Genomic DNA, 99,584 nt, shown 5'->3' on the forward strand with positions numbered 1-99,584 from the left:
CCCGGCCGTCGACGCCGCCCCCGCCGCTCCCGCCGTCCTCGCAGCCGCCCTCGCGGCCGTTCTGCGCCGCGTACAGCAGGGCGGCCCACATCCGCTGCTCGGGCGAGGGCCCGCCGTTCTGCAGCAGGTAGACCCGGGGCAGCAGCCGCTGCCAGGGGCCGCCGCGGCGGCAGTGCTCGCTGATGACCCTGGCCGGCACGCCCCGGGCGCGCAGCTGGCCGGCGGTGACGACGTTCTGCTGACGGCGCGCCAATTCCTCCAGGGACGGCGGCGGCGTGGGAATCCGGTAGCTCATGCCGACACCATCCCCAACGGCCCGGACCCAGGCGCGGCCGCCTGACGCACTGTTACCCAACCGTCGCGAAACCGGGATCAGCCCGCACTAAAGTCTTCATACCCTCACCCATTCGGAGGAATGGGTGATCAGATGCTTGTCGGACTCGATCATCATCGATCAGCGACCAGGTTGCCTGACCCTGCGTGACCAAGCACATACGGCGAAGACACCTCCGAACGTCACTCCAGCCCGCCGGATTGCCTACCCTTAGTGCATGTCACGTGACGAGACCGCCGGCCTCCGCGCGGCCCAGCTCCGCCTCGGACGCCTGCCCGGATACGTCCGCCGGCCGGACCCGGCCCGCCGCAGCGGCGAACAGGGCCATACCTACAAGAAGGGCTGGGAGGTCCGCTTCACCGCCCGCAGCGAGGCGGAGATAGCGGAGATCCGGGACCTCGTGGTCGCCGCCGGATTCGCCCCGGCCAGACCCTTCTTCAAGGGCCACCAGCTGATCCAGCCCGTCTACGGCATGGCCGCCGTGCAGGCCTACCTGGCGGCTAGACAGGCGGCCGAGGAACACGCCGCCCGCGCCGCCCACGGACGCGCCCGCCGGGGCTCCTCGGCGGCCCGGATCCGGGCCGCGGGCAAGGCCGCGCACGAGGCCGTCCGCGAGGTCGCCGAGGCGGCGGCCCGGTGCGAGACGGCGGCCCGCGAACCCGTCGGCTGCGACGCGACGACCCACGAGGCCGCCGCCGACACGGCCACCGGAGCCGGCACCGTCCTGGGCACCGGCTGCGGCGCCGGAGCCGGTACCGGCACCGGCTGTGGAGCCGACGCCGAGACCGCCCGGGAGCGGGACCGGCTCGCCGCCGCCGAGGAAGCGGCGGAGGCCGCCGGCACCGCCGCCGCGGCGGTCGCCCGGATCGCCCGCCGACGGGCCGCCGAGACCTTCCCCGCCCAACTCTCGCGAGGCTCCGCGCCGGACGACCGGATCACCCCCGCGGAGGCCCGGAAAAACACCTGACCGTTCGTCAACCCTCCGCTCGTACACGGCGATCCGCCGACGAAGGGCCGGGCACGCGGGACGCGTGCGACGGGGCCGGCCCACCGATCCACCCCCCACCCGGAGCGCCTTCCCCGGCCTCTCCCGCGCCATCGTCCCAGCCCGGACCGGTCCATCGAGCGCGCGCCCGGTGGTGCGCCCGGTGGTGCGGCCCCGGCTTCACGCCGCAGGCGTGGACGGGAACCGTCGAACCGCTTACGGTGGCACATCACACCGCCTGCGGTGGCGCGCCGACCGGTCCGCCACCCCCGCCGTGCCACCCCGCTGACCGGCCACGACGCCCCGCACCCACGCTTCTGACACGCCTCTGACACCACTGCGCAGCACTCCCCGCCCGTCCGCCACCGCCGCACCGCCCGCCGACCCCCTCCCGGCCACCGCCGGAACCGGCCGCACGGCGACGCCTTCCGGGCATTCCATCCGATTGGTCACCCAGCGCACCGAGCGCCTACCGTAGAGTGAGCACAGATGATCGACCGTCAGATGCCCATCTCACTTGCCGAGAAGCCGAGATGACCAAACGTCACGACAGCACCGCCGAGCCTCCCCCGGGGCCCGGCGAACCATCCGCCGTACCGCTGGAGTTCGCGGCGTTCTGCGAGCTGCACCGCCCGCGGTACCTCAGCTACGCCCGGGTCTGGCTGCCCGACCACGGCCAGGCGGCGGGCGCGGTCCAGCAGGCCTTCGCCGAAATCGCCGTCCACTGGCGCGAGTTGCTGGGCAGCTCCAACCCCACCGCGCTCGCCTGGCAGATCCTGCGCAGCACCGTCGGCGAGCACACCCGGAACAGCGGGCCGCCGGCCGGCCACCCCGCCGACGACGACCTCGCCATCCTGCACTACGTCGTCGGCCTCGCCGCACCCGAGATCGCCGACGTCATCGGCACCGACACCGCCAGCGTGGCCGGCCGGCTCCGCCGCACCATGCTCCGCGAGGCCTCCGGCTGGTGAACCGGCCGGCCCGCTCGGACCGGCCGGACCCGCTCAGCCCCGCTCAGACCCGCTCGCCCGTCACGTCGTACAGGTGGTGGACCGGATCGTGGATCAGGTAGCGGGAGAACGACTCCACCGTGAAGCGCGCCCCGTCGCTGCGGTCGCCGGTCCGCGCCCACTGCGCGCCCGCCACCCCCTCGAACGCCCCCGCGAGCACCTCCGCGGCCCGGGCCAGCTCCGCCGCGACCACCGCCGGGTCCTGCTCCCCGTACCGCTCGGCGACCGCCGTCTCGTCCTGGTCCCAGTTCGCGAACAGCGGGCCGTCCTCGTCCAGCATCAGGTTCAGCCGCACGTGGAACAGCCGGAAGACGTCGCGCACATGGCACGCGTACTCGAGGTCCGACCAGATCTCCGGACGCGGCCGCCGGCGCAGCTCCCCCGGCTCCCCGGCCAGCACCGCCAGCCAGCCCTCCGCGTTGGCCCGGATCATCCCCGCGACGTCCTCGCGCACCACCGCCCCCGTGTCCAGCCCGCAGTCGGCGCACGGGCGCTCCAGCACCCAGGTCCAGTCCTTGGTGTCCGGGACGATCGCGTCGTCGGCGGCGGGGGCGGCGGCGGTGTTGTGCTCAGAAGTGGTCATGCGCCCAGAATGGCCGCCCCCACCCCGCCCCACCAGCGCCGTCAACGCCAGCACTCGCCGAAATCCTGCCAGCCCCCGCCTGCCCCACCACCGCTTCTACCGCTCGGCGCTCTCGAAGGCCTCGCGCGCCGCGAGCAGCTCCGCCAGGTTGGCGCGGCTCCAGTCGCACACCGCGTCCATCGGCCCCAGCAGCGTCCGCCCGAGCGGCGTCAGCGCGTACTCGACCCGCGGCGGGTTCTCCGGGTACTCGGTCCGGCTCACCGCCCCGTCCTGCTCCATCGCCCGCAGCGACTCCGCCAGCACCTTCGCCGTGATGCCCGTCAACGGCACCCGCAGCTCCGAGAACCGGCGCGGACCGCCCTCCAGACAGCGCATGATCCGCCACGTCCACTTCCGGCCGCCCAGCACCGGGACCGACTGCACCGGGCAGTCCGGGTCGAAGAGGTCCGGCGGCAGCGGCGCGGGAGCGGTCTCGGTCATGCCCCCGACGGTAACCGAACGGGTGTCCCCGCCGGTACCGTTGAAGTAACCGGCACCCCCCGGTCTACCGTCACGGCGTCAGCGGGCGACGACACCCCGTCCCCCGCACCGCGCCACGAACGGAGACCGCCATGACCGGCACCCCCAGCATCGACCTCATCGTCTTCGGCGCAGGCGGCCAGGTCGGCCGCGCCGTGATCGCCGAGGCCCGCCGACGCGGCCTCACCGTCACCGCCGCCGTCCGCGCCCCCGAACGCCACGCCGACCTGGCCGGCCCCGGCGTCACCCTCGCCCGCTGCGACGTCACCGACCCGGCCGCCGTCGCCGCCACCGCCCGCGGCCACGCCGCCGCCGTCAGCACCGTCTACACCCCCGACGTCCCGGCCGCCGACTTCTACCCCGCCGCCACCCGCGCCCTCGTCACCGGCCTCGCCGAGGCCGACGTCCCCCGGCTCGTCCACGTCGGCATCGCCACCACCCTGGAGACCGCCCCCGGGGTCGCCGTCCACGACGACCCCGCCTTCCCCGAGGCCCACCGCGCCTTCTCGCTCGGCCACGCCGCCGCCCTCGACCTGCTCCGCACCTCCCCCGCCGGCCTCGACTGGGTCGTCGTCACCCCGCCCCTCGACCTCGACCGCACCGCCCCCGGCACCGGCCGCTACCGGGTCGGCGGCCCCCAGGTCCTCGGCACCCGCATCGCCCAGGCCGACCTCGCCCTCGCCGTCACCGACCAGCTCACCGGCCCGGCCACCCGCCACCGCGAACAGATCGCCGTCGCCGAATAGCCCCGCCACTCACCCCTCGCCACTCACCCCTGGTACGGCGGCCACTGCGGCGGCGCCGCGACCCTGCGCCGCCGCCCCCGCACCACCAGCGCCAGCACCACCGACACCACCACCACGCCCCCGATCCCCGCCGCCCCCACCAACACCCACGCCACCCCACGGTTCCCGCCGGCCCCCACCGGCGCCGCCGCCGGCGGCGACTCCCACACCTCCTCCGAGGGCGGAGCACTCACCCCACCTGTGGGCACCCCCTGCGCCTCCACCCGCCCGGCCAGCGGATTCTCCCGCGGTCCGCTGTCCGTCGCCGGGTCAAGGGCCTTGGCAGGATCCACGATTCCGTAGCCGTAGTGAGAATCGGGCACAGTCACGCCACCGGGCGGAGGGGTGGCGCTCTTGATGATCCGGTTGATGACCTGTCCTGCCGAGAGCTCCGGGTACTTCGCCCGGATGAGCGCGGCGGTGGCGGACACGTAGGCCGTGGCGTCCGAGGTCCCATTGCCGATGGCGTAACCGGCCGTGGACTTCGCCGTCGCGCGCCCGACCTTCACTCCTGGCGCCGTCACCGTGGTCTCGGGTCCGAAGCTGGACTTCTCCCAGATCCTGCCCTGCTCGTCCACCGCACCCACCGCGACCACACCCGGGTAGGCCGCCGGGTAGTCGACGGGCTGCCCGCTGTCGCCGCTGTTCCCCGTGGATGCGACGAGCACGACGTCCTTGGACACCGCGTACTTCACCGCCGCCCGCGCCTCGGCGTCGAGCCGGCCGGGGCCGCCCACGGACATGTTGACGACCGATGCCCCGTGGTCCACCGCGAACCTGATCGCCGAGGCGATGTCGGACTGCGGGCTCAGGAGGTCCCCGGACTCCCCGCCACTCCTGATCTTCACCGGGAGGATCTTCGCCTTGGGTGCCAGGCCGCTGATCCCGGCCTTGTTGCCGTGTCCGACCCCGGCGATGAGGCTCGCCATCCCGGTGCCGTGACCGTCGGCGTCGACCCGGCCGTCCGATTTCCCACCCGAGAAGTCGGCGCCCGGAAGAACCTGTCCGGCCAGGTCCTGGTGGTTCCCGTCGACCCCGCCGTCGATGACCGCGACGACGACGCCGTCACCCTGGCTCAGCGGCCAGATCCTGGTGTCGGCCTGGTACTGCTTCAACGGCCACTGCATGTCGCGGATCTGGTCCGCCGACGCGGGCGGGACCGCGGTCCCCCACGCGAAAGCCCCAGCGGAGAGCACGGCAGCGCATCGCCACACCCGGCCACTCATCAAGCCTGTCACCCCACTTGAGGAAGAGTCCCACCGACCATCTGCCGTGGCGGACTCATTCCACCACGTTCGGGTTGGCAGGCTTGTCCGACGCCCAGGTCTCCTCGTCCTCGACGAGGTAGTCGGGCCGCTTCCCCCTCCCGTCTTTCTCCCTTCCACGCTGCTGGGCACCGCCGAACGGCATCCCCATTCCCACCCCGTTGGCCGAGGTTGCGGCCTGCTCCGGCCTGCCCCGCCCCCTGCCGCCGAGCCCGGAGCCGCCTTCGGTGAAGACCTGCCGAGGGCCTCCGCCGGCCTTCGCGCCCTCCCCGCCGACGTGGCCCGGCCCGTTCGACGTGCCCTTCCCAGGCCGCGCCGCACCGCCTCGACCACCCACACCGGCCTCACCGGGGAACGCCGCCCCGGCGCCGAACTGTCCACCACCGCGAGCCGCTCCGGCACCCGGTGCTTCCCCGGCGCCACGGACCGCCCGCCCACCCCACGCTTCGCCGCCGCCGCCGGGCGGCACCTTTCCCGGAATCCCGCTGCCCGTTGCCGTCGCCCTCCCCGGCAGGAGGCCGGGCTCGCCGAACGCGCGCGAGGCCGAGGGTCCTTCGCCGACCTGCGGCGCACCGCCGGAGCCGGCCGGCGCGGGACCCCCGAGCGGCCCGAACCCGTTCGGCGAGGTTCCGGGGTTCGGACCTTGCTGCCCGCTCCCCGGCGCGACGGGAGGCGTCGGGCTCATACCGTCGATCCCGGCGCTCACACCGTGCGGAGCGACGCCCGGACCGTAGTTCGCGACCTTCGGGGACTTGGGCGCCGCCTGCGCCACACCTCCCTTGATACCGGGATCGGAGGCCACGGGCGGCGCGGCCACGGTGGCCACCTTCGGAGCCGCTCCCCCGCCCGTCCCACCTGCCCGCGATGTCGGTGCACCGGTACCACTCGGGGCCGATCCGCCGCCGACGTAACCGGAACCCGCCATCATGGCGCTCACGAGTGGCGCGGCGGCACCGCTGTCGGCGGCACCACTGACATCCGTCGCCTCGTCCTTCCCCTTGTACGGCGGTTGGCCCGGGGGTGGTGGGGGTGGTGGGGGTTTGAGCATGGGGGCGGCGGTGCGGTAGTGCATGGCGAGGGTTTGCATGACGGTGGCGGCTTCGAGCTTCTTCTGGTTGGCGAGGTCGGTGCGGGCGTCCTCGTCGTCGGCGCCGAAGAGGGAGGAGAAGGTGTCGCCGACGCCGTCCTTGAGCTGTTCCCAGCCGCTGGGTTCCTCGGGCATGTCGCGTTTGGCCTTGGCGATGGCCTCGGAGACCGCCTTGAGGGTGTTGGCCGCGTCGTTGGCGTAGGAGGCGGTGGTGTTGATGGTGGTGGCGAGGTGGAGCATGCGGGTGTGGAAGGCGTCGCTGGTGGTGCCCTCCCAGGAGGTGGCGGCCTCGGTGCTGGCGCGGGTGAGGGTGGCGCGGATGGCCTTCAGGGTGTCGGCGGCGCGGCGCCAGGGGTCGGCGGCGGCCATCACCTCGCCGGGGTTGAGGGCCTGGGCCATGCCGCGGAGTTCGGCGTGGCTGTAGTTCCGGAAGTCGGTGTACTTCATCGGACGCCCTTCCCGTCGTCGTGCCGGGCCGGGGCCGTGGTTTGGGCGTAGGCGGCCGCGCTGGTGGCGGAGGGGTCGGCGACGGACCAGCCGTCGTCGCCGAGTTTGAGCTTGGCCTTGGTGCGGTGTTCCTGTTCCTCGTAGTTGGTGGCGGTGAGCTCAGCCTTCTTCTGGGCCTCGTCGACCGCGTTCTGGAGCTGGTTGAGGACGTCGCGCAGGCCGTCGCGCATGGTCTGGTAGCGGCCGTGCAGGTCGGTGGCCTCGGCGAAGGTGCCGAGGGCGCTGGGGCCGATGCCGCTGCGGCCGTGGGTCGCGGTGCCGTCCGCGTGGTGCTGGAACTCGGCCAGCAGGAGGCGTACCTGGGCGGCGAAGGCGCGTAGTTGGTCGACCTCCACGCGGTAGCCGCGGCCTGTTCCGCCGGTCGATCCGGTTCCGTTCCCCGTTGCCACGTGCGGCGCCTCCCCCGTGCGTCCTTACGTACCTGCGTCCATGCGGTGTGTCGTTCGCGTGCTGGTGGCCCGAGTCTCATGTCTAACACATGGCCGGGGCGAGCAGAACGGCCCGCGGGCGAACGGTCGGTACTCGGCGACGCGGCGTCAGTTCCCCTGCCGGAGCCGGAGCTGCTGCCGGGCGAGCGCCCGGCGGCAGAGCGAGTCGGCATGCCGGGTGGTCTCGGGGAGGCGGTAGCGCGGGGTGAGGGCGAGGGTGGCGTCGACGGCCTCGGTGAGGCCGATGCGGTGGCCGACGGAGACGAAGACGGGCTTGACGCCGGGCCGGGTGCGGACGGCGCGGCCGACCTCCTCGCCGGTGACCGGGTCGGTGAGCGGGGTCCGGTCGCCGCGGGCGGGGCCGGGGGCGTGGTGGTCGAAGGTGAACGGGGTCTTGGCGACGCCGAAGGTCCGCAGGCCGGTGAGGACGCCGAGGTGGCTGGCGAGGCCGAGGCGGCGGGGGTGGGCGAGGCCGTAGCCGTCGCAGACGACGGTGCCGGGGCGGTGGGTGAGGGCGGCGAGGGCGTCCAGGACGGCGGGGAGTTCGCGGAAGGCGAGCAGGCCGGGGAGGTAGGGGAAGGCGACCCGGCCGGTGGCGGTGGCCTCCTCGACGACGGCGAGGGTGGTGCGGTCGAGGACGACGGCGGCGGCGACCACGAGGTCGCGCTCGTCGTCGTAGGCGACGTCCACGCCGGCGATCAGCCGGTCGTCGGGGGCGGTGCCGATCGTGCCGTGCGGCTCGACGAGGGGGCGCAGGCGTTGCTGTTCGGCGAGCGCCTCGGCCTCGGTGGTGGGCCAGTCGGCGGGGATGGGCACGGCGGTTCCCCCTGCGGGTCGGGGCGGTTCGGTCGGGCCCACGGTACCGAGCGGGGCCGACGGGGCCGGGCGCGAGGCGTGAGTCCGTGCGCCCCCCGTGCCCCGGGCGGGCCGGGTTAGCCTGGACGGAATGCCACGGACGCTCGCCGGACGGCCGCCGGATGTTCCCGAACTCCCCTGCCCGGACCGGTTCCTGAGCGTGCGCCCGGGCAGTGGTCCGCCCGTTCAGCAGTGGTCCGCCCGTTCCCCCCGACGTGCGAAGGACTCCGCCATGCCGTACCGCCCGACCGCCGCGCAGTTCGCGCTCGGTGTCTTCACCGTGGTCGCCGCCACGGTCGCGCTGCTGGCCGCCACCGGGGCCTCGGGGGTCCTGGAGGTGGCCGTGGTGGTGCTCTTCGCGCTCGCCCTGGGCACCCTGGTGACGGTGCTCGCGGTGCTGGCGCCGTACGCGGCGGACCGGCGCGCGGAGCACCGCGCGCCGGCCGGCGGGCACGAGTAGCTCAGGCCGTGGAGACCACGACCGTCTTGGCGGACTTGTCGTGGACGCACTGCCGGTACGGCTTGTCGAAGACGCCGAACAGGCCGTCGATGAGCCACCAGAGCCCGGCGCAGCAGAGCACCGCGGGCAGGATGTAGACCGCGGCGCGGGTCCAGGCGGCGGACTGGGTCGGCGAGTTGCCGTCGATCAGCATGGCGACCCGGATCTTCATGGCCTTCTTGCCGAGGGTCTGGCCGTCGCGGCCGAGCATCAGGCCCTCGTAGACGAGGTAGAAGGCGCAGGCGAGCCAGAACGCGCCGGCCGAGCCGGAGCGGTCGCTGAGGCTGGCGAACGGCAGGACCACGAGGACGGCGACGATCTGCACCAGCAGGTAGTCGATGAGGCGGGCGAGGATCCGGTTGGGCCAGCTGCCGAGCGGGGGCATCCCGGGGACCGGGCCGGCGGCGGGCGCGCCGTAACCGGCGGGGCCGGGGCCGGGTGGGGGCTGGTCGTAGGGCGACTGGCCGTACGGCGAGGACCGGTCGTAGGGCGACTGGCCGTAGGTGCCGCCGTACGCGCCGGGGCGGTCGTACGGGCCGCCGGCCGGCGGGGTGCCGTACGGATCCGACGGCGCACCTTCCGGCGTGCCGCCGCCCTGGGGCGGGGGCTGCTTGTCGAAGGAGGGCTTGCCGCCCCCCTCCGGCTCGGGGCCTGAGGGGTCGTGGGTGCTCATGCCCCGAGTAGAACATCACACATTCTTGGAGCTTGGGATATTTAGTCCGTTTTGTCCGGAGCCGACCCCCGGGTCGATCCCCGGGGTCGGGTTCAGAGCCGGACGACCCGGGTGCGGGCCGCCCGGTCGTGCCAGCCGCGCCGGTCGGGGCGGTCGAACAGCGGCCGGAGCAGGCCCACCAGCAGCACCGTCGACACGTGCCGGACCAGCCAGCGGAGCAGCGAACGGCCGAATCCCAGCCGGGCGGACGGCGCCCCGGACGGGACGGTGGACGGGCCGGCGGGCGGCGCGGCGGGGACCACCCGGATCCGGGCGAGCCGCTTGCCGAAGGTCTGGCCGGTGCGGGCGGTCGGCAGGACCTCGTAGAGCACGCCGACGAAGAGCAGGATGCCGATCAGGACGGCGACCTTGCCGAGCACCATGCCGTCCACCAGCCAGACGTCGACCTGGCGGCGGGTGAGCTTGCTGGCCATCCGGGCCTGGTCGAGCTTCTGCTGGAGGTGGGCGGCGACCGAGTTGCCGAGCGGCAGACCGGCGGCGACGGCGACCACGGTCAGGACGGCGGTGTCCACCAGCCGGGCGGCCAGCCGTCGGCCGAGCCCGGCGGGCCGCACCCGCGCGGCCTCGGCACGCCGCCGCCCGACGGCGGCCGGACGGACAGTGGCGGCCGGACGAACGGCGGCGGGGGCGGGGGCGGACGGGCCGACGACCTCGCGGGTGGCGACCGCGCGGGTGGCAGTAGGACGGGCGGCGGTGGTGCGCGTCGGGACGGAGACGGCCCGGGCCGGTTCGACGGCCGCCCGCGGCTCGGGCACCGGGGACGCGGACCGGGACGGCGACGGCTCGACCGGAACAGCCTCCGGTTCCACCACCCGCTCCGGCTCCGGCTCCGGTTCCGGCGCCGCCACCCCCGCGGCCGGCCCCTCCGCCCCGGGCAGCACCCCCCAGGACACCCAGGGCGCCGGACCTCCCGCCGCCACCACCGGCCCGCCCTCGTCCGCGGGCAGCACCCCCGGCCGGAACACCGGCCCGCTCTCCGCCACCGCAAAGGTGAACGACGCCCCGCCCGAGGTCTGGTCCAGGTACACCGGCCCGGTGTCCCCGCCGGAGGTCACCACCGGCCCCGCCCCCGACGCCCCGACCCCCGGCTCCCCCTCCTCCGCCGGTCCGGCCACCGCCGGCGGCGGCACGTACCGCGCCCCCACCCCGCCGCCCGCCGCGCCCGGCCGGCGGGTCGCGTACCGGGGCGGCTCCAGCACCTCGCCCTCGGCCGGGGCGGGCCGGCTGGTGCCGGGCACCCAGGCCGAGCCGCCCCAGTAGCGGACGAAGCCGGGGATGGACGGGTCGGGGTAGTAGCCCGGCGCGGGGCCGGCGGCCGTCTCCGTACTGCCGCCGGCGAAGGGCCGGTCCGTCATGGGGGTCTCTTTCCTGGCAGGGCCGATGCGGCTCGCCCGGCGAGGGGGGTGCGCGACGGTGGCGCGGGGGACCCGGGTGGACCCGGGCGGCTCCGCCGTCGGCGCGTGCGAGGGGGCGCCACCGGGGTGGGCGGACAGTCGCCGGGCAGTCACAAAGGGTAGTACCTCGGCGGGGCCGCCGGGCGAAGTTGGCCATTCGGCGGACAGTTCGGGGCCGTCCACGGTAGGGAGGACGGCGCGTGTGCCCGAGCGCGCGCCCGCTCCCCCGCCTTCACCACGCCGCACACCACCGTCGACGCAGTTCCGCCGAGAAATCTCGGAAACCCGTGTAAGAGCGCCGCCCGACCGCGCTCTTCAAGGTCACAGGGCCCGGAACCGGGCACGAACCGCAGGCAGAGAGGAACCGATCATGGAGCGCCCGACGAGCGTGGTCGAGCACGAGCTGGAGCTCAACCTGGTGCTCTCCCCCGAGCACAGCGTCCCCGTCCCGGCCCGGCTGTCGTACGGCAGCCACGACCCCTACGCCGTCCACATGACCTTCCACCTGGACACCGGCTCGCCGGTCACCTGGGTGTTCGCCCGCGAGCTGCTGGTGGAGGGCACCTTCCGGCCGTGCGGCCAGGGGGACGTGCGGATCTGGCCGACCCGGTCGGGCCGGCGGAGCGTGCTCTGCCTGGCGCTGAGCTCGCCGGCCGGGGACGCGCTGCTGGAGGCGCCGCTGCCGGCGGTGGCCGCCTGGCTGGAGCGGGCGCACCGGCTGGTGCCGCCGGGCAGCGAGATGGCCGCGCTGGACATGGACGGCTCGCTGGCCGAGCTGCTCGCGTGAGGTCCGTACAGCCCGGACGGCCCGTACGGTCCCTGCGACCGGTACGACCGGGACGACCGGCGCGCGCCGAACGGCCCGAACAGCCCCGACGGCCCGGACGGCCCTCGGCCCGGACCCGCCGCGCCCCCGGCGACTCAGCGGGCCGCGGGGGCCTGCTGACGCTCGCGCGCGGGCTCGTCCGGCCGGTCGCCGTCGCGCCCGCCGCCGGCCCGCCGGTCGCCGTCCCGCTGGCCGGGCAGCGCGACCAGGGGCGCGCCGGCGGCGAGCCGCCGTGCCCTTATCCGTAGCGCGGCGGCGAGCAGGAAGCAGATCCCGACGAGCGGGTAGACCGAGGTCGGGATCTGGTACAGCGGCGACAGCTCCAGCACCAGCGCGCCCTTCGGCTTGGCGAGCCACATGGCGAAGGAGAGGAAGGCGAGCAGCGTGGCCCCGAAGGCGGCCCGCCAGCGGACCTTCCGGACGGCGGCCGGACGGGCCCGCTCGACCGCCGCCTCGCAGGCGAGCAGGGTGAGCACCGGCACGCACCAGACCCAGTGGTGGGTCCAGCTGATCGGCGAGATCAGCACGGCGGTGACGGCGGCGCAGCAGACACCCCAGGCCTCGGCGCGCGGCAGCCAGCGGGAGCTGCGGGCGGCCCAGGCGGCGACTCCGAGGCCGGCCGCCGCGATCAGGACGGCGGCCAGGGTGGCGGCGGTGCCGGGGGTGGCGGTGTGCAGCAGCCGGGCGACGGCGCCGCTGATCGCCTGGTTGTCGACGATCTCGGTCTTGCCGACCCGCGAGGAGTCGTAGAGGTACTTGGTCCAGAAGCCCCAGGTGGCGTCGGGCAGCACGAGGGCGCCGAGCAGGAAGGTGCCGAGGAAGGTGAAGCCGGCCACGAACGCGGCCCGGATCCGGCCGGTGAGCAGCAGGTAGACCGCGAACAGGCCGGGGGTGAGCTTGATGCCGGCGGCGATACCGATCGCGATGCCCTTGCCGCGCCGCCCGTCGGGCCGGGTGAGGTCCCAGAGGATCAGGCAGCCGAGGACGAGGTTGATCTGGCCGTAGCGCAGCGTGGTGTAGACGGGTTCGAGCCAGACGCCGAGGCCGGTGACCAGGATCACGGCGATCGCGCGCAGGTCCTTGCGCGGCCAGCCGACCAGCTTGAACGACAGGTGGGCGAACAGCGCGAGCAGTCCGAGGTTGCCGAGCGTGATCGCGACCCGCAGGAACGGCACCGGGAACCAGGTCGTCGGCACGAACAGCATCGCGGCGAACGGCGGGTAGGTGGCGGGCAGGTTCCACTGGGTGACGCGGATCCCGTAGAGGTCCTGGCCGTTGGCGACGGCGGCGCCCTCGGCCCGGTAGACGATCATGTCGACCATCGAGGTGTGCGCGAAGTGCCGGACCACCGCGTAGGCGAGCAGGGAGAACAACGCCACGGCGGAGACGATCAGCAGCGGTCGGCGGGGGGCCTCGCGCAGGGCCCGCACGGGTGCGCCGAGGGCGGTCCGCAGGCGGTCCGACAGGGGGGCGGGCGCCTGGTCCGGTGCGGTTCGCACCGCGCTGCGCTCGTCTTGCACCGCTGTCACTGTTCGCTCCGTCCACGGTTCGGCCAACCAGCGACGATACCCGATGCCCGGCGGCCGGGCCCGGCGTGCAGTGGTCACCGAGAGTGACCAGCGGACGTGGAACCGGCCGGCCGTGCCCCGTTGCGGTCGGGGCACGGACGGCCGGAGTCGGGGGGTGGGCCGGGTCAGCCGGTGTAGGCGCCCAGGGCCCGGGTGAAGTCCAGCGGCTGCTGGACGATCGAACTGCAGCTGGCGTCCGCGTACGCCTTGGCGCCGCCCTCGCAGGCCTTGTCGCGGGTGCCGGACCACATCGCCAGCCAGGCCAGGTGCTTGGTCTTGGCGAAGTCCGCGAGCTGCTTGGCGTCGGCGACGGTGAAGACCTCGCTGGCCACGTCGTTGACGCCGATCATCGGGGTGACCGCGACCTTGCGCCAGGCGGCCGCGTCGTCGAGCCCGAGCACGCTCTTGACCTGGGCCTGGGTGGCGGTGGCGGCGGCGATGGCGTACTTGCCCATCTGGCCCTGCGGGTTCGGGGCGACGCCGTCGCCGAAGTCCATCGCCATGATGTTGACCGCGCCGATCGCCACGCCGTTGTTCTTGGCGTCGGCGACCAGGTTGACGCCCTCCTGGGTCAGGCCGGAGGGGAGCGCGGGGAGGGTGAAGGAGACGTCCAGGGCCTTGCCCTTGGCGGCGGCGCTCTTCTGGAGCTGGGCGATGGCCTGGGCGCGGCGGGTGTTGGCGGCGGTGTTGGCGATCGCGCCGCCCTCGACGTCGAAGTCGACCTTGGTGAGGCCGTAGGCGTCGACGGTCTTCTGGTAGACGGCGGTGAGGTCGGCGACCGAGGAGCAGGCGAGGGCGAGCTCGCTGCCGTTGGCGCCGCCGAAGGAGACCCGGACGTCGCCGCCGATCGCGCGCAGGGCGCCGATCTGGGCGGCCACCGCGTCGGCGGCGAGGTCGCTCACGCCGCCCCACTTCGGGGTGCAGCCGCCGCCGGAGACCACGAAGGCCAGGTTGAAGTCCTTGACGCCGGTGGCCTTGGCGGTGGCGACCAGGTCGTAGGGCGGGTAGAGGGAGGTGTCGACGTACGGGGCGAAGCCGGCGCCGCCGGCCGGGGCGGGGGTGCCGGTCGCGGTGGCGGTGGGCGCGGGGGTGGTGGGCGTCGGGACGGCCGTGGTGGTGGCGGTCGCGGTGGCCGTCGGGGCCGGGGTGGAGGGCTTGGCGGTGGCCGTGGCGGTCGGGCTCGGCGCGACGGTGCTCGGCTTGGCGGTGGCGGTGGCCGTCGCGGTCGGCGTCGCCGGAACCGAAGCCGAAGCCGAAGCCGAGGCGCTGGCGGACGGCGAGGCCGTCGCCGTGCTGGTCGGGCGGCCGGACGGGGTGGGCGCGGTGCCGTCCCCGGCCTTGCAGGAGGTGTTGTTGATCAGACAGTTGCCCGGCTCGGCCTGCGCGGCGCCCGCGCCCTGGGCGACGAAGCCGACCACGACGCTCTTGCCCGGCTCCAGCCGCTTGCTCCACGCCTCCGGCTTGACCGTGACGTGCTGCCCCTCGACCGTGAAGGTGGCGTTCCAGAGCGAGTCGATCTTCGCGCCGGCCGGCAGGTCGAAGCTGAGCGTCCAGTCCTCGATGGCGCTGCCGTCCGGGTTGGTGACCAGGTACTGGCCGGTGTAGCCGGCCTCCCAGCTGCTGGTGCGGCTGTAGACGGCGCCGAGCGAGGCGGCGCTGGCCGAGGAGGCGAGCAGGACGACTCCTCCGGCGACCAGCGCGGCGGCGACCGCCGAGGCGCCGAGCACGACGCCCTTGCGGCTGCGCCGGCGGCGGCCTCCGGTACGGCGGTTGGGCTGCTGGGTCGTCATGGGGGCTTACCTCCGGGGCTGGCAGGTGCGGACTACGCCCGGGTCGACCCGGCGGCGGTCGGGGGGCGACCGACGCGGTCGGGTGACCGGCGCGGACGACGCTAGCGGCGCCGGATGGCCGGAAACCGCCTGCTGAGCCAGGGGTAGAGCTCCCTTACGGTGCGCTTAAGAATGAGGGGTGAACCGGGCCCGGGGGCGGCCCCGGTGAGGTGCTGAAACCTTTCGCCTGCTCACCGTGACGGGCCGCTCAACGCGGGAACAGCGGTCCCCGGCCCCGACGCCGGCTGGCCCGCGCCGGAGCGGCGCCGTCCGGCCGGGTCCGCAGCCGCAGCCGGATCTCGGCGCCGCCGAGCACCGCCGAACGCCCGAGCGCGAGATCCCCGCCGGTGGCCTCGGCGAGCTTGCGGACGATGTCCAGCCCCAGGCCGGTCGAACCGTCACCGCCCTGGCCCTCGCCGCGCTTCAGCGCCGCCGCCGGATCGGTGAAGCCCGGGCCCGCGTCGCCGACCAGCACGATCACCGAGCTCTCGGTGGCCAGCACGTCCACCGCGAAGGCGGTGCCGACGGCGGTGTGCCGGAAGACGTTGCCGAGCAGCGCGTCCACGGTGGCGGCCAGGTCGCCGCGCTGGACCGGGACCGGGGTCTCGCGGTCCGCGCCGGCCAGCTGCCAGCGGCGGCCCTCGTCCTCGGCGAGCGCGGACCAGAAGCCGACCCGCTCCCGGATCACCTCGGCGGCGTCGCAGCCGACCGTGACAGCGGGCGTGTCCTCGGGCGCCCGGCGGGCCGAGCGGATGATCTGGTCGACCTCCCGCTCCAGTTGGGAGACGGCGTGCCGGGTGGCGTCGGCCGCGTCGCCCTCGCCGAGCGAGGCGGCGTTGAGCCGCAGCACGGTCAGCGGGGTGCGCAGCCGGTGCGACAGGTCGGCGGCCAGCTCGCGCTCGGCGGCGAGCAGCTGGACCACCCGGTCGGCCATCGCGTTGAACGCCTGGCCGGCCTCGCGCAGCTCCTCGGGGCTGCCGGCGGTCTGTTTGCCGTCCACCGGCACCCGGACGGCGAGGTCGCCCGCGCCCAGCGCGCGGGCCGCGGCGGCGAGCCGGCGGGCGGAGCCGACGATCCGGGCACCCATCCGGTCGGCGACCAGCACCGCGATGGCGACCAGGCCGAGCGCGACGCCGGAGAGCACCTGCCAGGCGGTCGAGACGCCCCGGGTGAGGTCGCCGTCGGCCACGAAGACCTCGACCACGGCGGTCCGGACGTTGTCCACGGCGACCGGCTGGAGCAGCGCGTAGCCGCCCGGGACCTCGACCGTGAAGGAGCGGCCCTGCCCGCCGGCGCTGTCCACGTCCGCGGCCAGCGCCCGGACCTCGCCGATGGTCGCCCCGGCGGCCGCCCCCGCGCCCGTCGCCGCGACGCCCGCCGTCCCCGGAGCACCGGGTGCGCCCGCCGTCCCCGGAGTGCCCGCCGTGCCCGGAGTACCGGGTGCGCCCGCCGCACCCGGTACCGCGGCCGGCGGCGGCAGGTGCACCGCCATCCGGCCCTGCGCGCCCGCGTCCGTCGAGGCCACCGCCCGGGCGATGGCGTCCTGGTCGGTGGTGATGGCCAGCGCCGGACCGAGCGCCGCGGCCTGCCGTTCGGCCGCCGTGAAGGCCCGGTCCCGGGCGGTCTGCTGGACCATCAGGCCGAGCGGGATGAGGAAGGCCAGCGCGACCATGGTGGTCCCGGCCACGGCGGCCTTGATCAGCGCCCAGCGCAGCGAGTGCCGCAACCGCCTCATGTCCGCCGCTCCACCGGGACGGCACCGGGCCCGGCGGGGTGCCCGGCCGCCTCCAGCCGGACGCCGACGCCGCGCACGGTGTGCAGGTAGCGCGGGTTGGACGCGGTCTCGCCGAGCTTGCGGCGCAGCCAGGACAGGTGCACGTCGATGGTCTGGTCGCCGCCGTAGGTCTGCCGCCAGACCTCGGCCAGGATCTCCTTGCGCGGCACGACCACGCCGGGCCGGGCGGCGAGGAAGGCCAGCAGGTCGAACTCGCGGCGGGTCAGGTCGAGCGCCCGCCCGTCCAGCGCGGCCTCCCGGCGCTGGAGGTCGATGGCCAGCCCGCCGACCCGGAGCACCTGGCTGACCGGGGCGGTCCCGCCGCCGAGCCGGCGCAGGACGGCGGCCATCCGGGCGCTCAGGTGCTCCCCGGAGAACGGTTTCACCAGGTAGTCGTCGGCGCCGTCGTTGAGCAGCCGGACGATCTCGGCCTCGTCGTCGCGGGCGGTCGAGATGATGACCGGGACGTTGGTCAGGCCGCGGATCATCTTGAGCGCCTCGCTGCCGTCCAGGTCGGGCAGGCCGAGGTCGAGGATCACCAGGTCGCAGCCGACCTGGGCGACCTCGCGCAGCGCCTCAAGTGCCGTGCCCACGCTGCGAACCGCGTGGCCGGTGTCGGTCAGGTGGCGGATGAGGGCGGATCGCACGAAGGGGTCGTCCTCGACCACGAGCACTGTTGCCATGGGGCTGCACGGTACGCCATCGGCCCCGGGTGGTCTGTACCTCGGGGTAGCGAGGGGGCACTCGTCGGCTTTGTGCAAGTTCCCTGTGGAAGTACCGGGGTGACCACCTGCCCGTCCCCGCCATGCGGCAGGATGTGCGCACGATGCGGAACGGACTGGTACAACTCGGCGCCTGGGCGGCGGCCACCGGGGCGGCGGTGGCGCTGTCCTGGTTCGGCGTGCACGCGGTGCTGACCGGCGCCGCGTTCGAGCAGCCCACCGCGCTGCCGCTGCCCTCGCCCGCCGCGGCGGGCACGGCGCGGGCGACGCCGACGGTGACGCAGCCGCAGTCGGCGGCCCAGCCGGAGCCGCCCGCCCCGTCCGCCACCCCGGCGGCGGCCGCCCCGTCGAGGACCACCGCCCCGGTGGCCCCGGCCACCCCGTCGGCCGCCGCGCCGACCTCGCACCGGCCGACGCCGGCCGCCACCACCTCCGCGGTGCGCAGCTACCTCGTCCCGGGCGGCAAGGTGGCCCTGGACCTCCAGCCGGACAAGGCCTCGCTGGTCTCGGCCGCGCCGGACCCGGGCTGGAAGATGCAGGTCTGGAACGGTCCGCAGTGGATGCGGGTGGACTTCACCAAGGACGACCAGGCCAACTCGGTGTTCGTCTACTGGAACGGGCACCCGCCGGTGGTCGAGACAGTGACGCGCTGAGTCCCCCCGGCCCCCCGGACCTCACCACCGCTCACAGGCGACGTAGCCCGGCAGGTAGGGGCCGGTGTAGCGGGAGCGGTCGACCAGGGTGTGCCTGGTCCCGCCGGGCACCCCGATCGCGGCGAGCACCACCGTGCCGTACGCGTCCCGCATCTCGTACGGCTCGGCGAGCGAGGCCGCGCCCCGGTCGACGGCGTAGTCGTAGGCGTAACAGACGTCCGGCACGGCGACCGCGAGGTCGATCACCCCGTCGCCGTGCCGGGCCAGGTGCCCGGCCAGTTCGCGGCCGCGCGGACCGATCACCTGGACCAGGGAGGTCAGCACGAATCTGGTGCCGGGTGCCTTCAGGACGTAGGAGACGGTCTCCGGTTCGCCGGTCTCGGGCCCGGCGTAGGCGGTACAGCGCAGTCCGAGGGCGACCGCGTACCGGCGGGCGGCCCGCTCGGCGTCGCCGACCGCGAAGACCACCGCGTCGGCGTGGCCCATCGGGATCAGGCCGGGCTCCTCCAGGCCGGCCGTGAGTAGCACGGGTTCGGTGGCGGTTTCGGTCATGGCAGCCCTCCCGGTAGGCGTGACGGGGACCTCGGGTTCCGCTTCCCGGGCGCCGGGGTGGGGACCGGCGCACGGGGTTGTGGCTGGAGGGTTGCGCCGGGACGACCTCCGCGCAACTGTTCCGTTTCCTCCTGGTCAAGGTGTGCTCCGGGGCGGGAGAATCGGCCACGCCGCTGTACAGAATGCCCACCGGAGGACGGAGCCCGCGATGCCCCCCGCCCACTCCCCCAGCTCCCCGGGCGCCCCCGGATCGTCCAACTCGCCGCTCGCACAAGGACATTCCGGCCCGACCGGAGCCGCCCCGGCCACCCCTGCGGGGGGCACGCCGGGCAGCACCAACGACGCGATCGACGCGCTGGACGGCCGGCTGATCCGGCTGCTCGCCGAGGAGCCCCGGATCGGCGTGCTGGAGTGCTCGCGCCGGCTCCAGGTGGCGCGCGGCACGGTGCAGGCGCGGCTGGACCGGCTCCAGGCACGGGGCGTGATCGGCGGCTTCGGCCCGGAGGTGGACCCGGCGGCGCTGGGCTACCCGGTGACGGCCTTCGCGACGCTGGAGATCTCCCAGGGCCAGGGCGCGGACGTCCGCCGGCACCTCGCGGCGGTGCCGGAGGTGCTGGAGCTGCACACCATCACCGGGCACGGCGACATGATGGTGCGGATCGTGGCCCGGTCCAACGCGGACCTCCAGCGGGTGATCGACCGGGTGGTGGGGTTCGACGGGATCGTCCGCTCCTCGACGGCGATCGCGCTGGAGAACCCGGTGCCGTACCGGATCCTGCCGCTGGTCGACCAGGCCGCCGCCGAGTAGCCGCGGGCCCCGGTCAGCAACTGGGGACGGCGCCGCCGGTCCGGACCGCGTCGAGGGCGGCGACCGCCTCCGCGAGGGTGCCGACCGGCACCAGCCGCAGCCCGGCCGGCGTGTTCACCTGGGCGTCCTTGCACTCGTCCCGGGGCAGCAGGAAGACCGTGGCCCCGTCCCGCGCGGCCGCCTGGGTCTTCAGCGGTACCCCGCCGACCGGGCCGATCACGCCCTGGGCGTCGATGGTCCCGGTGCCGGCGACGGTCAGCCCGCCGGTGAGGTCGCCGCCCTTGCCGTCGCCGGCCAGCTTGTCGACGATGCCCAGCGCCAGCATCTGGCCGGCGCTCGGGCCGCCGATGTCACCGAGGTCGACCTTGACCTTCACCTGGGCGGGCGACAGCTTGAGATAGGAGAGCGCGGCCGCGGTGGCGCTGTCCTGGGACTCCGCCATCTGCTGGGCGGTGACCTCCTCGGCCTTGGCCGGGTCGCCCTGCGGGTAGACGGTGTCGGTCGGCCGGACCGCCTCACCCTCGTCGAACCAGGCCTGGAGCGAGCGCCAGACGGTGGTCCGCTCGCCCGGGTTGGTGGCCGAGATGGTGACCATCCGCAGCTGCCCCCGGGTGCTGCGGACCGGGGCGCCGGTGATGGTCAGCACCGGCCGGTCCTGGTAGCTGCCGAGGGTGTCCGCGGTCACGCCGGGCCAGGTCAGCGTGTACGGCAGCGGGACGAAGGCGGCCACCCCGAACAGCGCCGCGACCAGCGCACCGCAGAGCGCGAGGGCCCGGGTCCGGGGGGCGGTCAGGGCCTTGGGCAGCTTGCTGGGCAGCTTGGTGTCGGACACAGGGGAAATCCAAACACACCCGGGCCGCCCCCGGTGCGGCGCTCCGGCGGCCGGTCCGACGCGCCGGTGCCTACCGCAGCGCGTCGGCGACCTCGGTGGCCGCCTCCACCACCCGGGGGCCGACCCGCTCGGGGACGAGCCCGTTCAGCATCACCACGCCGACGCTGCCCTCGATCCCGCTCAGTCCGAGCAGCGCGGCGGCCGCGCCGGACGCCCCGGACTGCTCCTCCGCGCGGGTGATGACGAACCCCTGTTCGGGCCGGCGCTGGCTGGGGAAGGCCCGGGCCTCCAGGATCGCCCGGCCGGCCGCGCTCTCCCCCAGCGGGTGACGCAGTCCGGTCCGGTAGGCGACGTGGAAGTCGGTCCAGCTGGGTTCGACCACGGCCACCGCGAGCGCCTCGTTGCCGTCGACCAGGGTGAGGTGGGCGGTGGCGCCGAGGTCCTCGGCGAGGCTGCGCAGGGCGGGCAGGGCCGCCTCGCGCAGCAGCGGGTGGACCCGGTGGGCCAGCCGGAGCACGCCCAGGCCGACCCGGGCCCGGCCGCCGATGTCCCGGCGGACCAGCCCGTGCTGTTCCAGGGTGGCCAGCAGCCGGTACACGACGGTCCGGTTGACGGCCAGCCGGGCCGCCAGCTCGGTGACGGTGAGCCCGCGTTCCGAGTCGGCGAGCAGTTTGAGGACCCGGACGCCACGGTCCAGGGTCTGGGAGGTCTCTGCAGTCACGACGCGCAATTCCTTTCCGCGGCGGGTCGCGGATCGGCAAGCCGTCCGGGACTCGGGTGTCGCGCGCAGGGTGGGTGGCCGCGCTCGGGCCGCGGTGTGTCGTCCTTGACGTCCTGGGGCCCTGCGGCGCCCGTCTCGCGGGGGGTTGCCCGGCGGGAGAGCGTGTGGGAAAGGTAGTGAAGGAATTGCGGCGGCGGAAGTGTTTGTCCAAAATTCGGTCAAGATCAATTCCAACCGGCCCGACGAATCAGGGCATTCCACCGCAATACGCCCCGTTGCTCTGGGCGCAAGTTCGAATACAGTCCGAAGTTCGGACAGATCGGCGCAGACGAACCCCGAACGGGCCGACTCAGAGCAGATTGCGCAGGACGGTCCAAGCCGCCGCCACGCCGAGCACCGCGGCCGTCCCGCGGCGGCCGAGGGGGGGCTGCCAGCGCCGGCCGGCCAGACCGTGCCGCAGCCAGACCAGGTAGACCGCGGCCACCAGCGGGAGCGCGAGCAGCAGCGCCGCGTTGTCGTGCCAGGCGGCGGCGAGGTCGCCGTGCAGCAGGTCGTAGACCATCCGGGTGCCGCCGCAGCCGGGGCACTGCAGGCCGGTGACCTTGCGCCAGGGGCAGAACGGCAGCGCCTGCCCGGGCAGGTGCGGGTTGCGCGACCACAGGTAGGCGGACCCGGCGAGCCCGCCGGCCAGCACCGCCACCGGCGGCCAGGCCGCGCGCAGCCGCGCCGCGGCCGTACCGGTTCCGGGAACGGCGAAGCCGCCCCGGCCGTCGTGGCCGGGGCGGCGTGCCGCACGCGATGGGCGCAAGGGTCAGCCGCGCAGCCGACGACCCTGGGCGTCCGTACGGTCGTTGCTGACGAGGAAGATGATGCCGTCGATCAGCGACCAGAAGCCGAGACCACCGCAGGTCAGCAGCTGGGCGATGCCCATGCCGACGTGGCCGGTGTAGAAACGGCCGATGCCCAGGTAGCCGAAGAAGAGCTGCAGAATGCCCGCAACGACCTTCGACTTCTCGGAGAACTCGGGCTGCTGAGCGTAGGGCTGCTGGTACGACACGTTCGGTGTACTCCTTGAAGACAGGCAGGCCCAGGCGCACGACGCAGCGGTCGCGTTCCCGGGTCGGTGAGGTGTGCCGGCCGGAGTCTCCGGAGGCCGCGGGCGTACGCCCCGGACGGGGGGGCTCAAGACGTCGGCGGCCCGGAGGGCGGCTCAGCACGCGGAACACTATCCGATCATCACACCGACTGTCTCCACAAAACCTTTCCGTATACCTGACCGTCACATGACCTTGATAAAACCGGCTGCCCACCCATGCCGACGAACCGTTACTTCGCCCATTCCCTGATCTTCGCGATCCGGGCCTTCAGCTGGTTCGCGGTCGCCTGCGCGGTCAGCGGGCCGCCGCACTGGCGCCGCAGCTCGTTGTGCACGGTCCCGTGCGGCTGGTTGGTGCGGTGGTGCCAGGCGGCCACCAGCGCGTTCAACTCCTTGCGCAGCTCCCGGAGTTCCTGGTGCGTCACGACCGGCCGCTGCTCGGCCGGCAGCTCCAGCAGGTCGGCCTCCTCGGCGGGCTTGCCCTTGCTCCGCTGGATCTGCCGGTGCTGACGCTTCTGCAGCAGCATCTGCACCTGGTCCGGCTCCAGCAGGCCCGGGATGCCGAGGTACTCCTCCTCCTCCTCGCTGCCCGGGTGCGCCTGCATGCCGAACTCCATGGCGTTGTAGAGCACCCGGTCGAAGACCGCCTCGGAGCCCAGCGCCTCGTAGGAGAACTCCTCGCCGCCCGCGCCGTCCGGGCCGTCGTTGGCCCGCTCGGCCTCGGCGAGCAGCCGGTCCTCCTCGTCGAAGAGGCCCTCGCCCTCCTTCTTCGGCCGGTCCAGCACGTGGTCACGCTGGAGCTCCATCTCGTTGGCGAAGCCCAGCAGCATCGGGATGGTCGGCAGGAAGACCGACGCCGTCTCGCCGCGCTTGCGGGCGCGCACGAAGCGGCCGACCGCCTGCGCGAAGAACAGCGGAGTGGAGATCGAGGTGGCGTACACGCCGACGGACAGCCGCGGCACGTCGACGCCCTCGGACACCATCCGGACCGCGACCATCCAGCGCGAGGTCCCGGCCGAGAAGTCGGAGATCCGCTTGGACGCCTCGGTCTCGTCGGAGAGCACCAGCGTGACCTTCTCGCCGCTGATCTCGCGCAGCATCTTGGCGTAGGCGCGCGCCACGTTCTGGTCGGTGGCGATCACCAGCCCGCCGGCGTCCGGGATCGCCTTGCGGACCTCGGTGAGCCGGCGGTCGGCGGCCTGCAGCACGGACGGGATCCACTCGCCCTGCGGGGACAGCGCGGTGCGCCAGGCCTGGGCGATCAGGTCCTTGGTCATCGGCTCGCCGAGCCTGGCCTCCAGCTCGTCGCCGGACTTGGTGCGCCAGCGCATGTTGCCGCTGTACGACAGGAAGATCACCGGGCGGACGACGTGGTCGGCGAGCGCGTGCCCGTAGCCGTAGGTGTAGTCGGCGACCGACTTGCGGATGCCGTCGCCGCCGGCCTCGTACTGGACGAAGGGGATCGGGTTGGTGTCCGAGCGGAACGGCGTCCCGGTCAGCGCCAGTCGGCGGGCGGCCGGCTCGAAGGCCTCGAAGCAGGCCTCGCCCCAGGACTTCGAGTCACCGGCGTGGTGGATCTCGTCCATGATGACCAGCGTCTTGCGGGCCTCGGTCCGGTTGCGGTGCAGCATCGGGTTCACGCCGACGCCCGCGTAGGTGACCACGATGCCGTGGTACTCCCGGGAGAGCGGCCCGGAGGAGTACGCCGGGTCCAGCTTGATGCCTATCCGGGCGGCGGCCTCGGCCCACTGCTTCTTCAGGTGCTCGGTCGGGGCGACGACGGTGATCTGCTGCACCAGGTGGTTGTGCAGCAGGTACGAGGCCAGGGTCAGCGCGAAGGTGGTCTTTCCGGCGCCCGGGGTCGCGACGGCGAGGAAGTCGCGCGGCTGGTTCTCGATGTACTTGTCCAGCGCCCCCTGCTGCCAGGCCCGGAGCTTGCCGGCGGTGCCCCAGGGGGCACGGCCGGGGAAGGCCGGCGACAGGTGGTGCGAGGCGGCCGGCGCGGCTTGGCCGACGGCCCGGACGGGCGCGTCAGCCTCCTGCGCGTCGGAGAAGAGCGGCATCGAAGCGGCGGCGGTACTCACGGTCTCCGAGGGGGGATCATCGCAGGTCAGAGGCGGTCTTGCGGCCTCGCCCCGCGGTCGGGCGGCGATCGGGCAACCCGCCCAGCGTACCGGTCCCGGCGCGATTCGGGCGGCCCCGCCGGGATGAGCCGCGACACCCGCGGCCGGAAACCGATGTGACGTGGATCACAGGAAAAACTCGTGGAAACCGGGTAAGCGGAACCCCCTCGACCGCCTCTCTACCGGGTGAGGCCGCCCCACCCTCCACAGCCGTCACCGGCCTCACGCCAGCCGAAGGGAACCCGCCGTGCGCACCACCGCCGAAGAGACCGTCCAGGCCCGTCTGATCCTCTCCCCCCACCGCTCGGTGCGGCTGCGGGTCACCCTGACCTACCTCCCGGAGGACCCGCTGGCCGTCCGGATGGCCTTCCCCGCCGAGTTCTCGCTGGACGAGCCGGCCGACGGGCCGGGCCCGGACGGCGCCGACATCGTCTGGGTCTTCGCCCGCCGGCTGCTCGCCGCCGGCCTGGAGCTGCCCGCCGGCATCGGCGACGTGCACGTCCGGCCCACCCTCGGCCGGCGCACCATGGTCGAGCTGCGGGCACCCGAGGGCACCGCGCTGGTCCGGTTCGACACCGCCGACCTGCGGCGCTTCCTGTGGCGCAGCCGCCTGCTCGTCCCCGAGGGCGAGGAGCACCTGCACCTGGACGCCGACCGCGCCCTCGCCGAGCTGCTCGGCTGAGCGGCTCGGCGAGGGCCGGGCAGGGCTACGAGGACAGCTTGCGCATCAGCCGGACCCCCTGCGCCGGGGTCAGGTGCGGCAGGTACGCCTTGCCGATCGCCCGGGTGATGCTCGGCAGCGCCGCCGGGTCGGGGTACGCCATGTACATCGGCCGGTACTCGGGCTGGAACTTCGCCTTGAACGCGAGCAGGGAGCGGAAGCCGTACACCGGCTCCAGCACCCGGCCCAGCCAGTCCAGGGTCTTCTGCAGCCCGGTGGGCGGCTCCTTCTCCGAGCGGGCCAGCGGCGCGCCGGAGAGCGAGAGGAAGCGCGCGCCCTCCTGCTTGAAGCCCAGCGCCGCGGAGGCGATCAGGAACTCGGTGACGCCGCGGAAGCCGTCCGAGCGCCGGCGCATGAAGTCCAGCGTCCAGCCGACCGCCTCGCCGTTCTCGTAGACCGGCATCCAGCTGGTCAGGCCGTGCACGCTGCGGTCCTCGTCGACGGCGATCAGCAGCCGCACCGCCGGGTCGTCCAGCTCCTCCAGGCCGCCGAGGGTGAAGCCCATCTCGGGCAGCCCCTTCTCCGAGACCCACTCCTCGGAGATGGCCCGGATCTGCTCCTTCAGGGCGAGCGGCGCCTCGTGGTACGACCACCACTCGGCGGTGATGCCCTGCTTGCCGGCCTTGTTCAGGGCGGTCCGGATGTCCTGCCACTTGCGGCCGGTGAAGGCGAGGTCGGGCAGCGCGACGACGGTGTCCTCGGCGACCTGCAGCGAGCGCCAGCCGAGCTCGCCGGCGGCGGCCCGGGTCTCCGGGGTGACGCTGTAGAAGCAGGGCGTCCAGCCGCGCGAGTCGCAGTACCGGGCGAAGCCGGCCACCGCGCGGGCGCGCGCCGCCGGGTCGCCGAACGGGTCGCCGGTGGTGAGCGCGACGGTGTTCAGCACCCGGTAGGCGACGGCGGCGCGGCCGTCCTCGTCGAACCAGTAGTGGTTGCCGTCCCAGGTGGTGAGGAAGGAGAGGGTGCCGCCGCCGTGCTCGGTGAGCAGCGCGCGGGCCCGCGCGGCGTCCTCGGCGTCGGCGTGCACCACCGGCCGGCGGAAGGCCAGCAGCAGCGCGCCCACCGCGACCACCCAGAAGGCCAGCCCGCAGTAGGTCTCCAGCAGCCGCGCGAACGGTCCGACCGCGATTGGGTAGTCCGGCAGCAGGTCGTTGTAGGCGGGCGGCAGGAACTGCGCCGGCAGCCCGTGGACCAGGCCGCGGAAGGTCGCGCCGGGCTCGAACTGGCCCGCCGCCAGCACCCCCAGCCCGGTGTAGGCGGCGCAGGCGACGACCAGCGCGCCGCCGAGCACGGCGGCCAGCCGGCCGAGCACCGCGCGCGGCAGCCGCAGCGGGAACCGGTGCCGGGTGGCGACCAGCATGCCGACGGTGACCAGCGGCAGCAGCAGCGCCTCGACGAAGTACTGGACGACGTCGCCGGAGCCGGTGCCGGTCTCGGTGAACAGCCAGACCAGCATGGCGGTCCACAGCAGCTCGGTGGCGATGGTGATCCGCCAGGCCAGCCGCAGGCCGCGGCGCAGACCCTCGGCCAGCACCAGCAGCAGCGCCGGGAAGAGGGTGGCCATCAGCCGGGCCGGGGTGTCGAAGATCCGCTCGACGGCGTGCGCGCGGGCGCAGTCGTGGGCCGAGAGGGCGCAGAAGTCGGCGACCTCGTCCGGGGTGAGCCGGTGCGAGAGGTAGATCTCGGAGAAGGTGTTGAACGGGCCGGCCGCGTTGTCGTACAGCGAGGCGATCATCGGCCCGAGCGCGGCGGCGACCAGGCAGAGCGCGACCAGCACCCGGGTCTCGGTGTGCGAGGAGCGGTGGGTGCGCAGGTGCGGCCGGCCGCGGCTGAGCAGCGCGCCGACGGCCAGGCCGATCAGCGCGCCGGAGACCCGCTGGACGCTCTGCAGGTGGCCGACGTAGAGCGTCATCACCAGCGGCACCAGCACCACCAGCAGGTGCAGTCGGCGGCGCCAGAGCACGGTGAGCCGGTAGCCGAGCACGCCGGCCAGGGCGAACAGGCCGACGCCGGGGCCGACCGAGGTCTGGTCGACGACCGACACCGTCCACTGCTCGCCGGACCACGCGCCGGCCGCGACCACGCCGGTGCCGGCCAGGGTGCCCGCCAGCTGCCCGGCGACCAGCACCCCGAGGGTGCGCAGCGGGCCGAGCCGGCGCTCGGCGGCCGGGCCGACCAGGAGCAGCAGCAGGCTGGTGAAGACGTACGCGCCGATGCCGGAGCACCAGAACAGCGAGGTGAACGGGGTCCACCAGTGGCCCTCGGCGAGGGTCGGCGAGCCGACCCCGATCCGCTCCAGCAGGGCGTCGGACGGCCCGCGGGAGAGGCTGCCGGTGGCGGCGCCGACGGTCCAGAGGCCGACCAGCAGCACCAGGGTGAGCGGGGCCTCGCGCAGCCGGGCGGTCAGCTTGGTGCCGAGGCCGACGGCGGCCCGGACGACGCGCTGCGGCGGGCGCGGCGCGGGGGCGCCCGGTCCGGGGGCGCGGTCGCCGCGGGACTGCTCGGGCACCCGCGGGCACGGCTGGGCGCCGTCCCTCGGCGCGTCCTCGGCCGGGCCCTTGCCCTTGTCCTTGGGCGCGTCCTTCCGGGTGTCCTTGAGCGCGTCCTCCGGGGCGTCCTTCGACGCGTCCGGACGGGGCTCCGGCCGGGCGTCCTGCCGGTGGTCCGGACGGGGATCGCGCCGGCGGCCGCGCTCGCGCTCCCGCTCGCCCAACAGGGCGGGGGCGGCGCCGAGCCGGATCACCGGATCATCCCGGTCTGCTGGGCCAGCCAGGGCAGGTTCCGGTCGAGTGCCTCGCGGAACACCGTCCAGCTGTGGCCGCCCGGGATCGGTTGGAAGTCCACCTTCATCCCTGCCTTCTGCGCGGCGGCGAACATCTTCTCCTGCTGCGGGCGGAAGTCGCCGTCGCCGGCGCCCACGGCGAAGACGCCGGCCGTGTCGGGGTACTGGCGGGTGGTCATCAGGTGCAGCGGATCGACGGCGGCGAAGGCCTTCTCGTCGCCGTCGAAGGCCTTGTCGACGGTCTCCTCGTGGGTGCCCAGGGTGGGCTCGTCCTGGCCGGAGATGTCGATGAAGGAGCCGTAGACCTTGGGGGCGTTGAGGGCCAGCTGGAGCGCGCAGGTGCCGCCCAGCGAGGCGCCGCCGATGGAGAGGTTGGAACGGCCGGTGGCGGTCTGCAGGTGGCCGTGGATCCAGTCCGGGACGTCCTCGGCCAGGTAGGTCTGGGCCCGGGCGACGTTGGAGTCCATGCAGAGGCTGTTGCCCCACATGGTGGCGATCTGGTCGACCATGACCACGATCGGGGCGAGGCCCTGGTGGTCGGCGGCGAAGGCGTCCAGGCGGTCCTGCATGCCGCCGGAGTTGACCCAGTCGGACGGGTTGCCGGGCTGGCCGGCCATCAGCACCAGCACCGGCAGCAGCGGCCGGGGGCTGGCCTGGTAGGCGGGCGGCAGGTAGACGTACGCGTCGCGGGCCTCGAAGCCGGACTTGGTCCCGGGTATCTCGGCGGTCGAGACGGTGCCCTTCTCGGGCAGGTCGGCCGGGGCCTGCCAGACCTCGGCGAGCACCTTGCCGGCCGGCGCGGTGACCACGGCGGGGGTCTTGCCGGTGGTCAGCGCCTGGGTCTTCGGCGCGAGCATCACCCGGGCGGTCGGGTACTGGTCGAAGCCCCGGTTGACCTGGGAGGCCGACATCAGCACCACCAGGGCGGCGCCGCCGGCGGCGAACAGCCGGCGGCGGCCGGGCAGCAGCGGGGCGCGGAAGCCGGCCAGGCAGAGTGCGAACACGGCGAGCGCGACCCAGCCGAGCACGTAGTCGGGCGTGCCCTCGGGGAAGGGGTGCCACCAGCCGTCGACGACGATCTTGATCGCGGCGGTCACGGCGGCGGTGAGCAGGGCGGCGCCGGCCGGGCGCAGCCCGAGCCAGCGGCGGTCGCGGGAGAGCGCGAGCAGCGCCAGGGCTGCCCAGCCGGCGGCGAGCACCGCGTAGGGTATCGGGCCGTGCGTGAGCGGCCAGTCGAGCGGGTTCCAGCGGACGGCGAGCTCGGTGGGGGTGGCGAGGGTGGTCATACGGGTTTCCCCGGGCGGGTGGTGTCGGCCAGGAAGCCGTAGGCGACGACGTTGCCCTCGTAGCCGTGGGCTTCGTCGTATCCGCCGCCGCAGGTGATCACCCGCAGCTGGGCGTCGGCGGCCTGGCGGTACACCCGGTCGTCCGGGAAGTCCTTTCGGTCGTGCACTTCGATGGCGTACAGCTGATAGACGGCGGTCCGGCCGTCCTCGCGGAGGATCTCCACCCGGTCGCCGCGGTGCAGCGAGCCCAGGTGGTAGAAGACGGCGGGACCGGTGTGGTTGTCGACGTGTCCGGCGATGATCGCGGTACCGAGCTGGCCGGGTGCGGCGCCGCCGCGGTACCAGCCGGCGAGGTTGCGGTCGGCCTCCGGTGGGGTCTGGAGGTGGCCGTCCCGGTCGAGGCCGAGGCCGGTGACCGGGGCGTCCAGCCGGACGGCGGGGATCCGGATCCGGGTCGGTGCGGACGGTCCGAGCGGCGGCGCCACGGACACCGGGGCGAAGCCGCTGAGGGCCTGCCCGGAGCCGGGTGCCGGGGGGAGCGCGGCGTGGCCGCCGTCGTGCAGCAGCCACGCGCCCAGCACGAGCGCGGCGGCGACCGCCAGGGTGCCCGGCCACGGGCTCCTGCTCTGCTGGGCGCCCACCGGCGCTCCCCTCTGGTGTCGTCGAACCGGTTGCCGGTTTCTGGAAGTTTTCTGAGAACAATGCAACCGGATCGGACCTTATGCCACATCCCTACGATGGTCGTACTTGCTCCCCCCGATTGGCAGGGGCCGGGCGGCCCGACCTGCTCCGAGCGGGTGAGACGTCACCGTGCCGCCACGCTCCCGTCACCTGGCGGACGTCGGGAACCGTGACGATCTCTTCATCGGACACTCAGGAACGCCGTCCCGGTTGCACCGTTCGGGCGATCAGTTCCGACCGTCCGTGGTGAAGCATCGACCGATCCTGCTCGCATGCCATGCTGACCCCGTTCACAGGCCTATCACCGCACTTGTCCGACCGGGCCCCCGCCCGCTCCGGACCGTTGCGCGCGCCTGCGTGCCCCGCCCCCCGCGCACGCCCCACGAACGGAGTGACCATGGACGCTCTCTCCCGTCGCACCCTGCTGGCCGCGGGTGCGGCAGGCGCCGCCGGCCTCGCCGCCGGCTGCGGCCACCGGACCGACCAGGGCGGCGGGCAGGCGGCCACCCCCGTCCCGGTCCCGGCCACCCCGGCCGAGGACCACGCGGCCACGCCGACCGAGGCCGCGAAGCCCCCGGTCACTCTGATCGGCGACGGCTCCACCTCCGACACCGGCCCGCAGCCGAACCAGCCGACCCTCGAACCGCTCCGGCTCGGCCAGCGCCCGCCGCAGTTCGTGGTCTTCTCCTGGGACGGCGCCGGCGAGCTCGACAACGGCCTGTTCGCCCGCTTCCGCCGGCTCGCCCGGGAGCACAACGCCTCGATGACCTTCTTCCTCAGCGGCCTCTACCTGCTGCCGGAGTCCAAGAAGGACCTCTACCGCCCGCCGCAGCACCGGGTCGGCGCCTCCGACATCGGCTACCTCAGCGACCAGCACATCCACGACACCCTGGAGAACCTGCACGCCGCCTGGCTGGAGGGCCACGAGATCGGCACCCACTTCAACGGCCACTTCTGCGGCGCCACCGGCGTCGGCAAGTGGTCCCCGGAGGAGTGGGACAGCGAGATCCAGCAGGCCATGGACTTCGTGATGAACTGGCGCAGCAACACCGGCTTCACCGACCTGCCCGCGCTGCCCTTCGACTACCGCAAGGAGCTGATCGGCAGCCGCACCCCCTGCCTGGAGGGCCAGCGCAACCTGCTGCCCACCGCCGCCAAGCGCGGCTGGCGCTACGACAGCAGCGGCAACGGCACCCAGGTCTGGCCGCAGAAGATCCAGGGCGGCGCGCTCTGGGACCTCCCGCTGCAGTCCATCCCCTTCCCCGGGCACACCTTCCAGGTGCTGTCGATGGACTACAACATCATGTTCAACCAGTGCGGCAGCAACACCAAGGCCGACCCCGCGCTCCACCCCGGCTACCAGACCCAGGCGCGGGACGCCTACCTGATGGGCTTCGAGCGGGCCTACACCACCAACCGGGCCCCGTTCGTCATCGGCAACCACTTCGAGGAGTGGAACGGCGGCATCTACATGAACGCCGTCGAGGACGTGCTCAAGGCGATCGCCGGGCGCCCCGAGGTCCGGCTGGTGTCGTTCCGGCAGCTGGTCGACTGGCTGGACGCCCAGGACCCGGCGCTGCTGCGCAAGCTCCAGGGCCTCGCCCCCGGCCAGGCCCCGGCCGGCGGCTGGGAGACCTTCTGATACTCGCCCGCTCGCCTCCGGGGCGGGAGCCGGCTGAGTCCTAGCCCGTCTTCCGGACCCGGCCGGAGACCAGGGCGCCGAGCAACGCCACCCCGGTCATGGTCAGGAAGATCACCGCGAACGCGCCGGCCGAACCGGTGCCCGCGGTGCCCGCGTCGCCCCCGTGGGCGGCGGCGAGCGAGCCGCCGCCCAGCGCCGCGAACAGCACCCCGGACAGGCCCACCAGCAGCACGTTGCCGAGCGCGTCGCTCATCTGCAGCGAGGCCGAGTTGGCCCCGGCGTCCTCCGGCGCCGACAGCTTCATCATCAGCACGCTGACGCTCGCCACCGTCAGCCCCATCCCGATCCCGCCGACGCCCCAGGCGACCGCAGCCACCCAGGCCGGCACCGCCGGGACCAGCACCAGCGCGGCCCCCGCGATCGCCACCGCGGTCAGCACGAACCCGCCGCGGATCATCGCCCCGCGGTACTTCTCGGCCCCCGGCCGGCCCTGGATCCAGGAGCCGAGCGCCCAGGACAGGCCGCCGCTGGTCAGCGTCAGCCCGGCCAGCGTCGGGGACAGGCCCCGCTGGGTCACCATCATCAGCGGGATGAACGCCTCGGCCGCGAAGAACGCCCCGGCCGCCACCCCGCGCAGCAGGATCACCGTCGGCAGCCCGCGCCCGGCCCGCAGCGTCCCGGCCGGCAGCAGCCCCCGCACCGCCGGGACCAGCAGCGCCGCCCCGGCCGCGGCCGGCAGCAGACCGAGCAGGTCCAGCCGCTGGCCCGCGTACTGCAGCAGACCGGCGCCGAGCGCGGCCATCGCGGCCAGCCCGGTGCGCCGGCGGTCCGGCTCCGCGCCCTTCAGCACCGGCTGCTCCCGCTCGGAGCGGCTCAGCGCCGGGCCCATCACCGCCAGCGGGAGCAGGATCAGGGCCGGCACGGCGAGGAAGACCCAGCGCCAGCCGAGGTGCTGGGTGACCGCCCCGGAGACCACCGGGCCGACGATCGAGGGCAGCACCCAGGCCGAGGAGAAGGCCGCGAACACCGACGGCCGCAGCCGCTCGGGATAGGCGCGGCCGACCACCACGTAGAGCGCGACGATCACCAGGCCGCCGCCCAGCCCCTGGATCGCCCGGCCGCCCACGAAGATCCACATCCCGGGCGCCGCGCCGGCCACCACCAGGCCGACGCCGAACACCGCGATCCCGGTGAACAGCGGCTGCAGCGGTCCGCGCCGGTCGCACCACTGGCCGGAGACGACCAGGGCGAACAGCGTGGTGGTGAAGTAGCCGGAGAAGGCGAAGGCGTACAGCCCGACCCCGTCCAGCTCGCGGGCGGCCACCGGCATCGCGGTGTTCACCGCGGTCGCCTCGAAGGCCAGCAGCAGCACCACCGAGACGATGCCCAGGGTGAGCGCCCGGTAGCGGCCGCTCATGACCCCGCCCCCGGGGTCGGCCGGTATCGGGACGGAGGCGGGATCGGCCGAGGTGGGGGAGGCAGTGGTCATACGTATGATCGTAAGGCGCGTCTGGCCCGATCGCCCCTGACTTACGTCGCTCCCGACTCCTCCGCTGGTCCTAGGACGGGCGCTCCAGGGGTCAGTGCAGCACCTTGAGGCCCACCACACCGGAGACGATCAGCAGCAGGCAGCCGATCCGGGCCATGGTCACCGCGTCGCCCAGCACCGCCATCCCGTACAGCGCGGTGCCCACCGCGCCGATGCCGACCCACACCGCGTAGCCGGTACCGATCGGGATCGAGCGCATCGCGTAGGCCAGGCCGCCCATCGAGAGCGCCAGCGCCACCCCGAACACCACGGTCGGGACCAGCCGGGAGAAGCCCTTGGACGATTCGAGGGCCACCGCCCACACGGTCTCCAGGACACCGGAAACGATCAGAACGAGCCAAGCCATGACGGTCGTACCTCCGCAGTCAGCAGCGGCCGGGTTGCCGCTGTGCTGCGCCGTCTTGTCGTCACCGGGTACGACGCGCTCGTCCGGGGCGGCCGGGAAGGGCCACCTGTCTCCGACCGTAGCACACCCCGCCACACAGAATTTACAAAGGGATATTGACGTTCCGCCGGGCATTCCGCCAAACTGAATTCACCAACACGGCGAACGACGACAGGAGTCGGACATGGACAGGAAGACGGCGGCCCCCGCGCCCCGCACCTGTGCCGCCGCTCCCCGGTGTTGTCGCGCCTGTCGCTGCGCCTGAGCGCAGCTTTCCCACGGCCGTGTGCCCGAGTGGTTTAGGGAACCGCCTGCAAAGCGGTTTACACGGGTTCGATTCCCGTCATGGCCTCCGCGAAAAGAATTGCCGACCGGCTTCCGACAGCCGATCGGCAATTCTTCGTGCTATTTTCCGGAGAATTCCGCGGGGCGGCGGACGGAATTCCCGCCGCCCCGTACGGGTCAGTCGGTGACGGCGTCCTCGGGCCGGATCGGCAGCCGGCCGACCGGCAGCCCGGTGGCGGCCCGGACGGCCGCGGCCACCGCGGCCGGGGCGGCCACCGCCGGCACCGCGCTGACCGCCTTGGCACCGAAGGCGGCGACCACGTCCCGCTCCTCCAGCAGCGCGGCGATCCGCACCTCCGGGGTGTCCAGCGCGGTCGGCAGCCGGTAGCCGGTGAGCGAGGGGTTGAGCAGCAGGCCGCCCTCGGTGCGCAGGTCCTCCAGCAGCGCCAGACCGACGCCCTGGGCGACCCCCGCCTCGATCCGGTCCTCGATCTGGCGCGGGTTCAGCGCCCGGCCGACGTCCTGGGCCACCGTCATCTCGACCACCCGGACGGCGCCCAGCTCGATGTCCACGTCCACCACCGCGCGCATCGCGCAGAACGCGATGGAGACGAACGCGTCGCCCTGCCCGGACTCGTCCAGCGGCTCGGTCGGGTGCGGGCGGCACTGCGCGGTCGCCCACAGCTCCTTGCCCTCCAGCGCCTCCGCGACCGGCATGCCGAGCACCCCGTCGTACGAGGTGATCTTGCCGTCGGCGATCTGCAGCAGCTCCACCGACATCCCGAAGTTGGCCGCGATCGGCTGGAGCAGCTGGTGGCGGACCATCAGCGCGGCCCGCTCGACCGCCCCGCCGGAGACCCAGGTGTGCCGGCCCCGGGCGGACGGCCCGGCCACCGACTGGTCGCTGTCGGCCGGCGCGATGTACACCTCGCTGACGCCCAGCACGGTCTGCACGATCTGCCGGGCCAGCGTGGCGAAGCCCTGGCCGGCGTCGACCGCCGCGCAGATCACCGTGGCGTGGTCGCCGCTGACCCGCACCGTCGCGGTGGAGACCTCGTCCTCGCCCTCGGCGCCCAGCATGTGCACCATGCCCAGCGCGTAGCCGATGCCGCGGCGCACCGCCGCCGGGTCGCCGGCGCCGCCGGGCCCGCCCGGCAGCAGCCACTCGGCGTCCGGGTCGTCCACCGGCAGCGCCGGCAGCGGCTCCTTGGCGACCGCCTCCAGCAGCGCGCTCACCGGCGCCGGGCAGGTGACGGCCTGTCCGGTGGGCAGCGGGTCGCCGGTCGCCATCACGTTGCGGCGGCGGATCTCCACCGGGTCGACGCCGACCCGGGCGGCCAGCTGGTCCAGCTGCGACTCGTAGGCGAAGCAGGCCTGCAGCGCGCCCTCGCCGCGCATCCGGCCGGCCGGCGGGTTGTTGGTGCGCACCGCCCAGGCGTCCACGAACACGTTGGGGCAGTTGTACGGGCCGACCGAGAAGGCGGTGGCGGCGGCCAGCGCCTCGGCCGAGACGTCCGCGTAGGCGCCGCCGTCCAGCAGGATCTGCGCCTCCACCTTGACCAGCCGGCCCTCGGCGTCGGCGTGGTGGCGGTAGCGCAGCAGCGCCGGGTGCCGCGAGGTGTGGGTGTGGAAGGACTCCTCGCGGGTGAGCGTCATCTTCACCGGCCGGCCGGTGCGCAGCGCCAGCAGCGCCAGGGTGACCTGGAAGGAGAGGTCCTCGCGGTCGGTGGTGGCGCCGGGCACGCCGGTGACCACCAGCCGGACCCGGTCGGGCTCCAGTCCCAGGCAGGCGGCGGTGCGGTCGCGGTCGCCGTGCGGGTCGGTGGAGGACAGGTGCAGCTCGACCCCGCCGTCCGGGCGCGGCACGGCCAGTCCGGCCTCGGCGCCGAGCGGGGCCGGGTCCTGCCGGCCGACCTGGTACAGGCCCTCGACGACGATCTCGCCGGCCGCGTCCGGGTCGCCGGTGCGCAGCGGCAGGTGGCGGAACAGGTTGCCGTCCGGGTGCAGCGGCGCGGCGGTGAAGGCCTGCTCGGGGTCGGTGACGGCCTCCAGCGGCTCGTAGTCGACGGCGATCAGGCCGACCGCGAGCCGGGCGGTGTCGGGGTGGTCGGCGGCGACCGCGGCCACCGGCTCGCCGTGGTGGCGGACCACGCCGGCGGCCAGCACCGGCCGGTCGGCGACGATCGGTCCGGACGGCGCGCCGTCCGGGGTCCCGTCCGGTCCGGCCGGCAGGTCGGCGGCGGTGACCACGGCGTGCACGCCGGGCAGGGCCAGCGCGGCCGAGGTGTCGACGCCGCGGATCCGGGCGTGCGGGTGCGGCGAGCGCAGCACCGCGCCCCAGAGCAGGCCCTCGGCCCACAGGTCGGAGGCGTACGGGTAGATGCCGAGCGCCTTCGGCAGGGCGTCGCTGCGCAGCGGGGAGCTGCCCAGCCCGAACGGCTCCTGCCCGCCGCCCGCGTCGCCGTCCTGCTGGAGTGCTGCGCCGATGTCGGTAGGCGACGTCATGATGCGTGGTCGTCCTCGGGGAGCCGGATGCCGTGGGCGGGGGTGGCGCCGTACGGGACGCCGGCCGGGGCGGTGCCCTCGACCGGGACGCCGTGCGGGGGCGTGGGGACGTACGGCGTCCCGTGCGCGGGGGTGGTGCCGTCGTAGCCGGGCTGCTGCGGGTAGCCGGTGACGTCGTAGCCCGGGACCGGGGTGCCGTGCGCGGGCGTGCCGTGCGGACCGGGGGCGCTCTCGTACACCGGGCCGTCGTACGCCGAGGCGCCCTCGTACACCGGGGCGGCGGGTTCGTACACCGCGCCGGTGTCGTAGCCGGGCTGCTGCGGGTAGCCGCCCTGGTCGGGGTAGCCGCCGGGGGGCAGGTAGGTGCCGTGCGCCGGGGTGGTGCCCGGGTAGGGCTGCTGCTGCTCGGGGTAGCCCTGGGCCGGGTAGTAGCCGGTGTGCTCGCCGGCCGGCTGGGCCGGAACGTCCCGGATCGGGGCGAGCACGGTGGTGTCGTAGACGCCGGTGTCGTGGCCGCCGTCGTAGCCGCCCTGGCCGTCGGGGGCGCCGTAGGGCACGCCGACGCCGGTCCCGGCGGTGGTGGTGCTCTGCTCGGCGGGCGGCTGCGGGACGTGCTCGATCCAGGCGTCGCCGTCGGTGTAGACCGGCAGGTCGCCGGTGGCCGGGCCGGGGTCCGCGACGGCGGCCGGGGCCGGGTCGGGCACCGGTGCGGGCGCGGGGGCCGGTTCCGCCGCCTCGGCGGCAGCGGCTGCCTCCTCCTCGGCGGCGGCCGCCTCCTCCGCCGCCTCGGCCTCGGCGGCGCGCGCGTCGGCCACGGTCTGCACGGCGGCCAGCGCGCCCCGGTAGCCGGTGCACCGGCAGAGGTTGCCGCAGAGCGCCTGCCGCGCCTCGACCTCGGTGGGCCGGTGGTTGCGCTGGAGCAGGTCGTGCACGGCCATCGCCAGGCCGGGCACGCAGTAGCCGCACTGCACCGCGCCGGACTCGGCCAGCGCCTGCTGGACGTCGCTGGCGCCGCCGCCGGCCGACAGTCCCTCGACGGTGTTGATCTCGCTGTCCTGGGCCAGCGCGGCGGGCACCAGGCAGCCGGCCACCAGCTGCCCGTCGACCTGCACCGAGCAGGCCCCGCACTCGCCCTGCTCGCAGCCGTCCTTGGCGCCGGCCAGGCCGAGCCGCTCGCGCAGCACGTAGAGCAGGCTCTCGCCGATCCAGGCGTCGGCGACCGGCCGTTCGAAGCCGTTGACCCGCAGGGTGTACGAGGTGACCGGCCGCAGCTCGCGGCTGACCTGCGGCGCGTGGTCGTGCGCGTGGTCGAGCAGGCCCGGGTCGAGGGCCTCGATGGGGTGGTCTGTGGTCACTTGAGCGCCCTTCCCAGTGCCCGGCGGGCCAGCACCGCAACGGTACGCCGCAGCCGGACGGCGGCCGCGCTCGGCCCCTCGGTCACGGCCTCCCAGGAGCCCTCGGCGCCGTAGCTGTCGGGGACGCAGGCGGCGGCCACGTACTCGCCGAACGCGGCGGTCGCGGCGGGGTCGATCTCCCGGCTGCCGTCCCAGTCGATGCAGCCGGCCACCCAGGCCTCGGCCTCCAGCGGGCGCAGCGGCACCGGGGCGACGGCGCCGACGGCGCAGCGGACGGCGCGCCGGGCCGGGTCGAGGACCAGCGCGACGGAGGCGGTGGCGCGGGCCGGGCCGCTGCGGCCGGTGGCCTTGAGGAAGACCTGCGGGGCGTGCAGCAGCGGGACCCGCACCCAGGTGAGCAGCTCGCCCGGGCGCAGCGGGTCGAGGCCGGTGAGCAGGTGGCTGACCGGGACCTCGCGGGTGGCGCCGGCCCGGGCGAGGGTGACGCTGGCCTCCAGGGCGGCGAGCACCGGGAGGGTGTCGCCGGCCGGGGCGGCGGTGGCGATGTTGCCGCCGAGGGTGCCGACGTTGCGCACCTGCGGCGGGCCGGCGGTGCGGGCGGCGTCGGCGAGCGCGGGAATCAGGGCGGCGAAGTCGGGGCGGTCCATCCGGGCGTGGGTGAGCCCGGCGCCGAGGACGGCGGTGCCGCCGTCCTCGTAGCGCCAGCCGCGGAGTTCGGTGATCCGGCCGAGGCCGACCAGGGCCCCGGGGCGCAGCCGGCCGGCGTTGACGGCCTCCATCAGGTCGGTGGCGCCGGCCACCGGCACCGCGGCCGGGTGAGCGGCCAGCGCTTCGACGGCCTCGTCGAGGGAGGCCGGCAGCATGATCGTCCGGTTCACCTGGGTCCCACCGTGCTCCACTTGCTCATCGATCGCCTGCCGCCCGCGGCCCTGGGCCCGGGTGTCCGCTCCGGCAGTCCGGCCTGGCCCGTAGGGTACGGGCGATCGGGCCGGGTTGGGCAACTCTGGCACACAATGCTCGATGATCATTTCGGGACGGGCGAACGGTACTGCCCGATTGGGACCGATACCGGGCGGTATCTGCTCCGGTCCGCTGCGGACCGGAGCAGATGTTCATCTGTTCTTGACGTCCGACGACCGCTCAGAAGTTCCCGGACGCCACGCCCGCCCCACCTCGTCCGGCCCCCGCGGCGCTCGTCAGACCGCCGGCGGCGGCCCCTCGATCGGCCGCCCCAGCACTCCGGGGCGCCGCTGCCACGGGTGCGGGCCGGCGGCCGGCCGGTACTCGACGCCGAGCGCGTCCAGCACCTCCCGGTGTTCCGCCATCCGCCGCTCGAAGCCGGCGAAGTCCCGCTCGGCCGGGTCGGCGGGCAGCGCGGACCAGGCCACCTCGGCGAAGGCGACGAGCCGGGGGAAGGCCCGGTAGTCGATGTCCCGGGCGCTGTCCATGAACTCGGTCCACAGGTTGGCCTGGGTGCCGATCACCCGGCGGGCCGCCGTCTCGTCGAGCTCGGCGGGCACCGGCTCGAACCGGTAGACGTCCTCCAGGGTGCGCACGAAGCCGACCGGGATCGGCTCGTCCTCGCCGGGGGCCTGCCGGTGGTCCAGGTAGACGTGCTGCTCGGGGCACATCACCACGTCGTGCCCGGCCCGCGCGGCGGCGATCCCGCCGCCGTAGCCGCGCCAGGAGGAGACCGCCGCGCCCGGGGCGAGGCCGCCCTCCAGGATCTCGTCCCAGCCGATCAGCCGGCGCCCGCGCTCGGCCAGCCAGCGGTCGAAGTGCCGGATGAGGTGGCTCTGCAGCTCGTCCTCGTTGGCCAGGCCGAGCTCGCGGATCCGCTCCTGCGCGGCGGCGCTCTCCTTCCACTGCTCCTTGGGGCACTCGTCCCCGCCGAGGTGGACGAACTCGGACGGGAAGAGCTCCAGGACCTCCTCCAGCACGCCCTCGAAGAACCGCAGGGTGGCCTCGGAGGGGTTGAGCACGTGGTGGCTGACGCCCCAGTCGGTCCACACCCCGAGCGCGGCGGTGTCCACCACGTCGGTGTTGCCCAGCTCGGGGTAGGCGGCGACGGCGGCCTGGGTGTGGCCCGGCAGGTCGATCTCCGGGACGACGGTGACGGCCCGCTCGGCCGCGTAGGCGACGATCTCGCGCAGGTCGTCCTGGGTGTAGTAGCCGCCGTGCGGGCGGTCGTCGCGGCGCTGGCCGGCCCGGTAGCCGACCATCGAACGCTCCCGCCAGGAGGCCCGCTCGGTGAGCGCCGGGTAGCGCTTGATCTCCACCCGCCAGCCCTGGTCGTCGGTCAGGTGCAGGTGGAGCACGTTGAGCTTGTGCGCGGAGAGCTGGTCGATGAAGCGCAGCACGTCCGACTTGGGCAGGAAGTGCCGGGCGACGTCCAGCAGCGCGCCGCGCCAGCCGAACCGGGGCGCGTCCTCGATGTCGGTGCCGGGCAGCACCCAGCCGGCGGAACGCAGCGGGGCGCGCCGGTAGGCGTCCGGGCCGAGCAGCCGGCGCAGCGTCTGGGCGCCCCAGAGCGCGCCGGCCGGGCCGCCGGCGGTGAGCACGGCGTGGCCGGGGCGCACCGAGAGCCGGTACGCCTCACCGGCCAGCGTCTCGTCGTGGACCAGTTCGACGCCCTCGCCGGGCCGCCCCTGGGCGAACGGCAGACCGGTGGCGGCGGACAGCGAGGCGCGCAGCCACCGCTCGGCCCCGGCCAGCGCCGGCGGCGCGGTCAGGGTGGTCGACGGGTCGAGGGGGAAGTCCTGGTCCGGGAGGCGGACGGAACTCACGGGGGCGGGGATGAGGTCCATTCCGCCATCCTGCCCCCGGCCCTGCTCAGCGGCATAGACCAATTTGCAAAATGGTCCAGACCGGACCGGGAAGCCCCGGACCGGCGCGGCCGACCGGCCCTACTTGTCGTCGCCGTCGCCGCCCTGCGGCTTGCCGATGCCGTCGTAGATCTCCTTGCACATCGGGCAGACCGGGTACTTCTTCGGGTCGCGCCCGGGCACCCACACCTTGCCGCAGAGCGCGACCACGGGGGATCCGGAGAGCGCGCTCTCCATGATCTTGTCCTTCTGGACGTAGTGCGCGAAGCGCTCGTGGTCGCCGTCCCCGTGGGACACCTGGGGGACGGGCTCGACCAGGGTGCCGGTGCCGAGGCCGCGCTCGGGCTCAAGAGTGCTCATGAGTGCCAAGTCTATGGGCGGCTCGCGAAACCGGGCCAGTGTCGCGCGCCCGGCGCCGGCCGCTCCCCCGGCTCAGTTCAGCGTCGGGTCGTCCGGATAGGTGGCCAGCAGCGCCAGCGGACCGCGCTGGCGGCGCAGCACCGAGCGCCAGAGCCGCTCCGGCTCGGGGCTGGAGATGTCCCCCGGCTCGCAGTCCACCAGGTACCAGGCGCCGCTGGTGATCTCCGACTCCAGCTGCCCGGGCGCCCAGCCCGCGTACCCGGCGAAGATCCGCAGCGCGCCGAGCTCACCGGCCAGCACCTCGGGCGGCGCCTCCAGGTCCACCAGGCCGATCGCGCCGTGCACCCGCCGCCAGCCGAGCGGCTCCCCGCTGCCCGGCTCCCCCGGCGCCACCGCCAGGCCGAGCGCCGAGTCCAGCGCCACCGGCCCGCCCTGGAACACCACGGCCGGACGGCCGACCAGCACCCCCCAGCCGTCCAGCACGCTGCCCACCTCGACCGGGGTCGGCCGGTTGAGGACCACACCGAGCGCCCCCTCGGCGTCGTGGTCGAGGAGGAGCACCACCGCCCGGGCGAAGTTCGGGTCGGTGAGCACGGGCGTCGCGACGAGCAAGCGGCCGGTGTGGGACCGGCCTCCGTGCGATTGGGCCGCCGTCATGCCTCACATGATCCCGCAGAATCCCCGCGGTGGAGACCCGAACGCACACCCGCGCGGACACCCGCCCGGCCGGTGGCGGCCGGGGCCGCGCGAACACCCGTACGGACGCGCCGGCGCGCGCCCCGGCCCCCGGGGAGAGCACCATCACGGGAGAGGCTCACGGGAACCACCGGCACGACCACTACCATCTACTGATGGTGGACGCCCCTCTACGGTGCCGACTCGGTCACGCCGGGGGCCCGACGCGCCCGTGATACCGGTCCACCGCATGGCTCGTCGCCGAGCCCGACCCACTCCTCTGGCACCCCGGATTGCGAGAACGATGACCGACGACGTCCTGCTGGTCCACGGCGGAAACCCGCTGGAAGGCGAGATCCGCGTCCGCGGAGCGAAGAACCTGGTCCCCAAGGCCATGGTCGCCGCCCTGCTCGGCCAGGGCCCCAGCAGACTGCGCAACGTCCCGGACATCCGTGACGTCAAGGTGGTCCGCGGACTGCTCCAGCTGCACGGTGTGACCGTGCGCACCGGCGACGAGGAGGGCGAGCTGATCCTCGACCCCTCGCACGTCGAGAGCGCCAACGTCGCGGACATCGACGCGCACGCCGGCTCCTCGCGGATCCCGATCCTGTTCTGCGGCCCGCTGCTGCACCGCCTCGGCCACGCCTTCATCCCCGGCCTCGGCGGCTGCGACATCGGCGGCCGCCCGGTCGACTTCCACTTCGAGGTGCTCCGCCAGTTCGGCGCCACCATCGAGAAGCACCCGCAGGGCACCTACCTGGTCGCCCAGCAGCGGCTGCGCGGCACCAAGATCGAGCTGCCCTACCCCTCGGTCGGCGCGACCGAGCAGGTGCTGCTCACCGCCGTCCTCGCCGAGGGCGTCACCGAGCTGCGCAACGCCGCCATCGAGCCGGAGATCGTCGACCTCATCTGCGTGCTGCAGAAGATGGGCGCGATCATCACGCTGGGCACCGACCGCACCATCCTGATCACCGGTGTGGACGAGCTGAACGGCTACAACCACCGCGCGCTGCCGGACCGCCTGGAGTCCGCCTCCTGGGCCTGCGCGGCGCTGGCCACCAAGGGCGACATCTACGTCCGCGGCGCCCGCCAGCTGGAGATGATGACCTTCCTCAACACCTTCCGGAAGGTCGGTGGCGCCTTCGAGGTGGACGACGAGGGCATCCGGTTCTGGCACCCGGGCGGCGAGCTCAAGGCGATCGCCCTGGAGACCGACGTGCACCCGGGCTTCCAGACCGACTGGCAGCAGCCGCTGGTGGTCGCGCTGACCCAGGCGACCGGCCTGTCCATCGTGCACGAGACGGTGTACGAGTCGCGGCTGGGCTTCACCGGCGCGCTGAACCAGATGGGCGCGCACATCCAGCTGTACCGCGAGTGCCTGGGCGCCACCCCGTGCCGCTTCGGCGCCCGCAACTTCCTGCACTCCGCGGTGGTCTCCGGCCCGTCCAAGCTGATCGGCTCCGAGCTGGTCATCCCGGACCTGCGCGGCGGCTTCTCGTACCTGATCGCGGCGCTGGCGGCCGAGGGCACCTCGACCGTGCACGGCATCGACCTGATCAACCGCGGCTACGAGAACTTCATGGACAAGCTGCGCGACCTCGGCGCCCACGTCGAGCTGCCGAGCGAGCTGCCCAGCGAGGAGCTGGTCGGCGCCTGACCGGCCGACCACCCACACAACGGCGAGAGGCCGGGCCCCCGACGGGGAGCCCGGCCTCTCGGCCGTTCAAGGGGTGGTTCAGGCGCCCTTGGCGGCTTCCTTCAGCTTGGAACCGGCGCTGACCTTGGCGCTGTAGCCCTCGGCGATCTGGATCGGCTCGCCGGTCTGCGGGTTGCGCGCGGTGCGGGCGGCGCGGAAGGTGCGCTCGAAGGTCAGGAAACCGGGGATGGTGACCTTCTCGTCGCCCTTGGCGACAACCTCGCCGACGATCTCGGCGAAGGCGGCCAGAACGGCGTCGGCGTCCTTGCGGGTCACCTCGGCGCGCTCGGACAGCGCGGCCACCAGCTCACTGCGGTTCATGTGTACTCCTGTGGTCTGTTCGCTTGCGGTGTGCGGGGGCCCATCGGTGCTCCCACCGGGGGCACCCGGATGGGCCGCAGGTCCGCACACTGTGCTCATGCAGGCAATGCGTGGTCGCGAGCCGGGTCCGCACCCAATGCCGCGCGCCGTGCCTTCGAAGGCCCGCCTGCCTGCCCGGATACGAATCCTGCCCCGACCGGCCCCGAGAAAGCCAATCGGGCCCCGGCGGAACGACCCGAACAGCGCCCGCCCGCCGGAGGTGTGACGCTCCGTCGGCTCCGGCGGACCGGGCGCGGGCGGCGGTCGGGACGACGCGCCGGAAGACCAGGGGGACGTTCCGTACTTGTCGGACACGCCTGCCCCGTGCAGGGCTACCGTACGCCCTAGGTCCGACAAGCCCAAACACGCCCCTCGCCCTTGTGTCGCAAGGGTTCGGGGCGGGATTGGGAGGGTAAGGTCGCTATTCGGTCATTTGACCGATCCGCGACCCGGGGCGCAGCCGGGTCGCGACCCGGACCGGCCGGTCCGGGTCCGAGCTCAAGGGCTCAGAGCTTGACGACGGGGAACGCCGCGGTGTCGAGCGTGCCGACGATGCCCGGGGTCGGCCGGGACGGCACCGGGGCCTCCGAGGCGGCGGCCAGGGCGGCCTCCCGGACGGCGGCGGCGACGGTCTTGGCGACGTCCTTGTGGAAGACGCTCGGGATGATGTAGTTCGGGTTGCGCTCGCCGTCGCCGACGGTGGCGGCCAGCGCCCGGGCGGCGGCGATCATCATCTCGGTGTTGACCGTCCGGCTCTGCGCGTCCAGCAGACCGCGGAAGACGCCGGGGAAGACCAGCACGTTGTTGATCTGGTTCGGGAAGTCGCTGCGGCCGGTGGCGACCACGGCGGCGGTCTGCCGGGCGATCGCCGGGTCGACCTCCGGGTCCGGGTTGGCCAGCGCGAACACGATCGAGTCGGGCGCCATGGTGGCCAGGTCGTCGCCGTCCAGCACGTTCGGGGCCGAGACGCCGATGAAGACGTCGGCGCCGGCCACGGCCTCCTTGAGGCTGCCGGTGCGGCCCGAGCGGTTGGTGTGCTCGGCGATCCAGCGCAGGCTGTCGTTGAGGTCGTCGCGGCCCTCGTGGACCACGCCCCGCACGTCCGCGACGGTGGCGTGCTCGACGCCGGCCGCCATCAGCAGCTTGAGGATCGCGGTACCGGCGGCGCCGGCGCCCGACATCACCACCCGGATGTCGCCGATCTCCTTGCCGACCACCTTGAGCGCGTTGGTGAGCGCCGCCAGCACCACGATCGCGGTGCCGTGCTGGTCGTCGTGGAAGACCGGGATGTCCAGGGCCTCGCGCAGCCGGGCCTCGATCTCGAAGCAGCGCGGCGCGGAGATGTCCTCCAGGTTGATGCCCGCGAAGCCGGGGGCGATCGCCTTGACGATGGCCACGATCTCGTCGGTGTCCTGGGTGTCCAGGCAGATCGGCCAGGCGTCGATGCCGGCGAAGCGCTTGAACAGGGCCGCCTTGCCCTCCATGACCGGCAGCGCGGCGGCGGGGCCGATGTTGCCCAGGCCCAGCACCGCGGAGCCGTCGGTGACCACCGCGACGCTGTTGCGCTTGATGGTGAGGCGGCGGGCGTCCTCGGGGTTCTCCGCGATCGCCATGCAGACCCGGGCGACACCCGGGGTGTAGATCATCGAGAGGTCGTCACGGTTGCGGATCGGCAGCTTCGAGGACATCTCGATCTTGCCGCCGAGGTGCATCAGGAAGGTCCGGTCCGAGACCTTGCCGATCGCCACCCCGTCGATCGCCCGGAGCTTCTCGACGATCTCCTCGCCGTGGGCGACCGAGGAGGCCGCCACCGTGACGTCGATCCGCAGCGCCTCCAGGCCGGAGGCCGTGACGTCGAGGCCGGTCACCGAGCCGCCGGAGGACTCCACCGCCGTGGTGATCGCGCTGACCGCGTTGCCTCTGGCCGGAACCTCCAGCCGCACCGTGATCGAGTTCGAGACACTGGGCACCGTCGCCATCGACGTTCCTTCTTCCGTCCGTCCGTCCGCGAGGTTCAACATTTTGTTGAAGTCCCTCGCCTGCGCATGCTAGACCTCGATCGTCGCACCTACCAGGGCGTAGCCAGAAATAACGTTCATTGAGTGTGCGGACCCGACAACTTCTTGCCTCCGGCGCCCGATGCGTTACATTGGACGGGACACCGGCTCGATCCAAGCCCCCGGGCCCAACCTTCGTCCCTTCGAGGGACCACTTGCCGCGAGGCGAGCATGGCGGGTCGGTGTCGTAGCTTCTGAAGGCCCCTCACCCATCCGGGTGAGGGGCCTTCGTCATGCTCCGTGGTCGTGCCCGGTACGGCCGGCCCGGGCGGGCCGGCCGTACGCACCGTCAGTCGCGCAGCAGCGCGGGCACGCCCGCCGCGTCCGGCAGGTCGTCCGGGCCGGACAGCACGGTCAGCCGCTGGGTCGCCCGGGTCAGCGCCACGTACAGCACCCGCAGGCCCGCCTCCGACTCGCCGGCGATCCCGGTCGGATCGGCCACCACGGTCGCGTCGTACTCCAGGCCCTTGGCCTCCAGGCTGCCCAGCGCCACCACGCGCCCGCCCAGCCCCTCGGCCCAGCCCGCCGCCTCGGCCCGGCGGTCCATCGGGACCACCACCGCCACCGTGCCGTCCACCTCGCCCAGCAGCCGCTCCAGCTCGACCCGGGCGGCCGCGCCGAACGCCTCCGGCGAGGGGTCGGCGACGGCCGCGAACCGCGGCTCGACGCCCACGTGCCGCACCGCGCTCGGCGACGGCGTGCCCGGCGCGGCCAGCGCCAGCACCTTGGCCGCCACCTCGGCGATCTCGGCCGGGTTCCGGTAGTTCACGGTCAGCGTGTAGCGGCGGCGCGGCTTGCCGGACAGCACCTCGTCCAGCGCGGCCTGCGCCTCCTGCGGGAACGGCCAGGAGGACTGCGCCGGGTCGCCGACGATGGTCCAGGTGGCCATCCGGGACCGGCGGCCGATCATCCGCCACTGCATCGGGGTGAGGTCCTGCGCCTCGTCGACGATCACGTGCGCGTACTCGGTGCGCTCCACCGGCACCCGCTCGCGCTGCCGGGAGTTGCGGTCGGCGAAGGTGGTCACCTCGTCCAGACCGGACAGCAGGTCCACCGCGTCCACCTCGCGGACCTTCTTGCGGACCGGCTCGCCGAGCAGCACCTGGAGCTCGTCCACCAGCGCCACGTCGTGCGCCGACAGCGCGCCCTCGCCCTGCTCGGACAGGTGCCGCCAGGAGTCGGCCAGCAGCCGCGCCTCGTCCGGGGTGACGGCGCGGCGGGCGATCCGGTTGGTGTGCCGGGGGCGCTTCAGCGTGCCGAGCACCCGGCGCGGGGTGACCGCCGGCCACCAGGCGTCCAGGAAGTCCAGGAACGGCGCCTCGTCCGAGACGTACTCGTCGAAGGACTCCTTCTCCTCCTGGCGCTGCTCCCGGGCGTAGTGGTCGGTCGGCTTGGGCAGGTGGCGGCTGAGCTCCTGCCAGAGCGCGTCCAGCAGCAGCCGGCGGGCGCGCGGGCGGAGCAGGTTCAGCGGGGTGCCGCCGGAGCCGATCACGTTGCCGCGCACCGTCTTGAGCCGGCCGGCGTCCAGCCGCAGCACCTCGCCGCGGGCGACCACCTTCAGCTCCTGCGGCGCGCCCAGCTCCAGCGCGGCCCGGGCGGCCCGGCGCAGCAGCTGCGTCATCCGGGCCGAGCCCTTGACCCGGGCGGCCTCCGGGGTGTCGTAGGTGCCCGCCTCGATGCCGTCGACCAGCGAGCCGACGGCGCGGATCGCCACCTGGCCCTCCTCGCCGAGCGAGGGCAGCACGCCCTCGGTGTAGGAGACCAGCAGCGCGGTCGGCGAGACCACCAGGATGCCCCCGGCGTACCGGCGGCGGTCCTGGTAGAGCAGGAACGCGGCGCGGTGCAGCGCGACGGCGGTCTTCCCGGTGCCGGGGCCGCCGGTGACGAGGGTGGCGCCGGCCGCGGCGGCGCGGATCACCTCGTCCTGCTCCTTCTGGATGGAGGAGACGATGTCGCGCATCGAGTGGCTGCGGGCGCGGCCGAGCGAGGCCATCAGCGCGCCGTCGCCGACGACGGCCAGCTCCGCGCCGTCCAGGGTGGGGGTGAGGTCGGGGCGCAGCAGGTCGTCCTCGACCCCGATCACCTTGCGGCCCTTGGAGCGGATCACCCGGCGCCGGATGACCCGGCCGGGCTCCAGCGGGGTGGACCGGTAGAACGGCGCGGCGGCGGGCGCCCGCCAGTCGATCACCAGCGGGCCGTACTCGGCGTCCAGCACGCCGAGCCGGCCGATGTGCAGGGTCTCGGCGACGGCCGGGTCGGCCGGGTCGAGCGGGGTGTTCGAGGGGATGCCGTGCTCCTCCGGCGCGTCGGCCTGCTGGAGGTCGATCCGGCCGAACAGGAAGTCCTCGAACTCGTTGTTGAGCCGCTGGAGGTGGGCGCCGGCGCGGTACACCTGGGCGTCGCGCTCGGCGAGCGCGCCGGGGGTGCCGACGTGCACGCGCTTGGCGGCGTCCTCCAGGATGTACTCGGCCTCGGCGAGCTTCTCCTCGAGCCGGTGGTAGACGGTGTCGAGGTGCTGCTGCTCACCGGCGATCTCGCGCTCGCGCACGGTCTCGTGGTCGATGGCGGGGGTGGTGTCCGTGTTGCTCTGCATGGCCTCGGTGGTTGCGACGGTATCCGGCTCCGGAACGAGCGGACGAACGATCCTACGCCCCGGCCGGTGACAACGTGAAGGCCGCCCTCCGCTATGCGGTGGACGGCCTTCACTGTGAACATGGGGTGGTGGAGATGCCGGGAATCGAACCCGGGTCCAGTGGAGTGGATTCAGGACTTCTCCGAGCGCAGTCCGCTGTGATTTTCTCGGCCCTGGCGGTCACGCGGACAAGCCGCCAACAGGCCCAGCTGCTGTTTGATTTCCCATCCACCCCCGCAGCCCGGGCGGACGGTTGAGTTCCCTAGATTATGCCAGGGTCCGGGTCGGGAACTCCCCGGTCTGACACCCAAGCGCTATCGGTGCTTATTAGGCAGCGAGAGCGAACTGCTGGGAATCGCTCTTAGAGTTGGCGATTATTTGTTTGCGACACGTGGTTAACGAGATCATTGCCGCGTTCCTCGGCTCGCTTCTCCTGTTTCGACGTCCCCTGTCGAAACCGATCATCCCCATGTTTTTTTGAGAAACAGCAGGACGGTGACCGTCCGTGTTGCTGGCGCCATAGTACGCGAGGCGACCGGCGGGGGTCCAGCCGATTTAACCCTGGCGTCGCCGCGCCGCCGCCACCGCGCGGGCCGTCTCGCGGGTGTCCTGCTTCTCGCGCAGGGTCTGGCGCTTGTCGTACAGCTTCTTGCCGACGGCGAGGGCGAGTTCGAGCTTGACCCGGCCGTCCTTGAAGTACAGCGAGAGCGGGACGAGGGTGTGGCCGGCGTCCCGGACCTTCGTCTCGATCTTGTGGATCTCCATCCGGTGCAGCAGCAGCTTGCGCTTGCGCCGCGCCGCGTGGTTGGTCCACGTCCCCTGGGTGTACTCGGGGATGAAGACGTTGTCGATCCACGCCTCGTGGTTCTGGATGTACGCGTAGCCGTCGACCAGGTTGGCCCGCCCCTCGCGCAGCGACTTGACCTCGGTGCCGGTGAGCACGAGACCGCACTCGTAGGTGTCGAGGATCGTGTACTCGTGCCGCGCCTTCTTGTTCTGCGCGATCAGCTTGTGTCCCGTTTCCTTTGCCATAACGCGGTCATTCTCGCATCCCGGGCCGCCGGCGAGCAGCCCCTTTACGCCCGCGTCCTACGCCCGGGTGCCGAGCCCCGCCAGCACCCGCAGGGCGAGCGCGGCGGCGTCCTCGGACGGCCCGGCGGGCACGTCCGGGGTCAGCCCGGAGCCCTCCGGGGAGCGGCCGGCCGGGGTGTAGTAGCGGCCGACGGTCAGCTCCAGCACCGCGCCGTCGGCGAGCCGGCTGGGCTGCTGCACGGTGCCCTTGCCGAAGGTGCGGGCGCCGACCACCACCGCCCGGCTGCGGTCCTGCAGGGCGCCGGTGAGCAGTTCGGCGGCGCTCATCGTGCCGCCGTCGACCAGCACCACCAGCGGGGTGCGCTGGTCGCCGCCGGCCGGGGCGGTCAGCTCCCGGACGCCGCCGCGGTCCTGGTACGAGCCGACCGGGCCGCCGTCCAGGAAGATCCCGGCGGTGTCGGCGGCCTCCTCGACCAGCCCGCCGGAGTTGCCGCGCAGGTCGAGCACCACCCCGGCGCGCGCGTCCCGCGCGGCGGCGCGCACCTGCTCGGCCACGCCGCTGGTGAAGGCCCGGACGGCGATCCGGACCACGCCGCCCGCCAGGTGCTCGACGGTCACCTGCTGGCTGTCCAGCAGCGCCCGGTGCAGCCGGACCTCGCGGACCTCGCCCTCGCCGCGCTGCACCGCCAGGGTGACCTCGGAGCCGACCTGCCGCTCGCCGCCCTCGCGCCCGCGCAGCCGGGCGACCACCTCGGTGACCGGCAGCCGGTCGGCCTGGTCCGCGCCGATCCGCAGCAGCCGGTCGCCGGCCGCGATCCCGGCGGCGGCGGCCGGACCGGCGGGCTGCACCTGGGAGACCGCGGTGACGCCGTCCTGGCCGCGGCCGACCGACAGGCCCACGCCGAGGTAGCGGCCGCCCAGGCCCTGGCTGAACTCGGCGTACTCCTGGGCGCTGTAGTAGGCGCCCCAGCGGTCGCCGGTCGCGCCGATCAGGTGCTCGGCCTGCTGCTCGGAGAGGTCGGCGCCGGCCGGGTCCTGCCCGGCCCCGAGCGGCGCGGCGGCGGCCGGGGCGGCGTCCGCCGACGGCGGGCGCGGCGTCGTGCCCGGCTCCCCCCAGGCGCCGGTGGCGGCACCGGCCAGCAGGACCACGCCGAACACCAGGCTGAGGGTGGCCACCTGACGTGCCGCGCGCGGAGTTACTGGCATGGCATCGGAGTGTAGGCGCAGCGCGGAGCGCGCCGGGCCGGAACGGTCGACGGCGGAACGCCGGCGGCCCCGGACGGCACTGCGCCGTCCGGGGCCGCCGGGGTGCTCCGGGGTCAGACCTTCAGATACTTCCGCAGGGTGAAGAAGGCCGCGATGCCGGCCATCCCCATACCGACCACGACCAGCAGCGGTATCACCGCCAGCACCGAGCCGAGGCCGATGAAGTGGATGAACTGGACCCGGTCGGCCAGCCAGCCCTGGACGAAGAAGTGCCCGCCGAGCAGCAGGCCGGAGGCCATCACCGCGCCGAGCAGCGCGGAGAACGCGGCCTCGGCGATGAACGGCATCTGCACGTAGAAGTTCGAGGCACCGACCAGGCGCATGATGCCGGTTTCGCGCCGCCTGCTGTACGCCGACACCCGGACGGTGTTGACGATCAGCAGCAGGGCGACGAAGAGCATCAGCACCATGATCACGAAGGCCGCCGTCTGGAGGCCGTTCAGCAGGCCGAAGAGGTTCTCCAGGATCTTCCGCTGGTCCTCGACCGACTTGACGCCGGGCTTGCCGGCGAAGGCGCTCTGGATGACGTCGTACTTGGTCGGGTCCTTCAGCTTCACCCGCCAGGACTGCGGGATGGCCTCCGGGCCGAGGACGGAGATGAGCGGGTTGTCCGGGTTCATCTCCTTCCAGTGCTTGTACGCCTCGGCGGAGTCCTCGAAGGTCGAGGACTGGACCACCGAGTCCATCTTGTCCAACTGGGTCTTGATGTCGGCGATCTGCTGGTCGGTCGCCGCGCCCTTGTCGCACTGCGGCGAGTTGCGGGCGTCCGACTTGGTGCAGAAGTAGATGCTCACCTCGACCTTGTCGTACCAGTACCCCTTCATGGAGTTCACCTGGTCGCGGACCAGGAGGGAGGCACCGGCGAGGGCGAGGGAGAGCGCGACGCTGACGACGACGGCGATGGTCATCGTCAGGTTGCGGCGGAGACCCACACCGATCTCCGACAGGACGAACTGGGCGCGCATGCGTTCAACAACTCCAGGGTCGGTACTGCTGGTCGGGCGAGGCGGGCGGGCGGCCCACGGGTCAGCGCTGGTGGATCAGTGCTGGTAGCCGTAGACGCCGCGGGCCTGGTCGCGGACCAGCAGCCCCTTGTCGAGCTCGATGACGCGCTTGCGCATCTGGTCGACGATGGCCTGGTCGTGGGTGGCCATCAGCACGGTGGTGCCGGTGCGGTTGATGCGGTCGAGCAGCTTCATGATGCCGACCGAGTTCTGCGGGTCGAGGTTGCCGGTGGGCTCGTCCGCGATCAGCAGCATCGGGCGGTTCACGAACGCCCGGGCGATCGCCACGCGCTGCTGCTCACCACCGGAGAGCTCGCCGGGCATGCGGTCCTCCTTGCCGCCGAGGCCGACCAGGTCGAGCACCTCGGGCACCACCTTGTTGATGGCGCTCTTCGGCTTGCCGATGACCTCCAGCGCGAACGCGACGTTCTGCGCGACCGTCTTGTTCGGCAGCAGCCGGAAGTCCTGGAAGACGGTGCCCAGCTGGCGGCGCATGTGCGGCACCTTCCAGTTGGACAGCTTGCCCAGGTCCTTGCCCAGCACGTGCACCTCGCCGGTGGAGGGGCGCTCCTCGCGCAGGCACAGCCGCAGGAAGGTGGACTTGCCCGAGCCGGACGAGCCGACCAGGAAGACGAACTCGCCCTTCTCGATCTCCAGCGAGACGTTGTCCAGGGCGGGACGGTTCTGCTTGGGATAGGTCTTGGAGACGTTGTCGAATCTGATCACGGCTGCATCACGGAGGCCATCCTAGGCGGCGCCAGTCCTCGGTCGGTCCGCCCCTCGGCTTGCCCGGCCCGGGGCGGGCGAGGGGAGCGGACGGCCGCTCCCGGCTTGGGACCATACGCGAAGCGGCCGTCGGCCCGCAGTCCCGGACCGCGACGACGGCGGGAAACTGGGGGAGAATGTCCGGCTATGCCCTGAAAATTGGGAGCCATCTCACAGCCCGGGGGCCGGAACGCCCGGAACCTGGCAGAGTGGAGGGTGCGGTCGGGGTTGACCGCTCCCCCGCACAGGGCAAGAACAGGAACCAAGGCCCGGTCCGGTGCGTTGGCTGTAGCAGCGAGGAGGAGATCGCATGACCTGCGACCATCTGGTGTGCGCCAACTGCAACGGCCGCGTGAGCGAGGGCCGCTGCCCGACCTGCCGCGCGACCCGGGCCCGGCTGCAGGAGCAGCAGAGCCCGTTCGCCGCACTCTCCCCCGCGATGCTGCTGGCCGTGCTGGCCGGACTGCTCGCGGTGGCGCTGATCGCGCGGCAGGCGCTGGCCTGAGCGGCCGGAACCACGAGGAAGGCCCCCGACCGGACACCGGTCGGGGGCCTTCCTCGTTCCGCCCGGGCTCGTTCTGCCCGGGCGGCCGCGCGGATCGTGCCCGCGCGGCCGGGCGACTACTGCGCGGCGGTCTCGCGCTGCTTGCGCCAGCCGATGCCGGCCTCGATGCTGTGCTTGATGTTCGTCGAGGCCGGCATCCTCACGCCTGGTTCGCGGTTTCCCGCTGCTTCCTCCATCGGATGCCGGCCTCGATGAAGCCGTCGATGTCACCGTCCAGCACGGCCTGCGGGTTGCCGGCCTCGAACGCGGTCCGGACGTCCTTCACCATCTGGTACGGGTGCAGCACGTAGGAGCGCATCTGGTTGCCCCAGGAGCTGCCGCTGTCCTTGAGCGCGTCCATCGCCGCCTTCTCCTCCTGGCGGCGCCGCTCCAGCAGCTTGGCCTGGAGGACGTTCATCGCGGACGCCTTGTTCTGGATCTGCGAGCGCTCGTTCTGGCAGGACACCACGATGCCGGTCGGGATGTGCGTGATGCGCACCGCCGAGTCGGTGGTGTTGACGCCCTGGCCGCCGGGGCCGGAGGCGCGGTACACGTCGATCCGCAGCTCGCCCTCGTCGATGTCGACGTGGTCGGACTGCTCGACGACCGGGAGCACCTCGACACCGGCGAACGAGGTCTGCCGGCGGCCCTGGTTGTCGAACGGGGAGATGCGGACCAGGCGGTGCGTGCCCTGCTCGACCGAGAGGGTGCCGTAGGCGTACGGGGCCTTGACGGTGAAGGTCGCGGACTTGATGCCGGCCTCCTCCGCGTACGAGGTGTCGTACACCTCGGTCGGGTACCCGTGCCGTTCGGCCCAGCGCAGGTACATGCGCATCAGCTGCTCGGCGAAGTCGGCGGCGTCGACGCCACCGGCCTCGGCGCGGATGTTGATCAGCGCCTCGCGGGCGTCGTACTCGCCGGACAGGAGAGTACGCACCTCGAGTTCCTCGACCGCCTTCTGCAGGGCGACGAGCTCGGACTCGGCCTCGGCGCGGGTGTCCGCGTCATCCTCGGCCTCGGCCAGCTCGAACAGCACGCCCAGGTCGTCGATGCGGCCGCGGAGGCCCTCGACCCGGCGCAGTTCGCCCTGGAGGAAGGAGAGCCGGCTGGTCACCTTCTGCGCGTTCGCGACGTCGTCCCACAGGGTGGGGGCGGCTGCCTCCTCCTCCAGGACCGCGATGTCGGCCCGGATCTTGTCCAGGTCGAGGACGGCCTCGATCGACCCCATGGTCGTATCGAGGTTCTTGAGCTCTTCGGAAGGATCGACGGCTGCCACGCCCCCAGGGTAATGGTTCCCGGGGGCCTACTGACGACCCCGGGGGCGTCCGGCCTCCGGAACCCGCTGTTACGGCGCCCGCGGCGCGGTCGAGACGGTGCTCGGGCGGGGGCCCGGACGGGAGTCCGGGGCGGTGGCCGCGAAGGCGGTCCAGGCCGCGGCGGCGCCGGCCAGCAGCAGCACCACGGCCAGCAGCACGGCCAGCATCCGGCGGCGGCGCAGCAGCGCCTGGCGGTCCCGGCGGTGGGCCGCGCCCGGGGCGGTCCGCTGGGCCCGCGATTCGGCGGCGTACGAGGCCAGCTCGTGCGCGGAGGGGCGGCGCAGGCTGGTGTGGGTGTCCCGGGTGGAGTCCGGGGCGACGCCGGGGACCAGCGGGACGGCCGGGCCGCGCCGGCGCTTGTGGGTGCCGGGGGCGGCGTCCACCTCGGCGTACACCGCCTCGCCCGGGGTGAGCTGCTCCTCGGCCGGCGGCCGGCCCTGCTGCGGGACGGCGAGCACCGGCAGCCCGGCGAGGGCCGGCAGTTGCTCGCGCAGCCGGGCGGCCAGCTCGGCGGCGCGCAGCCGGGAGGCCGGGGCCTTGGCCAGACACTCGGCGATGATCCGCCACAGGCCGTCGGGCAGGCCGGGGATCGGCGGCACCTGCTCGGTGACGTGCCGGCGCAGCACCGCCCCGGTGTGGCCGCCGCCGAACGGGGTGAAGCCGGCCAGCAGCTCGTACAGCACGGTGGCGAGGGCGTAGATGTCGACGGCGGCGCGCGGTTCCAGGCCCTCGATGATCTCGGGGGCGAGGTAGTCGGGGGTGCCGATGATCCGGGTGGCGCGGGTCCGGCGCGGGGCGTCGACCAGCCGGGCCACCCCGAAGTCGGTCAGCTTGGCGCGCGGGGCGCCGCCGGGGCCGGGGGCGGCGGCGAGGTCGAGCAGGACGTTCTCCGGCTTGACGTCGCGGTGCACGATCCCGGCCGCGTGCGCGGCGGCCAGGCCGTCGGCGACGTCCGCGATGACCGAGGCGGCGGTCTGCGGGGGCAGCGCGCCGTCCCGCTCCAGCCGGGAGCGCAGGTCGGTGCCCTGGACCAGCTCCATGACGAGGGCGAGGTCGCTGCCGTCCACCACCATGTCGCGCACGCCGACCACCCGGGGGTGGTCGAGGCTGGTCAGCGCGGCGCGTTCCTGGACGAAGCGGCCGACCAGCACCTGGTCGGCGGCCAGGTCCTCGCGGAGCAGCTTGACCGCGACCGGGCCGTCCGGGCCCTCACCGAGCCAGACCGTCCCGGCCGAGCCCCGGCCGATCACCTGGTGGACGGTGTAGCGGCTGCCGATCTTGCGTGCCAATGCTGCTCCGTGGGCGGCGGGAGCGCTCCGGGAGGGTCCGGTGGCGCTCGGTGGGGCGGGACAACAGCGACCAACCTACGCGCCCGGGCGCCCTCCGCGGGGCGCCTGAGCCCGCTCGCCGGGCAGGGAGCGGCAAGAAATCTCGGGAATTGTCGACAAAGCGTCAATCCCGTTGTCCGCTGCCGCTCCCCCGGTCATTTCTTCGAGTCGACGGCGCTCGTCACCCAGTCCTTGACGCTGGTGAACCAGTCCTGCACGTTCGCCCAGTACTCCGGGAGCGGGGTGAAGTTCCACAGCGCCACCGCGGCCAGGGTCAGCACCAGCAGGACCATCAGGCAGCCCTTGAGGCAGCCCAGGCCCGGGATGTACATCCGGTTGCGGCTGCGCGGGCGCGGCTCGCGGCGCTCCCGGGGCGCCTCGCGGGGCGGCTCGGCCCGGCGCTGCGGGGGCTCGCGGTGCTGCGGCGCGGGCGGCTCGGCCCGGCGCGGGGCGGCCGGCGGGGCCGATCTCGGCGGGGCGGCCGGCGGCGCGGCGGGCTGCCGGCCCGCGGGCTGCGGCGCGGGCGGCGCCGCGCGGTAGCCGGCCGCCGACTGCGGGCGGCCCTGCGGCTGCCCGTACGGTGGCGCGGGCTGCGGGGGCTGGTTGTAGCCGCCGGGCGGCTGCGGACGGCCGCCACCGGGCTGCTGGCCGCCCGGACCGCCCTGGCCTCCCTGACCGGCCTGGTAGGGCGGCGGGGCGACCGGCGGGCGCTGGGCGTAGCCGGGCGGCGGGGGCTGCCGGTAGCCGCCCTGGGCCTGCTGCCCCGGCTGCTGGTAGCCGGGCTGCTGGTAGCCCTGCGGGTGGCCGCCGTGCTGGCCGGGCTGGCCGCCGTGCGGCGGCTGGGCCGCCTGGAACGGCGGCGGGGCGACCGGCGGGGCCTCGAAGTCCTCGGGCTCGAAGTAGCCGATCTCGGTCTGCTGGTTGCGGTCCCGGGCGGCGCGCAGCTGGGTCTGCCACGGGTGCGGCGCCTCGGCCTGCGGCGGACCGGGCGGGCCGGCCGGCGGCGGAGGCGTGGCGACCGGCGGCATCAGCCGGGTCGCGGCGGCCGGGTCGTACGGCGGCGGCTGGGTGCCCATCACCCGGGTGGCGGCCGCCGGGTCGTACCCGCCGGGCTGGCCGGGGGCGCCGGCCGGGAGCACCTGGGTGCGGTCCTCGGCGCCGAACCCCGCGGGCCCGCCGGACAGCGCGCCGTCCGTCAGCCCGGGCACGCCCACCGGGGCGCCCGGCACGGCGGTCGGCTGCGGGTCCGGCAGCAGCAGCGCGCCGACGGCCAGCGCCGCGTCCACCGCCGCCGGGGAGGCGTGCACGCCCACCCCGGCCGCGACCACCCGCAGCGCCCGGGCCAGCGAGACCGCGCTCGGCCGCTGCGCCGGGTCCTTGCGCAGGCAGCGCTCGATCACCGTCCAGAGCGGCTCGGGCATGGTGGACGGCCGCTGCGGCTCCTGGGCGAGGTGCGCCTGGAGGATGGCCAGCGGGTTGTCGCCCTGGAACGGCTGGCGGCCGGTGACCAGCTCGTACAGCATGATCCCGGCGCCGTAGACGTCCACCGCGGAGGTCTGCGGGCGGCCCTCGGCCGACTCCGGCGCGACGTACGCGGGGGTGCCGACGAACTCGTGGCTGCGGGTGATGCCCGGGGAGTCGGCGAGCCGGGCGATGCCGAAGTCGGTCAGCATCGGGTGCATCTGCTCGACGCCGTCCAGCACGGCGGTGGCGAGCAGCACGTTGGCCGGCTTGAGGTCGCGGTGGACGATCCCGTCGACGTGGCTGGCGGCCAGCGCGTCGGCCACCTGGGCCATCAGCAGGGCGCCCGCGATCGGGCTGAACGGGCCGTTGCCGCGCAGGTAGCGGGCCAGGTCGGGGCCGTCGATGAGGTCCATCACCAGGGCCAGCAGCTCGCCCTCGACGACCAGGTCGCGGACCTTGACGATGTTCGGGTGGGTGAGCCGCACCAGCACCGAGCGCTCGCGCAGGAAGCGCATCACCACGTCCGGGTCGGCGGCGAGCTCCTCGCGCAGGACCTTGACCGCCACCGGCTGCCCCGGCGCGATGCCGGGCACCTCGACGTCGGCGCGGACCAGGCCGCGCCAGACGGTGCCGGTGGCCCCCCGTCCGAGGGTCTCCTCCAGCAGATACTTGCTGCCGACTGGCCGCACCTGTCGCACTCCTCGCCGTGCCGCCCGCGCGGGGCGCTCCTCCGCCGGTGCGGTGAGCCTGCCGGGCCCGTGTTTCCGGCCACTCTAACGGGGACCGTTCACGTTTTTGAGGCGACCGGCAGGGGCGCCTCCGCGGGTTGGGGACATCCCCTAGGGAAGGACCCGGAGGGCCCGCGAACGGTTCCCGCAGGCTCCGACGGGAAGGCTGCGGGCAGCCTTCGCAGGTGGCGGTTGACCTGACCCTCCGTCGCCTCGCAACATGGCGATGATCGCAAGATCGTCAAATCCGGTACGGTGCGCGGACTGTCCGTGACGGATGGCAGGATGACACTCGCCACTCTTGTGGCCCAAGCGGTGTCCCGGCCACCCCGACCCACCCCGCGGCGGCCCGAGGCAGCGGCACAAGGCGTCACACCAGCAGAAGGGACCGCGGGCGAGATGCAGATCCGGCTGACCGTCCTCCGACCGCGCAGCGGCCCGGCAGCCGCCGGCTCCGCCATCCCCTACGTGGACGTGCTGGTCACCGCCCCCGTCGGCACGGCGCTCGGCGCACTCGCCGGCGCGTTGGCGGGCGCCGTCGGCGTGCGCGGGCCACGGGCCGCCACCCACGTGCACCTGTACGCCGGGGCGCACCGGGTGGACGAACACACCCTCCTCGGCCACCCCCCGCTGCTCGACGGCGCCGTCCTCTCCCTCAACGAGCCCGACCCGACCGCCGACGACCCCGACGACACCCCGGCCGCCGCCGAGCTGCGCGTGGTCGGCGGCCCCGACGCCGGCGGCGTGCACCGCCTGCACGGCCGGGAGATCCGGGTCGGCCGCTCCGGCGAGGCCGACGTCCCGGTCGACGACCCCGACGTCTCCCGGCTCCACCTCGCCCTGCACCTCGCCGACGACGGCACCGTGACCGTCCGCGACCTTGGCTCCACCAACGGCACCACCGTCGACGGCCGGATCGTCCCGCCCGGACCGCCCGAGGAGGCCGTCCCGCTCGACGGCACCGGACTGCTCCGGATCGGCGAGACCACCCTGCGGGTCACCGGCCCGGAAACCCGGGACGGCTCCGGGGCGCCCGCCCGCGCCGCGCTCCCCGACGGCCACGGCCACCTCCAGCTCGCCGCCCCGGCCCCGGTCCGGCCCGCCCCGCCCACCGTCGAACCGCCCGCCGCCCCCGAACCGCCCGCAGGCCGCGGCCGCGGCCTGCTCTCGCTGCGGCTCGGCCGCGCCACCGCCGAACCCCCCGGCCAGGAGAGCGCCGAGCGCCACCACGCCGCCGTCCGCACCCGGCAGGCCGCCGCCCAGCGCGAACGCTGGCCCGATCTCGCCACCCTGCTGCTCAACGCGCTCGGCCCCGGCCCCCGGCTCTGGGAGCGCGGCCCCGGCCACCCCGACGCGCTCACCCTGCGCCTCGGCACCGCCGACCGCCCCGGCGGCCCCGGCACCTCCCCCGGCACCGTGCTGCCCGCCGTCCCGGTCACCCTCGACCTGCAGACCGCCGGCAGCCTCGGCCTGAGCGGCCCGCGCGAACGCCTCGACGCGCTCACCCGCGCCGTCGTCGCCCAGCTCGCCGCCCTGCACCCGCCGACCGGGCTCAGCCTGGTCGTGGTCGACGCCGACCCGGCCCGCCCCCCGCAGGACCGCGCCGACACCTGGGCCTGGGCCCTCTGGCTGCCCCACCTGCGCCCCACCGACGGCCAGGACTGCCGGCTGCTGCTCGGCCTCGACGACGACCAGGCCACCGCCCGGCTCACCGAACTCACCAGCCGGCTCAGCGGCCCGATCGGCCTCGGCGGCCACCCCAGCACCGTCGTCGTGGTCGACGGCCGCCCCACCACCGAGGCCGCCCGGCAGGCCCTCGACCTGCTGCTGCGCCAGGGCCCCGCGGTCGGCATCTTCCCGATCTGCCTCGCCGAACAGCCCGAGCTGCTGCCCCGCGGCCTCGGCGCCACCGCGCTGATCACCGGCGAGGTCGGCACCCAGCTCTCGCTCGACCGGCCCAGCCCCATCGCCCGGGGCCGGGAAACCCTGTACGAGGTCTCGCTGGACGCCGTCTCGGACGCCTGGGCCGAGCGCCTCGCCCGCCTCCTCGCCCCGCTGCGCGAGGCCACCCCGGCCGCCCGCGGCCCGCTGCCGGACGCGCTGCGCCTGCTCGACCTGCTCCAGCTGGACACCGTCACCCCGGCCAAGCTCTCCGCCCGCTGGGCCGCCCACGCCGGCGGCATCGGCGCCGCCACCGCCCTGCTCGGCACCACCCGCGACGAGCTCTGCACCCTCGACCTCGCCGACCCGGAGCTCACCCTCCCCTCCCCCGACCCCGGCGGCCCGCACCTGCTGGTCGGCGGCGCGCGCGGCTCCGGCAAGACCGAGCTGCTGCGCACCCTGATCGCCTCGCTCGCCGTCTCCGAGCGCCCCGAGCGCCTCGGCGTCACCATCGTCGAGGGCCGGGCGACCGAGGACGACCTCGCCGGGTGCACCGAACTGCCGCACGTCACCGGCCTGGTCAACGCGGCCACCGACCCGCGCGGCGCGCTGCTCGCCGCCGAGGCGCTGGAGGACGAGCTGGCGCTGCGCGAGCGGCTCTTCGACGGGCTGGACTTCGCCTCCTGGCACGCCACCCGGATCCTGGACGCGGGCCTGGACGCGGAGGTCCCGTCCGTCCCGGCGGTCCCCGTCCTCCCGGTCCCGGCCACCGTCGGCGGCCCCGCGGCGCCCGCCGTCGCCAAGATCGTCCAGCCGCGCAGCCCCGAGGCCCCGGCAAAGGCGCCCGCCGCCCCCGCTCCCACCGGCCCCTGTCCGGCCCGCCTGGTCGTCGTGGTCGACGACTACGACGCGCTGCTCTCCCCCACCTCCCCGGCCGGCCGCCCGCTGGCCCGCGCCCTGGCCGCCGTCGCCCGGCGCGGCGGACCGCTCGGCGTCCACCTGGTGGTGACCACCGGGCGCCCCGAGGAGAGCGCGGGCACCGAGGTCGACGAGGCCGCCCTGCTGCGGATCGCCCTGCGCACCGACGACCCGGCCGACTCCGACCTGCTCATCCACCTCGGCGACGCCGCCGCCCTGCCCGAGTCCACCCCCGGCCGCGGCTACCTGCGGCTGCCGGACGGCGGTGTGACGGCGTTCCAGACCGCCCGGATCAGCGGCCGCATCCCGCGCACCGCCACCCTGCGGCCCACCGTCGTCGCCATAGACCCGCTGACCCTCGGCGCCCCGCCCGCCCGCCGCCCGGTCCGCGAACTCGGCAACGGCCCCACCGACCTGGCCCTCCTCGCCAGCGCCCTCCAACGCGCCGCGGCCCGCTAGGCGCACGCCGAAACGGCTGTGGGGCCCGCTTCCACCGGGCCCCACAGCTTCACCTGTCGTTCTTGGTTCTCCTGGCTCAGGCGTTCGTCTTGGGCTCCTCCCCGGCCTGGTCGACGACCGTGCGGCCGAGCACGGCCGAGTGGCCGATCACCGTGCCGGGCTTGCCCATCTCGCTGCCCTCGCCGACGACCACCTCGCGCTCGCCGAGGAACTCGTGGGTCTTCGGGTCGAAGATCCACTCGGTCCGGGTGCCGGCGTTCACGTGCGCCACGGCCACCCCGTGCCGACCGGAGGCGTCCACGGAGTCGTCCACCACGGTGACGCCGGGGATCTTGGCCGCCGCCCGGTAGAGGGCCGCGCTGACCGCCGGCGGGGCGAGCTGCTCGCGCAGCAGGTCGCCGATGGTCGCGAAGGCCTCCTGGTCGGGGGTCTGGCCCTGGCCCTTGGTCTCCGTGTAGATCTTCTTCAGCAGCGCGTCCGGGTCGGTCGGCAGCGCGGCCAGGTACTCGTAGGTCGCGGCGCCCAGGGCCGGCTTGGTGATCGGGTCGAGCCACTCACCGCCGTCCGGGCGCGGCGCCGGACGGTTGTCGCCCTGCTTGGTCGCGGGCGTCCCGGTCTTGCGGCCCTCCTCCTTCAGTACGCCCCACTGGCCGCCGTCCACCGCCAGCCAGATCTGGCGGCGGTGCGCCGGGTCGACCTTCGCCTCGCCGGTGGCCAGGTTGAGGCCGGAGAACGCGACCAGGCTGTCCACGTAGACGAACTGCTTCTTGCCCGGCTTCGGGTCGGGCTTGCCGGCGGCGGTGTCGGCCGCCTGGGTCAGCAGCTGGACGGCGCCGACGGGCGCCGCGTTCAGCGTGGTGCTGCTGTTGCCCCCCGACTGCTGCCCCTGTGCCTGCCCCTGCGCCTGCTGCTGCGGCTGACCGTCCCCGCCCCCACCGCTCAGCACCACCACCAGCGCCAGCCCGCCCGCGAGGGCGGGGACCGCCACCCACCCGAGCTTGCCGCGCCGCGCCCGCACGGGCTTCTGCTCCCGGATCTCACTCATCAGATGTCCCCTCAACAGCCGGTGGCGGTCGGCGGAGAGCTCGGGCCTCGCCGGCGGCGGCAACAGCCGGGCCAGTTCGGCGCGTTCGTCCTCGTTCATCGGCTCGTCTCCCGTATCGACCGGGCCGCAACGGTGCGGCCACCCCGTACCTGTCCGGCCCCCGAACGGAGTTCCCGGCCGTTTCGCAGTTCTTCCTCCACCAGCGCGCGCAGCTTCGTCCGGGCGCGCGACAGCCGCGAACGCACCGTCCCGACCGGCACCCCGAGGGCCTCGGCGGCGCTCACGTAGTCCAGCCCCGCCCACACGCAGAGCCCGAACACGTCCCGCTCGGCCTTCCGCAGCCCGCCGAGCGCCCGCCGGGCGGCCGCCAGCTGCGCGCTGTCGTCCAGCCGGCTGACCAGCTCGTCGGCGAAGTCCGGTACGACGTCCCGCTCGGGCATCCGCTCCATCGCGGCCCGGTGCCGCCGCGCCGCCCTGCCGGTGTTGCGCAGCACGTTGGCGGCGATCCCGAACAGCCACGGCCGGACGGACTCCTCACCGTCCCTGAGCTTGCGCCGCAGCCGCCACGCCTCCAGGAAGGTCAGCTGGACGACGTCCTCGGCCACCGCCCAGTCCCCGCAGACCCGCACCGCGTACCGGTACAGGTCACCCGCCGATTCGTCGAAGAGCTCCCCGAACGCCCACTGGTCCCCATCCCGTATCCGTCCCCGCTGCGACAGTTCCACACCCCCACCTGTCCGCACCCCAGCACCGAGTTCCCAAAACCACGGCGGGCCCACGCCCAAGGACGCGGACCCGCCGGGAAGGAACGTTCAGCGCGAGTAGTGGAAACGAGCCTGGTGAATGATCAGCTCGCCCGCAGTCGGCTCATAGATCAGCCGGTGTTCGTCGGTGATACGGCGAGACCAGAGCCCCGCGAGATCACCCTTCAGCGGTTCCGGCTTGCCGAGTCCCTTGAACGGGTCCCGGATCGCATCCTTGACCAGCTCGTTGATCTTCCGAACGACCTTCTTGTCGGTCGCCTGCCAGTACAGGTAGTCGTCCCAGCCCTCGGGAGTGAAGGCCAGCTTCACTCGGGGTCGACCAGGCTGCGGTACTCGAACCGGCCCTCGGCAGCGGCCTGCCGGGACGCGAGCAGACGGCGGGCGTTCTCCGGCGAGCTCAGGAGGTACTCGGTCTCGTCCGGTTCGGCCGTGTCCTTGACCAGGCGCAGCACGTGGCGGCGCACTTCCTCGACCTGCTCTGGCTCCAGGTGCTCGATGAGGTCGAAGAGGTCGCTGTAGTCGGGTGCGGTGGCCATCCGGACTCCTTCGTTGGGCGGCTCCCACTCACGATAACGCCGGCAGTCCCGCCAGGGACACGCCGCAGAAGGGGCCAGACCCGCATCCGAAGACGCGGGCCCGCCGGGAAGGAACGTTCACTCGCCGACGCCGAACTCCCCCGCCCGAACACCTGCGACGAACGAACCCCAGGCGGCAGCGGAGAAGACCAGAGACGGACCCGCCGGATCCTTCGAATCACGCACCGGAAGCACTCCGGGGAACCCGTCCGCGATCTCGATGCACTCGTTGTCGCCACCGCTGTAGGTGCTCTTCCGCCAACTGGCTGCGGAGAGGTCGAAGGTCTGCGTCATGTACCGAGCTCCTCGATCGAATGGATCAGCTCCAGGGACTCCACAGGGGAGAGAGCCTTGGTGCGGACATCGTTCCAGAGCCCCACATACGCCTTCACCTGATCGGAGCGCTCCAACCACATCGACCCCGACGGATTGTCGAGAAGCACGACGTCCAACGCGGAGGCGGCGGGAAACCCGAGGATCACATACGGACCCGCCATACTCGCGTGTGCCCCCACCCGGAACGGCACCACCTGCACCGACACATTCGGCATTTCCGCAGCCGTCAACAAGTGGGCGAGCTGGGCACGCATCACAGCGGGTCCACCGACCTGCTGGCGCACCGCGCCCTCCGCGAGCACGACCCACACGTTCAACGGGTCTTCCGCTATCAGGCGGTGCTGCCTCATGAGCCGGGCTTCCACGAACTGTTCGATCTCCGCCGGATCGGACCAACTCCGGCTGGCGACCGCCAACGCCCGCGTGTAGTCCGGGGTCTGCAACAGCGCCGGAATCGTCTGGCTCTGAAAGGTCCGCACCGACGACGCCACCGCTTCCAAGGCGATGAAATCCCGGTAGGTCTCGGCCAGCACGCTGCCGTACTGGCTCCACCATCCCGCCTTACGACGCTTGTTGGCCGATCGTGCCAACTCGGTCAATCGCTCGTGAACTGCCGGCTCATCGGCTCCGTACAGCCGAAGCATCGCAGTGAGATCAGGGCCGCGGACAGGACTGCGCCCGTTTTCGATTCGCGAAATCTTGCCCTTGGTGCAATCCAGTTCGACAGCCACGGCTGTCGTCGTCAAACCGACGCGCTCCCGCATGGTGCGCAGCTCATCACCCAACTGCCGCCCCAGAACCGTGGATGGCGCACTCGACGGACGTTCCCCTTGCATGCCGCCTCCTCTGATCCACAGTCAGTTTGCGCCCCCGGTCAGCACAGAGGCAATCCGCGCCCCCTTTCCCCGAGAAACGTTGCAAACGATCTCGAAGCGGGAGCATGCTACATCCCGTAGTCGAGCGCAATACAAAGCGTCACCATTGCGGGTCGGCTACCGGGCATCCTCATGCCCGATTCCGCGTTCACCCCTCACCCCACCGGAGGTGGCTCCCCCATGCCCGGAACCGACAGGCCCGCCCACCACCCCTTCGGCGCCCGCGACTCCTGGTTCCCGCGCTCGCGCAGATCGCCGCAGCTCGCGCGGCAGCTGCTGCGCGAGCTGCTGGACGAGTGGCCGGGCGGCGAACGCTTCGTCGAGGCCGGGGAACTGCTCACCTCGGAGCTGGTCGGCAACGCCGTGCTGCACTCGGGGATGCCGGGGCGGCTGATCCGGGTGTTCTTCGACGTCGACGACGACCGCCTCCGCATCGAGGCGCACGACGCCGGCGAGCGCCTGCCCATCCCCCGATACCCGACCACCGAGGACACCCGCGGCCGCGGCCTGCTCCTCGTCGACGCCCTCTGCCTCAAGTGGGGTTACGCCGCACGCCCGGACGGGATCGGCAAGGTCGTGTGGTGCGAGTGCGGCCCCTGGCCACTCACCGCCGAGTGACCCCGACACCCAGGGCTGGGGTCGCCCCCACCCTCCCCCACGTTTCCCCAGCACTTCGCACGCACCGTGGCGGATGTGTTACTTCGCGCATCATCAACAGAACTTGAAGTGCTCTCCCGGCTGAAGCCGGGAGAGTCCTGCTTACCTTGCGGCAGCGGGCTTGACGCGCTTCGCGCGCCTGACGACTGCCCTCCCGGCAGCCGGGACGAGCGCGTGGCCCATCCGGTACAGGTGCAGGATGTTGCGGGCCGCGTTGTGGTCGGCGTTGCCGGACCAGCCGCAGTCCGGGTACTTGCACACAAACACGGCCTGGGATTCCCGACTGCCCGGCGTGGTGTGGCCGCACGCGGAGCAGCGTCGGGAGGTACCGGGGGCGGGGACCTTGTGCAGGGTGCCGCCATGCCGGACGGTCTTGTACGTCAGCATGGTGATGGTGCGACCCCATGCCTGTCCGCTGATGGCGCGGTTCAGCCCGGCCTTGGGGGCGACGTTCCTCCCCGGCTCATCGATGGTTCCCTTTGCGGACTTGACCATGTTCGTGATGGTGAGTGCTTCGACCACGGCGGTGGCGTAAGTGCGGGCGATGGCGGTGGTCGTCTGGTGCTGCCAGTCCAGGGCCCGGCGCTTGGCTTTCGCGCGCAGTCCTGCGATCCGGTCGTAGGTGCGGTGCAGTCTGCGGCTGGTCGGCTCACCGGGCCTGCGGTGGCTTTTGCGCTGCGCGGCACGCTGCTCCAGGTGCAGGAGCCTGGCCTTTTCCTTGCCGGTCAGCCATTCGCCGTGCCGGTACGTTCCTCCGTTCGAGAGGGCGATGGCCACGGTGACGCCCATGTCGATGCCGACCTCCGACCCTGGGTGGGGTGCAGGCTTGATCTCCAGGGTCTGGACGCGGAAGGCGATATGCCAACCGAGCGCGTCCTTGACCAGCCGGGCTCCGGTGATCCGGTTCTCCGCGTCGGCACACTTGCCTACGGGAAGGCCCTTGGTCCACCGGAACCGGACACGGCCCACCTTGGGGATGTTGACCTGTCCCCACCGTCGGTGCACGCGGACGATGTTCAGGTCCCGGCCCTGCGGAATGTCCACGGACATCACCGTCCGGTCCCGGCCCTTGAATCTCGGGGCGCCAGCGCGGCCGTCCCAGCAGTTCCTCCACGCCTGAACGTACGTCTTGAGCACCGCCTGCGCGGCCTGCGCGGGCAGGACAGCGAGAAAGTCGATGTCCTGGCGGGCTTGTCGGATCGCGGCGTCCGCGTTCGCGAAAGTCCGACCTTCCTTCGGCATCATCTGCCACCAGGCATGCAGAAGGTTCCACATGGTGCGCGCCGCGTGCGCCTGGCCATCAGCCTTCGACACCCCGGCGGGCGAGAGCACAAGCCGGGCTCGATGCCCGAAATGCCGCCTGATCAGGGTGTCTTGGCTCATAATCGCAAGCCTAACGATGGCTTATGTCACCGCGCTGGAATCCTCATCCTGGTGTCAGAGCCGGTCGCCATGTTGCCCACAACCTGCATGTTCACTTGGTTTTTTCACCAAGTACCGGCGGAAGATGTTCACCGACGCCACCCTCACCCGCACACGGCCTTAGACGCGGTCGACGACGACGCCCGGACCCAAGGCGCCCACACGCTCGGCCTGAGCGTCTTCGACTTCAACACGAGTGCCCGCAGCCTCTACGAGTCGCTCGGCTACGAGACAACCATGGTCAAGATGCGAAAGCACCTCGTCTGAGGGGCGATGCCCGGATTCGAGGAGCGTCGAAGGGCTTGGCGTGCGGGGTCCGGGCCCGGTGAGACTGGGGGCCCCGGACGCAACGAGCCCCCCGCCGAAGCGACTTCAGGAGAGTACGTCATGAGAATCCCTCGTTCCCTCGCTCCCCGCGCCGGTGTCGTCCTGGGCGCCGCGCTGATGGCCGCCGGACTGCTGGGCGGGCCCGCCCAGGCCGCCGACGGCGCCCCGCCGGCGGGTGCGCCCGCGATCATCGCCACCGCCCCCGCCGCCCCGGCCGCCGTGTCGGACGGCACCCAGACGATCATCCGCGCCACCGCCGGCCTGTCCCGCGGACAGAGCTGGTCCTCGCCCGACGGCAGCACCGTGCTGTCCCAGCAGTACGACGGGCACGTGGTGCTCTACCGCAACGGGGTCGCGATCTGGACCGCCGTCGGCACGTACGGCCTCGGCACCTACTTCTACGTGCAGGACGACGGCAACCTCACCGCCTACGACGCCGCCTGGCGCCCCCTCTGGGAGAGCCGCACCGGCCGCCACCCGGGCGCCTACCTCGCCATCCAGAACGCCGGCAACCTGGTCGTCTACTACGGCAGCACCCCGCTGTGGTGGTCCAACTTCCGCCCCGGCACCACCGGCCCCATCGACCCCGACCCCGAGTGCACCCCCACCACCCACCAACTCTGCCCGTAACACACACCCCCCGGCGCCATCGGCGCCCCGGAAAGGCGGCGGGCCCGCGTCCATCAGGACGCGGGCCCGCCGTTCACTGCATCAGCCTCGTCAGCGCATGGTGCCCGTGCGGAGCAGGGTGCGGATGACGCGCATCGCGACGGAGAGGCTGGACAGCTCGTAGTTGTCCGAACCCCTTATGTCGTCGAGGGTGTTCTGGGCGCGGTTCAGCAGGGTGGAGTTGAGGTCCGCCCAGGCGGTGTAGCGCTCCTCGGGGGCGGCGCCGTCGGGGCCGCAGGCCAGGATGTCGGCGGTCAGGGCCGCGTGGGCCGCGAAGAGGTCCTCGCGGATGGCGGCGCGGGCCATCGACGACCAGCGGTCGGTGCGGGGCAGCTCGATGATGCGGTCGAGCAGGTGGGTGATCTGGAGGCGGTCGGCGAGGTCGTAGTAGAGCTCGGCGACCTCGGCGACGTCCTTGCCGGACCGGTCCGCGACCTCGGTGATGTCGAGGGTCGGGAAGGTCGAGGACAGGCCCGCGATCCGGGTGGCGAGCTCCTCGGGGACACCGGCCCCGGCGAGCTCCTGGTAGACCGACTCGAACCAGGCGAGGTCCTCGCCGCGCAGCGGCTTCGGCAGCGAGCCCCAGACCTGGTTGACCCGGTCGTGGAAGAACGCGATGGTGCCGGCGATGTCCAGCGGCTGGCGCCGGTTGTTGAGCATCCACCGGGTGGCGCGCTCGACCAGGCGGCGCGAGTGCAGGCGCATCTTGGTCTGGGCGCGGGCCGGGACCCGGTTGTCCAGGGCCTCGATCTCGGACCAGATCTCCTCCAGGCCGAAGACGGCCCGGGCGGCGGTGTGGGTGCGGGCGATCTCCTCGTAGGTGGCGCCGGTCTCCTCCTTCAGACGGAAGGCGAAGGTGCAGCCACCGCGGTTGATCGTGTCGTTGACGATCAGCGTGGTGATGATCTCGCGGCGCAGCGCGTGCTGGTCGATCTGCTCGGCGAACCGGGCCCGCAGGGCGCTGGGGAAGTAGTCGTGCAGCGCGGTGCGGAAGTACGGGTCGTCGGGCAGCTCGGTGGCGAGCAGCTCGTCGGCCAGGGTGATCTTGGTGTAGGCGAGCAGGACGGACAGCTCGGGCTGGGAGAGCCCGCGGCCGTTCTGCTGGCGCTCGCGGATCTGCCGCTCGGCGGGCAGGAACTCCAGGGCCCGGTCGAGCTGGCCGCCGGCCTCCAGGCGGTTGATCATCCGGGAGTGGACGTTGACCATGCTGTGCGCCTGGGCGACGGCGTTGGCCAGGACCACGTTCTGCGCGTAGTTGTTGCGCAGCACGAGGTGGCCGACCTCGTCGGTCATCTCGGCGAGCAGGGTGTTGCGCTGCTTGACCGTCATGTCGCCGTCGGCGACCACCTGGTTGAGCAGGATCTTGATGTTGACCTCGTGGTCCGAGGTGTCGACGCCGGCCGAGTTGTCGATCGCGTCGGTGTCGACCCAGCCGCCGGTGGACTGCGGTCCGCCGGTGGCTGCGTACTCGATGCGGCCGAGCTGGGTGCAGCCGAGGTTGCCGCCCTCGCCGATGACGCGGGCGCGGACCTGCTCGCCGTTGACCCGGATGGCGTCGTTGGCCTTGTCGCCGACCTCGGCGTTGGTCTCGGTGGAGGCCTTGATGTAGGTGCCGATGCCGCCGTTCCAGAACAGGTCGACGGGCGCCTGCAGGATGGCCTTCATCAGCTCGGCCGGGGTGAGCTTGGCGGCCTCGATGCCGAGCCGCTCGCGCACCTGGGCGGAGACCGGGATCGACTTGGCGCTGCGCGGGAAGACGCCGCCGCCGGCCGAGACCAGCGACTTGTCGTAGTCGTCCCAGGAGCTGCGCGGCAGGTCGAAGAGGCGGCGGCGCTCCGCGTAGGAGACGGCCGCGTCCGGGTTGGGGTCGAGGAAGATGTGGCGGTGGTCGAAGGCGGCGACCAGGCGGATGTGCTCGCTGAGCAGCATGCCGTTGCCGAAGACGTCGCCGGACATGTCGCCGATGCCGACGACGGTGAAGTCCTCGGCCTGGGTGTCGTGGCCGAGCTCGCGGAAGTTGCGCTTGACCGACTCCCAGGCGCCGCGGGCGGTGATGCCCATGCCCTTGTGGTCGTAGCCGGCGGAACCGCCGGAGGCGAACGCGTCGCCCAGCCAGAAGCCGTAGGACTCGGCGACGCCGTTGGCGATGTCGGAGAAGGTGGCGGTGCCCTTGTCGGCGGCGACGACCAGGTAGGTGTCGTCCTCGTCGTGGCGGACCACGTCGGCCGGGTGGACGACCTCGCCGGCCACCAGGTTGTCGGTGATGTCCAGCAGCGCCGAGATGAACGTCTTGTAGGACGAGATGCCCTCGGCCAGCCAGGCGTCCCGGTCCACCGACGGGTCCGGCAGCTGCTTGGCGACGAAGCCGCCCTTGGCGCCGACCGGCACGATGACGGTGTTCTTCACCATCTGCGCCTTGACCAGGCCGAGGATCTCGGTCCGGAAGTCCTCACGCCGGTCGGACCAGCGCAGACCACCGCGGGCGACCTTGCCGAAGCGCAGGTGCACGCCCTCGACCTGCGGCGAGTAGACCCAGATCTCGAACGCCGGGCGCGGGGCCGGCAGGTCCGGGATCGCCTTCGGGTCGAACTTCATCGACACGTAGGAGTGCCACGCGCCCGAGCCGTCGTGCTGGAAGAAGTTGGTCCGCAGGGTGGCCTTGATGAGGTGCAGGAACGAGCGCAGGATGCGGTCCTCGTCCAGCGAGACGACCTCGTCCAGCGCGCCGGACAGCTCCTCCAGGATGCCCTCGGTCAGCTCGGCGGCACCCGAGCGGTGGCTCGGGCTCAGCCGGGCCTCGAAGAGGTTCACCAGCAGGCGGGTGGTGTGCGTGTTGTTGCGGAGCGCGTCCTCCATGTAGTCCTGGGAGAACGTGGAGCCCGCCTGGCGCAGGTACTTGGCGTACGCGCGCAGCATCATCGCCTGGCGCCAGGTCAGCCCGGCGGTCAGGACCAGCTCGTTGAAGCCGTCGTTCTCGGCCTTGCCGGTCCAGGTGGCGGCGAAGGTCTCCTGGAAGCGCTCGCGCGCCTCGTCGGTGAGCTCGACGGCCTCGCGCAGCCGCAGGCCGAAGTCGTAGACCCAGGCGGTGGTGTGGTCGGAGCGGGTGAGCGCGTACGGGTGCTCGTCCAGCACCTCGACGCCGAGGCGCTGGAGGACCGGCAGCACCTCGGTGAGCGAGATCGGGCCGCCCACCCGGTAGATCTTGAAGCGGCGCTCGTCGTCGCCCGCGCCGACCGGCTGGTACAGGTTCAGGCGGAAGTCGCCGTCGCCCTGCAGCGACTCGATCTGCTTGAGGTCGGCGACGGCGGTGCGCGCGGTGAAGTCGGCGCGGTAGCCGTCGGGGAAGGCGTTGGCGTACTTGCGGGAGAGCTCGGCGGCCTTCTCCTCGCCCAGCTCGACGTGCAGCTGGTCGTTGAAGCCGTCCATCCAGAACCGGGCGGCCTCGGCCAGCTTGGCCTCGATCCGCTCGACCTCGGCGTCGGTCAGCTGCGGCAGCTCACTGCCCGGGGTGACCCGGACGACGAAGTGCAGTCGGGTCAGCACCGACTCGGTCGACCAGACGGTGTAGTCGATGGAGGCGCCGTTGAGCTCCTGCATCAGGATGTCCATCAGGCGCAGCCGGATGCGGGTGGTGTAGCGGTCGCGCGGCAGGTAGACCAGCGCGGAGAAGTAGCGCCCGTACTCGTCCTGGCGCAGGAACAGCCGCAGTCGGCGGCGCTCCTGCAGGTAGAGCACGCTGGTGGCGATCTGGAGCAGCTCGTCGGCCGGGGTCTGGAAGATCTCGTCCCGGGGGAAGGTCTCCAGGATCTGCAGCAGGTCGCGGCCGTCGTGGCTCTCGGTGGAGAAGCCGGACTCGGCGATGACGTCCTGGACCTTGCGGCGGACGACCGGGATGCGGGCGACCGACTCGGTGTAGGCGGCGGCCGAGAACAGGCCGAGGAAGCGGCGCTCGCCGATGACCTCGCCGTTGGCGTCGAACTTCTTCACGCCGACGTAGTCGAGGTAGGCGGGGCGGTGCACGGTCGCCCGGCTGTTGGCCTTGGTGAGGACGAGCAGCTTCTTCTCGTGGGCCTTGGCGCGGACTGGGGCGGAGAGCCGGCCGAAGGCCTCGCTGACCGAGTGGTGCTGGTCGTCGTGGCCGATCGGGTCGGAGCGCAGGATGCCGAGGCCGGTGCCGGCGACGGCCTTCAGGACCTCCTCGCCCTCGTGCTCGACGAGGTCGTACTCGCGGTAGCCGAGGAAGGTGAAGTGGTCGTCGGCGAGCCAGCGCATGAGCTCCCAGGCCTCGCCGACCTCCTGCTCGGGCAGGCCGGTCGGGGGCTGCTCGGCCAGCTCGTCGGCCAGGCGCAGCGCGGAGTCGCGCATCTTGCCCCAGTCCTCGACGACCTCGCGGACGTCGCCGAGCACGCGGCGCAGGTCGGTCTCGATCGCGCGCAGGTCCTCGCGGTCGGTCTCGCGGTCGATCTCGATGTGCATCCACGACTCGACGATCGCGTCGGCCGGCCACTCGGTGCCGGCGGCCTGGCTGCGGGCGCAGGCGTCGACGTCGAGGATCTCCAGCAGCTTGCCGGTGATGTCACGGCGGACGACCAGCTGGGGGTGGATGACGACGTGGATCGCGCGGTCCTGGCGGGACAGCTCGTTGGTGACCGAGTCGACCAGGAAGGGCATGTCGTCGGTGACGACCTCGACCACGGTGTGGCCGCAGGACCAGCCGTTCTCCTCGACCGAGGGGGTGTACACCCGCACCTCGGCGGTGCCCTGGGGCCGCTTGAGCCCGAGGCGGTAGTGGGAGGCCGCCGCGCCGTACACGTCGACCGGGTCGCGGTGGACCATGTCCTCGGGCGCGGTGTGGAGGTAGTAGTGGTGCAGGTACGCGGACAGAGCGCCGTTGCTCAGCCCCTCACCCGGCGCCGCTCCCCCTACCTGGCTGTTCTCAGCGGCTGCTGCTGCCTTCTTGAGCAGTTCGGCCTTGGCTGCGTCCAGCTTGGTCTGCATGACTTCTTGGCTCCTGTCGCGCGCCGTTGCGTGACTCGGTGGTGGTGTGGGTGTGCACCGCCGGGTCTACCGCAATCCTGCCGCACCTTCCTGCTGAAAGGGGCCCATGGCACGCATGAAACACCTCTACAGCGGGTAGGACGAAACATTCGGCCTGCGGAGCCACCCGACGACGCCAGCCAGCCTAACGGGATCATTCGAAGGTGTCAGGAGCCAAGCAGGCGCAAACCTGCAGGAAGATCGGGCCGTCCTGGACAGCTTGTCCAATCAGCCTGCCGGTTTGCGCCGAAAGCCGAACCTCGCTGCGGGTCTTGCCCGGTCAGCCCATGTGCGGGTAGCCGTGCTCGGTCGGCGGGACGAAGGTCTCCTTGATCGACCGGGCCGAGGTCCAGCGCAGCAGGTTCTGCGCGGCGCCCGCCTTGTCGTTGGTGCCGGACGCCCGCCCGCCGCCGAAGGGCTGCTGGCCGACCACCGCGCCGGTCGGCTTGTCGTTGATGTAGAAGTTCCCGGCGGCGAACCGCAGCGCCTCCACCGCCTGCGCGATCGCGTAGCGGTCCTGGGCCACCACCGCGCCGGTCAGCCCGTACGGCGCGCCCCCGTCGACCCGGGTCAGCACGTCCTCCCAGCGGGAGTCCTCGTAGACGTGGACGGCCAGGATCGGGCCGAAGTACTCGGTGCGGAACATCTCGTTGCGGTGGTCCGAGGAGACCAGCACCGTCGGGCGGACGAACCAGCCGATCGCGTCGTCGTACTGGCCGCCGGCCGCCAGTTCGACGGTCGGATCGGCCTTCGCCCGGTCGATCGCGTCCCGGTTCTTCTCGAACGCGCGCCGGTCGATCAGCGCGCCCATGAAGTTCGACAGGTCGGTGACGTCGCCGACGGCCAGCGCGTCCACCTCGCCGAGGAAGTCGTCCTTGATCCGCTGCCAGACGCTGCGCGGCAGGTACGCGCGGGAGAGCGCCGAGCACTTCTGGCCCTGGTACTCGAAGGCGCCCCGGATCAGCGCGGTCTTCAGGATCTCCGGGTCCGCCGAGCGGTGCGCCAGCAGGAAGTCCTTGCCGCCGGTCTCGCCGACGATCCGCGGGTACGTCCGGTAGCCGCCGATGTTGGCGCCGACGGTCTGCCAGAGCGACTGGAAGGTGGCCGTCGAGCCGGTGAAGTGCAGCCCGGCGAGGGCCGGGTCGGCGAGCGCCACCGCGGACAGCTGCTGCCCGTCCCCGGTGACCATGTTGATCACCCCGGGCGGCAGCCCGGCCGCCTCCAGCAGGCGCATCAGGTGGTGCGCGGCCAGGGTCTGGGTCGGCGCGGGCTTCCAGACCACCGTGTTGCCCATCAGCGCGGGCGCGGTCGGCAGGTTGCCGGCGATCGCGGTGAAGTTGAACGGGGTGATCGCGTAGACGAAACCTTCCAGCGGGCGGTGGTCGGTCCGGTTCCACACCCCGGGTGAGGAGACCGGCTGGTCGGCCAGGATCTGCCGGGCGAAGTGGACGTTGTAGCGCCAGAAGTCGATCAGCTCGCAGGCCGAGTCGATCTCCGCCTGCTGCGCCGTCTTGGACTGCCCGAGCATGGTGGCCGCGTTCAGCGTGTCCCGCCACGGGCCGGCCAGCAGGTCGGCGGCGCGCAGGAAGACCGCCGCCCGGTCGTCGAAGGACAGCGAGCGCCACTCCCGGCCGGCGGCCAGCGCGGCGTCCACCGCGGCCCGGCCGTCCTCCCGGGTGGCGTTGCCGAGCACGCCCAGCTTGGCGGCGTGGTGGTGCGGCTGGACGACGTCGATCCGCTCGCCGCCGCCGAACCGCTGCTCGCCGCCGATGGTCATCGGCAGCGGGACCGGCTCGGCCGCCAGCTCGTCCAGCCGGCGCACCAGCCGGTCCCGCTCCGGACTGCCGGGCGCGTAGCCGCGCACCGGCTCGTTGCCCGGGACCGGGACCTGGGTGACTGCGTCGATGGGCATGGCGGGCTCCGCTCCTCGTCACGGCGGCCGACCCGTTCCGACGACGGGCCCGGCGCCCGTCCAGCCTGACCAGCCGCGGGCCGGTTCGCCCGCCCGGACACGCCAACGGAGGGCGTGGCGCGCGCCACGCCGCCGGTGCGTCCGCCGTTCCGGCTCGGCCCGCCCGCTCGGCCCGCCCGCTAGGCGCGCCCGCTCAGCCGACCAGGCGGGTCGCCAGCTCGACGGCCTCCGCCAGGGTGTCCACCACCGGCACGCCGACCGGCTCCAGCTTCTCCCGGGTGTGCGAGCCGCCCGTGTACAGCACCGCGTGCGCGCCCGCGCTCAGCGCCGCCAGCGCGTCGTCCGCCGCGTCCCCGATCAGCACCGTCCGCGCCGGGTCCACGTGCCCGCCGTCGGTGTGCTCGCCGAGCGCGGCCAGGTGGCGGACCAGGTGCTCCGCCTTCTGCCCGCCGGCCGGGCCGCTGCGCCCGTCCACCCGCAGGAACTGCCCGGACAGGCCGAAGCCGTCGACCACCGGCAGCAGCCGGTCGTGCTGGTACATGGACAGCAGCGACTGGCTGTGCCCGGCCGCCCGCCAGCCGTCCAGCAGCTCCCGGGCGCCCTCCGTCAGACCGCAGGCGGGGCTCAGCTCGTGGTAGCGGTCGTGGAAGGCGTCGTCCAGGCGCAGCCACTCGGCCTCGGAGGGCATCCGGCCGAGCAGCCGCTGGTAGAACTTCGGGATCGGGATCTCGTACTGCTCGCGGTACTCCTGCAGCGTCATCGGCCCGACGCCGATGGTCGCGAAGGCGGCGTTGCTCGCGCCGAGCACCGCTTCCATGTCGTGGAAGAGCGTGCCGTTCCAGTCCCAGACGATGTGTGTGCGCACGCGTGAACGGTAACGCCGGGCACCGACAAGCCGGTAGGACGGGGCTCACGCCGCCCGACCTGCGCGGGGCCCCGGGCGGGCGGGGGCCTCAGGCCAGCAGGGCGGCGATCTCCTGGGTGGCGTACCAGAGCAGGTCGTGGTCCTCGGCGCCGTCCACGGTGAACTGGGCGTCCTGGTCGCCCGCGTCGGCCGCCGTCACCGCCGCGACCGCCGCTGCCACGTCCTCCACCACGTCCTGGTCGGCGACGTCCGCGTGCACCGAGGCCGCCTTGGCCAGCTTCACCGGTCCGGCCAGCACCACCCGGCCCAGCGAGGCCTGGTCCTGGTACTCGTCGCCGGGGAACGGGCGGACGGCGGAGTCGGCGACGTCCAGCGCGACCACGACGCGGCGGCGCGGGGCCTGCGGGTCGGCGGCCAGCAGCCGGAGCGAGGACTGGGCGGCCCGGTTCAGCGCCGCGTACTCCAGCTCCTCCAGGTCGTCGCTGACGTACCACTCGCGCAGCGCGGGCGTCACGGCGTACGCGGCGGACTGGTCCAGCGCGCCGCCGGAGTGCGCCGCCGCCAGGCCGGTCAGGGTGGTGGGCACGTACACGCGCATCGGTGGCACTCTCCGGTTCGTCCAGCGGCACAGCTTCCAGCGCCCCAGAATAAGCGCCGGACGCGCCCCTGTGATCACCCCCGTCGCACCGACCCGGGCGCACGGCCACCCTCCGCACGCCCCCAACCCCACGCCGGGCCTCGGTGCCCTCCCGTCGCCCCGGCACCCCCGGGGCCTCAGCGCACGCCCTCCAGGGCCGTGCGGCAGCTGCGCAGCGCGCTCTCCAGGACCGGGCCCCGGCGGGTCGGGTCCATCAGGTTCGCCCCCATCACCGCCAGGTCCGCCGGGGTGGGCGCGAGCAGGTGCACCCGGACGCCGCCCGCCCGCAGCAGGCCGGCCTCGCGCAGCAGCTGCCGGGTCACCGACCGGCGGTAGCGGCCGACCAGCTGGGCGAGCACTCCGTGCGGGCGCTCCCCTCCGCGCCGGGCGCGCGACGTACCGGACGCGCCCTGATCGGGCTCCGAGCGCCCGGGCGGGTCGAGCCGGAGCGCCATCGGGGCGAGCACGTACACCTCGTCCAGGCCCCGGTCGAGCAGCAGGTCGGCGTTGGTGGCCGACCAGCAGCCGCCGTCCACGTACGCCGCGCCGGCCACCCGGACCGGGGCGAACCAGCCGGGGATCGCGCAGGAGGCCATCACCGCCTCGCCGACGCCGGCCGGCGGCGCGTCCGGGTCCCCGAAGACCACCCGGTGCCCGCTGCGGTAGTCCACCGCGACCACCCGCAACGCCGAACCCGCCGAACCCGCCACCGGACCGCCCGACCCCGCCGGACCACCCGCCGGCCCGCCGAACAGGCCGTCGACCAGCTCGCCGACCCGCGCCAGCGAGCCGCGCCCGTGCGGCGCCATCGCCGAGACCATGGTGAGCAGCGGGTACTCGCGCGGATGCCGGACGGCGTCCCGCAGCAGGCCCGGCGAGCCGATGCCCGCCCGGGGCCGCGGCGGCAGCGCGCCGCCGACCGCCGTGGCGTAGTCGAAGTCCACCCCGGCCAGCGGCCCGACCGTGACCGGCAGCCCGCGCTGGTGGTCCCGGAGCTGGTCGGCGCCGACCCCGCCGGCCAGCAGCGCGGCGAGGATCGCGCCCGCCGAGGTGCCGAGCAGCACGTCGGCGTCGCCCGGACGCCGGCCGGTGGCCTCCTCGACCGCGCAGAGCGCGCCGACCGTCCAGGCCGCGCCGAGCATGCCCCCGCCGCCCAGCACCAGACCGCGCCGGGGAGCGCCGTCGGTGGCCGCCGACGCGGCCGCCCGCGTCCCGGATACCCATGTCGTCATACCGGCCGCCTGTCCTCGTCGGGGCGGTGGTGGTCCGGACCGGGCGTCGCCGTCCGTCCCGGCTCCGATCGTGCGCGTCGACCCGGTGGGGGCGCAACGCCCCGTCCTGGCGAACGGGACCGTCCCCCTTCGGGCTCCCCCGCCCGCTCCGGCACGTCAACGCCGTGCCACCGGGGTCTCCCGGGCGCCTGCCCCCGCACGGCCGCACTCACCCGGATAGGTGAACTTCGGAACGGCCCGGGGGCCGGCCGGAAAGCCGTTGCCGCCCCTCGCGAGGGGCGGCTAGCAAGGTCCCGTCCGTACTCGCACCACCGCCCGACCGCACCACCACACGACCGCACGACCGCACGACCGCACGACCGACCCCGTCCCGCCCCGCCGCCCCGAGGAAGGCCCATGGCCACCTGTCCGAACCGCGCCGCCCCGCCGCTCGTCCCGCCCGCCGTGCTGTCGGCGCGCCCGCACCGCTCGCGCGGCACCGCCCGGGACCACCACCATCCGCCCGCCGCCGAACGCCGCCCGCGCCACCCCCGGACCGCCTGCGCCCCCGCTCCGGGCCACGCCCCGCAAGCCGGGCTGAGCACCCGCTTCGCCCACCGGCTGGTGGAGGTGCTCACCGGCGCCCGGCCGTCCGGCCAGCTGCTGCGGCACACCACGCTGGCCTGCTACGGCCAGCTCTCCGCGCTGGTCCGGGCCGGCACGCTGAGCCGGGCGCACGGCGCCGAGCGGCCGCGGCTCGGCCCGGTGCACGACCGCTCGCCCTCACCGGGCGCCGTCGAGGCCTGCGTCCGGGTCGACCTCGGGGCCCGGCACCACATGGTGGCGTTCCGGCTGGAGCCGCGCGGCCCGGCCGGTCAGTGGCAGTGCACCGCCGTGGAGGCCCGATGAGCACGCCCGCGCTGACACCCCCGGGAACGGCGCAGGGCGCCACCCCCGTACGGGAGCGGCGCCCTGCGCGGCGGCGGGCCGGACCGGCCGGCCTCGCCTCAGCTCTTGCGGCGGCGGCCCTTGGCCGACCGGGCGGCCTTGCGGCGCTCGGCGCGGGTCAGCCCGTCGCCCTCGTCCTCGGCGCCGAGGTCCTCGAAGTCACCCTCGACCACACCGCCGCCGACCTCCTCCGAGGGGGCCGTGTAGTGCAGGCGCTGCGGCTTGGGGGCCTCCAGGCCCTTGGCCTTGATCTCCGGGCGGGCGGCGTCCTTCTCCAGCTTGTCGAGCAGCACCGCGGCGTCCTCGACCGGGACCTCCTCGACCTGCTGCTCGACCTGGACCTCCAGGTTGAACAGGTAGCCGACGGACTCCTCCTTGATGCCCTCCATCATCGCGGTGAACATGTCGAAGCCCTCGCGCTGGTACTCGACCAGCGGGTCGCGCTGCGCCATGGCCCGCAGGCCGATGCCCTCCTGGAGGTAGTCCATCTCGTAGAGGTGCTCGCGCCAGCGGCGGTCCAGCACCGAGAGGACGACGCGGCGCTCCAGCTCGCGCATGATCTCCGCGCCGAGCTGGTCCTCACGGGCGCCGTACTGGCCCTGGACGTCCTCCTGGACGGACTTGGTGAGGAACTCGGGCGTGAGGCCCGCGGTGCCGCCGGCCTCCTCCTCCAGCTCCTCCAGGTCCAGGGTGACGGGGTAGAGCTGCTTGAGCGCGGTCCACAGCTTCTCGAGGTCCCAGTCGTCCTCGAAGCCCTCACCGGTGGCCGCCTTGACGTACGCCTCGACGGTGTCGTCCATGAAGTGGCCGACCTGCTCCTGCAGGTCCTCGCCCTCCAGCACGCGGCGGCGCTCGCCGTAGATGACCTCGCGCTGGCGGTTCAGCACCTCGTCGTACTTGAGGACGTTCTTGCGGATCTCGAAGTTCTGCTGCTCGACCTGGGTCTGCGCGGAGGCGATGGCCCGGGTGACCATCTTCGACTCGATCGGCACGTCCTCGGGCACGTTGGCCATCGAGAGCACGCGCTCGACCATGCCGGCCTTGAACAGGCGCATCAGGTCGTCGCCGAGCGACAGGTAGAAGCGGGACTCGCCCGGGTCGCCCTGACGGCCGGAGCGGCCGCGCAGCTGGTTGTCGATCCGGCGGGACTCGTGCCGCTCGGTGCCGAGGACGTAGAGGCCGCCGGCCTCCTTGACCTCGTCCTGCTCGGCCTTGACCGAGGCCTTGGCCTTCTCCAGCGCGGCCGGGAACGCGGCCTCGTACTCGTCCGGGGTGTCGGTCGGGGTGAGCCCGCGCTGGGCCAGCTCGGCCGCCGCCAGGTGGTCGGCGTTGCCGCCGAGCATGATGTCGGTACCGCGGCCGGCCATGTTGGTGGCGACGGTGACGGCGCCCTTGCGGCCGGCCTGCGCGACGATCTGCGCCTCGCGCTCGTGGTGCTTGGCGTTCAGCACCTCGTGCGGGATGCCGCGCTTGCGCAGCTCCTGCGACAGGTACTCGGACTTCTCCACCGACACGGTGCCGACCAGCACCGGCTGGCCCTTCTCGTGCTTCTCGGCGATGTCCTCGACCACGGCGGCGAACTTGGCCGGCTCCGACTTGTAGATCAGGTCGGGCTGGTCGATGCGCAGCGGCGTCTTGTTGGTCGGGATCGGCACCACGCCGAGCTTGTAGATCTGGTGGAACTCGGCCGCCTCGGTGGTACCGGTACCGGTCATACCGGCCAGCTTGTCGTACAGGCGGAAGAAGTTCTGGAGGGTGATGGTGGCCAGGGTCTGGTTCTCGTTCTGGACCTCCACCCCCTCCTTGGCCTCGATCGCCTGGTGCATGCCCTCGTTGTAGCGGCGGCCGGCGAGGATACGGCCGGTGTGCTCGTCCACGATCATGACTTCGCCGTTCATGACGACGTAGTCCTTGTCGTTCTTGTAGAGCTCCTTCGCCTTGATGGCGTTGTTCAGGAAGCCCACCAGCGGCGTGTTCACCGACTCGTAGAGGTTGTCGATGCCGAGGTAGTCCTCGACCCGGGAGACGCCCTCCTCCAGCACGCCGACGGTGCGCTTCTTCTCGTCGACCTCGTAGTCGCGGTCGATCTTGAGGCGCTGCACCAGCTTGGCGAAGTCGGCGTACCACTTGGTCGCCTGGTCGGCCGGGCCGGAGATGATCAGCGGGGTACGGGCCTCGTCGATGAGGATCGAGTCGACCTCGTCGACCACCGCGAAGTTGTGGCCGCGCTGGACGAGTTCGTCCTTCGACCAGGCCATGTTGTCGCGCAGGTAGTCGAAGCCGAACTCGTTGTTGGTGCCGTACGTGATGTCCATCCCGTACTGGCGCTTGCGCTCGGCGGGCGTCATGTTGCCGAGGATCACGCCGACTTCGAGGCCGAGGAAGCGGTGCACCCGGCCCATCCACTCCGAGTCGCGCTCGGCGAGGTAGTCGTTGACCGTGATCAGGTGCACGCCCTTGCCGGTGAGCGCGTTGAGGTACGCGGGCAGGGTGCCGACCAGGGTCTTGCCCTCACCGGTGCGCATCTCGGCGACGTAGCCGAGGTGCAGGGCCGCGCCACCCATCAGCTGGACGTCGTAGTGCCGCTGGCCGAGCACGCGCTTGGCGGCCTCGCGGACGGTGGCGAACGCCTCGGGGAGGATGTCGTCCAGGGTCTCGCCGTCGGCGAGCCGCTGCTTGTACTCGTCGGTCAGCGCGCGCAGCTCGGCGTCGGTGAGGTTGACGAAGTCCTCTTCGATGGAGTTGACCTGGGCAGCAATCCGCTGCAGCTTGCGAAGGATCTTACCTTCGCCGGCGCGCAGGATCTTGTCGAAGACGGACACGTGAGCGGGCTCCTTGCCTGTATTGGCACTGGACGACTGCACGGTGGGTCCACCCCACCGCACGGGCCATCGTATGCGAGGAGTCCAACGCCCCGGGAGGTGCGTCAGCACGCTATTCCCGTGTCACCCGTGCGAGCACATGGCCCGATAGTCTCCCCCACCGGGGCAAACCGGGCGGCAGGCCGGGGAGTCGAAGATCTCACTCCGTTAATCGGATGCTCGGATTCTTCCCTGCACGGAATAATCCGGTCATGGAAGAACAGCCGGAGCACCAGCCGGAAGCACAGCCCGGGACGCCGCCCGTCGGAACCGTCGAGCCCGTCGTCCTCACCACCGAGCGCCTGATCCTGCGCGCCCCGCGGGAATCCGACATCGACGCGGTATTCGCCGCCTGCCAGGACGCGGAGATCCAGCGCTGGACGGTCGTCCCCAGCCCCTACCGACGCGAGGACGCCGAGTTCTACGTCCGCGAACTCGCGATCGAGGGCTGGCGGACCGGTGAGAACCGGATCTGGTCGGTGTTCGAGCGCGAGTCCGGCGCGCTGGTCGGCTCCCAGGGGCTGATGGCCTGTCCGGGCCGGTCGGGCGTCGCCGAGGTCGGCTGGTGGGCGACCAAGGAGTTCCGCGGCCGCGGCTACACCGCCGAGGCGGCGCGCGCGGTGGTCCGGTACGCCCTCACCGAGCTCGGCCTGCGCCGGGTCGAGTGGCTGGCCTACGTGGGCAACGAGGGCTCCCGCGCGGTGGCCGAGAAGGTCGGCTTCAGGTTCGAGGGCACCCTGCGCTCGTACGCGGAGCAGCGCGGGCGGTTCCACGACTCCTGGGTCGCCGGCCTGCTCGCCACCGACCTGACCGACTGAGCCGAGCCCAGCCGGGCTCCGGACGAGCCGCCCCGGCCCGTCCGGAGCCCGACCAGCGGGCCCCGGACGGGCCCCGGGCGGGCTCCCGTCGGGCCGGGCCGGTTGTCGGACCCCCGGTCTAGGCTCGCCGGCATGACCGCCTCGACCCCTCGCCCCGCCGCCGGTCCGTCCCGCACCGGTTCCTCCCGCACCGGCGCAGCCGCCGGCCCCGCCCCGGTGACCACGCTCGGCGCCGACGAAGCCCGCCGGATCGCGCTGCGCGCCCAGGGCCTGCTCGGCGCGCCGGACCGCCGCGGCGGCGTGCGCGGGGTGCTGCGCCACCTCGGCTCGGTGCAGCTCGACACCATCTCGGTACTGGCCCGCTCCCACGAGCTGGTCCCCTACGCCCGGCTCGGCGCGGTCGGCCGCCCGGCCGTCGAGGCGGCGTACTGGGGCTCCGGGGCGAGCTTCGAGTACTGGTCCCACGCGGCCTGCATCCTGCCCGTCGAGGAGTGGCCGCTGTTCGCCTTCCGGCGCCGCCGCTACCGCGCGAACGCCCACGTCTGGGGCAAGCAGGTCGACGAGGCCACCTACCGCTCGGTGCTCGACAAGCTGCGCGCCGAGGGCCCGCTCACCTCCACCGAGCTGGGCGGCGCCAAGAAGACCGCCGACTGGTGGGACTGGTCCGACACCAAGATCGCGGTGGAGCGGGCGCTGGGCTTCGGCGACGTCGTCTGCACCGAGCGGCGCAGCTGGAAGCGCGTCTACGCGCTCGCCGAACAGGCCATCCCGGCCGAGCTGTTCGGCACCGACCCGACCGACGAGGAGTGCCTGCGCACCCTGGTCGCCCAGTCCGGCGCGGCCCTCGGCGTGGCCACCCGGACCGACCTGCTCGACTACCACCGGCTGCGCCCCGAGCAGCTGGACCCGGTGCTGGCCGACTCCGGCCTGGTCCCGGTCCAGGTGGCCGGCTGGGGCCCGGACGGCACCCCCGCCGCGGCCTGGGCCGACCCGGCGGCGCTCGCCACCGCGCCGCGCGGCCGCCACCGCACCACGCTGCTCTCGCCGTTCGACTCGCTGATCTGGGACCGCCCGCGCACGGAGCGGATCTTCGGGATGCTGCACCGGCTGGAGGCCTACACCCCCCGGCACAAGCGGGTGCACGGCTACTTCGCGATGCCGCTGCTGACCGGCGGCCGGCTGGTCGGCCGGGTCGATCCGGCCCGCGAGGGGCGGACCCTGGTCGCCCGTCAGGTCTCGCTGGACTCCCCCGGGCACCTCGGCGCGCTGGCCGACGCCCTGCGCGAGGCGGCCGGCTGGGTCGGCTGCGACGCCGTCCGGGTGGAGGCGCTGCACGACGAGACGCTGCGCCCGGCCCTGGAGAAGCTGCTGGCCTGACCCCGCGGCGGGGCGGCCGGGTGCCGCCGGCCGGCCCGTCACCCTATTTCGAGGATCTTCTCCCGCATCGCGTACACCACGGCCTCCATCCGGGAGTGCAGCTGGAGCTTCTCCAGGATGTTGCGCACGTGGTTCTTCACGGTGTTCTCGCTGATGAACAGCTCCTTGGCGATCTCCCGGTTGTTCATCCCGGTGGCCACCAGCTTCAGCACCTCCAGCTCGCGGTCGGTCAGCCGCGGCGCCGGCACCAACTCCCGCTCGTCGGAGCGGCGCTGGATCATCGACTTGAACTCGGTGAGCAGCTTGGACGCCATCGACGGGCTGATCTGGGACTGCCCGTCGGCGACCGCGCGGATCGCGGTGGCGACCTCGTCGGTGGAGATCTCCTTGAGCAGGTAGCCGGTGGCCCCCGCCTTGATCGCCTCGTAGAGGTCGGCCTCCTCGTCGCTTATCGTCAGCATGATGATCTTGGTGCTGGGCGCGACGTCCTTGATCGCCGTACAGGCCTCGATCCCGCTGCGGCGCGGCATCCGAACGTCCATCAGGATGATGTCGGGCAGCAGGTCGGCCGCCTTGAGCACCGCCTCGGCGCCGTCCCCGGCCTCGCCGACGACGGTGATGTCCTCCTCCTCGGCCAGCACGATCTCCAGGCCGCGGCGGAACAGCGCGTGGTCGTCCACCACCAGGACGCGGATCGGCTCCCCCCGCCGGGGGGCGTACTCGGGCTCCGCCCCGAGACCGGGCGACACCCCCGAGACCGGCCTGCCCGCGGGCCCCAGCCCGAACTGATCCCCCATCCGCTCCTCCCCCGTCGCCGGTCGTCGTGCGCCAATCATTCCACGGCCGGGGGCTCCTCCGGTCACCCTCCGGTCACCCTCCGCCGCCGATCACCCCGCACCGGGCGCCCGCCCCGGCGTCCGCGCGCCCCCGCGACCGCCCCCAGAACGCCCCGGGAACGCCCCCGGAACGCCGGTGACCCCGGCGGCACGGCCGCCGGGGTCACCCCTTCCACACTGCTCGGACGGTCAGTCCTCGTCGTCACCGACACCGATCGCACCACCGGCACCGCCACCCTCGACGGCCGAGCCGTCGGCCTTCAGGTGGATCACGCCGTAGTGGTAGCCGTGCCGGCGGTAGACGACGCTCGGCAGGCCGCTGTCCTTCTCCACGAAGAGGTAGAAGTCGTGGCCGACCAGCTCCATCGCGTAGAGCGCCTGGTCGAGCGCCATCGGGGCGGCCGGGTGGGTCTTCTCCCGGACCACCAGCGGGCCTTCGCCCTCCACTTCCAGGGAACCCATCATGGTCTTGCGGACGGCCCCGTTGGTCTCGCCCTCCGCCGACGCCGTCTCGGGCAGCGCGGCCAGGGCCGCGGTCGCCTCGGCGACGCTGATCGGGGTGCGGCCGTTGCCGCCCTTGTGGACCCGCCGCCGGTCTGCGGACTTGCGCAGTTGGGCATCGAGCTTCGCCGAGGCCAGGTCGAGCGCCGCGTAGGGGTCGGCGGCGGCGGCCTCGGCCCGGATCACCGGGCCACGGGTACGGAGCGTGATCTCCACGCGGTCGGACCGGTCGGCCTGCCGCGGGTTGTGTTCCTTGGACACCTCGACATCGAGGCTGATCGCCTTGGTGTCGAACTTCTGGACCTTCTCCAGCTTCTCGGCCACGTGATCCCGGAACCGCTTGGGCAGCTCGGTCTTGCGGCCCTTGACGACGATGTCCACGCAGAACTCCGATCCCTCGTTCTGTCGCCGATCCGGGTGCTACCGGATCGGGCTGAGACCCAGCCGGACCAGCCAATCCTTCTGCCGGCCCTCCGCCCCGCCGGCAACGGCGGGAACGACTGGCCCTCACCTCACTTCCTCCCCACCAGGGACGGTTGAAACCCCCTGGAGCCTCATCGAACACCTCACACGGGGTTTTCGCCTCCCCAGCGGAGAGTTGGGGGCATGACCGGTGTCATGGGCTGGCGGTCAAGCTGCTGACCCCTGTCTACCCTCCTGCGAGTGAAACACAGGTAAATACCTGGACAACACCCCCCGTACGGCGCATTCTTTGCTCACTCTCCGTGCCTGACCCGCGAGGAGCGGCCGTGCCGCCGACCACCGCACCACCCCGTCCGCAGTCCGCCCGGGGGCCGTTCGCCCACGCCCTCACCGGACTGCTCGACGTGCTGCTGCCGGCCCACTGCGCGGGCTGCGGCGCCGAGCACGGCCAGCTCTGTCCGGACTGCCGGCGCGCCCTGGCCGGCGCCGTGCCCGGCCCGGTCGCCGCCCTGCCCTGGGCGCACGCCGCCGCCCCCTACACCGGCCCGGTCCGCCGGCTGCTGCTCGCCCACAAGGAACGCGGCGCGCTGCGACTGGCCGCCCCGCTCGGCGAGGCGCTGGCCCGGGCGGTGCGCTCCGCGCTCGGCCCGCCCGCCGACCCGGCCCCGCTGCTGCTCGTCCCGGTGCCCTCGGCCCGCGCCGCCGTCCGGGCCCGCGGCCACGACCCGACGCTCCGGCTGGCCGGCGCCGCCGCCCGCGCGCTGCGCCGGGAGGGCCTGGACGTCCGGGCCGCGCCGCTGCTGCGGCACGCCCGCCCGGTCGCCGACCAGGCCGGGCTCTCCGCCGCCGACCGGCGGCGCAACCTGCACGGCGCGCTGACCGTGCCGCCGCTCGCCCACCGGCGGCCGGACGGGCGCCGGGTGGTCCTGGTCGACGACCTGGTGACCACCGGCGCGAGCCTCGCCGAGGCCGCCCGGGCGCTGTCCACCGCCGGCCTGCCGCCCGGCGCGGCCGCCACGGTGGCGGCCGCCGTCCCGCACCGGGACCGCCGTCCGGCCGGGCCGGCCGGATCACCCGGTCGGCCGGATCAGCCGGGTCGACCGGATCAGCCGGATCGGCCGGATCAGCCCGGGTAGCCGAACGCCGAGACCTTGTACGTCAGCCCCAGCTCCCGCCACTGGTTGTTGACCAGCCGGTACGGCTTGCCCTCCGCCCCCTGCAGGGCCAGCACCGGCGGCAGCGGGCTGCTCCCGCGCGACTCCGAGGCCACGGCCGTGACCATCTCCCCGCCGCTCTGCAGCCGGGCGTCCGAGTTCTGCGAACCGTCGGTGCTGATGTAGTGCAGCTGCTGCAGCTTGCCCTGCTCCTTGCCGAGCACCAGCAGCTGGTCGGCCTCCGCCCAGGAGACCGAGAGGACCTCCTGGAACAGCGGATTGGCCAGCCGCAGACCGGTGATCTTCGCGGTCGGCGCCTCCTTGGTGCCGCCGTGGACGATCAGCCCCAGCCAGAGCCGCTGCTCCTTGCTGTCCTTGCCGTCCTTCAGCAGCAGCGCGACCCGGACACCGTCCGAGGAGACCTTGATCCCCTGCACGGAGCGCCCGTTCAGCTCGTCCACCGGCAGGGTCACCGGGGCCTGCTTGTCGCGCACCATCAGCACCCGCGGGTTCTGCGGGTCACGGTCCACCACGTAGAGGTCCCCGCGCCCGTCCCAGGTCGGCGAGACCAGCCCGTCCTCGACCTTCGCGCCCGGCCGGCTCGGCGAGGTGAGCAGCGGCTGCGGCATGCCCGGCACGGTCTCCGACAGCGGCACGGTGTAGAGCTGGTGCCCGTCCCCACTGATCGCCGCGGCGCGGTCGCCGTCCCGCGCGACCGCCACCGCACCCAGCGGCTTCCCGTTCGCCTGCGGCCGGCCCAGCGGCCCGCGCACCTGCTCGCCGAGGCCGTCGCTGCCGCGCTGCGCCTCGTACAGCACACCGTCGTCGGCCCGCTGGTAGAACTGCCGGTTCGCCATCTGACCGACCAGCGCGCCGGGGCCGGTGTACGGCTCGTCGCTGCGGCTCGCCTGGCAGCTCGGACCGCCGCTCTTGCTCTTGAGCTCCAGCCGCTCCACCTGCCCGGTGCCCTGGTCGGCGAGGGTGTAGAGGAGCTGGGTGGCCATCCGCCGGCAGGCCGTCAGGCTGCCGAGGTCGGCGTGGTCGAGCAGCACGTGCCCGGTCCGGCCGTCGTCCAGGCTCACCGACTCGACGGACGCGCCGGCCGGGAAGGCCGACCGGACGACCGGCCCGAGCCAGGTCGACGGACCGGCCACCAGGGCCCTGGCCGCCGAGCCCAGCGGGTCTATTCGGCGGCGCAGGTAGATCGGGTCGGCGATCAGCACGTCCTGGCTGGTCGCCGCCGCGCCGGCGGGCGCGGACGGGTCGGGCGCCGCGTAGAAGAACCGGTCGACCTGGCGGTAGCTGTTGCGGAAGGTGACCTCGTTGAGGATCAGCCCGTCCGGCAGCTTGTCGATCCGCCACTCGCCGCCCTTCTCCCGCACGAAGGTGAAGTTGTACGGGTCGGGCGTCTGCGACCGCGGCGATTCGATCGTGTAGGACTGCCGCTCGTCCACCCGGGAGACCAGCTGACCGCTGATCGGGATGGTGATGTCGACGTCCGCGTCCGTCACGCCCACGCTGTAGCGCGTCGGGCCGGCGGCGAGCACCTGGATGCCGGCCTCCGGGTTCCAGCGCACCCGCGCGGCCGGCGTCAGGTACTTGCGCGCCGTCTCGTAGTTGTCATCGGCGGCCAGCGAGTCCAGGAACCCGGTCAGCAGGTCGTACGGCTTGGCGTCCTTGCCCGGCTCCACCGGGTAGACCCTGACCTGCAGGTTCTTGTCCGCCGAGCTCTTCGACAGCTCGACCTTGGTGATGCCGCCGGAATCCGGCATCCCCGCGCAGCCGGTCACCAGCAGGGCGCCCAGCAGGGCACCGACCACCCAGACCGGCCGCGGCTCAGTCCTGCCGCTGGTCCTTCGCACGCTGCGACCCCTCCGTGTCCGTTCCACCCGTGCCGTCCGCCCCGCCGATGTCGTCCGGCCCCGCCGTCCGCTGCGCCACCGGCGGCCGGTACGGCGTCGGGTCCACCATGACCTGGGCCCCGGTCGCACCGTACCCGGCGCCCACCGGGCGCACGTCCGACGGGTCGGAGCGCGGCCCCTCGGGCAGCCGGGGCGAGCCGAGGCCCGGCCCGATGCTCAGCACGCCGCCCAGGCCGCTGCCGAAGCCGCCCCCGGAGGCGTCCGGGGTCTCCGCGACGGCGACCGCCGAGTCCTCCGCCGCGGTCAGCGCGGTCGCTCCGCCCGGCCGGATCGCCCGCCGGTACGGCGTGCCGTAGGTGCCGAGGCCGCGGTTGTTGCGCGAGTCCTCCGGCTCCAGCCGGAACGGCGCCCGGCTGATCTCGCCGCCGCGGGTGCGCGGCAGGGTGAGCCGGAAGTGCGAGCCGCCGCCCGGCTCGCCCCAGGCCTGGAGCCAGCCGCCGTGCAGGTGCGCGTCCTCGACGGCGATCGACAGGCCGAGGCCGGTGCCGCCGGTGGTCCGCACCCGGGACGGGTCGGCCCGCCAGAACCGGTGGAACACCCGGGACGCCTCGCCCGGCTTGAGGCCGATGCCGTAGTCGCGCACGCCGACCGCGACCGCGCCGTCCTGCGAGCCCAGCCGGACCACGACGTCGCGGCCCTCGCCGTGCTCCAGCGCGTTGACCACCAGGTTGCGCAGGATGCGCTCGATCCGCCGGGAGTCGACCTCGGCCAGCACCGGCTCGCCGTCGCCGCGGATCACCACGGCGCTGCCCTTGGCCTGGGCCAGCGGATCGGCGGCCTCGACCACCCGGCCGACGATCTCGCGCAGGTCGACCGGCTCGGCGTCCAGGATGGCCGCGCCCGCGTCGAAGCGGCTGATCTCCAGCAGGTCGGCGAGCAGCGACTCGAACCGGTCCAACTGGCCCTGGAGCAGCTCGGCGGACCGGGCCGCCATCGGATCCAGGTCCTCGCGGCTGTCGTAGATCAGGTCGGCGGCCATCCGGACGGTGGTCAGCGGGGTGCGCAGCTCGTGCGAGACGTCCGAGACGAAGCGCCGCTGCACCCGGGACAGCTCCTCCAGCTGGCGGATCTGCGCCTGCAGGGCGTTGGCCATCCGGTTGAACGATTCGCCGAGCCGGGCGATGTCGTCCGTCCCGGTGACCTTCATCCGCTCTTCCAGGTGCCCGGCGGCCAGCCGCTCGGAGATCCCGGCGGCCATCCGGACCGGGGTCACCACCTGGCGCACCACCAGCCAGGCGATGCCGCCCATCATGATCACCACGAACACGCCGGCGGTCGCCAGGGTGCCGGTGACCAGACCCAGGGTCTTGGTCTCCTGGCCGAAGGAGAAGACGAAGTACAGCTGGTAGTCGTCGCCGCTCGGGCTGACGAACTGCTGGCCGAAGACCAGCCCGGGCTCGGTCTCGCCGCTGCTCTCCACCGAGCGGTGGATCACCGTCGGCTGGCTGAAGGTCTGGCCGGGCTCCTGCGCCACCCTGGCCTTCAGGGTCTGCGGGATGCTGTCCGGCGAGATGTCGCCGGAGTAGCGCGGGCCCAGCCCGGCCTTCTCCGGCTGCACCGACCGGCCGCTGGCCGGCACCGTCGCGATCACCGAGTAGACGCTCTGGCCGCTCGCCGCGAGGTCGCCGACCTGCCGGAGCAGCCAGGTGCCGGTCTCCTCGGTGGTCGGGTCGGTGCTCGCGCCGACCCGCAGCCGCAGGTCCTTCGCCTCGTCGATCTTCTTGAGCTGGGTCTGGAAGCCCGCGAGCGCCTGGTCCCGGGCCGCCGACCGCTTGGTCTCCAGCAGCCCGGTGCGCACCTGCGCCACCACGACGACGCCCAGCACCAGCACCACCAGGACCGACAGCAGCAGGGTCGCCGCCACCACCCGCAGCTGGATCGAACGCCGGTAGAGCGCCGCCACCCGGTGCACGGGCCGGCGCAGCTGACGGGTCACCGGCGCGAACAGGGCCAGCAGCCGGCGCCGCCGACGGCTGCGGACGGTCGAGCTCAGCACGTCCCCGCGCACGGCGTCGCCCCCGTCGGTCGCGGAACCCGACGGGGTCTCGTCAGCCTGGTACGTCACGTCAGCTGGGCCCGGCCTTGTAGCCGACGCCGCGGACGGTCACCACGATCTCGGGGCGCTCCGGGTCCTTCTCGATCTTGGAGCGCAGACGCTGCACGTGGACGTTGACCAGCCGGGTGTCCGCCGCGTGCCGGTAGCCCCAGACCTGCTCCAGCAGCACCTCGCGGGTGAACACCTGCCAGGGCTTGCGCGCCAGCGCGACCAGCAGGTCGAACTCCAGCGGGGTCAGCGGGATGCCCCGCCCGTCCCGCTTCACCGAGTGGCCGGCCACGTCGATCACCAGATCGCCGATGGTCAGCTGCTCCGGCGTCGGCTCCTCGGCGCGGCGCAGCCGGGCGCGCACCCGGGCCACCAGCTCCTTGGGCTTGAACGGCTTGGTGACGTAGTCGTCGGCGCCCGACTCCAGGCCCACCACGACGTCCACCGTGTCGGTCTTGGCGGTGAGCATGACGATCGGAATGCCCGACTCCGCCCGGATCTGCCGGCAGACGTCGATGCCGTCCCGACCGGGCAGCATCAGGTCGAGCAGGACCAGGTCGGGCTTGGTCTCCCGGAAGGCGGCTAGCGCCCTGTCCCCATCCGCGACGAAAAACGGCTCAAAACCCTCACCCCGCAGCACGATGCCGAGCATCTCGGCCAGTGCGGAGTCGTCATCAACGACGAGGACGCGTCCCTTCATGGGTCCATCTTCTCATTACCGGATTGTGACCTGCCGCACAGCAGTCCCATTGCTCCAGAACGGCCAACTGGTGATCCACCGAATTCCGGCCATACCGGGCGAATGCCCTCCACCGGCCACCGCCCGGACCCCTCGGGAGGGCCCACGAACCGTCCGCGGCCGCGCTGTTGCCGTACAGCAACCGGATCCCCCTGGGGAGCGTCCGACCACCATGGCACGATGGGCGCTGCGCCCGCGTGAAGATCCACCCGGCGCCGCGAACCCCCGACGCCCTCCGAGGAGCAGTGATGACCGACACCCCGGGCTGGGCCTCGCCCAGCTCGTCCGAGCCGCCCCGCGACGCTGCCCGGCCCGCGGCCGACGCGCCCGCCACCGTGCCCGGCCAGTCGGTACCGTCGCACGACGCCCCGCCCGCCTGGGGCACCGCCCCCGGCACCCCGCAGCCCCCGTACGGCCAGCCGGCCGGCTACGGACAGCCCGGCCCGTACGGCGGCCCCGGCGGCCAGTACGGCTGGGGCGTGCCGCAGAGCCCCAAGCCCGGCGTGATCCCGCTGCGCCCGCTCGGCCTCGGCGAGATCCTCGACGGCGCGGTCTCCACCGTCCGCAAGCACTGGCGCGTCACCCTCGGCCTCTCGTTCGGCGTCGCGGTGGTCCAGCAGGGCGCCTCGCTGGGCGCCCAGCTCGCCGTCCAGGGCGACACCGGCGAGCTCACCCCGATCCTCACCAGCCTGGCCAGCCTGCCGGTCTCCTGGCTGCTCGGCGTGGTCGCCTCGGCGCTGCTCACCATGGTCGTCAGCCGCGCCATCCTCGGGCAGTCCGCCACCATCCGGGACGCCTGGCGCGACGCCCGGCCCCGGCTGCTCCAGCTCACCGGCCTCACCCTGCTCACCGGCCTGATCGGCATCGGCATCGTGCTGATCGGCTTCGCCCCGCTGATCGGCTACGCGCTGGCCGGCTCGGTGGAGCCGGCGATCGCCTTCCTGCTCGGCGTGGTGGGCCTGCTCAGCATCCCGGTCGCGGCCTGGCTGCTGATGCAGTTCAGCCTCGCCGCCCCCGCGCTGATGCTGGAGAAGCAGGGCGTCGTCACCGCCCTCTCCCGCTCCCGCCGACTGGTCCGCGGCGCCTGGTGGCGGATCTTCGGCATCAACGTGCTCAGCCAGATCATCGCCGCCTTCGTGGCCGGTGTGATCAGCACCCCGTTCATGCTCATCGGCGTGGTGCTCGGCTTCAACGACCTCGCCCGGCAGGCCGACGCCGGCCAGTCCGGCGCGATGCCCACCGCCATGCTCGTCACCATGGCGATCGGCGGCGTCATCGCCGCCACCGTCACCGTCCCGTTCACCGCCAGCATCGGCGTGCTGCTCTACGTCGACCAGCGGATCCGCCGCGAGGCCCTCGACATCGAGCTCGCCCGCGCCGCCGGCCTGCCCGAGTACGGCGGCACCGGCTGGGGCGGCAAGGCCGGCCCGAACCCGGCGGGGTTCTGAGCCCGATGCCGAACTGGGGGGAGATCGTCGTGACCGCGGGTGGGGCCCCGGTCACGACGCCGCGCGACGCCGCCCGGGACGCGGCCCGCGACGAGCTGCTCAAGGCCGACTACCACCGCCACGACCCGAGCCTCCAGGAACGGGTCGTCGACTGGATCATGGACCGGATCGACGAGGCGCTCGGCGCGCTCGCCGGTGACGGCACCACCGGCACCACCGGCCTGATCCTCTTCCTGGTGGTCGCCGTGGTGATCGGCGCCGCCCTCTGGTGGCGCCTCGGCGCCCCCAAGCGGGCCGCCCGCACCGACCTCGGCGTCTTCGGCACCGTCGGCCCGCGCAGCGCCGCCGAACACCGGGCCGACGCCGAGCGGCACGCCGCCGCCGGCCGCTGGGCCGAGGCCGTCCGCGAGCAGATGCGCGCCCTGGTCCGCGGCCTGGAGGAGCGCACCCTGCTCGACACCCGCCCCGGCCGCACCGCCGACGAGGCCGCCGCCGAGGCCGGCCGCGCCCTGCCCGAGCACGCCGCCGCGCTCACCGCGGCCGCCCGCGCCTTCGACGACATCGCCTACGGCGAGCGCACCGCCGACCAGGCCGCCTTCCAGCTGCTGCGCGACCTCGACCGGACCCTGGAGCGCGCCCGCCCGGTCCTCGCCCCGGCCGCCGGAGGAGCCGCATGACCAGCGCCACCCCCGTCGACATCCCGGCCGACGCCCCCGCCGACGCCCCGACCGAACCGGCGCCCGCGCCCCGCACCAGCCTCGCCCCCACCGGCCGCGGCCTGTGGCGCCGCGGCCGCTGGTACCTGCTCACCGTCGCGCTCCTGCTGCTCGCCGCCGTCCTGCTGGCCGTCGTCAACCAGGACCGCCAGTACCCGCCGCTCGACCCGCGCTCCTACGACGCCACCGGCAGCCACGGCGTGATCGCCCTGCTCCAGCGCGAGGGCCTCAAGGTCGACATCACCGCCGACCCCACCGGCCGCCCCACCGGCGCCGACACCCTCGTCCTGCCCGAACCCGACCTGCTCACCCCCGAGCAGCTCGCCGCCGTCGCCGCCGCCAAGCACAGCCGGCTGGTCCTGGTCTCCCCCGGCCCCGCCGCGCTCAGCGCGCTCGTCCCCGGCGTCCGCACCTCCGACGAGAACGGCGGCATCCCCTACGCCGGCGTCCGCAGCACCGAGGCCCAGTGCTCCCTCCCGGAGGCCGTCCGGGCCGGCACCGCCCACCTCGGCGGCCTGCTCTACACCACCGGCAGCCGCGGCGAGGGCTGCTACCGGCGCGGCCACGGCTACCCCCTGGTGACCGTCGCCACCGGCCGCGGCACCGACGTCGTCGTCCTCGGCAGCGGCGACTTCCTCACCAACGAACTGCTCAAGAAGGACGGCAACGCCGCCCTCGGCCTCGGCCTGCTCGGCGCCCAGCCGCACCTCACCTGGCACCTGCCCGACTACACCGCCCCGATCGCCGAGGGCGGGCAGAAGAGCTTCCAGGACTACATCCCCGAGGGCTGGACCTGGGCCGGCTACCAGCTCGCCGTCGCCGTGCTCCTCACCGCCCTCTGGCGGGCCCGCCGACTCGGCCCGGTGATCAGCGAGAACCTGCCCGTGGTGGTCCGCGCCGCCGAGACCACCGAGGGCCGCGCCCGCCTCTACCGCCGGGCCAAGGCCCGCGGCCGCGCCGCCGACGCCCTGCGCCGCGCCACCGCCCACCGCATCGCCCCGGCCCTCGGCGTCCCGCCCGTGGCCGGCGCACCCGACCCCACCGCTCTCTGCGCGGCCGTCGCCGACCGCCTCCCCGAGCGCCCCGCCGGGGACGTACGGGCCCTCCTGTACGGCCCGCCCCCGACCGACGACGCCGCGCTGCTGCGGCTCGCCGACGACCTCGACGCCCTCGAAAGGCAGGTACGGAAGCCGTGACCGAACAGGCCACCGCCCAGCTCCGCATCACCCCCGGCACGGCCCCCGCCACCCCCGGCAGCACCACCGACCCGCGGGTCGGCGACCCGCGCGAGGCGCTGACCGCGCTGCGCGCCGAGATCGCCAAGGCCGTGGTCGGCCAGGACGCCGCCGTCACCGGCCTGGTCGTCGCCCTGCTCTGCGGCGGCCACGTGCTGCTCGAAGGCGTCCCCGGCGTGGCGAAGACCCTGCTGATCCGCACCCTCTCCACCGCGCTCAGCCTGGAGACCAAGCGCATCCAGTTCACCCCCGACCTGATGCCCGGCGACGTCACCGGCTCCCTCGTCTACGACGCCCGCACCGCCGAGTTCTCCTTCCAGCCCGGCCCGGTCTTCACCAACCTGCTGCTCGCCGACGAGATCAACCGCACGCCGCCGAAGACCCAGGCCGCCCTGCTGGAGGCCATGGAGGAGCACCAGGTCACCGTCGACGGCGAACCGCGCGCCCTGCCGGTGCCGTTCCTGGTCGCCGCCACCCAGAACCCGGTCGAGTACGAGGGCACCTACCCGCTGCCCGAGGCCCAGCTCGACCGCTTCCTGCTCAAGCTCGTCCTGCCGCTGCCCGACCGGGACCAGGAGTTCCAGGTCCTCGCCCGGCACGCGGCCGGCTTCGACCCGCGCGACCTCGCCGCGGCCGGCGTCCGCCCGGTCGCCGGCCCCGGGCACATCGCCGCCGCCCGCGAGCAGATCGCCAAGCTGACCGTCTCCCCCGAGGTCCTCGCCTACATCGTCGACCTCTGCCGGGCCACCCGGCAGTCGCCGTCGCTGTCGATCGGCGTCTCCCCCCGCGGCGCCACCGCGCTGCTCGGCGCCTCCCGCGCCTGGGCCTGGCTGGCCGGCCGCGACTACGTCACCCCCGACGACGTCAAGGCCCTCGCCCTGCCCACCCTGCGCCACCGGGTCGCGCTGCGCGCCGAGGCCGAGATGGAGGGCGTCACCGCCGACTCCGTCATCCAGGCCGTCCTCGCCCAGACCCCGGCCCCGCGCTGACCCCGCTCCCGCGCTGACGCCCCTCCCAGCGCCGACGCCGAGCCCGTCGCTCCCCTCTCCGGCGCCTCGCCGGCCCTGACGAAGGAACGCACCGCATGGCCCTCACCGGGCGAACCGCCCTGCTCGCCGCGCTCGGCGCCCTCGTCACGGGCCTGCTGCTGCCCTCCTGGGCCGGGATCGGCGCCGTCACCGGCGCCGTCCTGCTCGGCGTCCTGGTCGACCTGGTGCTCGCCGCCCCCGTCCGCAGCCTGCGGATCACCCGGGGCGGCGACACCACGGTCCGGCTCGGCGAGCCCGCCACCGTCGAACTGACCGTCACCAACCCGGCCGGACGCCCCCTGCGCGCCCGGATCCGCGACGCCTGGGCGCCCTCCGCGTGGCGGCCCGGCACCGAACTCGCCGCCTCCCGGCACACCCTGCGCGTCCCCGGCCACGAGCGACGCCGCGTCACCACCGTCCTCACCCCGACCCGGCGCGGCGACCACCACGCCCACAAGGTGACGGTCCGCTCGCTCGGCCCGCTCGGCCTGGCCGGCCGCCAGGGCTCCCACCTCGTCCCCTGGACGGTCCGCGCCCTCCCCCCGTTCACCAGCCGCAAGCACCTGCCCTCCCGGCTCGCCCGGCTGCGCGAACTCGACGGCCGCACCTCGGTCCTGACCCGCGGCCAGGGCACCGAGTTCGACTCCCTGCGCGAATACCTGCCCGGCGACGACGTCCGCTCCATCGACTGGCGGGCCAGCGCCCGCCGCAACACCGTCGCCATCCGCACCTGGCGCCCCGAGCGCGACCGGCACATCCTGATCGTCCTCGACACCGGCCGCACCTCCGCCGGCCGCGTCGGCGACGCCCCCCGCCTGGACGCCTCCCTCGACGCCGCGCTCCTGCTCACCGCCCTCGCCACCAAGGCCGGCGACCGGGTCGACCTGCTCGCCCACGACCTGCGCAAGCGGGTCTCGGTGGCCGGCCGCTCCCCCAACGAGATCCTCCCGGCCTTCACCTCCGCGATGGCCGTCATGGAGCCCGCCCTCTACGAGACCGACATGCGCTCGCTGGTCGCCACCGCGCTCAAGATGGCGCCGCACCGCTCGCTGATCGTCCTGCTCACCGGTCTCGACGCGGCACCCGCCGAGGACGGCCTGCTCCCCCTGCTCCCGCTCCTGACCAAGCGCCACGAGGTCGTCCTGGCCTCCGTCGCCGACCCTCGCCTCGACGAACTCGCCGCCGGCCGCGGCACCGTCGAGGCCGTCTACGGCGCCGCCGCGGCCGAACAGACCCGCGCCGACCGCCGCCTCACCGCCGACCGCCTCACCCGCGCCGGCGTCACCGTCCTCGACGCCCCACCCACCTCGGTAGCCCCCGCCCTCGCCGACACCTACCTCGCCCTCAAAGCCGCCGGCCGCCTCTGAGGCAAGGCGTGATCTCCGAGGAACGCGCTTCCCCGTGCCCTGAGGAGAGGGAGCCCGCGATCACACCGCGCGAGGGGAACGCGACAAGCAGCGCGACCAGGACGAGGAGTCCGCTCACCCAGAGCGGCCCGAGGTCCCCGGCCGCCGTGCCGAGGGTCGTCGCGGCGATGAGGGGCCCCGCGACAGCGCCCACGTTGAGCGCGGCCGTCGCGTAGGAGCCGGCCATGGTCGGCGCTGCCGCCGCCTCGTAGAGCACCCGCGTGATCAGCGTGCTCCCCAGCGCGAACGACAGCGCGCCCTGGACGAACACCAAGGCGAGCAGAGCGACCGGCCGGTCCGCCAGCAGGGCCAGAGCCGGCCAGCCCACCAGCAGCAGCGGACCGGCGACCGCGACGACCGAACCGGGGTGCCGGTCGGACAAGCGGCCGGCGACGGTCACCCCGGTGAAAGAGCCGGCGCCGAAGAGCACCAGGGCGACGGAGATCCACAGCTCCCCCAGCCCTGCGGTGTCGGTCACGACGGGGGCGAGGAAGGTGAAGCCGGCGAAGGTCGCCGCGTTCACCACGACACCGAGCAGCATGACCAGGAGCAACCGCGGCCTCTTGAGTTGCGCGAGTTCCGATCGCAGTGCCGCCCCGTCAGCAGCGGCCTGCCGCAGACGTCGTGCCGGAATCCCTTTGACGATGCCGACGGCCGCCGGCAGACAGAGAACAGCGATGGCCCAGAACGTGGCCCGCCAGCCGAACAGCGTGCCGAGCACCGACCCCGCCGGCACACCGGCGACCGTGGCCACCGTGGTGCCCGACAACAGCACGGCGAGCGCACGTCCCTTCCTGTCGGGCGGGACCAGCGTGGTGGCAGTCGTCAGCGCAACCGCCAGGAACCCCGCGTACGCGAGTGCCGCGGCCACCCGGGTCACGACCAGGACCGGGAAGCCCGAGGTGGTGGCGCCCACGACGTGGGCTGCCAGGAAGACGAGGACGAACCCCAGCAGGCTGGACCGTCCGGGCCGGTTGCGGGCGAGCCCGGCCATCAGCGGGGCACCGACGACCATGCCGATCGCGAAGGCCGAGGTGAGCACGCCTGCCGTCCCGACCGTCACGTCGAGGTCCGCGGCGAGGTCCGGCAGGAGGCCGGCGAGCATGAATTCCGAGGTGCCCATGGCGAAGACCGCCACGGCGAGCAGATACAGCGGGAGGGGCATCGAGTGGCTCCGAGGTGAGGAGAAGCACGAGAAGGTCATCTCGTCACCGCGGTCAGCACCCAGGGACGCCTCGTCCGGCCGCAGGAGGCGGCGGGACGGCAGGGCTACGAACTCAGTGGTTCAGGGGGCTGACGGCGTGACCGAAAGCCCCCACCGTGTCTGACTCCGGACTCGACATGGCCCGCACGATACCACCCAGGCCCCGGACAAGGGCCGGAAATGCAAAGAACCCCCATCCGGATCCCGGATGGGGGTTCTTTGTGAATGATTGTTCGGCGGCGTCCTACTCTCCCACAGGGTCCCCCCTGCAGTACCATCGGCGCTGTGAGGCTTAGCTTCCGGGTTCGGAATGTAACCGGGCGTTTCCCTCACGCTATGACCACCGAAACACTATGAAACTGTCAACCGCACCCACCCCAGACTTCCCGGGCGGGGGTCGTTGTTTCAGAACAACACAGTGGACGCGAGCAACTGAGGACAAGCCCTCGGCCTATTAGTACCGGTCAACTCCACCCCTCACAGGGCTTCCATATCCGGCCTATCAACCCAGTCGTCTACTGGGAGCCTTACCCTCTCAAGGAGGTGGGAGTGCTCATCTCGAAGCAGGCTTCCCGCTTAGATGCTTTCAGCGGTTATCCCTCCCGAACGTAGCCAACCAGCCATGCCCTTGGCAGGACAACTGGCACACCAGAGGTTCGTCCGTCCCGGTCCTCTCGTACTAGGGACAGCCCTTCTCAACACTCCTACGCGCACAGCGGATAGGGACCGAACTGTCTCACGACGTTCTAAACCCAGCTCGCGTACCGCTTTAATGGGCGAACAGCCCAACCCTTGGGACCTACTCCAGCCCCAGGATGCGACGAGCCGACATCGAGGTGCCAAACCATCCCGTCGATATGGACTCTTGGGGAAGATCAGCCTGTTATCCCCGGGGTACCTTTTATCCGTTGAGCGACGGCGCTTCCACAAGCCACCGCCGGATCACTAGTCCCTACTTTCGTACCTGCTCGACCCGTCAGTCTCACAGTCAAGCTCCCTTGTGCACTTACACTCAACACCTGATTGCCAACCAGGCTGAGGGAACCTTTGGGCGCCTCCGTTACCCTTTAGGAGGCAACCGCCCCAGTTAAACTACCCACCAGACACTGTCCCTGATCCGGATCACGGACCCAGGTTAGACATCCAGCACGACCAGAGTGGTATTTCAACGACGACTCCACAACAACTGGCGTTGCTGCTTCAAAGTCTCCCACCTATCCTACACAAGCCGAACCGAACACCAATATCAAGCTATAGTAAAGGTCCCGGGGTCTTTCCGTCCTGCTGCGCGAAACGAGCATCTTTACTCGTAATGCAATTTCACCGGGCCTATGGTTGAGACAGTCGAGAAGTCGTTACGCCATTCGTGCAGGTCGGAACTTACCCGACAAGGAATTTCGCTACCTTAGGATGGTTATAGTTACCACCGCCGTTTACTGGCGCTTAAGTTCTCAGCTTCGCCCCGACGAATCAGAGCTAACCGGTCCCCTTAACGTTCCAGCACCGGGCAGGCGTCAGTCCGTATACATCGCCTTACGGCTTCGCACGGACCTGTGTTTTTAGTAAACAGTCGCTTCTCGCTGGTCTCTGCGGCCACCCCCAGCTC

General features: G+C 73.4%; 81 protein-coding genes, 1 tRNA gene, 2 rRNA genes, 1 other RNA gene, 2 pseudogenes and 1 riboswitch (1 of these 88 cut by a window edge). Of the genes and pseudogenes, 25 read left to right on the plus strand and 62 right to left on the minus strand.

Annotated features, from left to right (window positions below):
* On the minus strand, nt 1-295 hold the start of the coding sequence (locus tag AB0N76_RS03085; RefSeq protein ID WP_363552509.1) for a hypothetical protein. 785 nt of this gene lie to the left of the window's left edge; 295 of the gene's 1,080 nt are visible here — the first part of the coding sequence; it begins with the start codon at nt 293-295; its stop codon lies off the left edge, out of view.
* A gap of 256 nt (nt 296-551) precedes the next feature.
* On the opposite strand from AB0N76_RS03085, the gene AB0N76_RS03090 reads away from it, so the two are divergent.
* Both AB0N76_RS03090 and AB0N76_RS03095 read left to right on the plus strand, forming a co-directional pair.
* Nucleotides 552-1,301: a hypothetical protein gene (locus AB0N76_RS03090; protein WP_363552511.1), complete on the plus strand. Its 750-nt coding sequence runs from the start codon at nt 552-554 to the stop codon at nt 1,299-1,301.
* Nucleotides 1,302-1,852: 551 nt separating this feature from the next.
* Nucleotides 1,853-2,290 carry a hypothetical protein gene (locus tag AB0N76_RS03095; RefSeq protein WP_363552513.1) on the plus strand — a complete coding sequence of 146 codons (438 nt, stop codon included), beginning with the start codon at nt 1,853-1,855 and terminating at the stop codon, nt 2,288-2,290.
* A gap of 43 nt (nt 2,291-2,333) precedes the next feature.
* On the opposite strand, the gene AB0N76_RS03100 is transcribed toward AB0N76_RS03095, so the two are convergent.
* Both AB0N76_RS03100 and AB0N76_RS03105 read right to left on the minus strand, forming a co-directional pair.
* Nucleotides 2,334-2,912 (minus strand): DinB family protein, encoded by a 579-nt coding sequence (locus tag AB0N76_RS03100; protein ID WP_363552515.1) that lies wholly within the window; start codon nt 2,910-2,912, stop codon nt 2,334-2,336.
* 96 nt (nt 2,913-3,008) lie between these two features.
* The gene (locus tag AB0N76_RS03105; RefSeq protein ID WP_363552517.1) at nt 3,009-3,392 is read right to left on the minus strand and encodes a helix-turn-helix domain-containing protein; all 384 of its coding nucleotides are present in this window, start codon (nt 3,390-3,392) and stop codon (nt 3,009-3,011) included.
* A 131-nt stretch (nt 3,393-3,523) separates the two neighbouring features.
* Between AB0N76_RS03105 and AB0N76_RS03110 the strand changes: the two genes are divergently transcribed.
* The gene (locus AB0N76_RS03110; RefSeq protein ID WP_363552519.1) at nt 3,524-4,177 is read left to right on the plus strand and encodes an NAD(P)H-binding protein; all 654 of its coding nucleotides are present in this window, start codon (nt 3,524-3,526) and stop codon (nt 4,175-4,177) included.
* 23 nt (nt 4,178-4,200) lie between these two features.
* Here AB0N76_RS03110 and mycP read toward each other — a convergent pair whose 3' ends face one another.
* From mycP to AB0N76_RS03130, 4 genes are all read right to left on the minus strand, one after another.
* Entirely contained in the window at nt 4,201-5,343 is a 1,143-nt protein-coding gene (gene mycP / locus AB0N76_RS03115) for a type VII secretion-associated serine protease mycosin (protein WP_363552521.1), read from the minus strand.
* A gap of 154 nt (nt 5,344-5,497) precedes the next feature.
* Complete coding sequence (locus tag AB0N76_RS03120) at nt 5,498-6,967, minus strand: hypothetical protein (protein WP_363552523.1); 1,470 nt, start codon at nt 6,965-6,967, stop codon at nt 5,498-5,500.
* Nucleotides 6,968-7,011: 44 nt separating this feature from the next.
* Nucleotides 7,012-7,464 (minus strand): hypothetical protein, encoded by a 453-nt coding sequence (locus AB0N76_RS03125; RefSeq protein ID WP_363552525.1) that lies wholly within the window; start codon nt 7,462-7,464, stop codon nt 7,012-7,014.
* A 147-nt stretch (nt 7,465-7,611) separates the two neighbouring features.
* On the minus strand, nt 7,612-8,319 hold the full coding sequence (locus AB0N76_RS03130; protein WP_363552527.1) for an endonuclease V: 708 nt from the start codon (nt 8,317-8,319) through the stop codon (nt 7,612-7,614).
* 271 nt (nt 8,320-8,590) lie between these two features.
* On the opposite strand from AB0N76_RS03130, the gene AB0N76_RS03135 reads away from it, so the two are divergent.
* Nucleotides 8,591-8,818 carry a hypothetical protein gene (locus tag AB0N76_RS03135; protein ID WP_363552529.1) on the plus strand — a complete coding sequence of 76 codons (228 nt, stop codon included), beginning with the start codon at nt 8,591-8,593 and terminating at the stop codon, nt 8,816-8,818.
* 1 nt (nt 8,819) lies between these two features.
* On the opposite strand, the gene AB0N76_RS03140 is transcribed toward AB0N76_RS03135, so the two are convergent.
* Both AB0N76_RS03140 and AB0N76_RS03145 read right to left on the minus strand, forming a co-directional pair.
* Nucleotides 8,820-9,530, minus strand: coding sequence for an RDD family protein (locus AB0N76_RS03140; RefSeq protein ID WP_363552531.1), 711 nt, complete (start codon nt 9,528-9,530; stop codon nt 8,820-8,822).
* A gap of 92 nt (nt 9,531-9,622) precedes the next feature.
* Nucleotides 9,623-10,945 (minus strand): RDD family protein, encoded by a 1,323-nt coding sequence (locus AB0N76_RS03145; protein WP_363552533.1) that lies wholly within the window; start codon nt 10,943-10,945, stop codon nt 9,623-9,625.
* A gap of 409 nt (nt 10,946-11,354) precedes the next feature.
* Here AB0N76_RS03145 and AB0N76_RS03150 point away from each other — a divergent pair, with 409 nt between their 5' ends.
* Nucleotides 11,355-11,771 (plus strand): SsgA family sporulation/cell division regulator, encoded by a 417-nt coding sequence (locus AB0N76_RS03150; RefSeq protein ID WP_078881470.1) that lies wholly within the window; start codon nt 11,355-11,357, stop codon nt 11,769-11,771.
* A 134-nt stretch (nt 11,772-11,905) separates the two neighbouring features.
* Here AB0N76_RS03150 and AB0N76_RS03155 read toward each other — a convergent pair whose 3' ends face one another.
* The 4 genes from AB0N76_RS03155 to AB0N76_RS03170 form a co-directional block, all read right to left on the minus strand.
* On the minus strand, nt 11,906-13,339 hold the full coding sequence (locus AB0N76_RS03155) for a glycosyltransferase 87 family protein (protein WP_363552535.1): 1,434 nt from the start codon (nt 13,337-13,339) through the stop codon (nt 11,906-11,908).
* A 164-nt stretch (nt 13,340-13,503) separates the two neighbouring features.
* Complete coding sequence (locus AB0N76_RS03160) at nt 13,504-15,168, minus strand: cellulose binding domain-containing protein (RefSeq protein WP_363552537.1); 1,665 nt, start codon at nt 15,166-15,168, stop codon at nt 13,504-13,506.
* A gap of 247 nt (nt 15,169-15,415) precedes the next feature.
* Nucleotides 15,416-16,942 (minus strand): HAMP domain-containing sensor histidine kinase, encoded by a 1,527-nt coding sequence (locus AB0N76_RS03165; RefSeq protein WP_363552539.1) that lies wholly within the window; start codon nt 16,940-16,942, stop codon nt 15,416-15,418.
* Nucleotides 16,939-17,664 carry a response regulator transcription factor gene (locus AB0N76_RS03170; protein ID WP_363552541.1) on the minus strand — a complete coding sequence of 242 codons (726 nt, stop codon included), beginning with the start codon at nt 17,662-17,664 and terminating at the stop codon, nt 16,939-16,941. The genes AB0N76_RS03165 and AB0N76_RS03170 overlap by 4 nt, the downstream gene beginning before the upstream one ends.
* A gap of 143 nt (nt 17,665-17,807) precedes the next feature.
* Here AB0N76_RS03170 and AB0N76_RS03175 point away from each other — a divergent pair, with 143 nt between their 5' ends.
* A complete protein-coding gene (locus tag AB0N76_RS03175) occupies nt 17,808-18,356 on the plus strand; it encodes a hypothetical protein (RefSeq protein WP_363552543.1) in 549 nt (182 codons plus the stop codon).
* Nucleotides 18,357-18,386: 30 nt separating this feature from the next.
* On the opposite strand, the pseudogene AB0N76_RS03180 reads toward AB0N76_RS03175, so the two are convergent.
* Nucleotides 18,387-18,842: pseudogene (locus AB0N76_RS03180) on the minus strand (VOC family protein); the annotation flags it as partial.
* Nucleotides 18,843-19,254: 412 nt separating this feature from the next.
* On the opposite strand from AB0N76_RS03180, the gene AB0N76_RS03185 reads away from it, so the two are divergent.
* A complete protein-coding gene (locus AB0N76_RS03185; protein ID WP_363552667.1) occupies nt 19,255-19,716 on the plus strand; it encodes an Lrp/AsnC family transcriptional regulator in 462 nt (153 codons plus the stop codon).
* A 13-nt stretch (nt 19,717-19,729) separates the two neighbouring features.
* Here AB0N76_RS03185 and AB0N76_RS03190 read toward each other — a convergent pair whose 3' ends face one another.
* The 5 genes from AB0N76_RS03190 to AB0N76_RS03210 all read right to left on the minus strand — a co-directional run bounded on the left by AB0N76_RS03190 (nt 19,730) and on the right by AB0N76_RS03210 (nt 24,428).
* A complete protein-coding gene (locus tag AB0N76_RS03190; protein WP_363552545.1) occupies nt 19,730-20,548 on the minus strand; it encodes a S16 family serine protease in 819 nt (272 codons plus the stop codon).
* A gap of 70 nt (nt 20,549-20,618) precedes the next feature.
* The gene (locus tag AB0N76_RS03195) at nt 20,619-21,269 is read right to left on the minus strand and encodes a helix-turn-helix domain-containing protein (protein ID WP_270146684.1); all 651 of its coding nucleotides are present in this window, start codon (nt 21,267-21,269) and stop codon (nt 20,619-20,621) included.
* A gap of 349 nt (nt 21,270-21,618) precedes the next feature.
* The gene (locus tag AB0N76_RS03200) at nt 21,619-21,990 is read right to left on the minus strand and encodes a DUF2752 domain-containing protein (RefSeq protein WP_363552669.1); all 372 of its coding nucleotides are present in this window, start codon (nt 21,988-21,990) and stop codon (nt 21,619-21,621) included.
* Between the two features lie 90 nt (nt 21,991-22,080).
* The gene (locus AB0N76_RS03205; RefSeq protein WP_363552547.1) at nt 22,081-22,326 is read right to left on the minus strand and encodes a TM2 domain-containing protein; all 246 of its coding nucleotides are present in this window, start codon (nt 22,324-22,326) and stop codon (nt 22,081-22,083) included.
* Between the two features lie 269 nt (nt 22,327-22,595).
* Nucleotides 22,596-24,428: a DEAD/DEAH box helicase gene (locus tag AB0N76_RS03210; RefSeq protein ID WP_363552671.1), complete on the minus strand. Its 1,833-nt coding sequence runs from the start codon at nt 24,426-24,428 to the stop codon at nt 22,596-22,598.
* A 307-nt stretch (nt 24,429-24,735) separates the two neighbouring features.
* Here AB0N76_RS03210 and AB0N76_RS03215 point away from each other — a divergent pair, with 307 nt between their 5' ends.
* Entirely contained in the window at nt 24,736-25,170 is a 435-nt protein-coding gene (locus AB0N76_RS03215; RefSeq protein WP_363552549.1) for an SsgA family sporulation/cell division regulator, read from the plus strand.
* A 25-nt stretch (nt 25,171-25,195) separates the two neighbouring features.
* Here AB0N76_RS03215 and AB0N76_RS03220 read toward each other — a convergent pair whose 3' ends face one another.
* Genes AB0N76_RS03220 through AB0N76_RS03230 form a run of 3 tightly spaced genes read right to left on the minus strand, consistent with a single transcriptional unit; the run spans nt 25,196 to nt 29,915 of the window.
* On the minus strand, nt 25,196-27,949 hold the full coding sequence (locus AB0N76_RS03220; protein WP_363552551.1) for a rhomboid family intramembrane serine protease: 2,754 nt from the start codon (nt 27,947-27,949) through the stop codon (nt 25,196-25,198).
* Nucleotides 27,946-29,274: an alpha/beta hydrolase-fold protein gene (locus AB0N76_RS03225; RefSeq protein WP_363552553.1), complete on the minus strand. Its 1,329-nt coding sequence runs from the start codon at nt 29,272-29,274 to the stop codon at nt 27,946-27,948. The genes AB0N76_RS03220 and AB0N76_RS03225 overlap by 4 nt, the downstream gene beginning before the upstream one ends.
* Nucleotides 29,271-29,915 carry a class F sortase gene (locus tag AB0N76_RS03230; RefSeq protein WP_363552555.1) on the minus strand — a complete coding sequence of 215 codons (645 nt, stop codon included), beginning with the start codon at nt 29,913-29,915 and terminating at the stop codon, nt 29,271-29,273. Before AB0N76_RS03230 ends, AB0N76_RS03225 begins: the two co-directional genes overlap by 4 nt.
* Nucleotides 29,916-30,352: 437 nt before the next feature.
* Between AB0N76_RS03230 and AB0N76_RS03235 the strand changes: the two genes are divergently transcribed.
* The gene (locus tag AB0N76_RS03235) at nt 30,353-31,597 is read left to right on the plus strand and encodes a hypothetical protein (RefSeq protein ID WP_363552557.1); all 1,245 of its coding nucleotides are present in this window, start codon (nt 30,353-30,355) and stop codon (nt 31,595-31,597) included.
* A 40-nt stretch (nt 31,598-31,637) separates the two neighbouring features.
* On the opposite strand, the gene AB0N76_RS03240 is transcribed toward AB0N76_RS03235, so the two are convergent.
* Together AB0N76_RS03240 and AB0N76_RS03245 are read right to left on the minus strand one after the other, a co-directional pair.
* Nucleotides 31,638-33,086 (minus strand): MFS transporter, encoded by a 1,449-nt coding sequence (locus AB0N76_RS03240; RefSeq protein ID WP_363552559.1) that lies wholly within the window; start codon nt 33,084-33,086, stop codon nt 31,638-31,640.
* 91 nt (nt 33,087-33,177) lie between these two features.
* On the minus strand, nt 33,178-33,492 hold the full coding sequence (locus AB0N76_RS03245; RefSeq protein ID WP_363552561.1) for an SMR family transporter: 315 nt from the start codon (nt 33,490-33,492) through the stop codon (nt 33,178-33,180).
* 44 nt (nt 33,493-33,536) lie between these two features.
* Nucleotides 33,537-33,602, minus strand: a riboswitch (guanidine-III (ykkC-III) riboswitch).
* A 209-nt stretch (nt 33,603-33,811) separates the two neighbouring features.
* Here AB0N76_RS03245 and AB0N76_RS03250 point away from each other — a divergent pair.
* Nucleotides 33,812-33,883: transfer RNA gene (locus tag AB0N76_RS03250), tRNA-Cys, on the plus strand.
* Between the two features lie 110 nt (nt 33,884-33,993).
* Here AB0N76_RS03250 and AB0N76_RS03255 read toward each other — a convergent pair.
* From AB0N76_RS03255 to AB0N76_RS03280, 6 genes and pseudogenes are all read right to left on the minus strand, one after another.
* Entirely contained in the window at nt 33,994-36,321 is a 2,328-nt protein-coding gene (locus AB0N76_RS03255; protein WP_363552563.1) for a xanthine dehydrogenase family protein molybdopterin-binding subunit, read from the minus strand.
* A 767-nt stretch (nt 36,322-37,088) separates the two neighbouring features.
* Nucleotides 37,089-37,586: pseudogene (locus AB0N76_RS03260) on the minus strand ((2Fe-2S)-binding protein); the annotation flags it as partial.
* An 86-nt stretch (nt 37,587-37,672) separates the two neighbouring features.
* Nucleotides 37,673-38,539 carry an FAD binding domain-containing protein gene (locus tag AB0N76_RS03265; RefSeq protein ID WP_363552673.1) on the minus strand — a complete coding sequence of 289 codons (867 nt, stop codon included), beginning with the start codon at nt 38,537-38,539 and terminating at the stop codon, nt 37,673-37,675.
* 333 nt (nt 38,540-38,872) lie between these two features.
* Nucleotides 38,873-40,483, minus strand: a complete 1,611-nt coding sequence (locus tag AB0N76_RS03270) for a beta-N-acetylhexosaminidase (RefSeq protein ID WP_363552565.1) — start codon at nt 40,481-40,483, stop codon at nt 38,873-38,875.
* Between the two features lie 99 nt (nt 40,484-40,582).
* Nucleotides 40,583-40,861, minus strand: coding sequence for a DUF3039 domain-containing protein (locus AB0N76_RS03275; RefSeq protein WP_196947467.1), 279 nt, complete (start codon nt 40,859-40,861; stop codon nt 40,583-40,585).
* Between the two features lie 72 nt (nt 40,862-40,933).
* Nucleotides 40,934-41,518 (minus strand): YqgE/AlgH family protein, encoded by a 585-nt coding sequence (locus AB0N76_RS03280; protein WP_363552567.1) that lies wholly within the window; start codon nt 41,516-41,518, stop codon nt 40,934-40,936.
* Between the two features lie 322 nt (nt 41,519-41,840).
* On the opposite strand from AB0N76_RS03280, the gene murA reads away from it, so the two are divergent.
* On the plus strand, nt 41,841-43,193 hold the full coding sequence (gene murA / locus AB0N76_RS03285) for a UDP-N-acetylglucosamine 1-carboxyvinyltransferase (RefSeq protein WP_363552569.1): 1,353 nt from the start codon (nt 41,841-41,843) through the stop codon (nt 43,191-43,193).
* A gap of 78 nt (nt 43,194-43,271) precedes the next feature.
* Here the strand turns inward: murA and AB0N76_RS03290 are convergent, their stop codons facing one another.
* The 8 genes from AB0N76_RS03290 to ftsE all read right to left on the minus strand — a co-directional run bounded on the left by AB0N76_RS03290 (nt 43,272) and on the right by ftsE (nt 52,309).
* Nucleotides 43,272-43,553, minus strand: coding sequence for an HU family DNA-binding protein (locus AB0N76_RS03290; RefSeq protein ID WP_363552571.1), 282 nt, complete (start codon nt 43,551-43,553; stop codon nt 43,272-43,274).
* Nucleotides 43,554-44,098: 545 nt separating this feature from the next.
* Nucleotides 44,099-45,571 carry an NAD-dependent malic enzyme gene (locus AB0N76_RS03295; RefSeq protein ID WP_363552573.1) on the minus strand — a complete coding sequence of 491 codons (1,473 nt, stop codon included), beginning with the start codon at nt 45,569-45,571 and terminating at the stop codon, nt 44,099-44,101.
* A gap of 367 nt (nt 45,572-45,938) precedes the next feature.
* Nucleotides 45,939-48,242, minus strand: coding sequence for a UvrD-helicase domain-containing protein (locus AB0N76_RS03300; RefSeq protein WP_363552575.1), 2,304 nt, complete (start codon nt 48,240-48,242; stop codon nt 45,939-45,941).
* Nucleotides 48,243-48,368: 126 nt separating this feature from the next.
* Nucleotides 48,369-48,750, minus strand: a transfer-messenger RNA (tmRNA) gene (gene ssrA, locus AB0N76_RS03305).
* 86 nt (nt 48,751-48,836) lie between these two features.
* Entirely contained in the window at nt 48,837-49,313 is a 477-nt protein-coding gene (smpB, locus tag AB0N76_RS03310) for an SsrA-binding protein SmpB (RefSeq protein ID WP_350632549.1), read from the minus strand.
* Nucleotides 49,314-49,370: 57 nt separating this feature from the next.
* On the minus strand, nt 49,371-50,519 hold the full coding sequence (locus AB0N76_RS03315) for a S41 family peptidase (protein WP_363552578.1): 1,149 nt from the start codon (nt 50,517-50,519) through the stop codon (nt 49,371-49,373).
* Between the two features lie 113 nt (nt 50,520-50,632).
* Nucleotides 50,633-51,544, minus strand: a complete 912-nt coding sequence (ftsX, locus tag AB0N76_RS03320) for a permease-like cell division protein FtsX (RefSeq protein ID WP_363552580.1) — start codon at nt 51,542-51,544, stop codon at nt 50,633-50,635.
* A 75-nt stretch (nt 51,545-51,619) separates the two neighbouring features.
* Nucleotides 51,620-52,309 carry a cell division ATP-binding protein FtsE gene (ftsE, locus tag AB0N76_RS03325; protein ID WP_148644607.1) on the minus strand — a complete coding sequence of 230 codons (690 nt, stop codon included), beginning with the start codon at nt 52,307-52,309 and terminating at the stop codon, nt 51,620-51,622.
* Nucleotides 52,310-52,658: 349 nt separating this feature from the next.
* On the opposite strand from ftsE, the gene AB0N76_RS03330 reads away from it, so the two are divergent.
* Nucleotides 52,659-52,853, plus strand: a complete 195-nt coding sequence (locus tag AB0N76_RS03330; protein ID WP_363552582.1) for a hypothetical protein — start codon at nt 52,659-52,661, stop codon at nt 52,851-52,853.
* 199 nt (nt 52,854-53,052) lie between these two features.
* Here AB0N76_RS03330 and prfB read toward each other — a convergent pair whose 3' ends face one another.
* From prfB to AB0N76_RS03345, 3 genes are all read right to left on the minus strand, one after another.
* The gene (prfB, locus tag AB0N76_RS03335) at nt 53,053-54,168 is read right to left on the minus strand and encodes a peptide chain release factor 2 (RefSeq protein ID WP_363552584.1); all 1,116 of its coding nucleotides are present in this window, start codon (nt 54,166-54,168) and stop codon (nt 53,053-53,055) included.
* Between the two features lie 69 nt (nt 54,169-54,237).
* Nucleotides 54,238-55,497, minus strand: coding sequence for a serine/threonine-protein kinase (locus AB0N76_RS03340; RefSeq protein WP_363552586.1), 1,260 nt, complete (start codon nt 55,495-55,497; stop codon nt 54,238-54,240).
* A gap of 194 nt (nt 55,498-55,691) precedes the next feature.
* Nucleotides 55,692-57,689, minus strand: coding sequence for a serine/threonine-protein kinase (locus AB0N76_RS03345; RefSeq protein ID WP_363552588.1), 1,998 nt, complete (start codon nt 57,687-57,689; stop codon nt 55,692-55,694).
* 438 nt (nt 57,690-58,127) lie between these two features.
* Here AB0N76_RS03345 and AB0N76_RS03350 point away from each other — a divergent pair, with 438 nt between their 5' ends.
* Complete coding sequence (locus AB0N76_RS03350) at nt 58,128-60,986, plus strand: FtsK/SpoIIIE domain-containing protein (RefSeq protein ID WP_363552590.1); 2,859 nt, start codon at nt 58,128-58,130, stop codon at nt 60,984-60,986.
* A gap of 76 nt (nt 60,987-61,062) precedes the next feature.
* Here AB0N76_RS03350 and AB0N76_RS03355 read toward each other — a convergent pair whose 3' ends face one another.
* The 6 genes from AB0N76_RS03355 to AB0N76_RS03380 all read right to left on the minus strand — a co-directional run bounded on the left by AB0N76_RS03355 (nt 61,063) and on the right by AB0N76_RS03380 (nt 64,542).
* Nucleotides 61,063-62,130, minus strand: a complete 1,068-nt coding sequence (locus AB0N76_RS03355; RefSeq protein ID WP_363552592.1) for a CU044_5270 family protein — start codon at nt 62,128-62,130, stop codon at nt 61,063-61,065.
* Nucleotides 62,127-62,756 (minus strand): RNA polymerase sigma factor, encoded by a 630-nt coding sequence (locus AB0N76_RS03360; protein ID WP_363552594.1) that lies wholly within the window; start codon nt 62,754-62,756, stop codon nt 62,127-62,129. Before AB0N76_RS03360 ends, AB0N76_RS03355 begins: the two co-directional genes overlap by 4 nt.
* An 87-nt stretch (nt 62,757-62,843) precedes the next feature.
* Nucleotides 62,844-63,104 carry a Txe/YoeB family addiction module toxin gene (locus AB0N76_RS03365; protein WP_363552596.1) on the minus strand — a complete coding sequence of 87 codons (261 nt, stop codon included), beginning with the start codon at nt 63,102-63,104 and terminating at the stop codon, nt 62,844-62,846.
* Entirely contained in the window at nt 63,101-63,331 is a 231-nt protein-coding gene (locus AB0N76_RS03370) for a type II toxin-antitoxin system prevent-host-death family antitoxin (protein WP_363552598.1), read from the minus strand. Before AB0N76_RS03370 ends, AB0N76_RS03365 begins: the two co-directional genes overlap by 4 nt.
* Before the next feature lie 117 nt (nt 63,332-63,448).
* Entirely contained in the window at nt 63,449-63,664 is a 216-nt protein-coding gene (locus AB0N76_RS03375) for a DUF397 domain-containing protein (protein ID WP_363552600.1), read from the minus strand.
* Nucleotides 63,661-64,542 carry a helix-turn-helix transcriptional regulator gene (locus AB0N76_RS03380; RefSeq protein ID WP_363552602.1) on the minus strand — a complete coding sequence of 294 codons (882 nt, stop codon included), beginning with the start codon at nt 64,540-64,542 and terminating at the stop codon, nt 63,661-63,663. Before AB0N76_RS03380 ends, AB0N76_RS03375 begins: the two co-directional genes overlap by 4 nt.
* Nucleotides 64,543-64,761: 219 nt before the next feature.
* Between AB0N76_RS03380 and AB0N76_RS03385 the strand changes: the two genes are divergently transcribed.
* Complete coding sequence (locus AB0N76_RS03385; protein ID WP_363552604.1) at nt 64,762-65,199, plus strand: ATP-binding protein; 438 nt, start codon at nt 64,762-64,764, stop codon at nt 65,197-65,199.
* A gap of 141 nt (nt 65,200-65,340) precedes the next feature.
* Here the strand turns inward: AB0N76_RS03385 and AB0N76_RS03390 are convergent, their stop codons facing one another.
* On the minus strand, nt 65,341-66,621 hold the full coding sequence (locus AB0N76_RS03390) for a transposase (RefSeq protein ID WP_363552606.1): 1,281 nt from the start codon (nt 66,619-66,621) through the stop codon (nt 65,341-65,343).
* Nucleotides 66,622-66,672: 51 nt separating this feature from the next.
* Between AB0N76_RS03390 and AB0N76_RS03395 the strand changes: the two genes are divergently transcribed.
* Entirely contained in the window at nt 66,673-66,927 is a 255-nt protein-coding gene (locus AB0N76_RS03395; RefSeq protein WP_363552608.1) for a hypothetical protein, read from the plus strand.
* Nucleotides 66,928-67,047: 120 nt separating this feature from the next.
* Nucleotides 67,048-67,617 (plus strand): hypothetical protein, encoded by a 570-nt coding sequence (locus tag AB0N76_RS03400; RefSeq protein WP_363552610.1) that lies wholly within the window; start codon nt 67,048-67,050, stop codon nt 67,615-67,617.
* Nucleotides 67,618-67,707: 90 nt separating this feature from the next.
* Here the strand turns inward: AB0N76_RS03400 and AB0N76_RS03405 are convergent, their stop codons facing one another.
* The 5 genes from AB0N76_RS03405 to AB0N76_RS03425 form a co-directional block, all read right to left on the minus strand.
* Nucleotides 67,708-72,654, minus strand: a complete 4,947-nt coding sequence (locus tag AB0N76_RS03405) for an NAD-glutamate dehydrogenase (RefSeq protein ID WP_363552612.1) — start codon at nt 72,652-72,654, stop codon at nt 67,708-67,710.
* 319 nt (nt 72,655-72,973) lie between these two features.
* Entirely contained in the window at nt 72,974-74,599 is a 1,626-nt protein-coding gene (gene pruA, locus AB0N76_RS03410) for an L-glutamate gamma-semialdehyde dehydrogenase (protein ID WP_363552675.1), read from the minus strand.
* A 199-nt stretch (nt 74,600-74,798) separates the two neighbouring features.
* Complete coding sequence (locus AB0N76_RS03415; RefSeq protein WP_363552614.1) at nt 74,799-75,470, minus strand: HAD hydrolase-like protein; 672 nt, start codon at nt 75,468-75,470, stop codon at nt 74,799-74,801.
* Between the two features lie 88 nt (nt 75,471-75,558).
* Nucleotides 75,559-76,068 carry a hypothetical protein gene (locus AB0N76_RS03420; protein WP_363552616.1) on the minus strand — a complete coding sequence of 170 codons (510 nt, stop codon included), beginning with the start codon at nt 76,066-76,068 and terminating at the stop codon, nt 75,559-75,561.
* Nucleotides 76,069-76,244: 176 nt separating this feature from the next.
* Entirely contained in the window at nt 76,245-77,339 is a 1,095-nt protein-coding gene (locus AB0N76_RS03425) for a patatin-like phospholipase family protein (protein WP_363552618.1), read from the minus strand.
* A 396-nt stretch (nt 77,340-77,735) separates the two neighbouring features.
* Between AB0N76_RS03425 and AB0N76_RS03430 the strand changes: the two genes are divergently transcribed.
* A complete protein-coding gene (locus AB0N76_RS03430; RefSeq protein ID WP_363552620.1) occupies nt 77,736-78,227 on the plus strand; it encodes an Rv3235 family protein in 492 nt (163 codons plus the stop codon).
* Between the two features lie 98 nt (nt 78,228-78,325).
* Here the strand turns inward: AB0N76_RS03430 and secA are convergent, their stop codons facing one another.
* Nucleotides 78,326-81,088 (minus strand): preprotein translocase subunit SecA, encoded by a 2,763-nt coding sequence (gene secA, locus AB0N76_RS03435; RefSeq protein ID WP_363552622.1) that lies wholly within the window; start codon nt 81,086-81,088, stop codon nt 78,326-78,328.
* Between the two features lie 251 nt (nt 81,089-81,339).
* Between secA and AB0N76_RS03440 the strand changes: the two genes are divergently transcribed.
* Both AB0N76_RS03440 and AB0N76_RS03445 read left to right on the plus strand, forming a co-directional pair.
* On the plus strand, nt 81,340-81,945 hold the full coding sequence (locus AB0N76_RS03440) for a GNAT family N-acetyltransferase (protein WP_363552624.1): 606 nt from the start codon (nt 81,340-81,342) through the stop codon (nt 81,943-81,945).
* A 132-nt stretch (nt 81,946-82,077) separates the two neighbouring features.
* A complete protein-coding gene (locus AB0N76_RS03445; RefSeq protein WP_363552627.1) occupies nt 82,078-83,322 on the plus strand; it encodes a crosslink repair DNA glycosylase YcaQ family protein in 1,245 nt (414 codons plus the stop codon).
* 38 nt (nt 83,323-83,360) lie between these two features.
* On the opposite strand, the gene AB0N76_RS03450 is transcribed toward AB0N76_RS03445, so the two are convergent.
* Both AB0N76_RS03450 and raiA read right to left on the minus strand, forming a co-directional pair.
* Nucleotides 83,361-84,119, minus strand: a complete 759-nt coding sequence (locus tag AB0N76_RS03450; RefSeq protein ID WP_363552629.1) for a response regulator transcription factor — start codon at nt 84,117-84,119, stop codon at nt 83,361-83,363.
* Nucleotides 84,120-84,347: 228 nt separating this feature from the next.
* Nucleotides 84,348-85,040 (minus strand): ribosome-associated translation inhibitor RaiA, encoded by a 693-nt coding sequence (gene raiA, locus AB0N76_RS03455; RefSeq protein ID WP_363552631.1) that lies wholly within the window; start codon nt 85,038-85,040, stop codon nt 84,348-84,350.
* Between the two features lie 449 nt (nt 85,041-85,489).
* Here raiA and AB0N76_RS03460 point away from each other — a divergent pair, with 449 nt between their 5' ends.
* On the plus strand, nt 85,490-86,218 hold the full coding sequence (locus AB0N76_RS03460) for a phosphoribosyltransferase family protein (protein WP_363552677.1): 729 nt from the start codon (nt 85,490-85,492) through the stop codon (nt 86,216-86,218).
* On the opposite strand, the gene AB0N76_RS03465 is transcribed toward AB0N76_RS03460, so the two are convergent.
* The 3 genes from AB0N76_RS03465 to mtrA form a co-directional block, all read right to left on the minus strand.
* Complete coding sequence (locus AB0N76_RS03465; RefSeq protein ID WP_363552633.1) at nt 86,206-88,098, minus strand: LpqB family beta-propeller domain-containing protein; 1,893 nt, start codon at nt 88,096-88,098, stop codon at nt 86,206-86,208. The genes AB0N76_RS03460 and AB0N76_RS03465 overlap by 13 nt on opposite strands.
* The gene (gene mtrB, locus AB0N76_RS03470; RefSeq protein WP_363552679.1) at nt 88,073-90,112 is read right to left on the minus strand and encodes an MtrAB system histidine kinase MtrB; all 2,040 of its coding nucleotides are present in this window, start codon (nt 90,110-90,112) and stop codon (nt 88,073-88,075) included. Before mtrB ends, AB0N76_RS03465 begins: the two co-directional genes overlap by 26 nt.
* Nucleotides 90,113-90,224: 112 nt before the next feature.
* Nucleotides 90,225-90,902, minus strand: coding sequence for an MtrAB system response regulator MtrA (gene mtrA, locus AB0N76_RS03475; protein WP_030247322.1), 678 nt, complete (start codon nt 90,900-90,902; stop codon nt 90,225-90,227).
* 287 nt (nt 90,903-91,189) lie between these two features.
* On the opposite strand from mtrA, the gene AB0N76_RS03480 reads away from it, so the two are divergent.
* The 5 genes from AB0N76_RS03480 (at nt 91,190) to AB0N76_RS03500 (ending at nt 96,735) form a co-directional block, all read left to right on the plus strand.
* Complete coding sequence (locus AB0N76_RS03480; RefSeq protein ID WP_363552635.1) at nt 91,190-92,389, plus strand: hypothetical protein; 1,200 nt, start codon at nt 91,190-91,192, stop codon at nt 92,387-92,389.
* Nucleotides 92,390-92,394: 5 nt separating this feature from the next.
* Nucleotides 92,395-93,066, plus strand: a complete 672-nt coding sequence (locus AB0N76_RS03485) for a DUF4129 domain-containing protein (RefSeq protein WP_363552637.1) — start codon at nt 92,395-92,397, stop codon at nt 93,064-93,066.
* A complete protein-coding gene (locus AB0N76_RS03490; protein WP_363552639.1) occupies nt 93,063-94,301 on the plus strand; it encodes a DUF4350 domain-containing protein in 1,239 nt (412 codons plus the stop codon). Before AB0N76_RS03485 ends, AB0N76_RS03490 begins: the two co-directional genes overlap by 4 nt.
* Nucleotides 94,302-94,399: 98 nt before the next feature.
* Nucleotides 94,400-95,329, plus strand: coding sequence for a MoxR family ATPase (locus AB0N76_RS03495; RefSeq protein ID WP_363552681.1), 930 nt, complete (start codon nt 94,400-94,402; stop codon nt 95,327-95,329).
* A 95-nt stretch (nt 95,330-95,424) separates the two neighbouring features.
* Nucleotides 95,425-96,735, plus strand: a complete 1,311-nt coding sequence (locus AB0N76_RS03500) for a DUF58 domain-containing protein (protein ID WP_363552641.1) — start codon at nt 95,425-95,427, stop codon at nt 96,733-96,735.
* Here AB0N76_RS03500 and AB0N76_RS03505 read toward each other — a convergent pair.
* The 3 genes from AB0N76_RS03505 to AB0N76_RS03515 all read right to left on the minus strand — a co-directional run.
* Nucleotides 96,713-97,939, minus strand: coding sequence for a Cmx/CmrA family chloramphenicol efflux MFS transporter (locus AB0N76_RS03505; RefSeq protein ID WP_363552643.1), 1,227 nt, complete (start codon nt 97,937-97,939; stop codon nt 96,713-96,715). The genes AB0N76_RS03500 and AB0N76_RS03505 overlap by 23 nt on opposite strands.
* A gap of 270 nt (nt 97,940-98,209) precedes the next feature.
* Nucleotides 98,210-98,326 (minus strand): 5S ribosomal RNA (gene rrf / locus AB0N76_RS03510).
* A gap of 86 nt (nt 98,327-98,412) precedes the next feature.
* Nucleotides 98,413-99,584: ribosomal RNA gene (locus AB0N76_RS03515) — 23S ribosomal RNA — on the minus strand; the annotation flags it as partial.

Source organism: Kitasatospora sp. NPDC093806 (assembly GCF_040683335.1).
In the GTDB taxonomy this organism is placed as follows: domain Bacteria; phylum Actinomycetota; class Actinomycetes; order Streptomycetales; family Streptomycetaceae; genus Kitasatospora.

Coding starts and splice junctions, on each gene's coding strand:
- AB0N76_RS03225 (WP_363552553.1), bottom strand. CDS start 29,274: ATGACCACCCTCGCCACCCCCACCGAGCTCGCCGTCCGCTGGAACCCG.
- AB0N76_RS03450 (WP_363552629.1), bottom strand. CDS start 84,119: ATGGGGGATCAGTTCGGGCTGGGGCCCGCGGGCAGGCCGGTCTCGGGG.
- AB0N76_RS03380 (WP_363552602.1), bottom strand. CDS start 64,542: ATGCAAGGGGAACGTCCGTCGAGTGCGCCATCCACGGTTCTGGGGCGG.
- AB0N76_RS03430 (WP_363552620.1), top strand. CDS start 77,736: ATGGCCACCTGTCCGAACCGCGCCGCCCCGCCGCTCGTCCCGCCCGCC.
- AB0N76_RS03100 (WP_363552515.1), bottom strand. CDS start 2,912: ATGACCACTTCTGAGCACAACACCGCCGCCGCCCCCGCCGCCGACGAC.
- AB0N76_RS03235 (WP_363552557.1), top strand. CDS start 30,353: ATGGACGCTCTCTCCCGTCGCACCCTGCTGGCCGCGGGTGCGGCAGGC.
- mtrA (WP_030247322.1), bottom strand. CDS start 90,902: ATGAAGGGACGCGTCCTCGTCGTTGATGACGACTCCGCACTGGCCGAG.
- AB0N76_RS03505 (WP_363552643.1), bottom strand. CDS start 97,939: ATGCCCCTCCCGCTGTATCTGCTCGCCGTGGCGGTCTTCGCCATGGGC.
- AB0N76_RS03375 (WP_363552600.1), bottom strand. CDS start 63,664: ATGACGCAGACCTTCGACCTCTCCGCAGCCAGTTGGCGGAAGAGCACC.
- AB0N76_RS03370 (WP_363552598.1), bottom strand. CDS start 63,331: ATGGCCACCGCACCCGACTACAGCGACCTCTTCGACCTCATCGAGCAC.
- AB0N76_RS03135 (WP_363552529.1), top strand. CDS start 8,591: ATGCCGTACCGCCCGACCGCCGCGCAGTTCGCGCTCGGTGTCTTCACC.
- AB0N76_RS03175 (WP_363552543.1), top strand. CDS start 17,808: ATGCGGAACGGACTGGTACAACTCGGCGCCTGGGCGGCGGCCACCGGG.
- AB0N76_RS03350 (WP_363552590.1), top strand. CDS start 58,128: ATGCAGATCCGGCTGACCGTCCTCCGACCGCGCAGCGGCCCGGCAGCC.
- AB0N76_RS03270 (WP_363552565.1), bottom strand. CDS start 40,483: ATGGACCTCATCCCCGCCCCCGTGAGTTCCGTCCGCCTCCCGGACCAG.
- AB0N76_RS03240 (WP_363552559.1), bottom strand. CDS start 33,086: ATGACCACTGCCTCCCCCACCTCGGCCGATCCCGCCTCCGTCCCGATA.
- AB0N76_RS03095 (WP_363552513.1), top strand. CDS start 1,853: ATGACCAAACGTCACGACAGCACCGCCGAGCCTCCCCCGGGGCCCGGC.
- AB0N76_RS03330 (WP_363552582.1), top strand. CDS start 52,659: ATGACCTGCGACCATCTGGTGTGCGCCAACTGCAACGGCCGCGTGAGC.
- AB0N76_RS03170 (WP_363552541.1), bottom strand. CDS start 17,664: ATGGCAACAGTGCTCGTGGTCGAGGACGACCCCTTCGTGCGATCCGCC.
- AB0N76_RS03145 (WP_363552533.1), bottom strand. CDS start 10,945: ATGACGGACCGGCCCTTCGCCGGCGGCAGTACGGAGACGGCCGCCGGC.
- AB0N76_RS03295 (WP_363552573.1), bottom strand. CDS start 45,571: ATGGCGACGGTGCCCAGTGTCTCGAACTCGATCACGGTGCGGCTGGAG.
- AB0N76_RS03265 (WP_363552673.1), bottom strand. CDS start 38,539: ATGCTGCCGGCCTCCCTCGACGAGGCCGTCGAAGCGCTGGCCGCTCAC.
- AB0N76_RS03405 (WP_363552612.1), bottom strand. CDS start 72,654: ATGCAGACCAAGCTGGACGCAGCCAAGGCCGAACTGCTCAAGAAGGCA.
- AB0N76_RS03440 (WP_363552624.1), top strand. CDS start 81,340: ATGGAAGAACAGCCGGAGCACCAGCCGGAAGCACAGCCCGGGACGCCG.
- AB0N76_RS03105 (WP_363552517.1), bottom strand. CDS start 3,392: ATGACCGAGACCGCTCCCGCGCCGCTGCCGCCGGACCTCTTCGACCCG.
- murA (WP_363552569.1), top strand. CDS start 41,841: ATGACCGACGACGTCCTGCTGGTCCACGGCGGAAACCCGCTGGAAGGC.
- AB0N76_RS03090 (WP_363552511.1), top strand. CDS start 552: ATGTCACGTGACGAGACCGCCGGCCTCCGCGCGGCCCAGCTCCGCCTC.
- AB0N76_RS03400 (WP_363552610.1), top strand. CDS start 67,048: ATGAGAATCCCTCGTTCCCTCGCTCCCCGCGCCGGTGTCGTCCTGGGC.
- AB0N76_RS03500 (WP_363552641.1), top strand. CDS start 95,425: ATGGCCCTCACCGGGCGAACCGCCCTGCTCGCCGCGCTCGGCGCCCTC.
- AB0N76_RS03275 (WP_196947467.1), bottom strand. CDS start 40,861: ATGAGCACTCTTGAGCCCGAGCGCGGCCTCGGCACCGGCACCCTGGTC.
- AB0N76_RS03120 (WP_363552523.1), bottom strand. CDS start 6,967: ATGGCCCAGGCCCTCAACCCCGGCGAGGTGATGGCCGCCGCCGACCCC.
- AB0N76_RS03445 (WP_363552627.1), top strand. CDS start 82,078: ATGACCGCCTCGACCCCTCGCCCCGCCGCCGGTCCGTCCCGCACCGGT.
- AB0N76_RS03110 (WP_363552519.1), top strand. CDS start 3,524: ATGACCGGCACCCCCAGCATCGACCTCATCGTCTTCGGCGCAGGCGGC.
- AB0N76_RS03385 (WP_363552604.1), top strand. CDS start 64,762: ATGCCCGGAACCGACAGGCCCGCCCACCACCCCTTCGGCGCCCGCGAC.
- AB0N76_RS03165 (WP_363552539.1), bottom strand. CDS start 16,942: ATGAGGCGGTTGCGGCACTCGCTGCGCTGGGCGCTGATCAAGGCCGCC.
- AB0N76_RS03160 (WP_363552537.1), bottom strand. CDS start 15,168: ATGACGACCCAGCAGCCCAACCGCCGTACCGGAGGCCGCCGCCGGCGC.
- AB0N76_RS03255 (WP_363552563.1), bottom strand. CDS start 36,321: ATGACGTCGCCTACCGACATCGGCGCAGCACTCCAGCAGGACGGCGAC.
- AB0N76_RS03420 (WP_363552616.1), bottom strand. CDS start 76,068: ATGCGCGTGTACGTGCCCACCACCCTGACCGGCCTGGCGGCGGCGCAC.
- AB0N76_RS03480 (WP_363552635.1), top strand. CDS start 91,190: ATGACCGACACCCCGGGCTGGGCCTCGCCCAGCTCGTCCGAGCCGCCC.
- mycP (WP_363552521.1), bottom strand. CDS start 5,343: ATGCAGTGGCCGTTGAAGCAGTACCAGGCCGACACCAGGATCTGGCCG.
- AB0N76_RS03315 (WP_363552578.1), bottom strand. CDS start 50,519: ATGCCAGTAACTCCGCGCGCGGCACGTCAGGTGGCCACCCTCAGCCTG.
- AB0N76_RS03210 (WP_363552671.1), bottom strand. CDS start 24,428: ATGCCGCTCTTCTCCGACGCGCAGGAGGCTGACGCGCCCGTCCGGGCC.
- AB0N76_RS03300 (WP_363552575.1), bottom strand. CDS start 48,242: ATGCAGAGCAACACGGACACCACCCCCGCCATCGACCACGAGACCGTG.
- AB0N76_RS03390 (WP_363552606.1), bottom strand. CDS start 66,621: ATGAGCCAAGACACCCTGATCAGGCGGCATTTCGGGCATCGAGCCCGG.
- AB0N76_RS03280 (WP_363552567.1), bottom strand. CDS start 41,518: ATGACGGCGGCCCAATCGCACGGAGGCCGGTCCCACACCGGCCGCTTG.
- AB0N76_RS03490 (WP_363552639.1), top strand. CDS start 93,063: ATGACCAGCGCCACCCCCGTCGACATCCCGGCCGACGCCCCCGCCGAC.
- AB0N76_RS03140 (WP_363552531.1), bottom strand. CDS start 9,530: ATGAGCACCCACGACCCCTCAGGCCCCGAGCCGGAGGGGGGCGGCAAG.
- AB0N76_RS03485 (WP_363552637.1), top strand. CDS start 92,395: ATGCCGAACTGGGGGGAGATCGTCGTGACCGCGGGTGGGGCCCCGGTC.
- AB0N76_RS03290 (WP_363552571.1), bottom strand. CDS start 43,553: ATGAACCGCAGTGAGCTGGTGGCCGCGCTGTCCGAGCGCGCCGAGGTG.
- smpB (WP_350632549.1), bottom strand. CDS start 49,313: ATGGCAAAGGAAACGGGACACAAGCTGATCGCGCAGAACAAGAAGGCG.
- AB0N76_RS03425 (WP_363552618.1), bottom strand. CDS start 77,339: ATGACGACATGGGTATCCGGGACGCGGGCGGCCGCGTCGGCGGCCACC.
- AB0N76_RS03150 (WP_078881470.1), top strand. CDS start 11,355: ATGGAGCGCCCGACGAGCGTGGTCGAGCACGAGCTGGAGCTCAACCTG.
- AB0N76_RS03355 (WP_363552592.1), bottom strand. CDS start 62,130: ATGAACGAGGACGAACGCGCCGAACTGGCCCGGCTGTTGCCGCCGCCG.
- AB0N76_RS03245 (WP_363552561.1), bottom strand. CDS start 33,492: ATGGCTTGGCTCGTTCTGATCGTTTCCGGTGTCCTGGAGACCGTGTGG.
- ftsX (WP_363552580.1), bottom strand. CDS start 51,544: ATGCGCGCCCAGTTCGTCCTGTCGGAGATCGGTGTGGGTCTCCGCCGC.